The organism is Actinoplanes sp. NPDC051405, assembly GCF_055586185.1.
On the sequence record NZ_JBVJIR010000008.1, the window covers coordinates 1 to 112,445 of the forward strand.

The 112,445-nt window shown below is 71.5% G+C and carries 106 protein-coding genes, 1 pseudogene and 2 riboswitches (1 of these 109 running past the window's edge); of the genes and pseudogenes, 54 read left to right on the top strand and 53 right to left on the bottom strand.

The genetic code is table 11. The annotated features are described in order from the left end of the window. Both ACZ6S4_RS18355 and ACZ6S4_RS18360 read left to right on the top strand, forming a co-directional pair. Positions 1-147, top strand: a 147-nt coding sequence (locus tag ACZ6S4_RS18355; protein WP_451909250.1) for a sigma-70 family RNA polymerase sigma factor, incomplete at its 5' end; no start/stop codon positions are given. Positions 148-220: 73 nt separating this feature from the next. After that, on the top strand, positions 221-1,534 hold the full coding sequence (locus ACZ6S4_RS18360; RefSeq protein ID WP_465476098.1) for an alpha-amylase family protein: 1,314 nt from the start codon (positions 221-223) through the stop codon (positions 1,532-1,534). Positions 1,535-1,579: 45 nt separating this feature from the next. Here ACZ6S4_RS18360 and ACZ6S4_RS18365 read toward each other — a convergent pair whose 3' ends face one another. After that, the gene (locus tag ACZ6S4_RS18365) at positions 1,580-1,735 is read right to left on the bottom strand and encodes a hypothetical protein (protein WP_203777291.1); all 156 of its coding nucleotides are present in this window, start codon (positions 1,733-1,735) and stop codon (positions 1,580-1,582) included. An 83-nt stretch (positions 1,736-1,818) separates the two neighbouring features. Then, positions 1,819-3,621: a sulfatase-like hydrolase/transferase gene (locus ACZ6S4_RS18370; protein WP_465476099.1), complete on the bottom strand. Its 1,803-nt coding sequence runs from the start codon at positions 3,619-3,621 to the stop codon at positions 1,819-1,821. Positions 3,622-3,779: 158 nt separating this feature from the next. On the opposite strand from ACZ6S4_RS18370, the gene ACZ6S4_RS18375 reads away from it, so the two are divergent. From ACZ6S4_RS18375 to ACZ6S4_RS18385, 3 genes are all read left to right on the top strand, one after another. Beyond that, on the top strand, positions 3,780-4,151 hold the full coding sequence (locus ACZ6S4_RS18375) for a DNA polymerase ligase N-terminal domain-containing protein (RefSeq protein WP_465476100.1): 372 nt from the start codon (positions 3,780-3,782) through the stop codon (positions 4,149-4,151). A 425-nt stretch (positions 4,152-4,576) separates the two neighbouring features. Continuing rightward, positions 4,577-5,248, top strand: a complete 672-nt coding sequence (locus tag ACZ6S4_RS18380) for a DedA family protein (RefSeq protein WP_465476101.1) — start codon at positions 4,577-4,579, stop codon at positions 5,246-5,248. Positions 5,249-5,291: 43 nt separating this feature from the next. Further along, positions 5,292-5,900, top strand: coding sequence for a hypothetical protein (locus tag ACZ6S4_RS18385; protein WP_465476102.1), 609 nt, complete (start codon positions 5,292-5,294; stop codon positions 5,898-5,900). Between the two features lie 4 nt (positions 5,901-5,904). Here ACZ6S4_RS18385 and ACZ6S4_RS18390 read toward each other — a convergent pair whose 3' ends face one another. Further along, a complete protein-coding gene (locus ACZ6S4_RS18390) occupies positions 5,905-6,864 on the bottom strand; it encodes a Dyp-type peroxidase (protein WP_465476103.1) in 960 nt (319 codons plus the stop codon). Between the two features lie 202 nt (positions 6,865-7,066). Here ACZ6S4_RS18390 and ACZ6S4_RS18395 point away from each other — a divergent pair, with 202 nt between their 5' ends. The 4 genes from ACZ6S4_RS18395 to ACZ6S4_RS18410 are packed head-to-tail and all read left to right on the top strand — an operon-like array spanning position 7,067 to position 11,193. Further along, positions 7,067-8,497 (top strand): flavin-containing monooxygenase, encoded by a 1,431-nt coding sequence (locus tag ACZ6S4_RS18395; protein ID WP_465476104.1) that lies wholly within the window; start codon positions 7,067-7,069, stop codon positions 8,495-8,497. Next, positions 8,494-9,333, top strand: coding sequence for an SDR family NAD(P)-dependent oxidoreductase (locus ACZ6S4_RS18400; protein WP_465476105.1), 840 nt, complete (start codon positions 8,494-8,496; stop codon positions 9,331-9,333). Before ACZ6S4_RS18395 ends, ACZ6S4_RS18400 begins: the two co-directional genes overlap by 4 nt. A gap of 46 nt (positions 9,334-9,379) precedes the next feature. Continuing rightward, positions 9,380-10,366, top strand: coding sequence for an ATP-binding cassette domain-containing protein (locus ACZ6S4_RS18405; RefSeq protein ID WP_465476106.1), 987 nt, complete (start codon positions 9,380-9,382; stop codon positions 10,364-10,366). Then, entirely contained in the window at positions 10,363-11,193 is an 831-nt protein-coding gene (locus tag ACZ6S4_RS18410; RefSeq protein ID WP_465476107.1) for an ABC transporter permease, read from the top strand. The genes ACZ6S4_RS18405 and ACZ6S4_RS18410 overlap by 4 nt, the downstream gene beginning before the upstream one ends. On the opposite strand, the gene ACZ6S4_RS18415 is transcribed toward ACZ6S4_RS18410, so the two are convergent. The 3 genes from ACZ6S4_RS18415 to ACZ6S4_RS18425 form a co-directional block, all read right to left on the bottom strand. Further along, positions 11,190-14,411: a winged helix-turn-helix domain-containing protein gene (locus tag ACZ6S4_RS18415; protein WP_465476108.1), complete on the bottom strand. Its 3,222-nt coding sequence runs from the start codon at positions 14,409-14,411 to the stop codon at positions 11,190-11,192. The genes ACZ6S4_RS18410 and ACZ6S4_RS18415 overlap by 4 nt on opposite strands. A 259-nt stretch (positions 14,412-14,670) precedes the next feature. Beyond that, positions 14,671-15,834, bottom strand: coding sequence for an NHL repeat-containing protein (locus ACZ6S4_RS18420; protein ID WP_465476109.1), 1,164 nt, complete (start codon positions 15,832-15,834; stop codon positions 14,671-14,673). Positions 15,835-15,840: 6 nt separating this feature from the next. Next, on the bottom strand, positions 15,841-17,982 hold the full coding sequence (locus ACZ6S4_RS18425) for an alkaline phosphatase family protein (RefSeq protein ID WP_465476110.1): 2,142 nt from the start codon (positions 17,980-17,982) through the stop codon (positions 15,841-15,843). A gap of 116 nt (positions 17,983-18,098) precedes the next feature. On the opposite strand from ACZ6S4_RS18425, the gene ACZ6S4_RS18430 reads away from it, so the two are divergent. Together ACZ6S4_RS18430 and ACZ6S4_RS18435 are read left to right on the top strand one after the other, a co-directional pair. Beyond that, on the top strand, positions 18,099-18,608 hold the full coding sequence (locus tag ACZ6S4_RS18430) for a DUF6174 domain-containing protein (protein ID WP_465476111.1): 510 nt from the start codon (positions 18,099-18,101) through the stop codon (positions 18,606-18,608). A 91-nt stretch (positions 18,609-18,699) separates the two neighbouring features. Next, positions 18,700-19,851, top strand: a pseudogene (locus tag ACZ6S4_RS18435) (glycoside hydrolase family 18 protein); the annotation flags it as partial. 31 nt (positions 19,852-19,882) lie between these two features. Here ACZ6S4_RS18435 and ACZ6S4_RS18440 read toward each other — a convergent pair. The 4 genes from ACZ6S4_RS18440 to ACZ6S4_RS18455 all read right to left on the bottom strand — a co-directional run bounded on the left by ACZ6S4_RS18440 (position 19,883) and on the right by ACZ6S4_RS18455 (position 24,851). Next, on the bottom strand, positions 19,883-20,683 hold the full coding sequence (locus ACZ6S4_RS18440) for a LamG-like jellyroll fold domain-containing protein (protein WP_465476112.1): 801 nt from the start codon (positions 20,681-20,683) through the stop codon (positions 19,883-19,885). A 161-nt stretch (positions 20,684-20,844) separates the two neighbouring features. After that, positions 20,845-22,353: an MFS transporter gene (locus ACZ6S4_RS18445; protein WP_465476113.1), complete on the bottom strand. Its 1,509-nt coding sequence runs from the start codon at positions 22,351-22,353 to the stop codon at positions 20,845-20,847. A gap of 130 nt (positions 22,354-22,483) precedes the next feature. Then, the gene (locus tag ACZ6S4_RS18450; protein WP_465476114.1) at positions 22,484-23,809 is read right to left on the bottom strand and encodes an NAD(P)/FAD-dependent oxidoreductase; all 1,326 of its coding nucleotides are present in this window, start codon (positions 23,807-23,809) and stop codon (positions 22,484-22,486) included. Between the two features lie 37 nt (positions 23,810-23,846). Then, entirely contained in the window at positions 23,847-24,851 is a 1,005-nt protein-coding gene (locus tag ACZ6S4_RS18455) for a DUF2867 domain-containing protein (RefSeq protein WP_465476115.1), read from the bottom strand. Positions 24,852-24,888: 37 nt separating this feature from the next. On the opposite strand from ACZ6S4_RS18455, the gene ACZ6S4_RS18460 reads away from it, so the two are divergent. Together ACZ6S4_RS18460 and ACZ6S4_RS18465 are read left to right on the top strand one after the other, a co-directional pair. After that, the gene (locus ACZ6S4_RS18460) at positions 24,889-25,509 is read left to right on the top strand and encodes a TetR/AcrR family transcriptional regulator (protein WP_465476116.1); all 621 of its coding nucleotides are present in this window, start codon (positions 24,889-24,891) and stop codon (positions 25,507-25,509) included. 54 nt (positions 25,510-25,563) lie between these two features. Further along, positions 25,564-27,366 carry a glycoside hydrolase family 15 protein gene (locus ACZ6S4_RS18465; protein ID WP_465476117.1) on the top strand — a complete coding sequence of 601 codons (1,803 nt, stop codon included), beginning with the start codon at positions 25,564-25,566 and terminating at the stop codon, positions 27,364-27,366. A 2-nt stretch (positions 27,367-27,368) separates the two neighbouring features. On the opposite strand, the gene ACZ6S4_RS18470 is transcribed toward ACZ6S4_RS18465, so the two are convergent. Then, positions 27,369-28,319, bottom strand: a complete 951-nt coding sequence (locus ACZ6S4_RS18470) for a sporulation protein (protein ID WP_465476118.1) — start codon at positions 28,317-28,319, stop codon at positions 27,369-27,371. A gap of 334 nt (positions 28,320-28,653) precedes the next feature. Here ACZ6S4_RS18470 and ACZ6S4_RS18475 point away from each other — a divergent pair, with 334 nt between their 5' ends. Genes ACZ6S4_RS18475 through ACZ6S4_RS18485 form a run of 3 tightly spaced genes read left to right on the top strand, consistent with a single transcriptional unit; the run spans position 28,654 to position 31,421 of the window. Continuing rightward, on the top strand, positions 28,654-29,184 hold the full coding sequence (locus tag ACZ6S4_RS18475) for a SigE family RNA polymerase sigma factor (protein WP_360823356.1): 531 nt from the start codon (positions 28,654-28,656) through the stop codon (positions 29,182-29,184). After that, positions 29,181-30,350, top strand: a complete 1,170-nt coding sequence (locus ACZ6S4_RS18480) for a TolB family protein (RefSeq protein WP_465476119.1) — start codon at positions 29,181-29,183, stop codon at positions 30,348-30,350. The genes ACZ6S4_RS18475 and ACZ6S4_RS18480 overlap by 4 nt, the downstream gene beginning before the upstream one ends. A 42-nt stretch (positions 30,351-30,392) precedes the next feature. After that, a complete protein-coding gene (locus tag ACZ6S4_RS18485) occupies positions 30,393-31,421 on the top strand; it encodes a lysylphosphatidylglycerol synthase transmembrane domain-containing protein (RefSeq protein ID WP_465476120.1) in 1,029 nt (342 codons plus the stop codon). On the opposite strand, the gene ACZ6S4_RS18490 is transcribed toward ACZ6S4_RS18485, so the two are convergent. From ACZ6S4_RS18490 to ACZ6S4_RS18505, 4 genes are read right to left on the bottom strand one after another with little or no spacing between them, the layout of a single operon-like run. Then, complete coding sequence (locus ACZ6S4_RS18490; protein ID WP_465476121.1) at positions 31,387-32,106, bottom strand: tetratricopeptide repeat protein; 720 nt, start codon at positions 32,104-32,106, stop codon at positions 31,387-31,389. The two genes, ACZ6S4_RS18485 and ACZ6S4_RS18490, sit on opposite strands and share 35 nt — an antisense overlap. Positions 32,107-32,151: 45 nt before the next feature. After that, positions 32,152-32,739, bottom strand: a complete 588-nt coding sequence (locus tag ACZ6S4_RS18495; RefSeq protein WP_465476122.1) for a tetratricopeptide repeat protein — start codon at positions 32,737-32,739, stop codon at positions 32,152-32,154. Then, the gene (locus ACZ6S4_RS18500) at positions 32,715-33,659 is read right to left on the bottom strand and encodes a cyclase family protein (protein ID WP_465476123.1); all 945 of its coding nucleotides are present in this window, start codon (positions 33,657-33,659) and stop codon (positions 32,715-32,717) included. The genes ACZ6S4_RS18495 and ACZ6S4_RS18500 overlap by 25 nt, the downstream gene beginning before the upstream one ends. Positions 33,660-33,710: 51 nt before the next feature. After that, complete coding sequence (locus tag ACZ6S4_RS18505; protein WP_465476124.1) at positions 33,711-34,298, bottom strand: TMEM165/GDT1 family protein; 588 nt, start codon at positions 34,296-34,298, stop codon at positions 33,711-33,713. Between the two features lie 242 nt (positions 34,299-34,540). Between ACZ6S4_RS18505 and ACZ6S4_RS18510 the strand changes: the two genes are divergently transcribed. Beyond that, positions 34,541-35,476: an NAD(+)/NADH kinase gene (locus ACZ6S4_RS18510; RefSeq protein ID WP_465476125.1), complete on the top strand. Its 936-nt coding sequence runs from the start codon at positions 34,541-34,543 to the stop codon at positions 35,474-35,476. On the opposite strand, the gene ACZ6S4_RS18515 is transcribed toward ACZ6S4_RS18510, so the two are convergent. Continuing rightward, a complete protein-coding gene (locus ACZ6S4_RS18515; protein WP_465476126.1) occupies positions 35,473-37,068 on the bottom strand; it encodes an alpha/beta hydrolase in 1,596 nt (531 codons plus the stop codon). The genes ACZ6S4_RS18510 and ACZ6S4_RS18515 overlap by 4 nt on opposite strands. Before the next feature lie 97 nt (positions 37,069-37,165). Next, positions 37,166-38,395: an MFS transporter gene (locus tag ACZ6S4_RS18520; protein ID WP_465476127.1), complete on the bottom strand. Its 1,230-nt coding sequence runs from the start codon at positions 38,393-38,395 to the stop codon at positions 37,166-37,168. Between the two features lie 81 nt (positions 38,396-38,476). Here ACZ6S4_RS18520 and ACZ6S4_RS18525 point away from each other — a divergent pair, with 81 nt between their 5' ends. Both ACZ6S4_RS18525 and ACZ6S4_RS18530 read left to right on the top strand, forming a co-directional pair. Further along, positions 38,477-39,067, top strand: coding sequence for a TetR/AcrR family transcriptional regulator (locus tag ACZ6S4_RS18525; RefSeq protein ID WP_465476128.1), 591 nt, complete (start codon positions 38,477-38,479; stop codon positions 39,065-39,067). A gap of 85 nt (positions 39,068-39,152) precedes the next feature. Next, complete coding sequence (locus ACZ6S4_RS18530) at positions 39,153-39,656, top strand: hypothetical protein (RefSeq protein ID WP_465476129.1); 504 nt, start codon at positions 39,153-39,155, stop codon at positions 39,654-39,656. Here the strand turns inward: ACZ6S4_RS18530 and ACZ6S4_RS18535 are convergent. The 6 genes from ACZ6S4_RS18535 to ACZ6S4_RS18560 form a co-directional block, all read right to left on the bottom strand. Next, on the bottom strand, positions 39,646-40,896 hold the full coding sequence (locus tag ACZ6S4_RS18535) for an APC family permease (protein WP_465476130.1): 1,251 nt from the start codon (positions 40,894-40,896) through the stop codon (positions 39,646-39,648). The two genes, ACZ6S4_RS18530 and ACZ6S4_RS18535, sit on opposite strands and share 11 nt — an antisense overlap. A gap of 149 nt (positions 40,897-41,045) precedes the next feature. Next, entirely contained in the window at positions 41,046-42,035 is a 990-nt protein-coding gene (locus tag ACZ6S4_RS18540) for a zinc-dependent alcohol dehydrogenase family protein (protein WP_465476131.1), read from the bottom strand. Next, positions 42,032-42,865: a carbohydrate ABC transporter permease gene (locus ACZ6S4_RS18545; protein ID WP_433724220.1), complete on the bottom strand. Its 834-nt coding sequence runs from the start codon at positions 42,863-42,865 to the stop codon at positions 42,032-42,034. The genes ACZ6S4_RS18540 and ACZ6S4_RS18545 overlap by 4 nt, the downstream gene beginning before the upstream one ends. Next, on the bottom strand, positions 42,862-43,791 hold the full coding sequence (locus tag ACZ6S4_RS18550) for a carbohydrate ABC transporter permease (RefSeq protein ID WP_465476132.1): 930 nt from the start codon (positions 43,789-43,791) through the stop codon (positions 42,862-42,864). Before ACZ6S4_RS18550 ends, ACZ6S4_RS18545 begins: the two co-directional genes overlap by 4 nt. A gap of 54 nt (positions 43,792-43,845) precedes the next feature. Further along, positions 43,846-45,207 carry an ABC transporter substrate-binding protein gene (locus ACZ6S4_RS18555; protein WP_465476133.1) on the bottom strand — a complete coding sequence of 454 codons (1,362 nt, stop codon included), beginning with the start codon at positions 45,205-45,207 and terminating at the stop codon, positions 43,846-43,848. A gap of 83 nt (positions 45,208-45,290) precedes the next feature. Next, positions 45,291-46,052 (bottom strand): DeoR/GlpR family DNA-binding transcription regulator, encoded by a 762-nt coding sequence (locus tag ACZ6S4_RS18560; protein WP_360551214.1) that lies wholly within the window; start codon positions 46,050-46,052, stop codon positions 45,291-45,293. 410 nt (positions 46,053-46,462) lie between these two features. Here ACZ6S4_RS18560 and ACZ6S4_RS18565 point away from each other — a divergent pair, with 410 nt between their 5' ends. Then, positions 46,463-48,709 (top strand): putative bifunctional diguanylate cyclase/phosphodiesterase, encoded by a 2,247-nt coding sequence (locus tag ACZ6S4_RS18565; protein ID WP_465476134.1) that lies wholly within the window; start codon positions 46,463-46,465, stop codon positions 48,707-48,709. Between the two features lie 91 nt (positions 48,710-48,800). Here ACZ6S4_RS18565 and ACZ6S4_RS18570 read toward each other — a convergent pair whose 3' ends face one another. Then, positions 48,801-49,286, bottom strand: a complete 486-nt coding sequence (locus ACZ6S4_RS18570) for a winged helix-turn-helix transcriptional regulator (RefSeq protein WP_465476359.1) — start codon at positions 49,284-49,286, stop codon at positions 48,801-48,803. A gap of 319 nt (positions 49,287-49,605) precedes the next feature. Between ACZ6S4_RS18570 and ACZ6S4_RS18575 the strand changes: the two genes are divergently transcribed. Continuing rightward, positions 49,606-49,842: an SDR family oxidoreductase gene (locus ACZ6S4_RS18575; RefSeq protein ID WP_465476135.1), complete on the top strand. Its 237-nt coding sequence runs from the start codon at positions 49,606-49,608 to the stop codon at positions 49,840-49,842. 5 nt (positions 49,843-49,847) lie between these two features. Here ACZ6S4_RS18575 and ACZ6S4_RS18580 read toward each other — a convergent pair whose 3' ends face one another. Together ACZ6S4_RS18580 and ACZ6S4_RS18585 are read right to left on the bottom strand one after the other, a co-directional pair. Next, positions 49,848-50,897: a DUF4190 domain-containing protein gene (locus tag ACZ6S4_RS18580; RefSeq protein WP_465476136.1), complete on the bottom strand. Its 1,050-nt coding sequence runs from the start codon at positions 50,895-50,897 to the stop codon at positions 49,848-49,850. A gap of 138 nt (positions 50,898-51,035) precedes the next feature. Continuing rightward, positions 51,036-51,371, bottom strand: a complete 336-nt coding sequence (locus tag ACZ6S4_RS18585; protein ID WP_465476137.1) for a hypothetical protein — start codon at positions 51,369-51,371, stop codon at positions 51,036-51,038. Between the two features lie 186 nt (positions 51,372-51,557). Here ACZ6S4_RS18585 and ACZ6S4_RS18590 point away from each other — a divergent pair, with 186 nt between their 5' ends. Beyond that, positions 51,558-54,320, top strand: coding sequence for an AfsR/SARP family transcriptional regulator (locus ACZ6S4_RS18590; RefSeq protein ID WP_465476138.1), 2,763 nt, complete (start codon positions 51,558-51,560; stop codon positions 54,318-54,320). A gap of 12 nt (positions 54,321-54,332) precedes the next feature. Here ACZ6S4_RS18590 and crcB read toward each other — a convergent pair whose 3' ends face one another. Then, entirely contained in the window at positions 54,333-54,692 is a 360-nt protein-coding gene (gene crcB / locus ACZ6S4_RS18595; RefSeq protein WP_465476139.1) for a fluoride efflux transporter CrcB, read from the bottom strand. After that, on the bottom strand, positions 54,689-55,087 hold the full coding sequence (locus tag ACZ6S4_RS18600) for a fluoride efflux transporter FluC (protein WP_465476140.1): 399 nt from the start codon (positions 55,085-55,087) through the stop codon (positions 54,689-54,691). Before ACZ6S4_RS18600 ends, crcB begins: the two co-directional genes overlap by 4 nt. Before the next feature lie 211 nt (positions 55,088-55,298). Here ACZ6S4_RS18600 and ACZ6S4_RS18605 point away from each other — a divergent pair, with 211 nt between their 5' ends. Next, positions 55,299-57,608, top strand: a complete 2,310-nt coding sequence (locus ACZ6S4_RS18605) for a putative bifunctional diguanylate cyclase/phosphodiesterase (protein ID WP_465476141.1) — start codon at positions 55,299-55,301, stop codon at positions 57,606-57,608. 83 nt (positions 57,609-57,691) lie between these two features. Further along, the gene (locus ACZ6S4_RS18610) at positions 57,692-57,865 is read left to right on the top strand and encodes a CsbD family protein (RefSeq protein ID WP_360551198.1); all 174 of its coding nucleotides are present in this window, start codon (positions 57,692-57,694) and stop codon (positions 57,863-57,865) included. 150 nt (positions 57,866-58,015) lie between these two features. Here the strand turns inward: ACZ6S4_RS18610 and ACZ6S4_RS18615 are convergent, their stop codons facing one another. The 4 genes from ACZ6S4_RS18615 to ACZ6S4_RS18630 all read right to left on the bottom strand — a co-directional run bounded on the left by ACZ6S4_RS18615 (position 58,016) and on the right by ACZ6S4_RS18630 (position 62,867). Next, positions 58,016-60,211 carry an MMPL family transporter gene (locus ACZ6S4_RS18615; protein WP_465476142.1) on the bottom strand — a complete coding sequence of 732 codons (2,196 nt, stop codon included), beginning with the start codon at positions 60,209-60,211 and terminating at the stop codon, positions 58,016-58,018. A gap of 78 nt (positions 60,212-60,289) precedes the next feature. After that, entirely contained in the window at positions 60,290-60,934 is a 645-nt protein-coding gene (locus ACZ6S4_RS18620) for a response regulator (protein WP_433724199.1), read from the bottom strand. Positions 60,935-60,962: 28 nt separating this feature from the next. Continuing rightward, on the bottom strand, positions 60,963-62,270 hold the full coding sequence (locus ACZ6S4_RS18625) for a sensor histidine kinase (RefSeq protein WP_465476143.1): 1,308 nt from the start codon (positions 62,268-62,270) through the stop codon (positions 60,963-60,965). A gap of 105 nt (positions 62,271-62,375) precedes the next feature. Continuing rightward, a complete protein-coding gene (locus tag ACZ6S4_RS18630) occupies positions 62,376-62,867 on the bottom strand; it encodes a MarR family winged helix-turn-helix transcriptional regulator (RefSeq protein ID WP_465476144.1) in 492 nt (163 codons plus the stop codon). Between the two features lie 89 nt (positions 62,868-62,956). Here ACZ6S4_RS18630 and ACZ6S4_RS18635 point away from each other — a divergent pair, with 89 nt between their 5' ends. The 7 genes from ACZ6S4_RS18635 (at position 62,957) to ACZ6S4_RS18665 (ending at position 68,396) form a co-directional block, all read left to right on the top strand. Next, entirely contained in the window at positions 62,957-63,862 is a 906-nt protein-coding gene (locus ACZ6S4_RS18635; protein ID WP_465476145.1) for an NADP-dependent oxidoreductase, read from the top strand. Between the two features lie 38 nt (positions 63,863-63,900). Next, positions 63,901-64,347: a helix-turn-helix domain-containing protein gene (locus tag ACZ6S4_RS18640; RefSeq protein WP_465476146.1), complete on the top strand. Its 447-nt coding sequence runs from the start codon at positions 63,901-63,903 to the stop codon at positions 64,345-64,347. Beyond that, positions 64,344-64,727 carry a DUF4180 domain-containing protein gene (locus ACZ6S4_RS18645; RefSeq protein WP_465476147.1) on the top strand — a complete coding sequence of 128 codons (384 nt, stop codon included), beginning with the start codon at positions 64,344-64,346 and terminating at the stop codon, positions 64,725-64,727. The genes ACZ6S4_RS18640 and ACZ6S4_RS18645 overlap by 4 nt, the downstream gene beginning before the upstream one ends. A 9-nt stretch (positions 64,728-64,736) precedes the next feature. Next, the gene (locus tag ACZ6S4_RS18650; RefSeq protein ID WP_465476148.1) at positions 64,737-65,042 is read left to right on the top strand and encodes a MazG nucleotide pyrophosphohydrolase domain-containing protein; all 306 of its coding nucleotides are present in this window, start codon (positions 64,737-64,739) and stop codon (positions 65,040-65,042) included. 110 nt (positions 65,043-65,152) lie between these two features. After that, positions 65,153-65,635 carry a response regulator gene (locus ACZ6S4_RS18655; protein ID WP_465476149.1) on the top strand — a complete coding sequence of 161 codons (483 nt, stop codon included), beginning with the start codon at positions 65,153-65,155 and terminating at the stop codon, positions 65,633-65,635. Positions 65,636-65,796: 161 nt separating this feature from the next. Next, positions 65,797-67,311 carry a DHA2 family efflux MFS transporter permease subunit gene (locus ACZ6S4_RS18660; RefSeq protein WP_465476150.1) on the top strand — a complete coding sequence of 505 codons (1,515 nt, stop codon included), beginning with the start codon at positions 65,797-65,799 and terminating at the stop codon, positions 67,309-67,311. A 41-nt stretch (positions 67,312-67,352) separates the two neighbouring features. Further along, entirely contained in the window at positions 67,353-68,396 is a 1,044-nt protein-coding gene (locus tag ACZ6S4_RS18665; RefSeq protein WP_465476151.1) for a S66 peptidase family protein, read from the top strand. Here ACZ6S4_RS18665 and ACZ6S4_RS18670 read toward each other — a convergent pair. The 3 genes from ACZ6S4_RS18670 to ACZ6S4_RS18680 form a co-directional block, all read right to left on the bottom strand. Beyond that, a complete protein-coding gene (locus ACZ6S4_RS18670; RefSeq protein WP_465476152.1) occupies positions 68,380-69,009 on the bottom strand; it encodes a TetR/AcrR family transcriptional regulator in 630 nt (209 codons plus the stop codon). The two genes, ACZ6S4_RS18665 and ACZ6S4_RS18670, sit on opposite strands and share 17 nt — an antisense overlap. Before the next feature lie 118 nt (positions 69,010-69,127). Next, a complete protein-coding gene (locus tag ACZ6S4_RS18675; protein ID WP_360830416.1) occupies positions 69,128-69,751 on the bottom strand; it encodes a helix-turn-helix transcriptional regulator in 624 nt (207 codons plus the stop codon). Positions 69,752-69,909: 158 nt separating this feature from the next. Then, positions 69,910-70,242 carry a hypothetical protein gene (locus tag ACZ6S4_RS18680; protein ID WP_465476153.1) on the bottom strand — a complete coding sequence of 111 codons (333 nt, stop codon included), beginning with the start codon at positions 70,240-70,242 and terminating at the stop codon, positions 69,910-69,912. A gap of 420 nt (positions 70,243-70,662) precedes the next feature. Between ACZ6S4_RS18680 and ACZ6S4_RS18685 the strand changes: the two genes are divergently transcribed. The 8 genes from ACZ6S4_RS18685 (at position 70,663) to ACZ6S4_RS18720 (ending at position 84,615) form a co-directional block, all read left to right on the top strand. Beyond that, complete coding sequence (locus tag ACZ6S4_RS18685; protein ID WP_465476154.1) at positions 70,663-73,011, top strand: BTAD domain-containing putative transcriptional regulator; 2,349 nt, start codon at positions 70,663-70,665, stop codon at positions 73,009-73,011. Between the two features lie 56 nt (positions 73,012-73,067). Beyond that, complete coding sequence (locus ACZ6S4_RS18690) at positions 73,068-76,547, top strand: BTAD domain-containing putative transcriptional regulator (RefSeq protein WP_465476155.1); 3,480 nt, start codon at positions 73,068-73,070, stop codon at positions 76,545-76,547. A 249-nt stretch (positions 76,548-76,796) separates the two neighbouring features. Next, positions 76,797-77,894 carry an ABC transporter substrate-binding protein gene (locus ACZ6S4_RS18695; protein ID WP_465476156.1) on the top strand — a complete coding sequence of 366 codons (1,098 nt, stop codon included), beginning with the start codon at positions 76,797-76,799 and terminating at the stop codon, positions 77,892-77,894. Between the two features lie 27 nt (positions 77,895-77,921). Further along, positions 77,922-80,675 (top strand): AbfB domain-containing protein, encoded by a 2,754-nt coding sequence (locus ACZ6S4_RS18700; protein ID WP_465476157.1) that lies wholly within the window; start codon positions 77,922-77,924, stop codon positions 80,673-80,675. Between the two features lie 19 nt (positions 80,676-80,694). Further along, positions 80,695-82,230 carry a sugar ABC transporter ATP-binding protein gene (locus tag ACZ6S4_RS18705; protein WP_465476158.1) on the top strand — a complete coding sequence of 512 codons (1,536 nt, stop codon included), beginning with the start codon at positions 80,695-80,697 and terminating at the stop codon, positions 82,228-82,230. Next, positions 82,220-83,188 (top strand): ABC transporter permease, encoded by a 969-nt coding sequence (locus ACZ6S4_RS18710; RefSeq protein ID WP_465476159.1) that lies wholly within the window; start codon positions 82,220-82,222, stop codon positions 83,186-83,188. Before ACZ6S4_RS18705 ends, ACZ6S4_RS18710 begins: the two co-directional genes overlap by 11 nt. Further along, positions 83,185-84,204: an ABC transporter permease gene (locus ACZ6S4_RS18715; RefSeq protein ID WP_465476160.1), complete on the top strand. Its 1,020-nt coding sequence runs from the start codon at positions 83,185-83,187 to the stop codon at positions 84,202-84,204. Before ACZ6S4_RS18710 ends, ACZ6S4_RS18715 begins: the two co-directional genes overlap by 4 nt. 12 nt (positions 84,205-84,216) lie before the next feature. Next, positions 84,217-84,615, top strand: a complete 399-nt coding sequence (locus ACZ6S4_RS18720; protein WP_465476161.1) for a thiol-disulfide oxidoreductase DCC family protein — start codon at positions 84,217-84,219, stop codon at positions 84,613-84,615. 4 nt (positions 84,616-84,619) lie between these two features. Here the strand turns inward: ACZ6S4_RS18720 and ACZ6S4_RS18725 are convergent, their stop codons facing one another. From ACZ6S4_RS18725 to ACZ6S4_RS18745, 5 genes are all read right to left on the bottom strand, one after another. Further along, entirely contained in the window at positions 84,620-85,045 is a 426-nt protein-coding gene (locus ACZ6S4_RS18725; protein ID WP_465476162.1) for a pyridoxamine 5'-phosphate oxidase family protein, read from the bottom strand. Positions 85,046-85,075: 30 nt separating this feature from the next. Further along, entirely contained in the window at positions 85,076-85,804 is a 729-nt protein-coding gene (locus ACZ6S4_RS18730) for a zf-HC2 domain-containing protein (RefSeq protein WP_465476163.1), read from the bottom strand. Continuing rightward, on the bottom strand, positions 85,801-86,322 hold the full coding sequence (locus ACZ6S4_RS18735) for a sigma-70 family RNA polymerase sigma factor (protein WP_465476164.1): 522 nt from the start codon (positions 86,320-86,322) through the stop codon (positions 85,801-85,803). Before ACZ6S4_RS18735 ends, ACZ6S4_RS18730 begins: the two co-directional genes overlap by 4 nt. Before the next feature lie 125 nt (positions 86,323-86,447). After that, positions 86,448-87,737: a neprosin family prolyl endopeptidase gene (locus ACZ6S4_RS18740; protein WP_465476165.1), complete on the bottom strand. Its 1,290-nt coding sequence runs from the start codon at positions 87,735-87,737 to the stop codon at positions 86,448-86,450. Positions 87,738-88,183: 446 nt separating this feature from the next. Beyond that, on the bottom strand, positions 88,184-89,413 hold the full coding sequence (locus ACZ6S4_RS18745) for a glycosyltransferase family 4 protein (RefSeq protein ID WP_465476166.1): 1,230 nt from the start codon (positions 89,411-89,413) through the stop codon (positions 88,184-88,186). Between the two features lie 71 nt (positions 89,414-89,484). Between ACZ6S4_RS18745 and ACZ6S4_RS18750 the strand changes: the two genes are divergently transcribed. The 4 genes from ACZ6S4_RS18750 to ACZ6S4_RS18765 all read left to right on the top strand — a co-directional run bounded on the left by ACZ6S4_RS18750 (position 89,485) and on the right by ACZ6S4_RS18765 (position 92,533). Next, positions 89,485-91,050, top strand: coding sequence for a serine/threonine-protein kinase (locus ACZ6S4_RS18750; protein ID WP_465476167.1), 1,566 nt, complete (start codon positions 89,485-89,487; stop codon positions 91,048-91,050). A 290-nt stretch (positions 91,051-91,340) separates the two neighbouring features. Further along, positions 91,341-91,814 carry a cysteine dioxygenase gene (locus ACZ6S4_RS18755; RefSeq protein ID WP_433724151.1) on the top strand — a complete coding sequence of 158 codons (474 nt, stop codon included), beginning with the start codon at positions 91,341-91,343 and terminating at the stop codon, positions 91,812-91,814. Beyond that, on the top strand, positions 91,811-92,236 hold the full coding sequence (locus ACZ6S4_RS18760; RefSeq protein WP_360821054.1) for a rhodanese-like domain-containing protein: 426 nt from the start codon (positions 91,811-91,813) through the stop codon (positions 92,234-92,236). The genes ACZ6S4_RS18755 and ACZ6S4_RS18760 overlap by 4 nt, the downstream gene beginning before the upstream one ends. A gap of 60 nt (positions 92,237-92,296) precedes the next feature. Next, the gene (locus ACZ6S4_RS18765) at positions 92,297-92,533 is read left to right on the top strand and encodes a hypothetical protein (protein WP_465476168.1); all 237 of its coding nucleotides are present in this window, start codon (positions 92,297-92,299) and stop codon (positions 92,531-92,533) included. Here the strand turns inward: ACZ6S4_RS18765 and ACZ6S4_RS18770 are convergent. Then, the gene (locus tag ACZ6S4_RS18770) at positions 92,527-94,176 is read right to left on the bottom strand and encodes an MFS transporter (RefSeq protein WP_465476169.1); all 1,650 of its coding nucleotides are present in this window, start codon (positions 94,174-94,176) and stop codon (positions 92,527-92,529) included. The two genes, ACZ6S4_RS18765 and ACZ6S4_RS18770, sit on opposite strands and share 7 nt — an antisense overlap. A gap of 83 nt (positions 94,177-94,259) precedes the next feature. Here ACZ6S4_RS18770 and ACZ6S4_RS18775 point away from each other — a divergent pair, with 83 nt between their 5' ends. Continuing rightward, on the top strand, positions 94,260-94,991 hold the full coding sequence (locus ACZ6S4_RS18775; protein WP_465476170.1) for a TetR/AcrR family transcriptional regulator: 732 nt from the start codon (positions 94,260-94,262) through the stop codon (positions 94,989-94,991). Then, entirely contained in the window at positions 94,988-95,389 is a 402-nt protein-coding gene (locus ACZ6S4_RS18780) for a PPOX class F420-dependent oxidoreductase (RefSeq protein WP_465476171.1), read from the top strand. Before ACZ6S4_RS18775 ends, ACZ6S4_RS18780 begins: the two co-directional genes overlap by 4 nt. A 10-nt stretch (positions 95,390-95,399) precedes the next feature. On the opposite strand, the gene ACZ6S4_RS18785 is transcribed toward ACZ6S4_RS18780, so the two are convergent. Both ACZ6S4_RS18785 and ACZ6S4_RS18790 read right to left on the bottom strand, forming a co-directional pair. Continuing rightward, entirely contained in the window at positions 95,400-96,104 is a 705-nt protein-coding gene (locus ACZ6S4_RS18785; RefSeq protein ID WP_465476172.1) for an anti-sigma factor family protein, read from the bottom strand. Further along, positions 96,101-96,604, bottom strand: coding sequence for a sigma-70 family RNA polymerase sigma factor (locus ACZ6S4_RS18790; RefSeq protein ID WP_212991437.1), 504 nt, complete (start codon positions 96,602-96,604; stop codon positions 96,101-96,103). Before ACZ6S4_RS18790 ends, ACZ6S4_RS18785 begins: the two co-directional genes overlap by 4 nt. 249 nt (positions 96,605-96,853) lie before the next feature. Here ACZ6S4_RS18790 and ACZ6S4_RS18795 point away from each other — a divergent pair, with 249 nt between their 5' ends. Beyond that, positions 96,854-97,615, top strand: coding sequence for a COG4315 family predicted lipoprotein (locus tag ACZ6S4_RS18795; RefSeq protein ID WP_465476173.1), 762 nt, complete (start codon positions 96,854-96,856; stop codon positions 97,613-97,615). On the opposite strand, the gene ACZ6S4_RS18800 is transcribed toward ACZ6S4_RS18795, so the two are convergent. Continuing rightward, the gene (locus ACZ6S4_RS18800; protein WP_465476174.1) at positions 97,609-98,535 is read right to left on the bottom strand and encodes a DUF1996 domain-containing protein; all 927 of its coding nucleotides are present in this window, start codon (positions 98,533-98,535) and stop codon (positions 97,609-97,611) included. The genes ACZ6S4_RS18795 and ACZ6S4_RS18800 overlap by 7 nt on opposite strands. Before the next feature lie 153 nt (positions 98,536-98,688). Here ACZ6S4_RS18800 and ACZ6S4_RS18805 point away from each other — a divergent pair, with 153 nt between their 5' ends. The 4 genes from ACZ6S4_RS18805 to ACZ6S4_RS18820 are packed head-to-tail and all read left to right on the top strand — an operon-like array spanning position 98,689 to position 101,516. Continuing rightward, on the top strand, positions 98,689-100,248 hold the full coding sequence (locus tag ACZ6S4_RS18805; protein ID WP_465476175.1) for a GGDEF domain-containing protein: 1,560 nt from the start codon (positions 98,689-98,691) through the stop codon (positions 100,246-100,248). A 39-nt stretch (positions 100,249-100,287) separates the two neighbouring features. Beyond that, entirely contained in the window at positions 100,288-100,650 is a 363-nt protein-coding gene (locus ACZ6S4_RS18810) for a type II toxin-antitoxin system RelE/ParE family toxin (RefSeq protein ID WP_360551122.1), read from the top strand. Then, positions 100,647-100,964: a helix-turn-helix domain-containing protein gene (locus tag ACZ6S4_RS18815; protein ID WP_465476176.1), complete on the top strand. Its 318-nt coding sequence runs from the start codon at positions 100,647-100,649 to the stop codon at positions 100,962-100,964. The genes ACZ6S4_RS18810 and ACZ6S4_RS18815 overlap by 4 nt, the downstream gene beginning before the upstream one ends. Before the next feature lie 33 nt (positions 100,965-100,997). Continuing rightward, on the top strand, positions 100,998-101,516 hold the full coding sequence (locus ACZ6S4_RS18820) for a GNAT family N-acetyltransferase (protein WP_465476177.1): 519 nt from the start codon (positions 100,998-101,000) through the stop codon (positions 101,514-101,516). Here the strand turns inward: ACZ6S4_RS18820 and ygiD are convergent. The 7 genes from ygiD to ACZ6S4_RS18855 all read right to left on the bottom strand — a co-directional run bounded on the left by ygiD (position 101,513) and on the right by ACZ6S4_RS18855 (position 106,819). Further along, entirely contained in the window at positions 101,513-102,367 is an 855-nt protein-coding gene (gene ygiD / locus ACZ6S4_RS18825; protein ID WP_465476178.1) for a 4,5-DOPA-extradiol-dioxygenase, read from the bottom strand. The genes ACZ6S4_RS18820 and ygiD overlap by 4 nt on opposite strands. Before the next feature lie 17 nt (positions 102,368-102,384). Then, on the bottom strand, positions 102,385-102,951 hold the full coding sequence (locus ACZ6S4_RS18830) for a hypothetical protein (protein WP_465476179.1): 567 nt from the start codon (positions 102,949-102,951) through the stop codon (positions 102,385-102,387). 20 nt (positions 102,952-102,971) lie between these two features. Continuing rightward, complete coding sequence (locus ACZ6S4_RS18835; protein ID WP_465476180.1) at positions 102,972-104,060, bottom strand: AAA family ATPase; 1,089 nt, start codon at positions 104,058-104,060, stop codon at positions 102,972-102,974. After that, on the bottom strand, positions 104,057-104,680 hold the full coding sequence (gene pnuC, locus ACZ6S4_RS18840; protein WP_465476181.1) for a nicotinamide riboside transporter PnuC: 624 nt from the start codon (positions 104,678-104,680) through the stop codon (positions 104,057-104,059). Before pnuC ends, ACZ6S4_RS18835 begins: the two co-directional genes overlap by 4 nt. Before the next feature lie 31 nt (positions 104,681-104,711). Beyond that, positions 104,712-105,059, bottom strand: a complete 348-nt coding sequence (locus ACZ6S4_RS18845) for a hypothetical protein (RefSeq protein ID WP_465476182.1) — start codon at positions 105,057-105,059, stop codon at positions 104,712-104,714. 70 nt (positions 105,060-105,129) lie between these two features. Further along, a complete protein-coding gene (locus tag ACZ6S4_RS18850) occupies positions 105,130-106,110 on the bottom strand; it encodes a glycerophosphodiester phosphodiesterase family protein (protein ID WP_465476183.1) in 981 nt (326 codons plus the stop codon). A gap of 64 nt (positions 106,111-106,174) precedes the next feature. Further along, positions 106,175-106,819 (bottom strand): response regulator, encoded by a 645-nt coding sequence (locus tag ACZ6S4_RS18855; protein ID WP_465476184.1) that lies wholly within the window; start codon positions 106,817-106,819, stop codon positions 106,175-106,177. Between the two features lie 21 nt (positions 106,820-106,840). Here ACZ6S4_RS18855 and ACZ6S4_RS18860 point away from each other — a divergent pair, with 21 nt between their 5' ends. Next, positions 106,841-107,980, top strand: coding sequence for a sensor histidine kinase (locus ACZ6S4_RS18860; protein WP_465476185.1), 1,140 nt, complete (start codon positions 106,841-106,843; stop codon positions 107,978-107,980). Positions 107,981-107,982: 2 nt separating this feature from the next. Here the strand turns inward: ACZ6S4_RS18860 and ACZ6S4_RS18865 are convergent, their stop codons facing one another. Further along, positions 107,983-108,591, bottom strand: a complete 609-nt coding sequence (locus ACZ6S4_RS18865; protein WP_465476186.1) for a TetR/AcrR family transcriptional regulator — start codon at positions 108,589-108,591, stop codon at positions 107,983-107,985. A gap of 169 nt (positions 108,592-108,760) precedes the next feature. Between ACZ6S4_RS18865 and ACZ6S4_RS18870 the strand changes: the two genes are divergently transcribed. Both ACZ6S4_RS18870 and ACZ6S4_RS18875 read left to right on the top strand, forming a co-directional pair. Further along, a complete protein-coding gene (locus ACZ6S4_RS18870; RefSeq protein WP_465476187.1) occupies positions 108,761-109,657 on the top strand; it encodes an ABC transporter permease in 897 nt (298 codons plus the stop codon). Between the two features lie 4 nt (positions 109,658-109,661). Next, positions 109,662-110,438, top strand: a complete 777-nt coding sequence (locus ACZ6S4_RS18875; protein ID WP_465476360.1) for an ABC transporter ATP-binding protein — start codon at positions 109,662-109,664, stop codon at positions 110,436-110,438. 30 nt (positions 110,439-110,468) lie between these two features. Here ACZ6S4_RS18875 and ACZ6S4_RS18880 read toward each other — a convergent pair whose 3' ends face one another. Beyond that, complete coding sequence (locus ACZ6S4_RS18880) at positions 110,469-111,554, bottom strand: coiled-coil domain-containing protein (protein WP_465476188.1); 1,086 nt, start codon at positions 111,552-111,554, stop codon at positions 110,469-110,471. A gap of 3 nt (positions 111,555-111,557) precedes the next feature. After that, positions 111,558-111,707: riboswitch (cyclic di-AMP (ydaO/yuaA leader) on the bottom strand. Positions 111,708-111,985: 278 nt separating this feature from the next. Further along, positions 111,986-112,121, top strand: a riboswitch (cyclic di-AMP (ydaO/yuaA leader). A 5-nt stretch (positions 112,122-112,126) separates the two neighbouring features. Between ACZ6S4_RS18880 and ACZ6S4_RS18885 the strand changes: the two genes are divergently transcribed. After that, positions 112,127-112,445 carry the start of a coiled-coil domain-containing protein gene (locus ACZ6S4_RS18885; protein WP_465476189.1) on the top strand. It continues 698 nt past the right edge of the window, so only the first 319 of its 1,017 coding nucleotides appear in the window; the start codon lies at positions 112,127-112,129; the stop codon falls past the right edge of the window.

The following is a 112,445-nucleotide window of genomic DNA, read 5'->3' on the forward strand; positions in this document are numbered from 1 at the left end:
CAGAAGATCCTCACCCTGCGCTTCTACGGCAACCTGACCCAGTCGCAGATCGCCGACCAGGTGGGCATCTCCCAGATGCACGTCAGCCGCCTGCTCACCAAGGCCCTGACGAAGCTGCGCACGCAGCTCGCCAGCGAGACCATCTGAGCAACCGCAGACTGAACGCCGGCCCGGTTCGGGCCGGCGTTTCTGCGTATCCTCGACCCGAGGGAGTGACGTCGTGAGTGAGCCGGACTGGGTTGAACACGCGGTGTGGTGGCAGGTCTACCCGCTGGGCTTCGTCGGTGCCTATCCCGAGGGCCGCGAGAACGGCCGGCTGGAACGGCTCACCGCCTGGCTGGACTACGCCGTCGAGCTGGGCGCCTCCGGCCTGCTGCTCGGGCCGATCTTCGCCTCCGAGACCCACGGCTACGACACCCTCGACCACTTCCGCATCGACCCGCGCCTCGGGGCCGACGCCGACTTCGACGCGCTGATCACCGCCGCGCACGACCGCGGGCTGCGGGTGCTGCTCGACGGCGTGTTCAACCACGTCGGGCGCGGGCATGCCGCCTTCCAGGCCGTGCTCACGCAGGGCCGGGAGGCAGCGACCGCCTCGTGGTTCCGGCTCACCTGGCCGGAGGGCGGCGGCGAGCCGGGCTACGACAATTTCGAGGGCCACGACGCGCTCGTCGCCCTCAACCATGCCGAACCGGCCGTCGCCGACTACGTGACCGACGTCATGACCCACTGGCTGCGGCGTGGTGCCGACGGCTGGCGGCTCGACGTGGCGTACGGGGTGCCGGCCGAGTTCTGGGCCACGGTGCTGCCCCGGGTGCGCGCCGAGTTCCCCGGCGCGTACGTGGTCGGCGAGGTCATCCACGGTGACTACGCGGAGTTCGTCGAGCAGTCCACGATGGACTCGGTGACCCAGTACGAGCTGTGGAAAGCGACCTGGAGCGCGCTCAACGCGGCCAACTTCTTCGAGCTCAGCTGGGCCCTGGAACGGCACAACACGTTCCTGGACAGCTTCGTGCCGCAGACGTTCGTCGGCAACCACGACGTGACCCGGCTGGCCAGCAAGCTCACCGACGAGCGGCACGTGCCGCTCGCCCTGGCCCTGCTGTGCACCGTGGGCGGCACGCCGTCGATCTACGCCGGGGACGAGCAGGGCTTCCGGGGCGTCAAGGAGGACCGCGAGCACGGCGACGACGCGGTCCGGCCGGCCTTCCCCGCCAAGCCCGCCGATCTGGCGCCGTACGGCTGGACCCTCTATCACCTGCACCAGGAGCTGATCGGGTTGCGCCGCCGGCACCCCTGGCTGCATCACGCCCGGACCACGACGGTGCACCTGACCAACGAGCAGTTCGCCTATGAGGCCACCGACGGGAGCCGGAAAGTCATCGTGGCCCTGAGTGTCGGTGCTGCTTCTGCCGAGCTGCCCGTGCCGTACGGGAAATCGGTTTTGAATGGCACCGCGGAATTGCGGCGGGCCGGCTCGGCCGACGCCGCGGTGGTCCTGCCGGCCAACGGCTGGGCCGTGCTGGAGGCATGAAAAAGCGCCCGCCTCCCGGCGGGCGCTTCTCAACGATTCAGGCGATCAGAACCAGACTTTGCGACCGCCGACCGGCCGGCCGACAGCGCCCAGGATCCACAGAACGGCGCCCACGACCAGCAGAACAGCACCGATCGTGTAGAGGATCGAGACGTTCAGGAAGATGCCCAGCAGGAGCAGGATGAGACCGAGGATCAACATGGGGGACTCCGTTCATCGGCGGCGTTTCCGCCGACCCCCAGATACCCAGAGCCCTCGATTTCCAATCACGCCCCAAAACCGGTTCAGCGTTTCGGCGGGGCGAGCACCCGGTTGACGTCACCGGAGGGGCCGAAGGTGGTCAGGAACCGGTCCCGGAATTCGTCCATCCGCCAGATCGGAGCCCCGGGGTCCGGCTTGATCCCGTCGGTCCAGCCCCAGCTTGATGTCTTGGCCATGACGGCGCGGTCCTTGGCCAGGATCGTGATCGGCACGTCCCGGCTGGCGCCGTCGCCGACGACCATGGCGGACGGCTGGTGGTCGCCCAGGAAGACCATCACGGTGTTCTTGTCGCCGTAGAGCTCGAGCCAGGAGACCAGGGTGGTGAGGGTGTACTGGATCGAGCGGGCGTACTCGCGCCGCAGCTTCACCGGGTCCCGCCAGACCTGCTTGACCTTCTTGCCGTCCTGTTGGATCTGCTTGTAGACCGAGCCGTCACCGACGTCGTCCCAGTCGATGAACTGCGGCAGCGGCGCCCACGGCGTGTGGCTGGAGACCAGCGGCATCTCGACGAACAACGGGTCGTGGGCCGGGCCGTGCACGTTCTTCTCGAACCACGACAGGGTGTACTGGTCGGGCTGCGGCGCCCAGCTGAAGGCCGGTCCCTGGTAGCCGGTGTTGCGGGAGTCGTAGACCTTGTTGTAGCCATAGAAGTTGCCCTCGGGCCAGGCCCGGGTGGCGCCCGGCATGACGCTCATGGTGTCGAAGCCGGCCTTCTTGAAAGCGCTGGTCAGGGTGAGCCGGTTGCTCGACGTGAGGTTGCGGTAGCGGTTCTGCTTGTCGATCCACAGCCCGGACAGCAGCGTGGAGTGGGCCAGCCAGCTGCCGCCGCCGGCCGTGGGCGAGCCGAGCCAGCCGCTCTTGCTGACGTAGCCGGCCTTCTTCAAGGTCTCGGTGCTCTCGGCCAGCAGCTCCGTCGTGCCCGGGTTGAGCACCGGGTCCTCGATGGCCGAGCGGCCGTAGCTCTCCACGAAGAAGACCATGACGTCCTTGCCGCGCAGGCCGGTGAGGAGCTGGTCACCGGTCTTGCCGGCGAACGCATCGGTGGCGGCGAGCCGCTCGAACTCCTTCTCGCTGCGCAGGCCGCCCTTGACCATGTGGGCGCGGTCCCAGACGTACATCGCCGAGCTGCGGGCGGCGATCGGCATGTTGTCGAAGGTCTGCACGCCGAGCACGAGCAGGACCACCCAGACGGCCGTACCGGTCAGGGCGGTGCCGGTGGTGGCCCGGCGGTGCCGGGCGGCGACCCGGGTGACGCGCATCGCGGCTAGGCTCATCAGGGCGACGATCGCGATGATCAGCACGATCACGCCGATCAGCGCGCCGGTCGCGCCGGCCTTGCCGACCGAGTCCTCGAGGAACGCCTGGGCATCGTCGAGGAGCACCCAGTCGAGCACCGGGTCGAAGGGCCGGGACAGGGTCTCGTAGAAACCCATGTCGGTGATCTTCTGGATGGTGAGCACGGCCAGGCCCGCGCCCAGAACGCCGGCGGCGATCCGCTTCCACCGGCCGGGCAGCAGGATGACCAGGCCGACGGCGACGAAGCCCTCGATGGGCAGGCGCAGGTAGGTGCCGGGTCGCTCGAACCGGCTGACGATGTTCGGCATGATCAGCGCGCCGAAGATCAGGACGATGGCCGACACGGTGAGGACATGACCGGCGATCGTGCGCACCCGGCCACGTTGCTTGGCGGCCGGCTTCTCGCCGTCGGCCTCGGCCTCAGCAGCGGCCTCGGGTTCCGCAGTGACCTCGGGTTCCGCGGCCGCCTCGGGATCCTTGGATGCCACGGTCTCCACGGGTTCCGCGGTCACCTCGGGTGCCGGGGTCACTTCGGGTTCCGCGGGTGCCGCGGCCTCGGGCTCCCGTGCCGTGCGACCAAAACGGGAAGCGAGCGCTTCGCGTACCGAACCAGACAAGACTTGGCCCTCCTCCGGGACATCCCGAAGAGGGGAACGGATCTCGGCGCAGTGGAGTTCAATCGGAGGAGATGAACAACCCCCCGGCCGTGACCGAACCGGCCTTCGTCCTGCACGACCACCGCAAGCCGCGACCCCATTTCGACCTGCGCCTGGAGCAGGATGGGGTGTTGCGTTCCTGGGCGCTGCCGCGCGGGCTGCCCACCGATCCGGCGCGTAACCGGCTGGCCATCGCCGTGCCGGATCATGCCCTGGATCACCTCACCTACACCGACGAGCACAAGTTCATCGCGGACATCGGCTGGTGGCAGCAGGAGGACAGCAACGACCGCCGGCTGCTGTTCATCCTGCACGGCCGCGGTCCGGCCCGGCGTTACGCACTGATCCACACTGACGGCACAAGCTGGCTGGCCCACCTGACCAAGGACCAACCGACCGCCTGACCCCGACGCCCCGGCCCATGGCGCTTCCGTGGCGCTGTCCTCAAGTTGTCCACAGGCCGGCGACCGGCAGCACGCCGTCCACAAGTTGTCCACAGGCCAGCCGACGTCGTGGAACGGCCTCCCCACGCCGCGCGCACGGATGACAAGTCGGTCCGCGTACACCAACTGACGGTCACCGGGAAAACGACCACCAGGGCATGGTTGCCGTGCGTCCGCCCTCACCCGGGGCGCGGCAATGACCGCACCCTGCCCGGCCTGGGGAAGTGGACCCGGAGACGACCCAGCGCGGAACTTGTCGGGAACCGGACGGGAGTGCCCGGGCGAGGGACCGTCCGGGCACCCGCAGGTTTGTGATCCGCCCGGGTGGATACGGTTGGGGCCGGGGCCGCAAACCCCGACACCGACGACGGGAGACCGCTCAACCCATGCCCCCCGCCGACGATCTGCCCAGTTTCCTGCACAGCGTGGCTCCCATTCTCGACCGGTGGGGCTATCTGGCCGTGGCGGGCGTGATCGGTGTCGAGAGCTTCGGGGTTCCCGCGCCGGGGCAGACGATCATGGTTGCCGCGGCGATCTACTCGAGCTGGGGCCGGCTGGACATCTTCGCCGTCGCCGCCATCTCCTTCATCGCCGCCGTGCTCGGCGACAACGTCGGCTACTGGATCGGGGTCCGCGGCGGGCGGAAGGCCGTGCACCGCTTCGGCAAGTACATCTTCATCACCCCGGCCCGGCTGGAACGGGCCGAGAAGTTCTTCGCCCGCCGGGGCAACCGGATCGTGGTGGTGGCCCGCTTCATCGACGGCCTGCGCCAGCTCAACGGCGTCATCGCGGGCATCACGGCGATGCCCTGGCGCACGTTCCTGATCTACAACGCGATCGGCGCCGCGCTCTGGGTGGGCTGGTGGTGCACGATCTCGTACCTGCTGGGCACCCATCTGGTGGAGATCATCGACCATCTGCACAAATACATGTACTGGGCGATCGGGGTCGGGGTGATCGCCGTCGGCACGTACATCTGGCTGCACATGCGGCACGTCCGCCGGCGCCGCGCCCGCGAGGCCGCCGAGCCGGTCACCGCCGAGGACGCCCCGGCCTGACGGTTGCCGGACACCCGTCCGGGTAGAACGAAGGTGAGACCGGATGGGAGTGATGGATGTGACCACGACCGCCCGACCGCTGGACCGTCGCCGCGACAAGGCCGGCACCGCGAGTGCCGCGGCCGCCGCCGCCGACGCCGCGGTGACCGACATCGACCGGCAGCTCGAGACCCTCACGAGCCTGACCGAGCAACAGCAACAGGCGCTGCGCCGCGCCGCCGAGGAAGCCGAGCGGCTCAAGCGCAGCCTCAAGGCCGCGGGCAAACGCCGCGCCGAGTTGGCCAAGGAACGCAAGAAGGCCGTGGCCAAGGCCGAACGGGCCCGGGCCAAGGCCGACCTCGCCGAAGCGAAATACGACAAGGAAGTGCTGGCCGAGCTGGTCCGCCGCGAGAAGGAGAAGGACCGGGCCACGTCTCAGCCGGCCGCCGGCAAGGAGCTCGAGCCGGCGCCCGAACGCGCGCCGGCCGTGCCGTCGGACCAGGCCGTGGCCAAGACCGCGGACGGCAAGGCAGCCGGGACCACCGCGCCCGCCCGCTCGTCGCGGCCGTCGGCAGCGGCGGCGGATCCGCCGGAGAAGCCCGACGAGGCCACGCAGACCGCGCGGCGCACGGCCGCCCGCAAGACCGCGAAAGCGGCCCGGCTGATCCGCTGACGCGTCAGCCCTGGTCCGGGGCGGGCGGCAGGTCGTCGAGGAAGTCGCCGGTCGGGGCGAAGAACAACGAGCCGGTACGGGCCGTCGAGAAGTCCAGGATGCGGTCGTGGCTGCCGTACGGGTCACCGAGGAACATCCGGCGCAGCATCAGCTCGGGCACGTCCGGGGTGGCCGCGTACGCGATGTAGTAGGTGCCGAACTCACCGGCCGCGACCGATCCGAACGGCATGTTGTCCCGCAGGATCTTCAGCTCGGTGCCGTCCGGAGCCTCGACGGTGTTGAGCGCGACATGCGAGTTCGCCGGCTTGTCGGCGAGCTCGATGTTGTCGAGCTTGGTCCGCCCGATCACCGCCTCCTGCTGCTCCACCGTCAGCTCGTTCCACGCCGTCATGTCGTGCACGTACTTCTGCACCATGACGTAGCTGCCGCCGGCGAACACCGGATCCTCGTCGCCGACCAGCACCGCGGCGGACGCGGCCGGGCCGACCGGATTCTCCGTGCCGTCCACGAAGCCGAGCAGGTCCCGCTCGTCGAAGTACTTGAAGCCGTGCGTCTCGTCGACGATGTCGGCGGCGCCGCGCAGCCGCTCGCCGATCTTGACGGCCAGCTCGAAACAGACGTCGACCTGCCCGGCCCGCAGATGGAACAGCAGGTCACCAGGGGTGGCGGGCGCGGTGTGCCGGGCGCCTTTCCACTGCCGGAACGGGTGCAACTGCGCGGGCCGCGGCCCGGCGAAGAGCCGGTCCCACAGCTGCGAGCCGATCCCGGCGACGCAGGACAGCTGGGCCGCGGGCACCCGGAAGCCGACCGACCGCTGCAGGGCGCTCAGGTCTTCGAGCAGGTCACGGACGGCGGGCACGCCGTCCTCGCGCACGGTCGCGACGAGGAAGATCGCCGCATCGGTCAGCGGGCTGAGCACCGCCTGGTGGTTGACGGTAGGTCCAACTGATCGAGGCGCGGTCACAGAGCGCAGCCTAGGGCCTGTCCTGCCGGTCATGGCGTCGCCGAGCCGAGGTCCAGGTTTCGCGTCGCAAGTGGGCCGGGCGGTCGAATACCGGGGTTGTATTCGGCCGTTCGGACCGCGCCGCGAGGCGGAAGCTGGGCCCGGCGCAGGCCGTCATGACCGGCAGGACAGGCCCTAGGTCCTGCAACCCGATAATCGACAGATGAGTGAGCACAGGGAGGTCCTCGTCATAGGCGCGGGGCTGTCCGGCGTCGGCGCGGCCTACCGGCTGCAGACCGAGTGCCCGGGCCGCAGCTACGCGATCCTGGAGGCCCGGGAGACCAGCGGCGGGACGTGGGATCTGTTCCGCTATCCGGGGGTACGGTCGGACTCCGACATGTTCACCCTCGGCTACCCGTTCCGGCCCTGGCGGCAGCCGAAGGCCATCGCGGCCGGCGGCACCATCCTGGAGTACCTGCGCGACACCGCCGCCGAGTACGGCATCGACAAGCACATCCACTACGGCCGCCGGGTGGTCGCCGCGTCCTGGTCGACCCCCGATGCCCGCTGGACGGTCCGGACCGGCTCCGGCGAGGAATGGACCTGTTCTTTCCTGTACGTCTGCACCGGTTACTACCGTTACGAGAGCGGCTACGAGGCTGACTTCCCGGGCCGGGAGAGCTTCACCGGCGCCATCGTGCACCCACAGCACTGGCCCGAGAATCTGGACTATGCCGGCAAGCGGGTGGTGATCATCGGCAGCGGCGCGACCGCGGTGACGCTGGTGCCGGCGATGGCGGAGCAGGCCGCGCACGTGACGATGGTGCAGCGCTCCCCCAGCTATCTGCTCTCGCTGCCGGCCAAGGAGGGCGGCGCGCGGCTGGTGGGTCCGCAGGTGGTCCGCGCCCGCAACATCCTGCTGACCTGGGCGCTGTTCCAGGCGTCGCGGCGCTGGCCGGCCCGGGTGGCGAAGTCGTTGCGGGCGGGTGTGGCCAAGCAGCTGCCGGCGGACGTACCGGTGGATCCGCATTTCGTCCCCCGCTACGACCCGTGGGACCAGCGGCTCTGCGTCGTGCCGGACGGCGACCTGTTCGCGGCGATGCGGGCCGGGCGGGCCTCGGTGGTGACCGCGACGATCGACGCGTTCACCCCGGACGGGATCCGGCTGACCGGCGGCGAGCACCTGGATGCCGACGTGATCGTCACCGCCACCGGGCTCACCATGGTGGCGTTCGGCGAGATCGCGCTGAGTGTCGACGGCCGGCCGATCGCCTCCCACGAGCTGCACGTCTACAAGGGAATGATGTTCGACGGCGTACCGAACCTGGCCTGGTGCGTCGGCTACACCAACGCCTCCTGGACGCTGCGGGCCGACCTCACCTCCCGGTACGTCTGCCGGCTGCTCAACTACCTGGACCGGCACCGGATCGACATCGCCACCCCGCGGCTGCCCGCCGGAGCCCACGACACCGGCGAGCCGCTGATGAACCTCTCCTCCGGCTACGTCCGGCGCGCCGCCGCCGTGCTGCCCCGGCAGAGCGACCGCCGGGCCTGGCGGATGCTCAACAACTATCTGCTCGATATGCCGCGGATGCGACTGAGCCGGATCGACGACGGTGACATGATGTTCGCCCGGACCAGGACGGGAGAATGACCGTGGAACGCTTCGCATTCGCCGGGCGCACGTGTGTCATCACAGGCGCGGCCAGCGGCATCGGTGCCGCGCTCGCCCTCGACCTGGCCCGGCGCCGGGCCGTGCTGGTCCTGGTCGACCGGGACGCCGAGGGTCTGGAGCGGGTCGCCGCGCTGGCCCGCGAGCTGGGCGCGCCGGAGGTCAGCATCCACGTGGTGGACCTGTCCGACGGCGGCGACCGCCTCGACCTGGCCGCCGCGGTCGCGGAGCGCCACGGCGGCGCCGACCTGCTGGTCAACAACGCCGGGGTGGCCTTGAACGGCACGTTCGAGCAGGTCAGCGTGAAGGACTTCGACTGGTTGATGGAGATCAACCTGCACGCCGTCATCCGGACGACCAAGGCGTTCCTGCCGCAGCTGCTCAGCCGCCCGGGCGCCCACGTGGTCAACATCTCCAGCCTCTTCGGTCTCATCGCACCCCCGACCCAGGTCGCCTACGTGACCAGCAAGTACGGCGTGCGTGGCTTCTCCGAGGCGCTGCGGCACGAGCTGGCCGGCAAGGTCGGCGTCACGGTGGTGCACCCCGGCGGCATCAAGACCAACATCGCCACCAGCGCCCGGCTCAGCGGCCCGGACGTGGACGGCAAGCAGGCCGCGCAGGCCGCCGAGTTCACCCGCAAGGCGCTGACCCTGCCGGCCGAGGAGGCGGCCAAGCTGATCGTGGCCGCCGTCCAGGCCCGCAAGCCGCGCCTGGTGATCACCCGGGCGGCCAAGCTGGCCGACGTGCTGGCCCGGGTCGCGCCCGGCCGGTACTGGAACGTCATCCAGCGCCAGCTCGACAAGCGGGACCTCATGTAGGCGCCGTGTCGGTGCCGTGTCAGCGGGCCCGCGCACCCTGGGAGGCATGACAGCTGAACTCGTGATCGAGGCCGAAGGCCTCGTCAAGCACTTCGGGTCGACGAAAGCCCTGCAGGGCGTCGACCTCGCCGTGCCCCGGGGGACCGTGCTCGGCGTCCTGGGGCCCAACGGCGCGGGCAAGACCACCGCCGTCCGCATCCTCTCCACCCTGCTCACGCCCGATGCCGGCCGCGCCCGGATCAGCGGCTTCGACGTCGTCCGCGACGCCGAGCGGGTCCGTCAGGTGATCGGCCTGACCGGCCAGTACGCCTCGGTCGACGAGGACCTCACCGGCCGGCAGAACCTCGAGCTCTTCGGCACGCTGCTCGACCTGGGCCGGGCCGGTGCCCGCCGGCGGGCCACCGAGCTGCTCGACTGGTTCGACCTGACCGACGCCGCCGGCCGCCAGGCCAAGACCTACTCCGGTGGCATGCGGCGGCGCCTCGACCTGGCCGCGAGCCTGGTCGGCTCCCCCGATGTGATCTTCCTGGACGAGCCCACCACCGGGCTGGACCCGGCCAAGCGCGAGGACATGTGGGACGTGGTCCGCTCGCTGGTGGCGGCGGGTTCCACGGTGCTGCTCACCACGCAGTACCTGGAGGAGGCGGACGCGCTGGCCGACGCGATCACGGTGATCGACCACGGCCGGGTCATCGCGCACGACACCCCCGAGGGACTCAAGCGGGTGGTCGGCGGCCAGACCCTGGAGGTACGCCCGTCCGACGCCAGGCAGCTCGACCTGACCGCCGCGATCCTGTCCGAGGTGTCCTCGGGCGCCCCGGCCGACGAGATCCGCGGCGTGCTGACCGTGCCGGTCGCCGACGACAGCGCGCTGACCGAAGCGGTCGCCCGGCTCGCCGCCGCGGGCGTCGCGGTCACCGAGCTCTCGCTGCACCTGCCGAGCCTCGACGAGGTCTTCTTCACCCTCACCGGGCGCACCGCCTCCGACGACGACACCACGACCACGATGATCAAGGAAGAGGTGGCGGCATGACCACGACGCTCACCGCACCCCGGACCAGCCGGCCGGTCATGCCCGCGGCCGTGCAGCCGCATCCACGACCGTTCCGGCTCGCGCGACACTCCTTCGCGCTCGCCAAACGCAGCCTGATCAAGACGGCCCGGACGCCCGAGGCGCTCATCGACGTGACGTTGCAGCCGGTGCTGTTCCTGATCATCTTCGTGTACGTCTTCGGCGGCGCGGTCGCCGGTTCCACCCACGACTACCTGCAGTTCCTACTGCCCGGCATCCTGGCCCAGACGATCGCGACCGGCTGCATCGCGATCGGCGTCAACCTCAACACCGACATCGCCAAGGGCATCTTCGACCGCTTCCGGTCGCTCCCGGTGCCCCGCTCGGCGCCGCTGCTGGGCGCGGTCCTCGGCGACATCATCCGGTACGTGATCGTCACCGTCTCCACGCTGGCGATCGGCTACGTGATGGGCTTCCGGATCACCACCGACCCGCTGAGCGCCGTCGCGGGCTGCGCGCTGGCCGTGCTCTTCGCGCTGTGCCTGAGCTGGCTGCCGGTGTTCGTGTCGATGAAGGTCCGTACCCCGGGTGCGGTCCAGGGCCTGATGTTCGCAATGATCATGCCGCTGAGCTTCGCGTCCAACGTGTTCGTCGGGACCAGCACGCTGCCGGGCTGGATGCAGGGCTTCGTCGACGTGAACCCGCTGACCCACCTGGTCGGGGCGATGCGGGGACTGTTCCTCGGCGCGCCGGTCGGCAACCACGTGTGGTGGACCCTCGCCTGGTGTGCCGGCTTCGTGGTGGTGTTCATGCCGCTGGCGCTGCGGGCGTACCGGAAGAAGGTCTAGATCAGGGCGGCCATGAGCTCGCGGATCCGAGAGCTCATGGCCGTCGCCGTGCGCGGCGCGACCGCGGCCAGCAGCTTCCGGCGGTCGTCCTCCCCGCCGAGGACGGCGTCCAGGCGACCGTCCTCCCCCGGCGGGAACAGGCTGCCCACGTTGGCGCCGATCCGCATCCCCAGGCTCCACAGGTCGCGCGCGGTCGCGTCGGCGCCGCGGAAGGCCGCGAGCTCCGCGCCACCCAGCGCCCACGTCCCGAGCAGCGGATTGTCGTGGTTGGTCAGGGCCTCGTCCCGGGCGAGCCGCAACAGTGCCACCGCGTGCCCGTCCGCCTCCGGCGCCGGCTGGGCCTCGGCCACCCGCAGGCGCAGCACCGCCACCGCGACCCGGCAGATGACCCGCGGCTGCGGCGCCGGATCGGCAGAGGCGGCCACGGTACGGCTGACCGCGTCGCCGTAGGCGAGTGCCTCGTCGTAGCGTTGCCGCTGCCAGGCGAGGTGCGCCAGGCCCAGGTAGGCCTGCGCGGCGTCGTTGTCGTCGGCCTGCCCGGAGGTCGCCAGCGCCCGCAGGCGGTGCTCGGCGTCCGGGTCACCGGCCAGCGCCTGCTGGACGTCCAGCAACACCCGGATGGCCCGGGCGTCCTGCGTCGCGCCCACCAGCTCCATGTGCCGCACGCTGCGGGCCAGCCAGGCGGCGGCCCGCGCGTCACCGCGGGAGCTGACCCAGTGGCCGGCGGCCTGGGCCGCCATCGCCATCCCCCAGTGGTCACCGGCCAGCTCGAACCGCTGGTACGCCAGCTCGGCGTCCTCGACCGAGGCCTCGGCCATGCCGCCGTTCTCCCGCATCGCCGCCCGGATGAAGTATCCCAGTCCCTGCACGTACGGGTCGGGATGGTCGATCAGCTCGACGGCCCCCAGCAGGCTGCGTTCCGGGTCGTAGGAGTCGAAGGCCGGGAGCGCCGATGCCAGCGCCCGCTGCCGCGCCGAGATCTCGCCGGGACGTTCGGCCAGGAGGTGCTTGAGGAGCCGGCGGGCCAGCGCGATGAGCCGGGGTGGACCCGTGATGCCGGCGTTGACCCCGATGAGCAGGCAGAGCCAGGCCAGCCGGTCGGCGTCGGGCAGTGCCGGACCGGGGGACCGGCCGTGCACCAGCGCCGAGTGGCGGCGGGCCGCGGGGTCGTCCAGGTGCAGCAGGTCGCCGGCCCAGGTGCTGACCTCGACGTGCAGCCCGCGGACTGTCCACACGTGGAAGAGCGCGGTGGCGATGTCGACGGCCGCCGGCTGGTCGTCGTGGGCCAGGGCGAAGCGCAGGCCGGCCACCAGATTCTCCTGCTCGGCGGCGCATTCGGCGAAGGCGTCGAGCTGCCCGGGACCCAGATAGCGCGACGCCATTTCGACCGCCTGGGCCCGGGCCCACCGGGTCAGCCCGGCCGAGGCTGCCGGTGCGCCGGCGCCGAGCCGGGCCTCGCCGTACTCGCGGACAGTCTCGAGCATCCGGTAGCGCGGGCTGCTGCTCTCCGCGTCCAGCCTCACCAGTGACTGCTCGACGAGATCGGCCAGCGCTCGCTGGACGTCCGGCCGGCCGGCCACCGCGGCGGCGAGCTCGGCGGTGAACGCGGCCGGGATGACCGCGAGGCGTTGCAGCAGCTCACGGGCCTCGGGACCGAGCAGCTCCCGGCTCCAGTCGACCATCGCCCACAGGCTGGCGTGCCGTTCCGGCAGGCCGCGCAGAGCGTCGTCGAGCAGCGCGAACCGGTCGGACAGCCCGGCCAGGACGTCGTCGATCGGCATGTGCCGCAGCCGGGCCGCGGCCAGCTCCAGAGCCAGCGGCAGATTGTCCAGCCGATGGCAGAGCGCGAGGGCCCGGTCCTCGTCCCAGGTCGGCACGGCCCCACCGGCCCGCGCCCGGGTCTGCAGCAGCCGGAGCGCCTCGGGGTCCGGCAGCACCGGCAGCCGGTGCACGACCTCGCCGGCCAGCGCCAGCGGGGCCCGGCTGGTGGCCAGCACCGCCAGCTCCGGTCCGGCGGCCGCCAGCAGATCGGCGACGACGGCCGCGGCGGCGTCCAGCAGGTGCTCGCAGTTGTCGAGCACGAGCAGTCCGTCCAGATCCGCGGCCACCGCCCGCCATCGTTCCTCCGGGCTCAGCACCCGCCGTTCCAGCGTGCGCCCGGGACCGGCGGCAGCCGTCTCCGCCCCGCCGAGCACGGCCAGCACCGCCGGCAGCACCTCCTCCGGTGCGCGCAGACCGGCCAGCTCGATCACCCGTACCGGCCCGGCCGAGCGCCGCGCGATCTCGGCGGCCAGCCGGGTCTTGCCCGCCCCGCCGGTCGCGACGATCGTCACCAGCGGCGCCTCGGCCAGCGCGGCGGTCACCGCCAGCACCTCGGACTCCCGCCCGACCAGCGCGGTCGCCGAACGCCGCCAGCCCCGCGGCAGCACGCCCACCGGTCGGCGTGGCGTCCCGCTCGGCTTCAATTCACCACGCAACAGAGCGAGATGGGTCTCGGCGAGCACCGGGGAGGGGTCCGCGCCGTACCGGTCGGCCAGCTCGGCGCGGAGCTGCTCGAACACCTCCAGCGCCTCGGCGTCCCGGCCCTGTGCGGCAAGCACCCTGATCAGCAGGGCGGCGGCCGGCTCGTCGGGCGGGGTCTGCGCGATCAGCCGGCGCAGATCCGCCTCGTCGGGCGGGTTCTGCGTGGCCAACCGGCGCAGATCCGCCTCGTCGGGCGGGTTCTGCGTGGCCAACCGGCGCAGATCCGCCTCGTCGGACGCGCCGGCGCCGGCCAGCGCGGCCTCGGCCCGCAGCGCGGCCAGCTCGGCGAAGAGCCGCAGGTCCGCGGCCGAGGCCAGCTCGGGAACCTCGGGAAACCGCGCCCGGGCCTCGTCGGCCGCGGCCCGCGCGACCGTCGGATCGGTCGCGGCGCGTGCCTTGTCGATCAGCATCCGTACGGCGACAGCGTCGACCTCCACCCGGTCCGCCGGCACCCGGTAACCACCGGCGACCGCGTCGACGGGCACCCCGAGCCGCCGCACCCGGGAGATCAGGGCCTGCAACGCTCCGGCCGCATCGTCGGGAGGATCGCCTTGCCAGACCGCCTCGGCCAGCGCCACAGTGGAGACGACCCGGCCCCGGGCGCCGATAAGCTCCCGCAGCAGCGCAGCAAGCCGCTCACCCCGCACCGGCCGCCCGTCAACGGCCAGCGTCCCCAACGTCGTGATCGCCAGCACGCCTACCCCAGCCCCGGATTGCGCCCGTCATTGTCGAGGGCGCCAAAACAGACTAGGCCTTGAGCCATGCCCGACCGACCTGAGATCGGCTGCATCTGCGGCTCTACCCGGTTCGCGGACGAGATGCGTGCCGCGAACCGGGATCTGACCTTCGCAGGTGTCATCGTCGTAGCGCCAGGCGAAGCAGGCGGGTCGATCACCAGCGAGCAGAAGGCGACGCGTTCACCGATCCCGCCGGTGAGAACGTCGACCGCCCCTCCTAGAAGAACGTGAGGCGTTTGCGGTTCTGGCCGTTGATGGTCGTGAAGTCGCCGCCGGCGGCGATTCTGCTCTGCGGGCGGTCCACCGCCAGGGCGCGGACGCCGATCACCCCGTTCGCCTGCGGGGCCCACGGGGTCAGGCCGCCCCGGCTGTCGATCGCGGCGAGTTTCACGCGGTTCACCGCGCCGTCGCTGCACGCCCCCTGGTTGCCGTTGCGGTTGGTCAAGCAGGCCCGGTCGAAGTGGCCGCCCACGTAGACGATGCCGCCCAGCGTCGCGACCGCCACGGTGTCGCCGTCGAAGGTGCGGGTCCAGCGGACCGTGCCGCCGGCCGAGTACGCGAGCACCTTCCCGCCCTGGCCGCCGGTGGCCGCGTAGACCCCGTTGGCGTCGGTGGCCAGGGCGTTGACCTGGGCCGGCGCGTTGGGCCGGAAGGCGCTGAACACGCCGCCGCTGGTGGTCGAGAGCGCGGCGATCCGCAGTGTCCCGCTCACTCCGTTGATCTTGTGGAAGGCGCCGCCGGCGTAGAGCCGCGAGCCGGCCAGCGTCAGGGCGTGGACGGAATCGTCGGCGCCGGACCGCCAGCCGCGGTCGAGGCCGCCGCCGGTCAGCGAGAACGCGGCCAGATTGGACCGGGTGACGCCGTCGATCGAGGTGAAGCTGCCGCCCACGTACAGCCGGCCGTTGCCGGCCGCGAGGGCGTACGGCGCCCCGGCCACCGAGTGCGAGAACGTGCCCACGTCGCCGGAGGTCGCGTCGATCCGGGCCAGCGCGTCGCGCCGCGAGCCGGAGACCCGGTGGAAGTCGCCGCCGGCGTACACCGAGGTGTCGCTGACCGCCAACGCCCGGACAGTGGCGTCAGCGGCCGGTGACCAGTTCAGCAGGGCGCCGGAGGACGCGTCGAACGCCGCCAGCCGCTGCCGGTCGTAGGTGCGTCCGCCCCAGCCGACGCTGGTGAAGGAGCCACCGACGTAGACGGTGCTGCCGCGGTACGCGACCGCGTACACGGAGCCGTTGAACAGCGGGGCCTTGCCGGGGCTGGCGCTGACCGCTCGCACCGGGGCCGCCCCGGAGGCGATGACGACGGCGGCAGCCGCGCCGACGGTCAGCAGACGACGGGAGGTGGTACGCAGCGAACTACGTACGAACTGGAAGAAACGCACACAGGCTTAACCGTCGCGGCTGGGCGAAAGTCGCGCCGCCGCGCCGTCGTGCTGCGCGCCACGCGGGGCCAGGTCGGCCAGCTGGAGCTTTTCGCCGGTGACGAGCTCGTCCTGGGCCGCCGGCCGGGTGCGCAGTCCGAGCATCGCCAGCCACTCGACGAGCTGCCGGTGCACGGCGTCGGGGCCGATCAGGTCGCCCTGGGTGATCTGCCACTCGGCCGGGTGCACCAGCATCGCCTCGGTCTGCCAGCCGCCCAGCCCGCCGTGCGAGCCGACGAGCTCCTCGAAGGCCGCCACTTCGTCGGTGACCGGGTCGACCGAGCTGATCAGCACCAGGTCGCCGATGTGCTCGGCCATCTGGTGCCGCAGCAGGTCGGCCCGGGCGTGCGGCCCGTACGGCAGCAGCGGGTCGACGCCCTCCACCGTGCCGTCGACGAGCCGGTGACTGCCCGCGGCCCCGATGGCCACCGGCCCACCGTCGTCCACGATCACCAGGCCGACTCCCGGATGCCCGGCCAGCCCGGGGATGAGCTGCGGATATTCCCGGTCGATGGCGGCCCGGTCGACCCGCCGCGGGAACCGGGTCAGGTAGATCAGGGCCAGGTTGCCGGACGAGACGACCAGCAGCGGCGCGATCGGCGACGGCGGGAACCCGGGCTCCGCGGTGGCCTCGGACTCGGCCGGGGTCGAGGGCGCGTCGGCCGGGCACGCGGAGAAGCGTGCGACCGCCTGCTCCAGCGTTTCCCCGTGCCGCTGGCGGAAGGTGGCGCCCTGGCTCTGGCCGTGGTCGGAGAGCACGACGATCTGGTACTTGCGGGCCGCCTCGGGCTCGAGCCGCTCGATGACGCCGAGCATCCGGTCCAGGCTCTCCAGCTGCCGCATCGACTCCGGGCGGGCCGGGCCGGCGTGGTGGGCCACCTCGTCGTAGTCGACCAGGTCGCAGTAGACGGCCGGGGCACCGCGGGCCATCTGCTCGGCGATCAGCGACACGTTGACGTCGCGCAGCAGCATCGAGGCCGGTCGCAGCGCCAGGAACGCGCCCGAGCGACTCACCCTGGGCTGCAGGTTGCGGCGGCGCTGGAGCCGGGCCTGGTGCAGCTCGGTGAAGACCTCGCCGACGCCGAGCACGAGCGCCCGGGTGAAGCCGAACGGGCTGGCCATGAAGGCGGCCCAGCCCCGCGCCGAGCGGCCGGGCAGCGCGGCGTGGCTGACGGTGAGCAGGCTGATCGCGGCGTCGCCGGAGAACGCGTTGCCGACGCTGACGCCGCCGTCGCGCAGCAGCCCCCGGCCGTCGGAGAGCCGCGGTTCGATGACCGCCGCGTCGCGGGGGCGGTTCGACACCATCAGCCGGCCGGTCGCCTTCTCGTACCAGCGGAAGGCCGGGATCTGCCGGGAGGCGCCGTGCAGGATGCCGGCCTGCGCGGCGGGCGTGGTCGACGGCAGGCCGGTGTGCCAGCCCCGCATGGCGTGCGTGCCGCTGCGCAGCCAGCGCCCGATGGTGGGCAGGTTGCCGGCGCGTACGGCCCAGCGCAGCACCGGCTCGCTCACCCCGTCGAGCTGCACCATCAGCAGGCCGGGCTCGGTTCCCTGCTGCGGCCGGCGCAGGGTCAGCAGCCGGCCGCCGCTCTGCCGGGCCTGGCGCCGCCGGATGCCGCGCATGAGCCGGCGGGCCTCCTTGACGAACGTGTCCTCGGTGCCGCTGTCGGCCATCCAGTCCAGGATCGCCGCGCAGACCACCGCCAGCAGCGCCGCGACGCCCACCGTGGGCCAGCCGCTGAGCCGCCTGGACGGGTCCAGCTCCAGGGCCACCGCCATCACGATGACCTGGGCGGTGACGCCGAGCAGCATGGCTCCCCAGCCGCCCAGCGCGACAACACCGGCGAGCAGCAGCGGGCGCAGCACGGCGCCGACCGCGGCGACCAGCAGCACCAGGCCGAGGGTGTCGACGACGTCCGTGCTGCGGACCCCGGGCATCAGCCACAGGGTGAAGGTGAGCACGACGAAGGTGGTGAGCGCGCTGCGGAAGACGGCCCGGGCGCGGTTGATGACCCGGGGCCAGGCGAACAGGGTGCGCAGTTCCGCCCGGCGGTTCCGGGCACCGGGAATCGGCACGGGATCCCGCGGGCTGCCCCCTGTGCTTACGGCCACCCGAAAACGATCGCACAACGCGTGCGGCTGCGGTTCCCCGCGTAGCGAACGCCACTCGCGCGGCGGGCGGAACCGGTCACCCGGTCAGCCCGTCGTACCGGACAGCGTCGACTTCCGTGGAGGACTCTGTGCGCGTCAAGACGGTTCTGCCCACCATGCTGCTGCTCGCCCTCACCGGCGGGTGCGCCGGCCAGCAGGCCGGCGGCACGCCGGAGCCGGCCGCCGGCACCCCAGAGCCGGCCGCCACCACCTGGACCCCGCCGGCCAAGTACGGCTTCGTCCTCAACTCCCAGTGCGGCGAGCGGGCGCTCATCGGCCGGTTCCGGGTGACCGTGCAGGACGACAAGGTGGTCCGCACCGAGGGCCTCGACGACAGCGCGCGGCGGGCGCTCATGCTGCGCCTGGCCGACCTGGTCCCGACGCTGCGGCAGCTGGAGGCCGAGGCGGAGACAGCGCGCCGGGACGGCGCCGACGTGGTGGAGGTCGAGCGGGACAGCACTGATGCCCATCCCACCCGGATCACGATCGACACGTCCCGGGACGCCGTGGACGACGAGGCCTGCTACACGATCGAGGAGTACACGATCGGGTTAACGGGCGGCCCGTCGCCGTCGCCGTCGCGATAGGTTCGGAGCTCGGCGAGGGACTGGGGAGGCCCGCATGCGGGTCGGACCCGTCGTCCTGGCGGCAGCACTGCTGCTGACCGGTGCCTGCGACTCGTCTGCGCCGGAGAAGCCGGCACCTTCGCCGGCTCCGGCCGGGCAGCGCGTCGTCGGCTACTTCACCGACTGGGGCGTCTACGGCCGCAACTTCCAGGTCCGCAACGTCGAGGCCAGCGGTGCGGCCGCCGGGCTCACCCATCTGGTGTACGCGTTCGGCAAAGTCACCGCTGGCGGCTGCCGCACCAGCGACAAGTGGGCCGACTACGAGAAGCCGATCGCGGCGCCGGACAGCGTCGACGGTGTGGCGGACACCCCGGGCCAGGGCCTGCGCGGCAACTTCGGCCAGCTCCGCAAGCTCAAGGCCCGCCATCCCGGGCTCAGGGTGATCTGGTCGTTCGGCGGCTGGACCGGCTCGAAGGGGTTCACCGAGGCGGCCGGTGATCCTCGCGCGTTCGCCGAGTCCTGCCGTGCGTTGCTGACTGACTCCCGCTGGGCTGACGTCTTCGACGGCATCGACATCGACTGGGAATACCCGAACGCCTGCGGGCTGGTCTGCGACAAGAGCGGGCCGGGGGCGCTGGCCGGGCTGATCCGGGCACTGCGCGCCGAGCTGGGTCCGAAGTCGCTGATCACCGCCGCGGTGCCGGGCGATCCGGGCAAACTGGCGGCCACCGACTACGCCGCGGCGGCGCGCGATGCCGACTGGCTCAGCGCCATGACCTACGACTTCTTCGGCACCGGCGGCGGGCCGGGACCGACGGCGCCGCATTCGCCGCTGACCGCGTACCCGGGCATCCCACGCGCCACCGCGACCACCGACGCCGCGATCAGCAAGTTGATCTCCCTGGGCATCCCGGCCCCGAAGGTGCTGCTGGGCGTGGGTTTCTACGGCCGCGGGTGGGCCGGGGTCAGCGTCGCGGCGCCCGGCGGCCGGGCGACCGGGCCGGCGCCGGGCAGCACCCAGCAGGGCCTCGAGGACTACGCGGTGCTGCGCCAGACCTGCCCGCCGACCGGCACGGCCGGCGGGACGGCCTACGCGCTCTGCCGTGGCCAGTGGTGGAGCTACGACACCCCGGAGACCATCAAGACCAAGATGGCGTACGCCCGCAGCCGCGGTCTCGGTGGCGCGTTCGCCTGGGAGCTCTCCGGCGACACCGCGGACGCTCAGCTGGTCGGCGCGATGGCCGCCGGCCTGCGGGACAGCTAAGGCCTGTCCTGCCGATCATGGCAGGACAGGCCTAACCGATCCGCACCCAGACGTCGTCCAGCGTGCCCTGGAACTGGTCGTTGTCGGAGTAGGCGCCCTTGCCGCCGATGCTCAGCGGGCGGTCGTTGGCCACCGACAGCCCGGCCGCGATCGTCCGGTTGCCCCGGACCGCACCGTCCACGAGCACGGTCAGAGCGGTTGCCGTACGCCGGCACTCCACCGTGTGCCAGGTGCCGTCGGCGACCGAGACCGTGCTGGTGACGAGCTTGATGCCGGGGCGGGCGCCGACCAGCACACAGCTCGCCCGGCCGGCCGCCCCGTCCACCTGCAACTTGTACTGGCTGCTGGTGGCCGAGTAGCCCTTCTGCACGACGTTCTGGCCCTTGCTGGTCTGACTGCGCGAGAGCAGCACCTTGGCGCCGTACGAGATGGGTCTGGTGCCCGGATTGAGGTTCGCCGCGCTGGGGCTCTGCAGCGCGGCGTGCGGGCACCGCTTCTTGCCGGTGCACTTGCCCGGGAAGCGCAGCGCGTGGCCCTGGCCGCGCCGGACCATGCTGACGGTGCCACCGTTGCCGGTGATCAACCTGAGCGTGTGGCCGTTGCCGGATTCGTCGGTGATCGAGGTGGCCCGGCCGCCGTCGAAGCCGTACCGCGCGACCAGGGTCCCCCCGGTGGCCGCCCTGTTCACCGTCGCGGCGTCCGCCGCGGTACGGGCCGCCGCCACCGTGGCGGAGGGCGTGCCGACCCGCTCATGGGCCGAGGCCGCGTCCGGCACGGAGCCGGCGAGCAGGCCGGCGAGAACCGCGGGGACGACAAGAGAACGAGATCGCATGTCCGAATTATTACTTGTGAACCATTTGGTAGGTCAGCCAACCGCCTACGACAGTCGGCCGATCATGGTGACTTTTCGGACTAATCACGGCCCGTAACCGCGAACCGCCCCGGCCGCGAACGGCCGGGGCGGGTCCTGGGCCTGATCAGGCCGGACAACTTTCAGCCGACGTGGACCGCGGTCTCGCCGGTCGGCAGGTCTTCCTTGCCCACCTTGATGAGGACCGCGGTGATGATGCCGGCGAGCAGGATCAGCCCGGCCGCCCAGGTGAAGGCGTCGGCGTAACCGTCCACCTGCGCCTCCAGCTGCACCCGCTGCGAGGGCGGCTGCCCGGCGGTGAGGTGGCTCGCGATGTACGCCGTGATGGCGCTGGTGGCGATCGTGTTCAGCAGGGCGGTGCCGAGCGAGCCGCCGACCTGCTGGGTGGCGTTCAGCGCCGCGCTGGCCGCACCGGCGTCGTGGTCGGGCACGCCGACCAGCGCCAGGCTGGACAGCGGCACGAACGTGAAGCCCAGGCCCAGGCCGAGCAGCAGCTGCGCCGGCATCAGGTGGGCCCAGAAGGACGTGTCCAGGTCGATGAAGCGCAGCGAGATCATCCCGGCCGCGGCGAGCACCGGGCCGATCAGCATCAGGATCTTCGGGCCGATCCGGGGCAGCAGGTTCGACGCCACGGTGGCCGAGATCAGCACGCCGACCGTGGTCGGCAGCGAAGCGAAGCCGGCCTCCAGCGGGGTGTAGCCGAGCACGTTCTGCAGGAAGAGCGTCAGGAACAGGAACGCGCCGAACAGGCCCGCGCCGACCAGCATCGAGGTCAGATAGGCGCCACCGCGGTTGCGGTCGAGCACGATGCGCAGCGGGAGCAGCGGGTTCCGGCTGGACCGCTCGATCACCACGAAGATCACCAGCAGCAGCAGACCGGCGCCGAGGAAGGCCCACGTGGTGCCGGAGTCCCAGCCCTTGTCCGGCTTGGCCGCCTGGGTGAAGCCGTAGACCAGCGAGGTCAGGCCCAGCGTGACGACGATCGCGCCGGGCACGTCGTACGAGGTGTCCCCGCCGGACCTGCTCTCCGGCACCAGCGGGATCGCCAGGAACAGAGCGAGCAGCGCGATCGGGATGTTGACGAGCAGGCACCAGCGCCAGCTCGCGTACTCGGTCAGCACACCGCCGAGCAGCAGGCCGACCGCCGAGCCACCGCCGGCGATGGCGCCGTAGACCGCGAAGGCCTTGGCCCGCTCCCGGGCCTCGGTGAACAGCACGGTGAGCAGCGCCAGCGAGGCCGGGGCGAGCAGCGCGCCGAAGGCACCCTGCAGGGCCCGCGCACCGAACAGCAGCGGTCCCGTGGTGGCCAGGCCGCCGATCGCGGACGCGACCGCGAAGCCGACGGCACCGACCATGAACGTGCGCTTGCGCCCCCAGTAGTCGGCGATCCGGCCACCGAGCAGCAGCAGCCCGCCGAAGGCCAGCGTGTACGCCGTGATGACCCACTGCTGGTCGGCCTCGGTGATGCCCAGGTCGAGCCGGGCGCTGGGCAGGGCGATGTTCACGATGGTGGCGTCGAGCACGACCATCAGCTGGGAGATGGCGATCACGCCGAGCGCGGCCCAGCGCCGGGGGTGCAACTGGGGAGCGTGCTCCGGCCGCACATCTGACGCTTCTGCGGCAGCGGACATCAGTCGGTCCTCTCGATACGCGGAGCCGGCCAGGACGCCGTCCCGGACCGGCCCGCCCACCGAAGACTACTGAGATCAACTCCCGTAACCGGCCGCTGAGCTGGGAAATGAGACGCGACTCGCACCCTGCTCAGGAGGGTTTCGGCTCCGCGGTGGCCCCCGTGTCCGGCATCGCCTGCGGGAACGCGCTGTCCAGCGGCACCGCCCCCGCCGCCACCAGTCCGAGCTGGACACCCTGCTTGGGGAGCACCGCGTCGAGCAGCCAGTCCGCGGCCACGCGCACCCTGTTACCCGGCATCGACAGCAGGTGGTAACCCCGGGTGACGACCTTGGCGGGGAAACCGGACAGCGGCACGCCGAGCGGGTTGGCCGCCGAGTCCAGCCCGCCGAGGTCCACCACGAAGCCGAGGTCATGGTGCTTGTACGCGCGCCGCCGGCCCCGCCCGTACGAGGCGGCGATGTTCTTCGCGACCGTGGCGCCCTGCCGGGTGGCGTGCTGGGCGGTCATCCCGGTGATCTCCCCCGGCCGGGTCAGGTCGGGCACCGCCGCGGCGTCCCCGCAGGCGTAGACCTCCGGATGCCCCGGCACGTTGAGGAACTCGTCGACCACCAGCCGGCCGTGCGCGGTCGGCAGGCCGATGTCGGCGACCAGCGGGTCCGGGCGTACGCCGACACACCAGATCAGCGAGCGGGTCGCGACGTTCGAGCCGTCGCTGAGCCGTACGCCGTTCTCGGTGGCCTCCTGGACCGAGCTCTTGAGCAGCACCTCGACGCCACGCTCACGCAGCACCCGGTCCGCGGCGGTGGCCAGGCGGGTGTCGAGGCTGGGCAGCACCCGTTCGGCCGTGTCGATCAACAGCCAGCGCGGCCGGCCCCGGAGGTTGTCGCGGTGCCTGGTCAGCGCCTCGGTGAACAGCACGCCCTGGGCCGCCACCTCCGTACCGGTGTAGCCGGCGCCGACCACGACGAAGGTGGACTGGGCCGCGCGCTCGGCCTCGTCCGTGCTGGTGTCGGCCATCTCGATCTGCCGGGTGATGTGGTCGCGCAGGTACAGCGCCTCCGGAATGCCACGGAAGCCGTGCGCGTACTCGGTGACGCCGGGCACCGGGAGCAGCTTGTTGACGCTGCCGGCGGCGATGACCAGCCGGTGGTAGCCGAGACTGCCCTTGCCACCCTCGGGGTCGGCGTAGGAGACCGTGCGAGCGTCGAAGTCGAAGCCGTCCACCTCGCCGAGGACGACCTTGACCCCGGGCAGGGTGGCGGCCAGCGAGACGGAGACCCGCCGCGGCTCCAGGATCCCGGCGGCCACCTCGGGCAGCAGCGGCAGGTAGAGGAAGTAGTCGGTGGGGTTGACGATGACGATCTCGGCGGCGCCGCGGGAAAGCTTGGACAGCGTGCGGGCGGCCTGGAAACCGGCGAAGCCGGCTCCCACGATGACGATCCTGGGTCGAGCCATGACGAGTCCTTCCGTGGGGACCGGTACCGGCTCCACGCTAGGGCCTGTCCTGGGCGAAAGCTGTGGACCGCCACGGGGCGACGGTGGTGCGACCGGCGTGGCGCAGCATCGCCCTGACCACCAGCGGGTGCACCAGCCGTACGACAGCGAGGTAGGCCCGGCCGGCGCGAGAGCGGGTCGCGGCCAGGGTGGCCACGGTGATCGTCGTGCCGTCGGTATCCGGCTCGACCAGAACTCCCGCCCGGAAGTTCAGGTGACCGGCGTCGGTGCCGAGCAGGATCTCGCGCTCGTTGCCGGTGATGGTGTCGAAGGCCGAGGCGTCGCCCTGCTCGATGCCGAGCGGGGCGACCAGCCGGTTGCGCAGGCGCAGCAGCGCGACCACGATCCGGGGCGGGTTGCGGAAGACCGCGTCCGCCCAGACCTGCGGGTCGGTGGTGGTGCCGGGTGGCACCCGCAGCGCGAAGGCGTCGGCCAGATCGGGACGGTCGACCGAGCCGTGCAGCAGGGTCGCGGCGGCCGGAACCGGCACGCCGCGGACCCGGGTGCTCTCCATGCTGACGGCGAGCCGGGCCCGCCACGGGTAGCGCACCGGGTGGACGACCGTGCCGGTCACGGCGCGTTCCGCGTTGTCCAGCAGGTGCTCGATGACGGTGTCGTGGCAGACCCGGACCAGAGCCGGCCAGAGCAGGCGCATGCGGCCGACCGGCCGGGCGCTCACTCGGTGCCGCAGCACGCATGCGTGCGGGCCGCGCTCCTCCACCTCCAAGGTGTGGGCGCCGATCAGGCCGGTCCGCGGGTGGAAGGTGAGCTCGACCCGCCGGCCCGGCTCATAGCCGGTGACGTGGTAGCGGATGGGACCGTGCCCACCGTCGGCGCCGACGGCGAGCGGCCGGTCGAACCGCACCGGGACCCAGGCCGGTACGGGCCAGAGCGGGTCGTCGGCAGCGCCGATCCGGTCCACCAGCCGACCCACCTCGGCTGCTCCGACCGGAAGTTCCCGTTCGTGGATGTTGTGCACCAGGGCCGCCATCGTCGCCTCCATACGGGACCGTATGTTTTCCGTACGCTACCGTACAGTGGTGACTGAGCGACGCGTCAAGGGCAGTGCCGGGAAGCGGACGGCACCCCGGCTGACGGCCGACGACTGGACCTCGGCGGCACTGGAAGCAATGGCCGGCGGTGGCCTCGCGGCGGTCGCGGTCGAGCCTCTCGCGGCCCGGCTCGGCGCCACCAAAGGCAGCTTCTACTGGCACTTCGCCAACCGGGACGCGTTGATCGAGGCGGCCGTGCTGCGGTGGGAGCGTGATCACACCGAGGCCGTCATCGGCCTCGTCGACGCCGAGCCCGACCCGCTGGCCCGGCTCCGGCTGCTCATCGGCCTCGTCCTGCACTCCACCGTGCGGCCGGAGGACGGTTCCATCGAGCTGGCGATGCTGGCCACGGCCGATCACCCGCACGTCGCCCCGGTGCTCGCCCGGGTCACCGAGCGGCGGGTGGCGTACACCGCGGGCCTGTTCGCCGCGCTCGGCTGGCCGGCCGCGGAGGCCCGGCACCGGGGACTGCTCGCGGTCACCGCGTACCTGGGTCACGCGCAGATGGCGCACGTCGCGTCCGGATCGCTGCCCACCGCCGAGGCGGACCGGCACCGCTACGTCGACCAGGTCATCCACCTGCTCACCGCCGGCCGCGTGATCGCCTGACCAACGGGCAGTCCCGCTGGGTAGAGAAGCCGTCACTTCGGGTATGGGCAGGGAATGGCCCTGCCGATCGAGGACTACGCGATCATCGCCGACACCCAGACTGCCGCGCTGGTCGGCCGCAACGGCTCGATCGACTGGCTGTGCGTGCCCCGGTTCGACTCCGGCGCCATCTTCGCCGCGCTGCTGGGCAGCGAGGAGAACGGGCACTGGACGATCGCCCCGGCCGGCGAGATCCGCTCGGTGCGGCGCCGCTACCGCAGCGAGACGCTGGTGCTGGAGACCGAGTTCGAGACCGACGAGGGTGTGGTCCGGCTCGTCGACTTCATGCCGCCGCGCGGTGAGGCACCGGATGTCATCCGCATCGTCGAGGGTGTCCGCGGGCAGGTGCCGATGACCATGCGGCTGCGGCTGCGCTTCGACTACGGGCACGTGGTGCCCTGGGTCTACCGGGAGCAGGGTGACCTGGTCGCGGTGGCCGGTCCGGACGCGGTCTGGTTGCGTACGCCGGTCGAGACCCACGGTGAGAACCTGGCCACCCGGGCCGACTTCACCGTGGCGGCCGGCGACCGTACCCCGTTCGTGCTGACCTGGCGGCCCTCGCACCTGCCGCCGCCCGAGCCGGTCGACCCGGTCGAGGAGCTCGGCGCCACCGAGGGCTACTGGCGCGGCTGGGTCTCCGCCTGCACCTACGAGGGCGAGTGGCGCGACGCGGTGGTCCGTTCCCTGCTCACGCTCAAGGCGCTGACCTACGCGCCGACCGGTGGCATCGTCGCCGCCGCGACCACCTCGCTGCCCGAGAAGCTCGGCGGCGTCCGCAACTGGGACTACCGCTTCTGCTGGCTGCGCGACGCGACCATCACCCTGCAGTCGCTGCTCTACTCCGGCTTCCAGAGCGAGGCCAAGGCCTGGCGCAAATGGCTGCTGCGGGCGATCGCGGGCGATCCGGCCGAGCTCCAGATCATGTACGGCGTGGCCGGCGAGCGCCGCCTCGACGAGTACCGCGCGGAATGGCTGACCGGCTACGACGGCAACCCGGTACGGATCGGCAACGCGGCCGCCGAGCAGTTCCAGCTCGACGTGTACGGCGAGGTCATGGACGCGCTGCACCAGGGCCGGCGGGCCGGGCTCAAGGCCGACGACCCGGCCTGGGGGCTCCAGGTCAAGCTGATGGACTTCGTACGGCAGCACTGGACCGAGCCGGACGAGGGCATCTGGGAGGTCCGCGGCGGCCCCAAGCAGTTCGTGCACTCCAAGCTGATGGCCTGGGTGGCCGCCGACCGCGCGGTGAAGGCGGTCGAGGAGTTCGACCTGGACGGTCCGGTGGCCGAGTGGAGCGAGCTGCGCGACGCCATCCGCGCCGACATCCTCCAGAAGGGATACGACCGCCAGCGCCGCACGTTCACCCAGTTCTACGGCTCCGAGGAGTTGGACGCCGCCCTGCTCATGGTTCCCCTGGTCGGTTTCCTGCCGCCGGACGACGAGCGGGTCGCCGGCACCGTCGCGGCGATCGAGGAGCACCTGCTCAAGGACGGCTTCGTGCAGCGCTACACCCAGCACCCGGACACCGATGTGGACGGCCTGCCGCCGGGCGAGGGCGCGTTCCTGGCCTGCACGTTCTGGCTCGCCGACAACTACGCGCTGATGGGCCGGCACGACGAGGCGCGCGAGGTCTTCGAGCGGTTGCTGGCGCTGCGCAACGACGTCGGGCTGCTCTCCGAGGAGTACGACACCGAGGCCGGGCGGCTGGTCGGCAACTTCCCGCAGGCGTTCAGCCACGTGCCGTTGATCGACACCGCGCGGACCCTCACGGACGCGGTCGCGGCCACCGAGGCCCGCGCCCGCGAGGGTCGCCGGTAGGACTACTCCTCGCCGCCGCCGTCGTCCTCGAAGACCTCTTCGATGACCTCGCCGGCCAGGTAGCCCGCGGCCATGCCACCCGCGACGCCGGCCACCATGCCGCCCATCCCGGAGCCGTGACCGCGGCCGTGGCCGCCGTGACCGTGGCCGCCGCCGTACGCGGGAACGCCGTAGCTCTGGTGCTGAGTGACGGCCTCGCGGACCCAGCCGTCGACGATCTGCACCCAGTCGGCGGTGTCCGCGTCGGTGTGCGGGACGGTGTAGCGGCCGTACGCGTCGTGCCCGCCGCTGAACATGCCGCCGCGCTTGTCGAACTCCAGCACCACCTCGACGGTGTGCGGGTTGGTCACGAAGGTGAGCTCGACCTCGTTGACGCCGTGCGCGTACTGGGCCGGCGGGTAGTACTCGATCTCCTGGTAGAACGGCAGGCTCTGCTGCACGCCGGCGATCCGGCCGTACTCCAGGTCGGCGTGCTTGAACTGGAAGCCGAGCCGGGCGAACGCGTCCAGGATGCGCTCCTGCAGCGGCAGCGGGTGCACGGCGATCGGGTCCAGGTCGCCCTTGTCGACGGCCCGGGCGATGGCCACCTCGGTGCGTACGCCCATCGTCATGCCGCGCAGGTGCTGGCCGTAGACGGCGGTGATCGGCGTCTCCCACGGCAGCACGAGCTGGAACGGCAGCGACAGCTCCTGCTTCTCGGCCAGGCGCAACGGCCCGCTCACCCCGAGGCGGTGGAACTCGCCGGTGGCGCCGTACTCGCCCTGGCCGCCCTCGACCTCGACCCGGGTGACCAGTCCCAGGGTGATGTGCTCGATCTCGACGTCATGGCTGCCACCGACCAGGTTGACCGTGCCGGTGAGCGTGCCGCCGGGACGCCCGGACGGCTCGGCCAGCACGGTGTCGACACTCGGCCCGCCCACACCGAAGGCACCCAGCATCTTCTTGAAGCCCACGAACACCCCTTAGCACCGACTGTCAGGTCGGGCAGAAGCTAACAAGTCAGGCTGAATGCTTGCTGAGAAGGCGATACCACCGGAACTCGCTGACCGTTCGTACGAGGACGAAATCAGCCGAACGTACTGTCACCCGTAGATCCACATCCGCGCGTCCTTTTTGGCGTACGCGCGTGAGCCGGTGCTGGTGGTAACGGGGGGCATCGGCTGGCGCGGCCACCGAGGCACAGCGCGGAGAAACCGGGTTCGGAGACGAGAAGTGAGCACTGACGCGGCGATTGACCGCCCGCTGTACGCTCACGACTCCTTCCGGACGCCGATCGGACAGCTGGGGATGGACGACGCTCGCGACTGTGCCTATGCGGATTTCGTTCGTGAGCGGTCCCATGCCCTGCTGCGCTCGGCCTTCCTGTTGACCGGCGACCAGCACCTCGCCGAGGACCTCGTGCAGGAGGCGCTGGCCCGCACCCACCGCGCCTGGTCCCGGCTGGAGAAGCCGAGCAACGCCGAGGCGTACGCCCGCAAGGTCATGTATCACGCCCAGGTCTCCCTCTGGCGGCGGCCGAAGGTCGCCGAGTCCCTGCCCGGCGACGACCTGGAACGCCACGGCGGCAGCACCGACGACCCCGCCGAAGCCGCCGTCCGCCGGGTCACCCTGCAACGGGCCCTGCTCTCGTTGAGCCCGAAACAGCGCGCGGTGATCGTGCTGCGCTACTTCGAGGACCACACCGAGGTCGAGGCGGCGCAGATGCTCGGCGTCTCGGTCAGCACGGTCAAGACCCAGTGCGGCCGCGCGCTGGACAAGCTCCGCACGCTGGTGCCCGATCTGCGGGTCCTGGCCGACGTGCACGAGGCCGGCCGATGACCGGGCCCGATCCGTTGCGCGACGAGCTGCGCGAGCTGGCCGACGCGGTCGCGCCCGCCGACCTGTACGAGCGTTCGCTGGCCCGCTCCCGCCGGCTGGGCCGCCGGGAGGCCGCAGTCGGCACGACGGCCGCGGTGGTCGCCCTGGCTTTGCTGGGCAGTGGCCTGTGGCAGCTGCCCCGCTCCGGTCCGGAGCAAGTGGCGCCGGTGGCCGGTCCGCCGCCCGTTCCCTCGGCCTCCGCCCCGGCCGCGACCGAGGACAGGAGCACCGCAGCGGGCAGTGAGGCGGCGGCACCCCCGCGCCAGAGCCGGTCCGACCGGCCGCGTCCGGCCGCCACCACGAGCAGCCCGCGCTCGACGTCCATCGCCGACCTGCCGGGCCACATCTTCTACGCGGACCGCGGCGACGAGGGCCGCCTGGTCCGGCTGACCCCGGGGGAGCAACTGGAGACGGTGCTCTCGAAGCCGTACGCGACGGTCGGCGTCTCTCCCGACGGAGCCCGGGTGGCGTACGTGGCCGACGGCAATCTCATGATGGTGGACACCGGCGGCGGCGAGCCGCAGCAGGCGTACGCGGGGACGACGTCGGCGACACAGGCCCCGGCATGGTCCCCGGACGGTGCCCAGCTGCTCATCGACGCCACCGAGCCGGCCGTGCTGGACGTGGCCACGGGCGCCCTGACCCCGCTGCCCAGCGGCCTCGACGGGAAAAACTTCCGCTGGTCCGGCGACGGCTCCACGCTGGTCTACGCCACCGCCGGCTGCGGGCTGAAGGTCGCGGAGACGAATGCGCAGTCCGGCACACCCGTGCCCGAGAGCGGCGACACAGCCGGCCGCGCCGCCTGCCGCCCGGTGAGTGTCGACGCCACCGGTGACCTCGTGACCGTGCACCTCGAGCAGAACACCGCGGATCCGGCCGGGACGACGGACTCGGCCGCGGCGCCCGCCGACGCGGTGCTGGACACGGTGACGGGCGACATCGTCGACCTGCCGGTCTCCGGCCGGATCATCGGCGCCGTCTTCGACCCGGACGGCAACCTGCTGGTCCGCACGTACCAGGACGGCAAGCGCAAGCTGTCCCTGTTCGCCCCGGACTTCACCCTGCTCCTGCGAGCCCGCGAACCGGCCTATCTCCGGAGCCTCTCGCTGGTGGCCTACACCCGCTGAACGCCCTGCCGGCCGGCGCGGATGGTGCGACGATGATCGGCGATGGCCGTTTCGCAGGAGACCGCACCGCCGGCCTGGTGGCGCCGCACACCGGCCGTCGTGGCCGTCATCGTGCTCATTCTCGGCACCGAACTGGTGATCGGGTGGTCGTCGCTGGCCGAGGCGGTGCACCAACTGCGTACCCCGGCCTGGAACTGGGTCGCCGGCGCGGTCGTGGCCGAGATCGCCTCGATGGGCACCTACGCCCGGATGCAACAGGCCTTGCTGCGCGGCGCCGGCACCAACGTCCCGGTACGCCGGCACGTGGCGCTGGCGTACGCGGCCCACTCCCTGAGCGCGACGCTGCCCGGCGGCCCGGTCTTCTCCACCGCCTTCAACTTCCGGACCCTGCGCCGCTACGGCGCCTCCTCCGCGGTCGCCTCCTGGTGCATCGCGCTCAGCGGGGTGCTGTCGGCGGGCGCCCTGGTCGTGATCGGTGCCGTCTTCGGCATCCTGACCCGCAGCACCGGCAGCTGGCGGACGTTGCTCTGCTACATGGGCGGCGCGCTGGCCGTCGCGTTCCTGGTGCGCCTCGTGGCTCAGCACCCGGAGTGGCTGATCGGCCCGGCCCGCCGGCTGCTCAGCGGCGTCAACAAGGTGCGCCGCCGGCCCGGTGACTCCGGGCACGCGCGGCTGGTGAGCTTCGTCGGCCAGTTGCGCTCGGTGCGGGTACGCCCGGCCGACCTCACCATCGCGGTGGTGCTGGCCGTGGCGAACTGGCTGCTGGACGCGCTGTGCCTGTGGATGTGCTGCATCGCGGTCGGCGCCACCGGCATCCATCCGGCGCAGCTGGTGATCGCGTACTGCGCCGGGATGGCCGCGGCCAGCGTGCCGATCGTGCCCGGCGGGCTCGGCGTGGTCGACGGCGCGCTGGTGCTGGGCCTGGTGGCGGGCGGGCTGACCAGCGCCTCCGCGGTGGCCGCGGTGGTGCTCTACCGGCTGATCAGCTTCGGCTTCATCATCGGTACGGGCTGGCTGGTCTGGCTGATCATGCGGGCTAGGGCAGGTACTCCTCGGGGCGTACCGGCGTAGCCGTCGCACCGCCGCGCTTGCCGAAGAGTTTCCATCCCCGCTTCTTCTTCTCCGGCGCCCGGACGTTCTCGCCGTTGAGCACCGCGAGCCGGTGCTGGGCGACCGGGTTCTCCGGCTCCAGCTTCAGCGAGATCAGGAACGCCTGGCGGGCCTGGTCGGCATGCCCGAGCGCGTCCAGCGTCACGCCGTGGGTGAAGTAGTAGTGCGCCTCGTCGGGGGCCAGCCCGATGGCCGTACGGGCGGCCTGCTCGGCGTCGGCGTACTGCCGGTCGGCGGCCAGTAGCGACCAGGCGACCCGGTCGTGCCACAGCGGGTTCTTCGGCTCGACGATGACGGCCCGGTAGGCCATCGTCACCGCCTCCTCGTGCCGGCCGAGCAGCGTGAGCGCGCGGCTCGCGATGGCCAGCGGCCGGGGATCCTCCGGAACCAGCGCGATCGCCCGGTTCGCCGCGTCCAGGGCCTTGTCCACCTCGTCCAGCACGAGCCGGATGCGGGCCAGCAGGATCCAGCCGGCGGCGGACTGCGGGTCGGCGGCCAGCACCGGCTCGAGATGCGCCGCCGCGGCGGCCGGGTCCACCCGCTCGAAGAGGGCAGCGGCCCGCGCGACCCCGATCTCCGTGGGCGTGCTCAGCCCGGGCGCGCCGGGCTGCTGCACCCGCGCCCGCGCCGCGTCCAGGTCGGTCATCGCCTTGCTCCGGAGTTAAAGCTCACACCGCCATCATCGGCACCGTCAAGGCTGTTCTGAGCGGTTTCCGGGAAACCCACCCAGCAGGAGCACCGCCGCCAGCACCAGGCAGGCCACCGCGGCCGCGGTCGCCTGACGCACCAGCAGCACGGTTCCGACCAGCACCATAACCAGCGCGGGGACCAGCATGGCGCGGTTGCCGGAACTGGCCCGGGCTTTTCGCGGGGCCGGAGCCTCCAGTCCGGCGAGCTGATGCTTCGCCGCCGCCTGCCGCGGGTCCAGCTCCAGCACCGCGAGCAGCGTGCGCCGCGCCTGATTGCGGCGGCCGAGCCCGGCCTGCGCGGCGGCGAGGGTGAGCAGCCGGTCCGGGCTGCCCGGCTCCAGCGCGGCGGCGGTCCGGACGGCCTCCTCGGCGTCCGCGAACCGCCCGGCGCCGAGCAGCGCGCGGGCCAGCCGGTCGTACCCGGCGGCCCGGCGGGGATCGGCGTGCACCGCCCGGCCGGCGAGACGTATCGCCTCGTCGTGCCGGCCGGCCGCGGTGAGATCTGCGCAGAGATTGTCGGGGGCGGTGTCGTCGTGCGCGCCGAGCGGGGCGTCCGGGTCGGGGGTCACCCGCCTGACGTCGGCAGCCACCCTCCGGACCTGAGGTGGTCGTGCGGTTCGATCGCCGGCACCGACGCGTACGCCCGGACCGGGAACGTGCCGAAGGCGGACACCCGGGGCGGCGCGGCCGTGAACCGTGCACCGGTCGGCGGCAGCTCCCCGAGCCCGGTGAGGTGCTCGACGATCGGGATGCCGGCGGCCAGCAGCAGCGTGTGCGCGGGCCGTTCGCCACTCGAGGTCATGGCGTCGATGTTCGCCGCGTCGATGCCGACCAGCGCCGCGCCGTGGTCGACCAGCCACTGCGCCCCGGCCTCACCGAGGTGGGGCGCGTCGACGACGTACTCCGGGGTGGCCCAGTGGGCGTCACCACCGGTGTGCAGGAGCACCGCCCGGCCCGCGACCTCCAGGCCCTCCAGCGCGTCGACGCCCACCGTGCGGACCCCGCTGCCGACGGTGCGCACGACGACCGCGGGCAGGTCGGCCAGCCGTTCCAGGGGCAGTCCGGCCAGGTCGGTGCCGTCCGGGTAGCGGTGGAACGGGCTGTCCAGGTAGGTGCCCGTGTTGCCGACCATGGTGATCAGGTCGATGGCGAACTCGGTGCCCGGCGCGTACACCTCGCGGGAGGCCTCGCGGGTCAGGTGCGGGGTGAACTCCGGGGCCGGCAGCCCGGGCAGGGTGACCAGGCCCTCGGCGATGACGTGACTGAGCTCGACCCAGCGCCGCCGGGCCGGGTCCGCCGGGGTGCCCAGGTGCGGCTCGGCAAAGACCCGGACGTTGCCCAGCTCGACCCGTTCCACGTCGCGCAGCCGGCACGCCGCCACGAACAGTGCGGCGATCTGCGCCTCAGTGGCGTCGGCGTGCGGCACGTCGACCTTGAAACTCTGCGCGTGCAGGCCGCCGCCGGTGCTGAACATAACGGTGGCGTCGAACTCGGCCCGGTACTGCAACACCGCGTCTCCTCCTGCCGGTTGGGCTCGATGAGGCTGGTTGAGCTCGATGAGCTAGGTGAGCTCGATCAGGGCTTCCACGAGCAGCCAGATGCCGAAGATAGCGAAGAGCGCCGCGGCGCCGTACTTGATGACCTTCTCCGGCAGGTGCCGGCCGAGCAGCCGGCCGACCAGGATGGCCAGCGCGTCGGCGGCGACCATGCCCAGCGTGGACCCGAGCCAGGTGCCGAACCAGCCGTGCTGGGTGGCCAGCGTGATGGTGGCGAGCATCGTCTTGTCGCCCAGCTCGGCCAGGAAGAACGCGCCGCCCACGGCCAGGATCGCCGAGCCGGTGGAGCGCTCGGCCTTGGTCTTCTCCTCGTCGGTGAGCTTGTCGCCGCGCAGCGTCCACGCGCCGAACGCGAGGAAGGCGATGCCCGCGACCAGGGAGATCCAGCCGGTCGGCAGGGTGGCGCCGAGGCCGTAGCCGATGCCGACGGAGACCGCGTGCACCACGGCGGTGGCCACGGTGATGCCGATCAGCACCGGCACGGGTTTGAAGCGGGTGGCGAACGTCAGCGCCATGAGCTGCGATTTGTCGCCCAGCTCGGCGACGAAGATGACCGCGAAGCTGAGCGCGGTGGCGACGAGGAACCCGTCCATGAGAACTCCCGGTGAGCAGCGGACCGGGGTTCGGGCGCAGGGCGACCTCGACCCGGCCGTCAGTGAAACGCGGCCAAGCCGAAGGTCTCGCTCGCCTCAGAGATCCCGAACCGCGGATCCGAGGCTGTGTGGCCGGGCTCTCGAACCGCAGAGCCAGTATGTCGACCACGACATTGGGAGCTACTCCCCTTCGCGCCCGGAAGCCTACCGGGCCGGGCAGTGGATCTGACTAGGGTTGGCCTGTGAGCCTGGAAACAGCGGTGGACACGGTCGGTCTGGTCCTGCACCCCACCAAGCCGGTCGCGGATTCGGTGGCCACGCTGGCGGCCTGGGCGCGTACCCACCGGGGCCGGGTGCTGGCCCGCTCGGCCGACGCCGGCCGAGTGCCCGCGGACGTCGAGATCGTTCCGGAGCAGGAGTTCCTCGATCGGGTCGGTGGCCTGGTGGCGCTGGGTGGCGACGGCACGATGCTGGGCGCGATGCGGCTGGTGGTCGACCGGCCGGTGCCCGTGCTCGGGGTCAACCACGGCAACCTGGGTTTCCTGGTCGAGGTGACACCCACGACGCTGGGTGAGGCGCTGGAGCAGTTGCACCGCGGGGACTTCACGGTCGAGTCGCACGGCTGCCTGGTGGCCGACGCCGGCCCGGTCGCCCTGACGACCCGGTACGGCTTCAACGACGTGGTGCTGGCCCGGCTCGGGCGCACCGGCGCGGTCTCGGTGGACCTGACGGTCAACGGCCGGCGGTACGGCTACTACCGGTGCGACGGCGTGGTCATCTCGACGCCGAACGGCTCGACGGCGTACAACTACGCGGCGGGCGGACCGGTGCTGTCCCCCTCGGCCGCCGCCGTCGTGATCACCCCGGTCGCGCCGATGGCCGGCATCGGGCGGTCGGTGGTGCTGGGCGCGGGTGACCGGGTGGCGCTGACCGTGGCCGCGGACAGCGCGCCGGTCGCGGTGGACGTCGACGGTACGGCGGCCGGCGAGCTCACCGGCGGCGACGTCCTGTCGGCCGGGCTGCGGGAGAAGGCCGCCGAGGTGGTCCGCCTGTCCCCCGACCGGCACCAGAACCGCAGCCAGGTCAAACTGAGTCTGCTGGACCTGCCGTTGCGCCGGGACCAGCTGCTGGAGCTGATCCCGGCCGAGCTGCGGCACAAGGTCGTGCCGGAGGACTAACGGATGAGCTTCTGCAGTTCCAGCCGGGTCTGCACAGCCGCGCTCTCGGTGCGCTCCGTCGTGGTCGCGGCCGGTGTCGGGTCCGGCGGCGCGATGGGCTTGCACTGCTTGTCCGACCGGTCCGCCTTGACCCGCCGGGGCAGGGCGCCCGTCGCGAGGTAGTCGGCGACCGCGTGGTCCACGCACCGGTTGCCGAAGAGTGAGCCCGCGTGGGTCGTGCCGCCGACACCCTCGATCAGCGCCGAGCGCGGGAAGCGCTTGCGGACTTCGAGGCTGCCCGAGAAAGGGGTGGCCGCGTCCAGGGTCTCGCTGATCAGCAGCAGCGGCGGGGCCTTGCTCCCGTCGACCGCGACGGGCTTGCCCGGCTCGCCGGCCCAGTCCCGGCAGGGCGCGTTGTACCAGGCGTTGCCCCAGGTCTCGAAGGGCGCGCGCCGGTGCACCCGCCAGTTGTCGGTCTGCCAGCGCTGCCAGGACGCCGGCCACCGCGCGTCGGTGCACTGCACCCCGAGGTAGATCGCGTAGCCGTTGTCGGAGCCGGGCTCCTGGGTGTTGTTGTCGTCGTAGAGCTTGCGCAGCGCCGCCGGGTCGTCGTCGTTGACCCAGCTCGCGAACGCCGACGCGACCGTCTCCCAGCCGAAGACGTAGTACCCGGCCTGGAGGAAGACGTCGGTCAGCTCGTCCGGGCCGAGGACCCCGCCGGCCGGCTTGCGGGCCAGCTCGGCCTGCTCGGCGTAGAAGAGCTTCTCGACCTTCTTGGCGGTCCGGCCGAGGTGGTAGACGTCGTCGTGGTCGGCCAGCCAGCGGAAGTAGATCTTGATGTTGCGGTCGAACGCGAGGTCCTGGTCGAGGTTGGCGTCGTACCAGACCCGGCCGGGGTTGACGTTGCCGTCGAGCACCATCCGGCGGACCCGGTCGGGGTGGCGGGTGGCGTACACCTGAGCGAGGTACGTGCCGTACGAGAAGCCGTAGAAGTTGATCTGCTCCGCGCCCAGCGCGACCCGCAGCCGTTCCAGGTCCCGCACACTGTCGGTGGTCCGCAGGTGGTTGAGCAGCGCACCGCCGTTCCTGGCGCAGGCCGCGGCGTATCCCTTGGCCCGGGCCAGCCAGGCCTTCTCGATCGCCCGGGTGCTGGGCACGTACGGCGGCCGGTTGTAGCCGGCGTACTTCGGGTCACAGGTCAGCGCCGGCTTGCTGGACCCGACGCCGCGCGGGTCGAAACCGATCCAGTCGTACGCGGCGCCGGCCTTGTCCGGGACCAGGTCGCCGAGCACCGGCAGCGGCAGTCCGGAGCCGCCGGGACCACCCGGGTTGACCAGCATGACGCCCTGGTAGTCGCGGTCCGGGACCGAGTGCTTGATCCGGGAGACGGCGAGCTGGATCTTCGGCCCGGCGGGCGCCGCGTGGTCCAGCGGGACGGCCAGGAAGCCGCACTCCGCCTTGCGGGTCTTGAGGGCGGCGTTCTCGCACTCGCCCCAGGTGATCGTGGGGTATCCGGGAGCGCCACGCGGCGGCTCCGCGTGCGCGCCGGACGCGACGACCGCGCCGCCCAGTGCCAGCGCGAACGTGGCGGCAGTCGCCAGAAGTCTTGTCATGCCCAGCCCTTCGTGTGGTTTCGCCCCATATGCTCCGGCGCGAACGACTGTTCAACAGCCGTCCACGCCGGGGGGTTACCACGAAAGAGCCGGTCGATCAGGCCCGCCGTACCCGCTGAGCAGCCAGCGCGGCCAGCCCGAGCGCGACCACGACCAGCCCGTAGACCACCGTGGTCAGGTGCAGGCCGGCCGAGGTGGCGGCGAGCCCGGCGATCACGGCCGGCAGGCTGAAGGCGACGTACGCGATGGTCAGCGCGACCGCGAACAGCTCGCCGCGCTCGTGCGGAGCGGCCAGCACCGCGAGGGTGCCGAAGCTCGCCAGCGCGGAGGCGCCGAAGCCGATCCCGGCCAGCGCCGTGCCGACCGCGCCGAACACCACGTCGCCGGTCTGCACGCCGACCAGGGTCACCGCGGTGCCCACGGTGAGCAGAGCTCCGGCGATGGTGAGCACCCGCGGCGTCGGCCAGGCCCGCAGCGCGAACGCGGTCACCGCGCCGGTGCCGCAGAGCAGGGTCACGACCAGACCGCCGATCAGGTGGTTGGCGAGCCCGAAGACGCCGACCGCGACGGACGGGCCCAGTGAGAGGTAGAGACCGCCCAGCGCCCAGCTCGCCACGATGATCGGCACGAGAGCGAACACCGCGCCGCGCAGCCGGGCCGGCACGCCGAGCCGGGGGATCAGGGACGCGACGCCGCCGGGACGCCGGCCCGAGGTCTCCGGCATCACCAGCACGACCAGGGCGGCGACGGCCATCCCGGCCAGCAGCAGGGCGTAGACGAAGTGGGTGGGACCGGGAGCGAACTGCACCAGCGCGCCGGTGCCGAGGGAGCCGATCGCCAGGCCGGCCGGCGGCACGACGCTGTTGACCAACCCGGCCCGGCCGGGCGCGTGCGGCGGGTTGAGGTCGACCAGGGCGGCGCCGAGAGTGGTGAGCGCGGCACCGGTCGCGATGCCCTGCAGGAAGCGGGCGGCGAGCAGCACAGGGACGTCACCGGCGGCGAGGAAGAGAACGAGGGCGACGATCTCCAGGCCGATCGCGGCGGCGAGCACCGGCCGGCGGCCGACATGGTCGGAGAGCGCGCCGAGGACCAGCAGGGCGCCGATCAGGCCGACGACGTAGACGGCGAAGACGACGGTCAGCGTGACCGCCGAGAAGCCCCACAGCTGCTGGTAGACCACGTAGAGCGGCGAGGGCGCGCTGGACGCGGCCGTGAACGTCACGAAGATCGCCGCGATCGCGGCGAAGGCCACCGGACGGGACAGGCGTTTGCGGCGGACGGCCGGATCACCGGTACGGGCGGTCGCGCGGTTCGCGGTGGTGGTCATGGCACTTCCTCGCCTTCTGGACAGACAGGTCTGTCTGATGCCCTCCGAGACTAGACAGATCTGTCTGCTATCGTCAATCTCATGTCCGCTGCGTCACCCCCGAGCTCCATCGCTCCCAAGCCGTCCGCCCGCGACCGGCTGCTCGCCGCCGCCGACGAGCTCTTCTACGCGCAAGGCGTGCACACGGTCGGCATCGACCGGGTCATCGAGCACGCCGGCGTCGCCAAGGCCACGCTGTACAGCGCGTTCGGCAGCAAGGACGGGCTCATCCGGGCGTACCTGGAGGGCCGGCACCGGCGCCGCCGGGAACGCATCCTGACCGCACTGGAACGATTCGACACGCCGCGCGACCGCCTGCTGGGCGTCTTCGACGTCCTGGCCGAGCTGGCCGCCTCGCCGTCGTTCCGCGGGTGCGCCTTCTACAACGCCAGCGCGGAGTCGCCGCCGGACGGCGTGGTCCAGCAGGTGTGCGACGAGAACCGCGCCTGGACCCGGGGACTGTTCACCGACCTGGCGCGCGAGGCCGGCGCGCGGGATCCCGAGGCGCTGGCCGCGCAGCTGGTCGTCCTCTACGACGGCACGTCGGTCGGCGCCCGGATGGACCGCTCGGCCGCGGCGGCCACCACGGCCCGCGCGGTTGCGGCCGCTCTGCTGGACGCGGCCACCGCCTGACAGCCACCCGTACGCGCGGGCCCGAATGCACGGTGCACTATGACCGGAATGTAACGATGCGGTGATGGACTGGCTCCATCCCCTCATGGGGACCACCACCGTGGACGGCCGGGCACCACAGGCGTACATGGTCGCGTTGCAGCACGTCGTGATGACTCTCGACGGCGACCCGGCCTGGCAACGCTGGTGGGACGCGGCGGGCGTACCGGAGTGCGAGCTCGGGATCGTCGCCGAGGGCCCGCTCGACCACCTGCGTCCCAGCGCCGACATCTACAAGGTCAGCGGCAAGCTGCGGGCCAACTTCACGTGTGCCGCGCCGGCGCCCGGCAGCCGGCGCCCGGCGGAGCTGTTCCCACTGGCGGTGCATGAGGTGACCGGAATGTTCGAGGTGATCCGGGAGGCGATGGGCCTGGGCGCCCTGCCACCGGTGCCGCCACTGCCTGACCTGCCCGAGCACGCCCGCGAGCTGGAGGTCACCTGCAAGGCCGTGGTGCCGGAGACCGGCGAGGTGGACGCGCAGGGGTATCTGACCCTCACCCAGATCCGGGAGTTCTTCGGCGACGAGGATCCGCAGTCCGTCAGCCGGTGAGCTCCTCGCTGTTCACCCGTTCCGGGCGGTGCGCGCCGGGGATCCGCTGCCGGGGCAGTGCGGGCAGCGGCGGGGTCACCACCACGGCGGCGCCGCCCAGGCCGATGCCGGCGTAACGCACCGGGTCGGTCCGGCGCAGCGCGAGGCCGTACCCGATGCCGAGCAGGACCGTGCCGCCACCCACGGCCTGGAGCGTCGGCTGGTCGGCCACCGCGAGACCACCGAGCACACCAAGTCCGATCGTGGCCAACCCCGGGGCGAGCAAGCGGCGCCCGAGCCCCTCGCCGTCCGGGTTGCGGTTGAGGAACAGCAGCGCCGCCAGTGCGGTCAGCGCCAGCAGCACCAGGATGCCCGCGGCGCCCGCGCGCTCCGGCCACCGGTCGATCCCGGACCCCCCGTACGCGTATCCCCCGATCACCGCTCCCGCCACCGCTGTCGGCACCGCTGACGCCGGGGCACGACGGCCCAGCGCCGCGGGCAGCACCCGCTCCCGGCCCAGCGCGATCAGGTGGCGGGCGATCACCTCATGCAGCGCGATCATCCCCGCGAGCAGCCCGGTGACCAGCACGACCCGGCCCAGAGTGACGGCCCAGGGCCCGAATGTCCGCGCCACTGCCCCCTCCGGCGCGGTGCCGCCGATCGCCCAGCTCGCCGCCGCGAACAGCAGTGCGAGAAGCATGACGCAGACGGGCATCACCCGGCGCGGCTGCCGGGCCTGCCCGGCGTGGACGGCCGTGGTCTCGAAACCGGCGAAGGTCAGTGCCGCGGCGACCAGCAGCCCACCCAGCACCGGGCGCGGCACGTCCGCGAGGGACGCCGGCGACAGAGCTGCCAGTTCCGGTGCGTTCGCTGCGCCGTAACCCACGAGCACCACGATCTCGGCCAGCACCAGCGCCCCGATCAGCCAGGAGACGAGCCGGAAAGGGAGCACTCCGCAGACCGCGACGACCGCCCAGCACGACAGGGCGACGACCCACCACGCCACCGCGATCCCGAACCAGCTCGCCAGCAGGGGCGCGGCTGCCGCACCGACCGCCGCATAGAGCGTGAGCTGCATGGCCTGGTACGACAGCAGAGCCAGCCCGGCCGCACCGAGGCCGAGCGGGCGGCCGAGACCCCGGGCGATGAGGCCGTACAGCGGGCCAGGGTGCGGCATCCGCCCGGCCATCGCGGCCCAGCCGGTGGCGAAGACGAGCAGCAGCAGTCCCACCCCGAGAAAGACCAAGGGGTGGATCGGCACGTCTGCAGCGAGCGGCACCGTGACGGCAACGGCAAGCGCAACGGCGGCCGGTGGACGAAGCGGGGGCACCGCTTCATTCAGGCCCGCACCGGCCGCCGTTGACAACCACTAGTGATCAAGCACTAACCAAAAGTGACAAGATTGGCACATCACGGCTCGATCAGGATCTTCCGTCCCACCCCGGCCCGGAACTGGTCGAGCGCCTGCGCATAACTGTCCAGCGGGAACCGGTGACTGACGAAGATCTCCGGCGCCAGCACGCCGGCCGCCATCAGCTCCCCGGCCCGGTCGAAACTGTGCAGCACCGCCATCGAGCCGGTGATGGTGATCTCGCGCCGGTAGATCTCGTACGGCTCGATCTCCACCCGGGCGTCGTAGCCGGACACCCCGAACTGCAGGAACGTGCCGCCCCGGCCGACCCGGGCCAGCCCGTCGCGGATCGCCGGCGCCGCACCGGTGCAGTCGATCACGACGTCCCAGCCGCGCGGCGCGTCGAGCTCGTCGGCGCTGGTCACGGCCGCGCTGCAGCCGAGCCGCTTGGCCGTCTCCAAGCGCTCCGGATTGAGATCCACCATGGACACCGTCGCCGCGCCGGCCCGCTTGGCCAGCTCCAGCATCATCAGCCCCATCGTGCCGGAGCCGTAGATCAGGAACGTGTCGGCCATCCGGCGGGGCAGCACGTCGAAGCCGCGGACCGCGCAGGACAGCGGCTCGATCAGCGCGGCGTCGCGGGCGGCCAGGTGCGGCGGCAGCTTGAACAGGTTGGCCATCGGGGCGGCCACGAACTCGGCCGCACCACCGCTGCGGGTCACCCCGATCGCGTTCCAGTTCTCACACTGGTTGCCCCGCGCCCGCTTGCAGTAGTAGCAGTAACCGCAGTACAGGGACGGGTCGACCGCGACCTGGTCGCCGACCGCGTACCCGGTGACCTCCGTGCCGACCTCCACGATCTCGCCGGCGAACTCGTGACCCGGCACGATCGGGAAGGCCGGCGCGAACTCGCCGTCCATGATGTGCAGGTCGGTGCCGCAGATGCCGACCGCGGCCGGGCGGACCACCACGTCGTACGGGCCCGGGGTGGGATCCGGCACGGTCTGCACCGCGATCGTGCCGGGGGTGACGACGACGGCTGCCTTCACTTGACCGCTCCCATCGAGAGTCCACGGACCAGCTTGTTCTGCGCGACCCAGCCGGCCAGCAGCACCGGCAGCGAGAGCAGGACGGCGGCGGCGGACAGGTCGGCCAGGAACGGGCCCCGGCCGGAGATGAAACCGAGCAGGAAGATCGGCGCCGTGCTGGCGTTCGTGTCGGTCAGGTTCACCGCCAGGAAGAACTCGTTCCAGGTGAAGATGAAGCAGATCAGCGCGGTGGCGGCCAGGCCGGGCGACACCATCGGCAGGATGATCCGCCGGATCGAGGTGATCAGGCCCGCGCCGTCGACCTCGCCGGCCTCCAGCACCTCACGCGGCACCTCCAGCAGGAACGACCGCATCATCCAGATCGCCAGCGGCAGGTTCATCGAGGTGTAGAGGATGACCATCGTCCAGATGTTGTCCTTCATGCCGATCTTCACCGTCAGCAGGTACACCGGCAGCACGGCGGCGACCACCGGCATCATCTTGGTGGAGATGAAGAAGAACAACGCGTCGCTCCACTTGGCCACCGGGCGCAGGGACAACGCGTACGCCGCCGGGGTCGCCAGCATCACCACGATCAGCGTGGAGAACACGCTGGCCATCAGCGAGTTCAGCAGGAACGGCGTGATGTTGCTGTCGAACACGTTGGAGAAGTGCTCGAAGGTCGGCGTGAAGAACCAGACGGGCGGGTTGGTGGTGACGTCCTTGGACTGCTTGAGGCTGGTCAGCAGCATCCAGATGACCGGGAAGACGAAGATGATCCCGGCGATCCAGGCCACCACGCCCCAGGCCGCGTTCTGGACCCGGCGCCCACCGGCGGTAGCGGTGCTCATCGGCCCTCCTCCACCTTGAACAGACCCGAGATGACCCGCAGCGCGAACGTCGCCACGATGATCGTCAGGATGACCACGACGACGCCGGCCGCGGAGGCCTCGCCGTACTCGAACTTGCTGAAGATGGTCTGGTAGATCTCGTACGGCAGGTTGGTGGTCGCCGTGCCGGGACCGCCCTGGGTGATCGTGTAGATCGCGTCGAAAGTGTTCACCAGATAGATCGAGCCCAGCAGCGCGCCCAGTTCCAGGTACTGGCGCAGGTGCGGCAGGGTCATCCGGGTGAAGATGCGCCAGGCGTTGGCGCCGTCCATCCGGGCCGCCTCCAGCACGTCGTTGCTCTGCGACTGCAGGCCGGCCAGCAGGATCAGCATCATGAACGGCGTCCACTGCCACACCAGCGTGGTGATGATGGCGGTCTTGGGATACGACGTCGCCCAGGCGGTGCTGCCCCCGAAGATGCCGTTGATCAGGCCGTAGTCCGGGTTGTAGATGCCGTGCTTCCACAGCAGCGCGGCGGCCACCGGCATGATCAGGAACGGGGTGATCAGCATGGTCCGCACGATGGACCGGCCGAAGAACTTGCGGTCCAGCAGGATGGCCAGGGCCAGTCCCAGGATCATCGAGAAGATCACCGCACCGGCGGTCAGCACCACCGTGTTGAGCAGCGCGGACCGCAGCCGGTTGTCGGTGAGGACGGTCACGTAGTTGTCGATGCCGACGAACTTCTTCGAACCCGGGCGGAGCGCGTTCCAGCTGAGCGTGGAGAAGTAGATGGTGACCAGGAACGGCACCTGGGTCACGACGATGGCGAAGATCAGTGCGGGCAGCAGGGGCGCCCGCCGTACCCAGCGCTCCTTGGCGCCCCCGCGGGAAACGGGCGGCGGGGCCTCGGTCTGCGCGTCCGCCCGGGTGATGACGTCGGTCATTGCTAACCTTCCGGTCGGTGCGGGGGTGCCGTCAGGACGGCACCCCCGCGGGCACTACTTGTAGTTCTTCGCCACTTCTTCGGCGAGTTTCTGTCCGTCGTTCAGTGCCGCGTCGACCGTCTTGCTCCCGGCCAGGGAGGCGCTGAGCTCCTGCGAGAGCTTGGTGCCGAGGTCCGCGAACTCCGGGATGCCGACGAACTGCACACCCAGTGCGGGCCGGGGCTGCAGGCCCGGGTTGGTCGGGTTGGCGTTCTCGATGGAACCGAGCGTGATGTCCGCGAAGGCCTTGGCCGACTCCTTGTACTCCGGGATCGAGTACGTCGAGGTGCGCTTGCCGGACGGCACCCGGGACCAGCCGAGCTTCTCGCCGACCAGCTTCTCGTAGTCCTTGCTGGTCGCCCACGAGATGAACTTCCAGGCGTTGTCGGCCTTCTTGGTGGTCTTGGGCATCGCGAACGCCCAGGTCCACAGCCAGCCGGAGTACTCGGTCTTGTTGACCGGGGCGTACGCGTAACCGACCTTGCCGGCCACCTTGGACGAGTTCGGGTCCTCGAGCGTGCCGGCCGCGGACGTGGCGTCGTACCACATGGCCGCCTTGCCCTGACCGAACGTGTTCAGGCACTCGGTGAAACCGGCCTGCGGGGCACCGGGCTCGCCGTGCTGCTTGACCAGGTTGACGTAGAAGTTGGCGGCTTCCTTGAACTCGGGTGCGTTGACCTTCGGCGTCCAGTCCTTCTCGAACCAGGTGCCGCCGTAGGTGTTGACGACCGTGGTCAGCGGGGCGAACATCTCACCCCAGCCGGGCAGGCCGCGCAGGCAGATGCCGGCCACGCCCTTGCCCTTGTCGTCCAGCTTCGCGGCGAAGTCGGCGACCTGGGCCCAGGTCGGCTTCTCCGGCATCTTGAGGCCCTTGGCCTCGAACATGTCCTTGTTGTACATGAGGAACGACGACTCGCCGTAGAACGGCGCCGCGTACATCTTGCCGTCGTCGCCGGTCAGCGACTGCACCATCGGCTTGATCAGGTCGGCCTGGTCGTACGCCGAGTCGGCCGCCGCCTGCGTGGAGACCTCGTGCAGCCAGCCGTTCTTGGCCCAGATCGGCACCTCGTACGCGCCGACCGTCACGGCGTCGTACTGCCCGCCCTGGTTGGCGACGTCCTGGGTGACCTTGTCGCGCAGTTCGTTCTCGGGAAGGATCGTGAACTTCACCGTGACGCCGGACTGCTTGGTGAAGTTGTCGGCGGTCAGCTTCTGGATGTCCTCCATCTGCGGGTTGCCGACCATGAGCACGGTGATGGTGTTGTCGGCGGTGTCGCCCCCGCCGGTGGAGCCGGCGCCGGAACACCCGGAGAGCACGAGGGCGCCCGCGGTCGCCCCCGCGATCAGCAGAGAGAGCTTCTTACCTGGTTTCTGCACAGCAGATCCTCCGTTTGCAGAATGCGCGAACCGTGCCGGCGATCGAAAAATGGCCGGCAGCAAAGAGCGAAAATGTTTTCCGGTCAGACCCGGATGACCTGGGGCCCGAGCCGGGAATAGCGGTGCGCCTCGGACGCCGGCAGCCCGGTGTCCGTGACCAGTGATTCGAAATCCGATATCTCGGCGAAGCGGCAGAACGTCCGCACACCGAACTTCGTGTGAATGCCGGCGAATATCCGCCGGCGGGCGGCCCGGACGGCGTGCGCCTTGACGTCGGCGACGGCCGGGTCCGGGGTGGTGAGACCCACCTCGCGGGAGATGCCGTTGGCGCCGACGAAGGCGAGATCGATGACGAAGCCGGCCAGCATGCCGCTGGCCCAGTGGTCGACCGTGGCCAGCGTGCGCCCACGGACCCGGCCGCCGAGCAGCAGCACGGTGGCCGGGCTGGAGGTGGACAGCCAGGCCGCCGTGTTCAGCGAAGCGGTGACGACGGTGAGCGGGCGGTCGGTGGGCAGGGCCTCGGCGATGAGCTGCGGGGTGAACCCCTCGTCGATGAAGATGGTCTCGGCGTCCCCGAGCAGGCCGACCGCCGCGGCAGCGATCCGCCGCTTCTCGGGCACGCCCCGGGTGGTACGCATGGCCAGGTCGGTCTCGAATTTCGCGGTCTCCACCGGATACGCACCACCGTGCGTACGCCGCAGCAGTCCGTGCTTTTCGAGCAGGCGCAGATCGCGCCGAATGGTCTCGGCGGAAACCGTCAGTTCGGCGGCCAGTTTGGCGACGTCCACCTCGCCCTGCCTGCGGGCCAGAGCGACGATCTGATGCTGTCGTTCTTCCGCGTTCACATTCCCACCTCCGGCCGCCCACCCAGGCATTCGCTCATCCGCGGCTGCCGTGGACCATTTGTAACACCGGGGAAACGTGTGGTCCCCATCACAGACCAGGCTGATTCGGTGTGTCTCTGCCCGCTTCGGTACGGCCGCTACCCGGTGGATATCATCCCATCGACGGGCGAAAGCGGACGAACGTCATGCCCGAATGATCGAAAATTCTGCCCGGTCGCTGCCCGATGATGTGAGCTCGGTAGACCGGAGCGGGCCCGAGCGGGCGTACGTGCCCCGCGAAGCCCGCGGACGGGTTGTTACCGGAGCTTTATCTGGGCCGCTGTGTGGGAACGGCAACGCGCCCGGCCGAAAACGGTCACGCTGAAGACCTCAGCTCCACGTCCGGCGAACCGACAGACTGGGTCATGGGCATGCTTGCAACTCAGCAGCTGACGGAGTTCCTCTCCGTGGTCGCTGACCGGCCGGACGGACCGGCGGCGCAGCACGCGGCCGTCGAATGCGCGGTGCGCGCCCTCGACGCCGAGGTTGCTGTGCTGGTCATCGACGGGCACGTGGCCGCCACCATCGGCGTACCGGCCGACCAGATGCGCCCGGCCGTGCTCACCGAGGTGGCCGCCGGACGCCGCTGCGCGCTGGATCTCGGCGGCACCGCGTACGCGGTCACCGGCGCGGCCCTGGGCGGCCAGGCGCCCGGCGCACTGGTCGTCGGCCGCACCGGCGCGGACTTCACCGACGAGGACGTCTGCCTGCTCCGCGGCATGGCCCTGGTCCTCGAGCTGAGCCTGCAGGCCCTGCACGTCATCGAGTCGGAACGCCGGCAGGCCCAGGAGAACGGCCGGCTGGCCGACTCGCTGCAGGAACGCCAGCGCCTGTTCGAGCACCTGACCCAGATCCAGCGGCTGATCGCCCGCCGGGCCCCGCTGCAACAGATCCTGGACGCGATCACCGCGGGCGCCGCCGAGCTGCTCGACCTGGAGATGGCCTCGCTCAACCTGCTGGAGAAGGATGATCCGTCGGTCGGCTCGATGGTCTCCAGCATCGGTTTCGCCCCCGAGGTGCTGGCCAAGATGAAGCGCATCCCGCTGCCGTCGGCGGGCGTCGCCGGCCTGGCCGTGCTGGGCGACGAGCTGATCATGGTGGAGGACTACGCCAACTCGCCGATCGCCATCCCCGAGGTGGTGCGCTCCCGCCTCAAGGCCGTGATGGCCATCCCCGTGCACGAGAACGGCGCGGTGGTCGGCTGCCTGACCGTCGGCACGTACACCGGACCCCGGGAGTGGGACAAGCCCGCGCAGGAAATACTGCGTGCGTTCGCCGAGCACGTCAGCCTGGCGCTGACCGATGCCCGCACCCTCGAGGCGATGAACGAGGCGTTCCACGACTCGCTGACCGGACTGGCCAGCCGGGCGCTGTTCCAGGCCCGGATGGACCGCGCGTTCGCCACGGCCGAGCAGGAGAACGCCGGCGTCGCCATGCTCTTCGTCGACCTGGACCGCTTCAAGGTCGTCAACGACTCGCTCGGGCACGCGGCCGGCGACCAGCTCCTCGTCCTGGCCGCCGAACGGATCAAGAAGTGCCTGCGCTCGGCCGACATGGCGGCCCGCCTCGGCGGCGACGAGTTCGCGGTGCTGCTGCCGCTGGTGCAGGGCCTGGACGAGGCCGTACCGGTGGCGCGGCGCATCCTCGAAGCCATGCGTGAGCCGTTCGAGCTCAACGGCAAGGAGACCTTCGTCAGCTGCAGCGTCGGCGTCGCGTACAGCGTGGCCGGCGGGCACGACGGCCAGGAGCTGATGGTCAGCGCGGACCTGGCCATGTACCAGGCCAAGAAGCAGGGCAAGGACCGCTACGAGATCTTCGAGCCGGCCATGCAGGCGGTGTTCCAGGCCAGCCTGCAGATGGAGGCGGACCTGCGCCGGGCCGTGGTGCGGCACGAGTTCGAGCTGCGCTACCAGCCGATCGTGCACCTGAAGACCGGGGAGATCACCGGCCTGGAGGCGCTGGTCCGCTGGCAGCACCCGGAGCGCGGGATCATCCCGCCGCTGGACTTCATCCCGCTCGCCGAGGAGACCGGGATGATCGTCCCGATCGGCGAATGGGTGCTGCGCGAGGCGTGCCGACAGGCGGCCCGGTGGAACGAGCGCCGCGACGGCAAGCCGCTGAGCGTGAGCGTCAACATGTCGGCGGTGCAGCTGGAGCAGGCGGACCTGCCGGAGGTGGTGGCGTCGGCGCTGAGCAACAGCGGCCTGCCGGCCACCAGCCTGGTGATCGAACTGACCGAGTCACTGCTGGTCGACCATCGCCCGTCGACCCTGCGCCAGCTCGAGCAGATCAAAAGCCTGGGGGTACGGCTGGCGATCGACGACTTCGGCACCGGGTATTCGAGTCTGGCGTACCTGCGCCGGTTCCCGATCGACATCATCAAGATCGACAAGTCCTTCGTCGACGACGTCGGTGACGTGCCGGCCGCGGCGGCGCTGACGATGGGCATCATCCAGCTGGGCCAGGCGCTGCACCTGTCCACGATCGCGGAGGGCATCGAGGACGCCGGGCAGCTGAGCGAGCTGACCGACGGCAACTGCGAGCTGGGGCAGGGCTACTACTTCGCCGAGCCGCTCAACGACGAGGACATGGGCGAGCTGCTGTTCCCCTCCTCCTGAACGGAACGCAGCAGCCTCTCCACGGCTGACATGTCTCCGACGACGGCCGCACTCCCGTCGGCACAGGCGCCGGCAAGCTTGGCGGGCTCGGTCAGCAGGGCGCTGAACGTCCTGGGATCCGTACGCAGTGAGGCGGCCGCCGTAGCCGGCTCACCGGCCTGCACCTCGACGCGTCCGGAGACCGACCGAACGGTCCAGACCCGGCGTCGAGCTCCAGACGGCAGACCGTGGGTGGCGCCGCGGGATCAGGACGGGCGGCGCCACGCAGGAAGATGAGCACCGACGTCGCACTGAGCGCGGCCGGCGCCGGCGGTTCCGGGGCGTCGATCCCCCAGTCCCCCAGAGCGACCACGATCGGCTCCAGCCGGCGGCCGCGCTCGGTCAGCTCGTAGACCCGTGAGCCCGCCGCCGCTGCGGGGCTCCGGCGGATCACCCCGTTGTGCTCGAGCTCCCGCAGCCGGTCCGCGAGCAGATTCGAGCTCACGTGGGGCAGCGCGTGGCGCAGCTCGGAGAACCGCTGTGGCGTCGGGAGCAGCTCCCGGACGACCAGCAGGGTTTGCCCGGAGACCGCGGTGATCTACGGAGGCGGAGGCGCCATCGGCGGCGCCGTAGCCCGGGTTTTCGCCCGGGAAGGCGCAAAAGTTTTCAACAGGCGGTCGCGGAGCACGCCGACGCCGTCGCGGCGGCAGGCGGCGGCATCGACATCGCCCTCAACGCCGTGAGCGCCATGCACGACCAGGGCACTCCGCTGGCGAAGCTCTCCCTGGAAGAGTTCATGCGGCCGATCGACGGCTTCTTGCGCACTCTGTTCATCACGAGCAAGGCGGTGGCCCGGCACATGGGCCACGACCGCCCCGGCGTAGTGCTGACCCTGTCGGAGCCGGGCGCCAAACGCGGTGAGCGACGCCCCGGCCGCCGGCTCCTACACCGCGGACCTCTTCGTCAAGTCCGCGGCGGCGAACGGGCAGTCGGTCCAGAGCTTCCTCGAAGAAGGACTGGCGCCGAGCACCCTGCTGAAACGACTGCCCACGCTCGCCCAGATCGCGGAAACAGCCGCGTTCCTGGCCTCAGACCGCGCTGCGGCCATCACCGGAACGGTGGCCAACCTGTCCGGCGGCGGGCTGGTGGACTGAGGAAATCAGTCCCGTACGGAGCCGGTGGTCGTGCCGCGTTCGTCGGTGGCCACGCACGTGACGCCCCGGTCCCGGGACCAGGACTGCTGCAACGGGTGCAGGTAGAGCACCTCGACGGTCTCGGCCGGGCTGGCCGCGTACGCCTTGAGCTCGGCCTCGCAGAGCTTCTCGGCCTGCTTCTGCACCTCGGCGTCACCGGGCCAGGGGCCGGCCGGCAGGTTGAAGTTGGCGTAGACCTCACCCTCATGCGGCAGGGCGCAGGAGATCACCGGCAGGTCCTCGACGCTGCCCACGGTCTGGATACCGTTGATGCAGTCACCCGGCTTGAGCTGGGTGACCGAGACCGAACCGCTGTTGGTGCCCCCGGCGGTGCTGCTCGGCGAATTGCCGGAGTCGCTGAGGATGGCGGCCGTCACGCCGATGATGATCAGCAGCACCCAGCAGCCGGACAGGGTGAGGCCGGCGATGGCCATGCCCCGGCCCTTCTGCCCGCGCTTGCGGATCTGCACGAGCGCGACGATGCCGAAAATGACGCTGAGCAGGATGCCGCCGAGAATGCCGAAGATCAGGGAGGCGATGGCGAAACCGCTGGTACCGCCGCTGCCGGGCGGCGGGTAGGGGGATGCGCCGGGGGGCGGGAAGCCGGGGTAGCCGTCGGGCTGCGGGGCGCCGTAGGGCGCTCCGGGCTGGGCACCGTAAGGCGCGCCCTGCTGGCCGCCGTCGAAGCCCCCGGGCTGGGCGCCGTAAGGCGCACTCGGCTGGGCACCGTAAGGCGCGCCCTGCTGGCCGCCGTCGAAGCCCCCGGGCTGGGCGCCGTAAGGCGCGGGCGGGGCGGCGCCCCAACCCTGCTCGGCCGGCCATTCCGTGTTGCCCTGCTGGGCCACCGGCGGCTGGACCGCGGTGGGCTCGGCGCTCCCGGGCGTGCCGGGGGCAGGCTGGGCCGCGGTCGGGTCCCATGCCGCGGGAGCCGGGGCGGCGGAGGCCGGAGCCGCGGTGGGATCGGCCGCCGGATTCGGTGCGGCCGGCGAGGTGGGGCGCGAGGGCTGGTCGGTCACCTGTCGGACGCTAACAACATGCAAGATCGTCTGCTGTCCCGAAACAGTTTCAACTCCGTATCGGCGAAAAGTCGTGCCCGCGCAGGCCCGGGGAAGGCGCACGGCCTCCGCCCGGGGGCGGGGGCCGTTCGCCGGGCGTTACTGCACGCGGACGGTGTCGCCGCAACCTTCCTGGTTCTCGCAGACGTAGAAGCTGGCGATCGCGCCCGTGGTGCGGAAACCGGTGTTCCCGCTGCACCCGTCCGGGTCACTGACGCTCGTGCTGCCGCCCCCGCTGAGGTTCACGACCGCGAAGACGCCGTGGTTGTCGCATTCTCTGTCCTGCACCGTGATCGATCGGTGGTCGCTGGAGATCCACGCCTTGTCCAGCCCCTGGTAGCCGGTCATGACGTGAGCCTGCGCGGGCGCCCCCCACGCGCCCAGGGCCAGTACGAACACCCCGGCCGCCACCAGCGACCTGCTCGAGAAACGCATCGGTTCTCCTGTCTTTTCCTGTGCGGACCATTGCTGGGACATGACCTCCATGAAGCTAGGCACCGCCCCTTGAGAAGTCCTCAGCGCGAACCTTGAACGGAGCCGCCACCAGCGACAACGGGGCCACCCCAGGCGCCCGGACACTGATACCGTTCGATGGTGGATGCGCTCCACGGGGGAAGCGTCATGGAGTTCCGCCTGCTCGGCCCGGTCGAGTTGTGGCACCGCGGCGAGCGGGTCGAGCTCGGGCCCGCCCGGCAGCGCTGCGTGCTCGTCGCCCTGCTGCTGGACGGGCAGCGTCCGGTGCCGACCGCCACCCTCGTCGATCGGGTCTGGGGTGACGATCCGCCCGCCCGCGCCCGCGATGTGCTCTACACCTACGTGGCCCGCCTGCGCGCGACGTTGCGGGCCGTCGGGGTGCAACTGCACCACCGGGCCGGCGCCTACACCGTCGAGGTGCCCGCCGATGCGATCGACGTGCTCCGCTTCACCGCCATGGTCGAGCGAGCCCGTCAGGCGCCGGCGCTCTCCGCCCGCCTCGACCTGCTGCGGGAGGCGCTGGGCCTGTGGCGGGGCAAGGCATTCGACGGGTTGTCGAGCGGCTGGATCGAGCGCTGCCGCGAGCGCCTCGAACGAAGGTGGCTCGGCGCGCTCGTCGACCGCTTCGAGCTGGAGCTGGAACTCGGCCGCCACGCGGCCGTCATCGACGAGCTGTCCGAGCTCGTGTCGCGTCAGCCCACCGCGGAGCCCCTGGCCGGACAGCTCATGCTGGCCCTGCACCGGGCCGGTCGCAAGACCGAGGCGCTGGAGGTGTTCCGGGCGGCCCGGGCCCGGCTGATCGCCGATTTCGGCCTGGAGCCGGGGGCTGACCTGCAGCACCTCGAGCAGGCGATCCTCCGCGACGATCCCGCCGTCGCCGCGCCGGGCCGATCGCCACCACCACCGGCTCCGGTCCGGCCCCGGTCCGCCGCGGCCCGCCCGGTGCCGGCGCAGTTGCCGGCCGCGCCCAAGGATTTCGTCGGCCGCGACGACGAGCTGCGGGCGCTGCAGCGGTCCTGTCGGGCCGATGCCGCCGAGGCATCTCCCGTCATCGTCACCGGCCCCGCGGGCGTGGGTAAGACAGCCTTGGCCCTGCGCTGGTGCTGGTCCGTGCAGGACCAGTTCCCGGACGGCCACATCTATGTCGACCTGCACGGGTTCGGCGACGAGCCGCCGCTGACGGTGACCGCGGTGATCGACCGCGTCATGCGGGCCCTGGATGTGCCCGCCGCGCAGGTCGCCCACGACCCGGAGGAGGCGGCCGCCGATCTCCGGTCCCAGCTCGCCGGCCGCAAGGTTCTGCTGCTGTTCGACAACGCGGCGACCGCGCAGCAGATCCGCCCTCTCCTGCCAGGAGGCGGCAACTGCCTGGTCGTCGTCACCAGCCGCAGCCGGCTCGACGGGCTGGTGGCGGCACAGCACGCCGTTCGGCTGGTGCTGGCGCCCCTGGCTCATCACGACGCGAAGGCGCTGGTCGAGTCGATCAGCGGACCCGTGGCGGCCGGCCCGGCCACCCTGGATCGGCTCGTCGAACTGTGCGATCGCCTTCCCCTCGCCCTGCGGGTCGTCGCCGCTCGGCTGGGTGACGCCATCGGGGCGGACGCTCTCGTACGTGAGCTGGAGGACGAGGAGGTTCGTCTCGGTGTCCTCGCGATCGACGACGTGTCCATCCGCCGGGCGCTCGCCGCCTCGATCCGTTCCCTGGACGCCGCCACCTGCCGCATGCTGGCGCTGCTGGGTGTTCATCCCGGGCGTCTCCCGGCCATCGACTCGTGCGCGGCGCTGGCGGATCTGAATGCCGCCGAGGTGCGGGCGTCGCTCGACGGCCTGACGGCGGTGCACTTGGTGCACCGCACCGAGGAGGGCCGCTACCGCATGCACGACCTGGTTCGCCTGGCGGCGCGCGACCTGGCCCCGCGCCTGCTGGAGGCGCCGGACACGGCGATGCGGCGCCTGCTCGTCTGGTACCGGGACAGGGCGAACGCCGCCGACCGCGTCCTGCGTCCGGCCGAGCGTCCCAACTTCGCCTCGCCGCCGGAGCCGGTCCGGTTCGCCGACGCCGACACCGCCATGGAGTGGCTCGACGGCGAGGCGGACAACCTCCTGGCCGCGGCCGAGCGGGCCTGTGCGTCGCAGCCGGACCTCGGCTGGCAGATCGCCGCGGCACTGTACGGCTGGCTGCTCCGGCGCCGGCACGGGCAACGCTGGATCACGCTCTACACAGCGGCGGCGCAGGCAGCGGCGCGAGCCGGCGACCGGCCCGGCGAGGCGATGATCACCAGCCGGCTGGCCATTCCGTTCAGCCTGCTGGATCAGCACGACGATGCCGCCGCCTGCTGTCGCCGCGCGTACGAGCTGCGCCTCGCCCTCGGTGACACGCTGGGTGCCGCGACAGCGCTGGTCAATCTGGCCGCCGTGCACAACAACGCCGGGCAACCCGCCGACGCGATCGGCCGGCTCGGGGAAGCGATGAAGCTGGCCGAGTCCCTGCCGGCGGCCGGCCACCTGCGCGCCCTGATCCAGAGCAACCTCGGCGAGGCCCAGGAGCTCGCCGGTCGCCCCGAAGCTGCCGTCGAGCACTACAGCCGTGCCCTGGCCATCGCCCGCGACCACTGCGCCGCCCGGGACGTCGCCGAGATCCTGCTGCGGCTTGCCGGGGCACACCGGTCCGGCAACCGGCCCGCGGAGGCGCTCGGACCGGCCGAGCACGCCGTCGCGACGGCTGAGCAGGCACGCGACGACCTGCTGGAGATCGCGGCTCTGGAGGCGTCGGCCTGGGCCCGTATCGCCCTCGGTGACCTCGAGGCGGCGGCCGGGCACCTGCGCCGGCAGTTGGCCCTCTGCGAGGCGGTGGATCATCAAGGCACCGATCAGGTGCGGAAGGCCCTCGCCGCCCTGGACGCCAGGTGAGCCGCGGTCCGCTCAGCTTGCCGCTTGGGCCAGCAGCAGACCGACGTAGGCCGCGCCCAGCCCGGCGAGCACACTCCCGATCGCATACGCCCCAGCCAGCACCCGCTCCCCCTCCCGCACCAGCCGCAACGTCTCATAACTGAACGTCGAGTACGTAGTCAGCGCCCCACACAACCCCGTCCCCAGCAGCGCCGACAGCCAAGCCGCCACCGGCAGCCCGATCAAATATCCCAGCAGCATCGATCCCGCCACGTTGACCGTGAACGTGCCCCAGGGAAACGTCGACGAGTGCCGGGCCTGGACCGCCCGGTCCGTGAGGTACCGCAGCGGCGCCCCGATCGCCGCGCCCAGGGCCACCAGCAGCACGGTCATCGCCGCAGCACCGCTTCCGTTGCCGCCGTGCCGGCCCAGACCGCGAGCAGGGCGCCGATCAGCGTCAGGCCCAGGTAGATCAGCCCGGTGCCCGGCGCCGCGCGCAGCACGTCGACGCTCGCCGTGGAGAAAGTCGTGTAGCCCCCGAGCACCCCGATGCCCCAGAACGGGCGGATCAGGCGTTGCTGCGGGCGCAGGCCGGCGATCAGCACCATCAGGACCCCGATCAGCAGGCAGCCGGTCATGTTGACGATCCAGGTGGACCAGGGGAAGCCGCGCGGGTCGGGGGGCCAGGCCACGCTGATGCCGTACCGGGACACCGCGCCCAGCACGCCGCCCGCCGAGATCGCGGCCAGGACCGGGAGCGGCGGTTTCGGGTCCGGATCCTGCGCCACGCGTTCACGCTAGTCCAGCCGTCCGGGAGGCCGGGAGCGGACGTGGCGGCGTCCACCCCCGGCCTCGTTCCGGTGCGAGCGGCACGGCTGGTGATCCACTGTAGGTGATGATCTTGAGCCCGGAAACCTGGGGCGTCCGGGCCCAATCGCTCACGAACCTGCTGGGACTACCGATCAGGACGATAGGCGGACGAGGTGAGGGAGCTGACGGATGGGCGGGTCTGAGGTGGCAACCACGCCTCGTGACCGGCTGGTGCCGACTTCGGGCGTCGTCGCCGCCCTGGCCGTTCTCGGCGTGCTGGCCGACTATCTCCACCCCTTCGAGCCCAAGGCCGTGCTGTGGCTCCCGTCGGTTCTCGGCCCGATCGTCACGTTTCTGGCCTTCCTGCGCACCGCCCGGACCACCACGTTGCCCGAGCCGACCCGGCGCTTCTGGCGGCACCTCTCCTGCGCGCTCGGCCTGGTCGGCATCGGCATCACCGTCCAGGCCTTCGACGTGCTGACCAGCGACGACCCGGCCGGCAACCACACCGGGCCGGTCATGCTGGCGTTCTGCACCGCCGGCGTCGGCGCCATCATGTACGCCCTCTTCCGGCTCCCGCTGGGCCGCCAGTCGCGCGGCGAGCTGCTGCGGGTCTTCCTGGACGCGGGCACCGTCATGATCGCGGCCGCGGTGTTCATCTGGCACTACGCCACCCGCGACGCCCTGGGTGACAGCGACCGCACCGCCGTCTACACCTCCCTGTTCGTCACCGTGATCGCGCTGCTCGCCGTGTTCGCCGTGGCCAAGTTCGTGCTGTCCAGCCACCTCTACGTCAACAACGGCGCGCTGCGGCTGATCGCCGCCGCCATGCTGATCGGGGCCGTGGGACCGCTGTTCCGGGGACCGTTCCAAGCCGCGGATCCGTACCTGTTCCCGGACATGGCCTGCACGCCGATCGTCTACTTCTTCGCCACCATGGCCGCGATGCGGCAGCGGGCCGCCGGCCTCGGCGCGCGCCGCGACATCGTCGCGCCGCCGCGGCGCTCGTTCAGCCTGCTGCCGTACGTGGCGGTCGCCGCGGTCGACGGTCTGCTGCTAGCCGTCACGGTGCGTAAGGACGCCGACGCGCTGGCCGTGGTCGTCGCCGCCGTGCTGACCACGGCCCTGGTGGTGCTGCGTCAGCTCATCGCGTTCCGGGACAACAACCGGCTGCTGAGCGAGCTGGACCACGGCGCCACCCACGACGCGCTCACCCAGCTGCCGAACCGGGCGCTCTTCCACACCCGGCTCCAGCTGGCGCTGACCGGTGCGACCGACCGCCCGGTGGCCGTGGCCCTGATCGACCTGGACGATTTCAAGGAGGTCAACGACACCCTCGGGCACGAGATCGGTGACCTGCTGCTGGTCGGCGTGGCCCAGCGGCTCGCGGACTGCGTACGGGCCGGCGACACCGTGGCGCGCCTCGGCGGCGACGAGTTCGTGGTGGTCCTGGACGACGCCGATCCCGCGGCCGCCGATCTGGCCGCCGAGCGGATGATGAACGCGCTGCGCCAGCCGGTCTATGCCGACGGTCACGAGCTGCCGATCCGGGCCAGCATCGGCATCGCCGACGGCCGCACCGGCGACGAGCCGTCGGTGCTGCTGCGGCACGCGGACATCGCCATGTACGCGGCCAAGAAGCTGGCCGGCACGGCATACCTGCACTACGAGCCGAGCATGGCAGCGCACGGCACCGAGCACGCCCACCTCGGCGCCGAGCTGCGTGAGGCGATCACCGGCGGTCAGCTCTTCCTGCTCTACCAGCCGATCGTCTCGCTCGACGACGGCCGGGTGCTGGGCTGCGAGGCGCTGGTCCGCTGGACCCATCCCACGCGCGGCACGCTGGCCCCGGACGCGTTCATCCCGGTCGCCGAGCGCACCGGCCTGATCGTGCCGCTCGGGCGCTGGGTCATGCGCACGGCGTTCAGCCAGCTCGCGGAGTGGATCGCCGCCTACGGCGAGCCGGCCCCGGGCGTGCTCAACGTCAACGTGTCCGCCCGTGACCTGCGCGAACCCGGCTTCGCGGACGAGGTGGGGGCGCTGCTGCGTGGGTACGGCCTGGCCCCCGACCGGATCGTGCTGGAGATCACCGAGACCATGGCCCTGGAACCGGGCCAGTCGGTCACCAACCTGCACCGGCTGCGGGCGCTCGGCGTACGGGTGTCGCTGGACGACTTCGGCACCGGCCATTCGACGCTGACGCTGCTGCACGACTGCCCGATCGACGAGATCAAGCTGGACCGTTCCTTCACCCAGGCGCAGGTCGACGGCCGTCCGCCGGTCGCCGCGGCGGTCATCCACCTGGCCCAGGCGCTGGGACTGCACGCGGTGGCCGAGGGGGTGGAGACGGCCGAGCAGGCGGAGCAGCTGCTGGCGCTGGGCTACACCGCGGCGCAGGGCTATTACTTCGCCCGCCCGATGCCGGCGGAGAAGTTCGGCGAGCTCCTGCGCGAACCGACGTCGCTGATGCCGGTCCCGCAATGGCAGATGACCGGCTGAGCGCCTTTCCTTCACGTAATGAGGGTTGCGGAGCGGGCACCCGGGTACCTGTGTGTGCGTAGGCCACACACCTGGAGGTCACCATGGCTGCCGACGACAAGATTGACAACAAGTCCGAAGAGCTGGGCGGCAAGGTCAAGGAAGGCCTCGGCAAGGCGACTGACGACAAGTCCCTCGAGGCCGAGGGCAAGGCCGACCAGTCCAGCTCGAAGCTCAAGCAGGCCGGCGAGAACATCAAGGACGCGTTCAAGTCCTGATCTTTTTTCGCTACGCGTGCCGGAGAACGTCCCGTGACACCAGCCCGATGAGGCTGCTGTCCGAGGCCGTTGCGGGTGCGCCGGGCTGAAGATCTCGCACAGACAGAAAAGGGCGAGCGCCGTTCGGCGCTCGCCCTTTTCTGTCGTTTGTCAGAGGGCCGGGGTGAGTTCCCGGTCTTCGCGGGACTGCGGGACCGGAGTCGAGGCCGGGGGCAGGTCGTGGGCCACCGCCGGGAGCCAGTTCAGCCAGCGGGGCAGCCACCAGTTCTTGTCGCCCAGCAGGGCCATCACCGCGGGCAGCAGGACCGCCCGGATGATCGTGGCGTCCAGCAGGACCGCGGCGGCCAGGCCCACGCCCAGCTCCTTGGTCGAGATCAGCGGCAGGGTGGCGAAGAGGGCGAAGACCGCCACCATCACCATCGCCGCGCTGGTGATCACTCCGGCCGTACGGCCGATGCCCTCACTCACCGCCTGCTTGGTCCCCAGCCCACGGTCGTGACCCTCGCGGATCCGGCTCAGCACGAAGACGTGGTAGTCCATCGACAGGCCGAACAGGATGATGAACAGGAACAGCGGCATCCAGTTGGTGATCCCGCCACCGGACTTGAAATCGAGCACCGATTCGAAGTGGCCGTACTGGAAGACGAACACCAGCATGCCGTAGGCGGCGGCGACCGACAGCAGGTTGAGCACCACGCCGGTGACCGCGACGACCACCGACCGGAACGAGACCAGCAGCAGCAGGAACGCCAGACCCAGGACGAAGCCGAACACCCAGGGCAGCGAGTCGGTCAGCCGCTTGTTGAAGTCCATTCCCTCGGCGGTGTCACCCGTGACCGCCACGGTCGCTCCGGACAGCTTCCCGAAGGCACCCGGAGCCACACTCGTCCGCAGGGTCTCGACGGCCCGTTCCGACGTACGGTCGCTGCCGTTGCCGGCCAGGCCGACCGAGACGACCGCGACCGTCCCGGCCGGATTGACCCGCACGTCGATGGGCTCGCGCAGCTGCCCGCTCGCCGCCGCGGCGCGGCGGAAGTCGGCCAGCGCGGCCTCGAACTGCGGTCCCTTGACGGTCGGCGCCTTGACCACCACCTCGGCCGGCACGACCTCGGCGGGGAACGCCCGGCTGATCGCCGTCATGGTCTGCACGATCGGCTGCTTCGGCGAGACGTCCTCGATGCTCTCGCCCTTCGTGCGCAGGTCCAGCGCCGGCGCGGCCAGCGCGGCGAGCACGCCGACGGCGACGATCGTCGAGATCAGCGGCTTGGCCAGCACCACCCGCAGCACCCAGCGCCAGACCCGGCCCTCGGTGCGCCGCCGGTACAGGCCGGGGATCTTGATCGCGTCGACCCGGTCGCCCAGCGCCGAGAGCAGCGCTGGAAGCACGGTCAGCGAGCCGAGCACGGCGGTCGCGACGACCAGGATGGTGCCCATCCCGAAGCTGATGAAGGTGGCGTCCATGGTGAAGAACATGCCGGCCATGGCCACGATGACGGTGAGACCGGAGATCCAGATGGACCGCCCGGAGGTCTGCGCGGCGATCAGCAGGGCCCGGTGCGGATCGGCACCGTTGCGGCGCTCGTCGCGTTCCCGGCGGATGTAGAAGAGGCAGTAGTCGACGCCGACGGCGAGGCCGACGAGCAGCATGACGTGCATGGTGGTGTCGACGGTCGGCGCGAGCCGGCTCGCCCCCGCGAGCAAGCCGATCGCGGCGAGGATGGCCGTGAGGGCCAGGCCGACGGGCAGCAGCGCGGCGACGACCGCGCCGAAAGCCACCAACAGGATGCCGAGGGTGACCGGGATGGAGAGCATCGACAGCCGGCTCAGCCCCTCGTCGAGCGAGTCCCCGATGAGCTTGCTGCCGCTGGCGTCGCCGGCCTGGGCGACGTAGACGCCCGGATGCCGGCTCTGCACTCCGGCGACGATGTCGAGCAGCGGCTCGACCCGGTCCTTGGCGGTGTCCGGATCCCCGATCATGGTGAAGGTGACGAGCGTGGCCTGCCCGTCCGGTGACGTGAGCGGCTTGGCGACGGCTCCCACCTCGGGCCGCCCGGTCAGCGAACGCGTGACGTCGGCGATGGCCGCGTCCCGGTTGGCGCCCTTGACGAGCACCATCTCCCCCGCCGGCTGGACCGGGAAGCCGGCCTGCTCGACGATGAGCGACGCCCGCCCGGACTCCCCGTGACCCTGGTCGGAGTCGGTGGCCTCACGGGTGCCGATCTGTCCGCTGAGGACGGTGACACCGACGACAAATGCGATCCAGCCGATGATGGCGAGAGTGCGGTGCCGGGCACTCCACATCGCGGCCCGGGCCGCGATTCCGGTGACATTCTCCCTGTGCTTCATGGTTGTTGACGCTAGGGAGCGCGGCCCGGCCGATCGATCCGGTGAGCAGGCCGGTCGAGGGTAGGGCTAGCCCTACGGTCAGGACTGCAGGTAGGTCAGCACGGCCAGGACCCGGCGGTGTTGTTCCTCGTCCGGCGGCAGGTCCAGCTTCGTGAAGATGTTGCGTACGTGCTTCTCCACCGCGCCCTCGGTCACCACCATCTTGCGGGCGATCGCCGTGTTCGAGCGGCCCTCGGCCATCAGGCCCAGGACCTCGCGCTCGCGGGGGGTGAGATTGCGCAGCGGATCGTCGCGGCGGCGGCGGACCAGCAGCTGGCCGACCACCTCCGGGTCCAGCACCGTGCCGCCGCCGGCCACCCGGCGTAGCGCGTCCAGGAACTCGGCGACCTCGGAGACACGGTCCTTGAGCAGGTAGCCGATCGCCCCGGTGCGATCGGCCAGCAGGTCGTCGGCGTACTCGACCTCGACGTACTGGGACAGCACCAGCACCGGGCTGCCCGGCACCTTCTTGCGGGCCTCGACCGCGGCGCGCAGCCCCTCGTCGGTGTGCGACGGCGGCATCCGTACGTCCACGATGGACACTTCGGGCCGGTGCTCGACGATCGCCTCGACCAACGACGGACCGTCGCCGACAGCCGCGACGACGGTGTGCCCGTTCTCCTCCACCAGCCGGATCAGACCCTCGCGCAACAGCACGGCGTCGTCGGCAATCACCACCCGCATGCCGACGAGCCTATGCGCTGCGCCCCGATCAGAGGGGGAGGGCGACTGTCAGGGTCGTGCCACCACCGGCCGGGCTCTCCAGGCTCATCACGCCGCCGGCCGCCTCGACGCGGTCCGACAGACCGGCCAGACCGTGTCCCTTGGCCAGGCTCGCGCCCCCGACACCGTCGTCCGCGACCGTGATCAGCAGCCCGGTCGGCGCCCGCCGGACGCTCACCTGGACCTCACCGGCGTAGCTGTGCTTGGCGACGTTGGTCAAGGCCTCCGCGACCACGAAGTACGCGGTCGTCTCCACAGCCGGGTCGAGCCGGGCGATCGGAGGTGCGTCCAGGTCGACCGGGATGGTGCTGCGGCCGGCCAGCGCGGTCAGGGCAGCCTGCAGGCCCCGGTCGACCAGGATCGGCGGGGCGATGCCGCGGGAGAGCGCCCGCAGTTCGTCCAGGGTCTCCCGGGTCTGGGTCAGCGCCTCGGCGACGGTGGCCTTGGCGGCCTCCGGGTCGGTGCTGAACTGCTGCTGGGCCCGGCCCAGATCCATGGCGAGCCGGACCAGCCGCTGCTGGGGGCCGTCGTGGATGTCGCGCTCGAGCCGGCGCAGCGCGGTCGCCTCGGCGGAGACGGCTGCCGCCTTCTGCGCCTGCGCGGTGTCCCGGGCCGCCTCGGCCGAGGCCACCTGCTCGCGCAGCTCGTTGACCCCACTGAGCAGGCCCCGGGCGAAACCGGCCTCCAGCATGGCCAGGCCGCGGATCACCGGCAGCAGGGTGCCGGCGAAGAAGAAGCCGAGCGCCATGTGGAAGACGATCCGGGTGGAGTTGTCGGAGCCGAGGCCGAGCAGCTCCGGCAGATCCTGGTTGTCCGCGCCGCGGGGGATGGACCAGTCCCACAGCGGGAAGGTCAGACCGCCGAGCGCGCCGGCCCACCACGCGACCGCGAAGGCGAAGGCGATGGTGCTGGGGATGAACCGGAACATGCCGTGCACCAGGTCGAGCCACGACTGCCCGTCGCTGAGCGGGGTCAGTGCCCGGCCGGCGATGCTGGCGTCGGGGGCGGCGCGCTTGTAGGCCGGGTGCGGCAGCCGGCGGCCGAGGATCGGGACCAGGCGGGCGCGTTCCAGGGTGGCGAAGCCGCGGGCCAGCATGATCGTGCCGACCAGGGCGGGCACGCCGACCCAGATGATCGCCGCCCCGATGCCGAAGAAGAAGCCGACCATGCACAGGACCAGTGTGACGAGGCCGAGCGGGAACCCGACCAGGATGTAGAGGGTGTCCTGGCCGAGCCGGCGCAGGAGGCGCTGGGCCAGACCCGGGGCGTACTCGGCGGGGGCGGAGGTGGTGGTCATACCGTTGACGCTAGGCACTCGATGCCTCCCGTCCGATCCCGCTGACCGCCCAGTCGACAGTAGGGTTAACCCGACCCTCTCTCAACCCCTTTGCCCGGCAGCCGGTCAGGCTTTGCGGCGAGGGGCGGCCGAGCGGGGTGGCGCCGTACGCATGCGGTCGCGGACCCGGCCCAGGATCTCGGTGATCGCGGTGATGTCCGCGCGGTTCAGCGAGGTGAGCAGCAGCCGCTGGACCACCTCGATGTGGCCGGGCATGACCTGGCCCAGCCGTTCGCGTCCGGCCGCGGTCAGCGTCACCATCACACTGCGCTCGTCGTCCTCGGCCGGTGAACGGCTGATCAGCCCAGCCTTCTCCAGCTGTCCGGCCTGGTAGGTCAGCCCGCTGCGGCTGTAGACCATGCCGTCCGCCACGTCGGTCATCCGCAGGCGGCCGCCCGGGGCGTCGTTGAGCCGGGCCAGGATCCCGAACTGCGGGCCGGTGAGCCCGCCGTCCACCCGCAGCTGCTGCTCGACGGCGTGGTCGAGCAGGCTGCTGACCTCCTTGAGCGTCAGGTACGCCCGGAGCTGTTCCGCGTCCAGCGAGGTGGCATCTGTCACTCCGCCATCATAACGATTGCTTCGAATTCGAAGCGTGCTAGCTTGCCGAGATGCTTCGAGTTCGAAGCATCTACCCACGGAGGTCGGTCATGCGAGCCATCCGCTTCTCCACGTACGGCGGTCCGGACGTCCTGCGCCTGGAGGATGTCGACCGTCCCGTCCCCGGCCCCGGCGAAGTGCTGGTCCGGGTGGCCGCGACGTCGTTCAACCCGGTCGATGCCGCCTTCCGGGCCGGCTTCCTGCAGCAGGCCATGCCGATCACGCTGCCCCACACCCCCGGGGTCGACGTGTCCGGCACGGTCGTCGAGGGCGGGGGCGGCGCGGTGATCGGGTTCCTGCCGATGACCTCGCCCGGGGCCGCCGCCGAGTTCGTGGTCGCTCCGGCCGAGGTGCTCACCGCCCCGCCGACGAGCATCACACTGGCCGACGCCGCAGCCGTGCCTGCCGTCGCGCTCACCGCCTGGCAGGGCCTGTTCGAGCACGCCGGGCTGCAGGCCGGCCAGCGCATCCTGATCAACGGCGCGGGCGGCGGCGTCGGCGGTTACGCCGTCCAGTTCGCCGCGCAGGCCGGAGCCACGGTGGTCGCCACCGCGAGCCCGCGCAGCACGCAGGCCGTACGCGCCGCCGGCGCCCGCCAGATCGTCGACTACACCGCCACCCCGGTGACCGACGCGATCGACGAGCCTGTGGACGCGGTGTTCAACCTGGTGTACGCCGACGAGACGGCGATGGCCGCGCTGGTCGCCCTCATCAAGCCCGGTGGCGTGCTGGTCAGCACGGCCTCACCGGCGCCACAGGACGCCGACCGCAAGGTCCGGACCATGAACATGTACGTCCGCAGCGACACCACCCAGCTCGCCGAGATCGTCCGCCGCATCGACGCCGGCACACTCACGGTCGACATCTCCGGGCGCTACCCGCTGGCCGAACTCGCCGAGGTGCACGAGCGGAACGCCGCCGGTGACCTCCGGGGCAAGGTCGTCATCACCGCTTGATACCGTATCCTTCCCTATGACAGCGACGATGGGGTGTTATGGGGAACGATATGTACTCGGTCGAGCAGGTGGCCGAGCGGCTGGGACTGCACGTGCGCACGGTCCGCAACTACGTCCGGGACGGCCGGCTCAAGGCCGTCAAGATCGGCAAGCAGTACCGGATCGCCCGCGCGGACCTCGACGCCCTGATCGACGAGCCGGCCCCGGCCGCCGTGACCGGACATGTCGAGGTGTCCAGCATCGTGCAGATCGACGGCCTGGCGCCGGGAGCGGCCGACCGGCTCAGCACCCTGCTCACGGCCGGTGCCCAGGCACCCCGCGACTCCCCCGAGCCGCTGCGCCTGCAGACCATCTACGACAGGGGACGATCCCGGATGAAAATCGTGATCCTCGGCGGTCCGGCCGAGACCGCCGACATCCTCCAGCTGCTCGACGGGCTGCTCGGGGCGGAGAACGGCCTGTTCGCGCCGGGAGCCGGGCGATGACCGACCGGCTGGAGCAGCGCAACGGCGTACCGGTGCTGGTCTGCGCCGCGGACGGCCCGGCGGTGGCCACCGAGCAGGACGCCCTCGATCTGATCGGCGCGGCCTACGCCGGCGCCGACGTGGTCGCGCTGCCGGCCGGCCGGCTGCCGGAGCGGTTCTTCACCCTCGGCACCGGGTTGGCCGGCGCGATCATGCAGAAGTTCGTCAACTACCGGGTCCGGCTGGCCGTCGTCGGCGACATCTCGGCCCACCTGGAGGCGAGCTCGGCCCTGCGGGCCCTGGTCCACGAGTCGAACCGGGGCGGGCAGATCTGGTTCGTCGCCGACCTCGACGAGCTCGACGCACATCTGACCCCGGCTGGCGCCCCGCCCGGCCAGTAGCTTGGCGGGATGGATCTGCGCCGGCTGTCCGACGACCTCGAGACGGTCTCCCAGCGGTACGCCGAGACGTTCGGCATCCGCCGGGACGCCACCTGGTTCCTGCTCAAACTGCAGGAGGAGGTCGGCGAGCTCACCCAGGCCTACCTGATGCACACCGGCCAGGCCCGCACCAAGGACCTGACCCCGTCGGAGCTGGCGGCGAACTTCCGGGCCGAGCTCGCCGACGTGCTCTGCCAGGTGGTGCTGCTGGCCCGGCACCACGAGGTCGACCTGCCCGCCGAGATCGACCGCAAGTGGCTCTCCCGGCTGCGCTGATGCCGCGCGGGCCGAGCGCGGGCCGAGCCAAATTCCCGGAACGCCTCAGTGACCGGAACGGGTGTGCCGAACAGTCCTGCAGATTCTCTTGAATGGCAGGAGGTGCCGCCGTGCCGACCGTGCTCATCGTCGATGATGATGCCGACCACCGTGAGCTCATCTCGCTCGCGCTGGCCCGGCTCGGTCACGAGGTCGTGGAGGCCGTCGACGCCGAATCCGCGCGGAGGTCGCTGACCGCCGGCGGGATCGACGCCGTGCTGCTGGACGTGCGGATGCCCGGTTCCTCCGGCATCGAGCTGTGCCGCCTGCTGCGCTCCGAGCCGGCGACCGCCGACCTGCCGATCATGCTGATCAGCGCCGACGTCAACAACCATCGCATCCTGGCCGCGATGGACGCGGGCGCCGACGACTACCTGACCAAGCCGTACCACCGGGCCGAGCTGCTCAGCCGGGTGGAGCTGCTGCTGGGCCGGCGCCGCACGACGGCGACCAAGCCGTCGACCGCGGCCACCGCGGCGCTGCTCGCGGCCCGGGCGGCCGTGCCCCGCGGTGTGCAGATCCCGCTGCCCCGGCCGGTCCGCCGCACGGCCTGACCGGCAGTGTTCACCGGCCCGCCGTCGGCCGAGCGTAGGGTCCGGGACATGGATCTCGGGCTGGCAGGCAGGACGGCGGTCGTCACCGGCGGCAGCAGGGGCATCGGGCGCCCTGTCGTGGCCGTGCACCTCACCATCGACGGTGGCCTGGCCAGCACGCTGTGACCGAGCCGCTCATCACTTATCGCAGCGCCGCCGGCCGATGGGTGCTGCTGGCCACCGTGCTGGGATCGAGCCTGGCCTTCATCGACGCCACGGTCGTCAACATCGCGCTCCCGGCGATCGGCGACGACCTCGGCGGCGGCGCGGCCGGTCTGCAATGGACGATCAACGGGTACGCCCTGAGCCTCGCGTCCCTGATCCTGCTGGGCGGCTCCCTCGGCGACCGCTTCGGGCGCAAACGGGTGTTCCTGATCGGGGTCGGCTGGTTCGCGCTGGCGTCGCTGCTGTGCGGGCTGGCGCAGACCATGGAGATGCTCATCGCCGCCCGCGTGCTGCAGGGCATCGGCGGCGCCCTGCTGACCCCGGGCGCGCTGGCCATCCTGGAGGCGTCGTTCGCCCGCGCGGACCGGGCCAAGGCGATCGGCGCCTGGTCCGGGCTGGGCGGCATCGGCGGCGCGCTCGGCCCGTTCCTCGGCGGCTGGCTCGTCGAGCTGGGCAACTGGCGGCTCATCTTCCTGATCAACGTGCCGGTCGCGGCGCTGGTCATGCTGGTCGCGGCCCGGCACGTGCCGGAGTCACGCAACCCGGCCGCGCACCGCGAGCTCGACATCGCCGGGGTGCTGACCGGCGCCGCGGGACTCGGCGGCCTCACGTACGGCTTCACGGCCTGGCCCGCCAACGGCCCGGGCAGCCCGCAGGTGCTGGTCGCCCTGCTGATCGGCGGGGCCGGCCTGGCCGCGTTCGTGGTGGTCGAACGCCGCTCGCGGCACCCGATGCTGCCGCTGGGCATCTTCGGCGCCCGCGCCTTCACCGGCGCCAACCTGGTGACCTTCCTGGTGTACGCGGCCAACGGCGGCGTCTTCTTCCTGGTGGTGCTCAACCTGCAGGTGGTGGCCGGGTTCAGCCCGCTGGCGGGTGGCCTGGCGCTGCTGCCGGTGACCGTGCTGATGCTGCTGCTGTCGGCCCGCGCGGGCGCGCTGGGCCAGCGCATCGGTCCCCGCATCCCGATGACGGTGGGCCCGCTGATCTCGGCGGCGGGCCTGCTCTGGATGAGCCGCATCGGCCCGGGCGCGTCGTACTGGACGGACGTCCTGCCGCCGGTGATCGTCTTCGGCCTGGGGCTGTGCCTGCTGGTGGCCCCGCTGACCGCGACGGCGCTGGGTGCCCTGGACGACATGTACGCCGGCGTGGCCAGCGGCGTGAACAACGCGGTCGCCCGGGCCGCCGGCCTGCTGTCCGTGGCGGTCCTGCCGCTGGCGGCGGGCATCGGCCAGGGCGACCTGACCGACGCGGCGGACCTGCACCCGACCTACCGCAACTCCCTGATGATCTGCGCCGCCCTGATGCTGGCCGGGGCGGCCCTGGCCGCAGTCCTGATCCCCACCCGGCTCCCCGCCCACACCCCCGAACCGGCCGCCGCGGCCGGCGGGGTCCTCGCGAAGGCAGCGGAAACGCCGATCCGCTCGTACTGCGACGTGGCAGCCCCACCGGTCCATCCCCGCCGCGGCGGGTGAACGGCACCGAACTCGCTTGCCCGGCGTACTTGAATGGTCGTATGCGTCCTGAATTCAGCGTTCCGCCCAAGCTCTCGCCCGGCGACCGGGTCGCCGTCGTCTCGCCCGCGCACGCCGCGCCCGCCGACTTCCCCGCCGTGCACGAACAGGGACTGCGGCGCCTGCGCGAGGTTTTCGGGGTGGAGCCGGTCGAATACCCGACCACCCGCCACGCCGCGCCGGCCGAGGAGCGGGCCGCGGACCTGATGGCGGCCTACGCCGATCCGCGGATCCGGGCGGTCTTCGCCACGATCGGCGGCGACGACCAGATCACCGTGCTGCGGCACCTCGACCCGGCGCCGTTCCGGGCCGACCCCAAACCCTTCTTCGGCTTCTCCGACAACACCAACCTGCTGAACTGGCTCTGGACCCACGGCGTGGCCGGCTATCACGGGATGTCCACGATGGTGCAGCTCGGCCGCGGCGGCGGCGTGCAGCAGGCCACCGTGGCTTCGGTACGGGCGGCGCTGTTCACCGGCGGCGACCTCGAGATCAGTCCGGTCGAGTTGTTCACCGACGAGGAAGTGTCCTGGGACCAGCCCGGCACGTTGACCGAGGCGCCGGTCCCGTACCCGAGCCCGGGCCGGGTGTGGCACCGGGCCGAGCGGGTGGTGAGCGCGCCGACCTGGGGCGGCAACCTGGAGATTCTGCACTGGACGCTGGCCGCCGACCGCTGGGTGCGGCCGGTCGAGGACTACGCCGGGTGTGTGCTGCTGCTGGAGACCTCCGAGGAGATGCCGCCGGACGTGGAGGTGTTCCGGATGCTGCGCAACTTCGGTGAGCGCGGCCTGCTGGAGCAGTTCCCGGCGATCGTCGTGGCGACGGCCAAGGGCACCGTGTTCAACGACCCGCGGCCGATGGCCGAGCGGATCCGGTATCGCGAGGACCAGCAGGCGGCTGTGCTGCGCGCGGTCGAGACCTACAACCCCGGGGCGATGGTGGTGCTTGGGGTGGACTTCGGGCACACCAACCCGCAGTGGGTGCTGCCGTACGGCGGGCGGCTCACCGTCGACGGGCCGGCCCAGCGGATCATCGCGCACTTCTGAGGGCTTCGACCTCGGCCGCGAAGACGTGGTCGGGGTCGAGCCCCAGCGCCCGGAAGTTGTCCTCGATCTCCAGGCTGACGAAGCCGTGCAGCCGGCTCCAGGCGGTGACCGCGCGCAGCGCCACCGTGGGGTCGACGTCGTGCGCGCCGCGTCTGCGCGCCCAGCCGAGCAGGTCGTCGGCGAGCGCCGGCTCCGGCGCGGGGCCCGGTCCGGCCCCGGCGAGCAGCACGTCCATCGCCCGCTGGGCCGCGTCGGCCAGCCGCTCGTCGTGCGCGTCGTAGCCGGGCAGCGGCGCCCCGAACAGCAACCGGTATCGGTGCGGGTGGGCGATTGCCCAGCTCCGGTAGGCCGCCGCGAGCTCCGGCAGCCGGTGGCCGGCGGCGGCGAGCGCCGCGGTCAGATCCGCGTACGCGTCCAGGATCAGCTCGGTGAGCAGCGCTTCCCGGCCGGTGAAGTATCTATACAGCGCCGGGCCGGAGACGCCGAGCTCCTTGGCGATCGCGTTGATGGACAGCGCGCCCGGGCCGCCCTCCGCGAGCTGGCGCAGGGCCGCCTCCTTGACCTCCTGGCGCATCTGCGCCCGGAACCGGTCCCTGATCCCGCCCGCGGCCATGCGGTCACGTTACAACCGCGGTCCAAGGTGAGAACCCCTAACGACGGGCCGTTCAGCGGCCGACATCGCGTCTTGGCCATGCCGGTGCAACAGCCCGCCGTCCCGGCCGGGAAAACGATCAGATCATTCCGCTGCGCAACGCGTACGCGACGGCGTGCGACCGGTTGCGCAGCTTCAGCCGGTGCGTCAACCCGTAGATCACGTTCTTCACCGTGCGCTCCGAGTAGCACAGCTCGCCGGCGATCTCGCTGGTGTCGAAGCCGTCGGCCATCAGGCGCAGCACGTCGATCTCGCGCGGCGTCAGACCCGAGGCGTTCAGCCCGTGCGGGGTCAGCACGTCGCGCTGCAGGCGCTCGATGTGCTTGAGCAGCTCGCCGACCAGGTTCGGGGGCATCACGCCACCGCCGGAGGCCGCCGCGAGCACGCTGTGGGCGAGACGCTCGGCCGTGACTGCCGCCCGGGGCAGCACCGCCACCACCCGGCACTCGACCGCGGTGAGCAGTTCCGTCTCGTTGATCTCGTTGGTGACCAGCACCACCGGCACCCCGGTCTCGGCCGCCGAGCGCCGCAGCATGGCGATCACGTCGGTGCTGAGCCGGTCGGTCGACACGACCAGCACCGTGGCGTCGGCCCGTTCGGCGGCGCGAAGCAGGGTGAGCTCCGGCCGGGACTGAAGAAAACTGGCGAGTCCCGCGTGGCTGAGCGGGTCCATCGCCTGCAGGGCGACCCGAACCTGGTCCACTGCTACCTCCGGTTGATCGGTACGGCCGGGGGCCAGTCTCCGGAAGGGGTCTTCAGAAAATCTTCACGCGACCTTCATCGCCGCCGATCCGCCGGGAAGGTGGTGAGATCGACGCAGCTCATTGCCGATCTCTTAACCAGGCTCCCGGTCCGGGCGGGTTAATCGCGCGGGGCGCTCGCCCGCCGCAGCGCCTCGATGTAGATGGGCAACTCGATTGCCGCGCGCTCTAATTGACCGGGCGCCAATTGGTCGGTGAATACCGCGTCGACGACATCCTGCACCAGTTCCTCGGGCAGTTCGTCCACGCGCTGCGCGGGCAGTTGCTGCCAGATCCGGATGACCCGCAGGCGCGCGCGGATCTGGGCCAGGGTGCATTCCAGGCCGGCGATGACCGCGTCCGCGCGGACCGCGTCCAGGACCAGCCGGCCCTCGGCGGCGAGGTGCAGAAACAACTCCCCGGCGAACGGCAGGGGAGGTGGGGTCCCGCTCATCTGGCCTCCTCGCCCGGGTTGCCGGCCGGCTCGCGGACAGTGCCGCCGGCCCGCACATCGCACCGAGTCCACCAGCAGCGCGCTCCCGGCGGAACCTCACGCACCTGGAAGTGCCCTGACCCACCAGTAACATTGCCCAGCCGCCCGTCACCGATTACGGACCGTCAACAACTGGACGCGGGCCGCCGGAATGCGTAATGCCTTCGTCACGCAAAGAAGGCAAGTCGCGAATATCACTTGCGGAGATATGCTGCCCCTGAGCGCGGCGGATCTGCACTCTTGCGCGCATTCGCTAGGAATGGTGGCACAGCAGCGGTATCAGAACCCCGATGAGGGACATCGGTTTGCGGTGAACGAAAGCTTGCATGTTCAACTGACTACCTGTTGGCAGCGATCCCACGACGACGAGGTTGGGCAGCCATGACGGCAGAGCACGAAGGTCTGGACCTTCGCCTGCTGGGACCCGTACGCGCGTGGCGGGACGAGACAGAGCTCCCGCTGGGCTCGGCGCGCCGTGCCGCGGTGCTGGCCGTGCTGGCTCTGCACGCCGGCCACGCGGTCTCCCGCCAGCAGCTCATCACCGCGCTGTGGGGTGAGGAGCCACCCGCGAGCGCGGTCGGCAACGTCTACACGTACGTCTCGACGCTGCGCCAGGTGCTCGAGCCGGGACGCGACCGCTGGGCCGCCGGGCAGCTGCTCACCTCCGGCGGCGGCACCTACTGCCTGCACGTCCGCAAGCAGGACGTGGACGTGTTCCGCTTCGAGGCGTTGCGCGAGGAGAGCCGGCGCCACCGGGCCGCCAGTGACCGGTTCGCCGAGCTGGCGGCCCTGGAGGCGGCCATGCGGCTGTGGCAGGGCGAGGCGCTGTCCGGCGTGCCCGGCCCGTACGCCGCCGCCCAGCGCCTGCGCCTGACCGAGTTGCGGCTGGCCAGCGCCGAACGCCATGCCGCCCTGCTGCTGGATCTGGGACGGCACGAGGAGGCCATTGCTGCGCTGCGGTTGCTCGTGCAGGCGTACCCGTTGCAGGAAGCCCTGCACGGGATGCTGATGACCGCCCTGCACGCCGGTGGTCGCCGGGCCGAGGCGTTGCAGGTGCACGACCATCTGAGCCGGGTGCTGCTGGAGGAGACCGGCACCGAGCCCAGCGCCGCGTTGCGGGCCATGCGGCTGCGCATCCTCACCGGCACCAACGAGTTGTCCGCGCCGGCCCGCAGCTCCGGCCCGCCGGCCGCGCCCGCCGAGACGGCGGCACTGGTCGGCCGGGACGCCGAGATCCGCCTGCTGCGCCGGGCCGGCACCGAGGTGGCCGCCGGCCGGGGCCGCAGCATCCGGATCGAGGGCACCCCCGGCATGGGCAAGTCGGCGCTGCTCGGCGCGGCCCTGCGCACCGGGCTGCCGGCCGGTTGCCGCACGGGCTGGGGCATCGGTGACGAGCTGGCCCAGCGGATGCCGCTCGGGGTGCTGCTGGAGTGCGTCGAGTCCGCGATGTCCGGCGACGCCACCCGCGACCTGGTGCGGCAGCTGTTCACGGTCGCCGCCGACGCGCTCGACGGGCCGCGGCCGCAGACCGTGGAGCGGGCGGTGGCCCTGGTCCGGCAGGCGGCCGCCGAGACCCCGCTGATCCTGGTCGCCGACGATCTGCAGCGGGCGGACACCACGACGTTGCGGGTCTGGGCGGCCCTGCACGAGTTGACCCGGGAGCTGCCGCTGCTGCTGGTCGCCTCCGCCCGGCCCGGGGCGGCCGGCCTCGACGAGGTGCCCGCCGACGAGATCATCACCCTCGAGCCGCTGACCGCCGACGAGGCCACCGCGCTGGTCCGCGCGGTCGCGCCCGAGCCGTTCGACCCGCGGACGTTGCGCCGGCTGCTGAGCGACGCCGGTGGCAACCCGTACTACCTGCGCCACCTGGCCGCGTCCCGGCGCGACGACGCCGCCTACCGTGGCGCGCCGCCGGCCGAGCTGGTGGCCGCGGTGGACGCGCACCTGGCCACGCTCGGCGAGGAGACCCGGCACCTGCTGCGGGCGGCCGCGTTCCTGGGTGACCACTGCACCGTGGCCGAGGTCGCCGCCGTCACCGACCACCCGCCCGCGGAGCTGCAGCGGGTGCTGCGGCCGGCCCGGGCGGCGGGTGTGCTCACCGACGACCCCGAGACCCTGCTCTTCCGGCACCGGATCGTGGCCCGGGTGCTGCACGAGAGCACCCCGGCGGCGCTGCGGATCATGCTGCACCGGTCCTTCGCCGAGAAGATCGCCCAGGTCGGCGGGGCCCCGGAGCGGGTCGTCGGCCAGCTGCTGGCCGGCCCGGTGCCGCTGGACAGCAGCGCCAGCCGCTGGCTGGCCCAGCACATCGAGCAGCTCTCGACGCGGGCCCCGCAGGTGGCGATCAGCATGCTCAAACGCGTACGCACGGAGTACGCCCTGGACGAGGAGACCCGGCTCGACCTGACCGCCTGGCTGGCCCGCCTGCTCGACCGCCAGCGCGAGAACGCGGTCGCCGAGGCCGGCTGGGTCGCCGCCCGCACCACGGATGTGCGGCTCGAGGCCGAGATGCAGTGGATCATGGCGTGCAGTCACGACCGGCAGGGTGAGCACGTCGCCGCGGCCGACGTGGCCCGGGCCGTGCTGAGTGCGCGCCGGCTGCCGGACCCGTGGCTGCACCGGTTCCGGTCACTCATCGACCGGCTCCGGCCCCACCTGCCGGGCGAGCCGACCGCGCCGCATCTCAGCCGGACAGCCCTGCTGGGTGACAGAGTTTCTGTTATCCGTTGAGCGGCCCGTGGTCTCCTCGGAGTGAGGCACGCTCCCGCGGCGGAAACGGAGGAGAGATGCCGGATCCTGCGTACGGGCAGCTCCGCGTCTCCGTTCTGGGCCCGCTGCGCGCCTGGTACGGCGACCAGGAGCTCAACCTCGGCCCGGCCCGCCAGCGTTCGCTGTTCGCCGTGCTGGTCGCGGACGCCAACCGCCTGGTCAGCCGGGACGAGATCATCGAGGCGGTGTGGGGGGCCGCCGCGCCCGCCACGGCACCCGGCAGCGTCTACACCTACATCTCCGGACTGCGCCGGGTGCTCGCCGGTGGCCCGGAGCGCCCGCCGGCCGCCGAGGTCCTGACCTCCGGCCCGGCCGGCTACTCGCTGCGGGTCCCGGCCGGGCACCTGGACAGCGACCGGTTCGCCGAGCTCTGCACCCGGGCCGAGGAGTTGCAGGCGGGCGGCGATCCGGGGGCCGCGGCGTGCGTGCTCGACGAGGCCCTGGAGCTGTGGCACGGCGACGCGTACGCGGGCATCTCCGGCGACCGGATCGAGCTGGAGCGGACCCGCCTGGCCGAGCAGCGCCTGGCCGCCGTGGAGCGGCGGGCCCGCATCGCGATGGAGCTGGGCGACGACGGCCTGATCGCCGAGCTCGCCGGCCTGGTCCGCGCCCATCCCCTGCACGAGCCACTGCACGAACTGCTGATCCAGGCACTGTATCGGGCCGGCCGCGGTGCCGAGGCGCTGGAGGCGTTCCAGGCCGCTCGCCGGGTGCTGGTGGCCGAGCTGGGCGTGGAGCCGGGGCCCGCGCTGCGTGAGCTGCAACGCCGGGTGCTGGACGGGTCGATGGCCGCGACCGAGCCGCCCGCGTTGCCGGCCGCGGTGGTGCCCATCCACGTCGCGCGGGCGATCCGCGACGGGCTGACCGACCGGCCGCTGGTGGGCCGCGGCGACGAGGTCGAGCTGCTGCGTGGTCTGGTCCGGGCGGCGGCGCAGGGCACCGGCGCGGCGGTGTGGATCGAGGGTGAGCCGGGCATCGGCAAGACCGAGGTGCTGACCCGCGCACTCTCCGACGCCGACGAAGCCGGCTGCGGCCTCTTCTGGGGTGTGGCCGGCGAGCTCGACCGGCACACGCCGCTGCAGGTCCTCACGCGCGCGCTGGGTCTCGCGCCGACGTCGGAGGATCCCCGGCGCGCCACCATCGCCACCGAGCTGCACGCGCCCGGCAGCGGTGAGAACGACGACGCCGGGCCGGCGATCGCGGCCGAACGGGTGCTCGCCTACCTGCGGGCGGCCTGCGCGATCACGCCGATCGTGCTGGTCGTGGACGACATGCAGTGGGCCGACGAGGCCAGCGTGCTGCTCTGGGACCGGCTGGTCGCGGCGACCCGGCACATGCCGCTGCTGCTGGTCGCGGCGGCCCGGCCGGAGCCCAACGGGCGTGAGCTGGCCCAGTTGCGCCGCAGCGTGCGGCTGCGCGAGGGACACGTGCTGAGCCTCGGGCCGCTGCCCGCCGAGGCGACCGAGGAGCTCGTCGCGGCCGTGGTCGGCGCCCCGGTCGGCCCGCACCTGCGCGCGGTGGCCGGCCAGTCCGGGGGCAACCCGCTCTTCGCCCGGGAGACGGCAGCGGCGCTGGTCCGCCGGGGTGCCGTACGGGTCGTGGACGGCCGGGCCGACATCGACGAGTCGGTGCCGGTGGAGGTGCCGGGTTCGCTGCTCGCGGTGGTCCGGGCCACGCTGGACTTCCTCTCCGACGACACCCGGGAGGTGCTGCGGCTGGCGGCCCTGCTGGGCACCGAGTTCGCCGTGGACGACGTCATCGCGGTGACCGGGCGGCCGCCGTTCAGCCTGATGGCGAACCTCGAGGAGGCGCTGGCCGCCACGGTCGTGGTGGACGCGGGCACCGAGCTGGCGTTCCGGCACCCGTTCCTGCGCGAGGCGCTGTACGCGAGCATCCCGCACGCCACCCGCTCCCAGCTGCACCGTCAGACGGCTGAGGTCCTGGCCCGCGGCGGCAGCCCGGTGACCAGGGTCGCCGAGCAGCTGGCGGCGGAGACGCCGGTGCTCGACGCCTGGGTGGTCGGCTGGCTCACCGAGCACCACGCCGAGGTGATCAAGCGGGTGCCGCGGACGGCGCGGGAGCTGATCAGGCAGGTGCTCGCCACCGGCCTGCCCGGTGCCCAGCAGCGGGAGACCCTGCTCGTCGCCCTGGTGAAGCTGGAGTTCCGGGAGGGCGGCTACCCGATCGACGAGGCCCGCGAGGCGCTGGCGACCGCGACCGACCCGGGCGACCGGGCCGAGATGCGGCAGCTGCTGGCGGCCATGCGGTTCCGCCAGGGTGCCCCCGGCGAGGCGATCGATCTGCTCACCGGCGCGGTCGACGACCCGGCCACCCCGGAGATCTGGCGGACCCGGCACCGGGTGCTGCTGGCCAACTTCCGCCGCGGCCCGCTGGACGACCTGGACCGGGCGGACCGGACAGCCCGGCGGGTGCACGACGAGGCGGTGGCGGCGGGGCAGCCGTACGAGGCCGCCTTCGCCCTGCAGACGACGTGGCTGACCAACTCGATCCGCCGCGACCACGAACGCGCGCTGGAGTACGTCGACCGCGCGCTGGAGATCATGCGGGACCACCCGACGTTCGCCGGCATGTACTTCGACCTGCTGGACAACCGGATGTTCACGCTGCAGAACCTGGACCGCCTGGACGAGGCGGAGCGGACCCTGCGCGAGGCCGCCCTGTTCGCCATCCGGCACCGGCTGCCGGCCACCCTCCAGGTCGCCTCCGCGGTGCAGTACTACTGGCTGGGCCGGTGGGACGACGCGACGGCCGAGGTCGGCGCGGTCACCGACGACGCACCCGGCATCACCTTCCTGGGCATGCGGGAGCCGGGCGCGGTGGGGATGCTCCTGCACGGCGTCGCGGCGCTGATCGCCGGTCACCGGGAGGACCGGAGTCTGGCCACCGCACACCTGGACGCCGCCAACGCGCTGCCCGTGACGGACGCGGAACGGGAGAGCTGCGACTTCCTGCTGGTGGCCCGGGCCCTGGTCGCGGAGCAGCAGGACCGGCCCGCCGACGCCCTGCGGGAGCTCGCGCCCCTGCTGACCCCCGGGTACGCCCCGATGATGCTGCGCCACCAGTGGCTGCCCGACGCGCTGCGCCTGGCCCTGAGCGTCGGCCGCCGGGACATCGCCGAGCAGGCGGCGGCGATCTGCGCTGCCGAGGCGGCCAAGGAGGTACGCCCGGCGCGTGCGTTCGCGGCGTCCGCCCGTTGCCGCGCGTTGCTGGCCGAGGATCCGGAGCCGGCGCTGGCCGCGGCCGAGCACTACCGGGCGGTGGGGCGGGTGCCGGAGCTGGCCGCCGCCCTGGAGGACGCGGCGGTGCTGCTGGCCGCGAACCGCCGCCCGCACGAGGCCGCGGCCACCGGCGGCGAGGCAGCCGAGTTCTACACCGTGCTGGGCGCCCGCTGGGACCTACGCCGCACCCGGGCCCGGCTGTTGGAATACGGAGTGGAGCCGGCCCGCGGCACGTCCCGCACGGCCACTGTCCGCTGAGATCCCGCGCACCGGCGATCGCCGAGCGCCAATGTCCAAATGTGAGCGGTAACAAATTCGCGATGGCGCGCTACAGAAGGTAGCAGTAGGCGTCTGAGCTGCACTTTAGCGGATTTCCCGGCCGATCTCGACGGTGCGCTGCGTTCGGTTCTGGGGGTTTGTGGCCATGACCTTGACAGGAAAAGTTTGATAGTGCGTGAATGTGTTTCCAGATAGTAAATCCCCGATGCCACCCTTGAAGGAGTTCCCATGACCGGTATGTCCGGACACTGGAGACCCGCGCTTCTTTCCCTCAGCACCGCCCTGGTCGTGCTCGCCGGTACGGGCGCGTGCGCGAAGTCCGAGGACGGCGACACGCCCGCCGCCGGCGGTGCCGCGAACTCCGCCGGCGCCCAGGTCGCGCAGTCCGCCGCCGCCGGCGTACCGACCTGCACGCTGGAGCAGTTCGGCGGCACCAAGGTGGACCTGAAGACCGCGAAGATCGGCTTCTCGCAGTCGGAGAAGGAGGCCAACCCGTTCCGGATCGCCGAGACCCAGTCCATCAGGGACGAGGCGGCCAAGCTCGGCATCCCCAAGACCAACCTGCAGACCACCAACGCCAACTCGCAGTTCAACAAGCAGATCAGTGACGTCGAGCAGATGATCGACTCGGGCGTGCAGCTGCTGGTCATCGCCCCGCTGAACTCCGACGGCTGGGACTCGGTCTTCGCCAAGGCCTCGGCCAAGAAGATCCCGATCATCACCATCGACCGCAAGATCAACGCCACGCCCTGCAAGGACTACCTGACGTTCATCGGATCGAACTTCGAGGAGCAGGGCAAGCGCGCCGCCGACAAGATGGCCGCGGCGCTGGGCAACAAGGGCGAGGTGGCGATCCTGCTCGGCGCGCCCGGCAACAACGTCACCACGCTGCGCACCAAGGGCTTCAAGGACCAGATCGCCAAGGTGGCACCGGACGTCAAGATCGTGTTCGAGCAGACCGGTCAGTTCTCCCGCGAGGAGGGCCAGAAGGTCACCGAGCAGCTGCTGCAGTCCAAGTCGGGCATCAACGGCATCTACGCGGAGAACGACGAGATGGGCCTCGGTGCCCAGGTGGCGCTCACGGGTGCCGGCAAGAAGGCCGGCGACGTGAAGATCGTCTCGATCGACGGCACCAAGGGCGCGGTCAAGGCCATCAGCGACGGCTGGTTCTCCTCCGTCATCGAGTCGAACCCCCGCTTCGGCCCGCTGGCCTTCGAGACCGCCACCAAGTTCTTCAACGGTGAGCCGATCCCCGCGGACATCATCATCTCCGACCGCGAGTACGACGAGAGCAACGCCAAGACGGACCTCGCCAGCGCCTACTGAGTCACCCTCTCCCCCAGGAGTGCTCACATGACCGTCCCCCGCCCCCGGACCTGGCGACGCCTCATCGCCATGACCGCCGCCACCCTGACCGCCTCCGCCGGTGCACTGATCGCCACCACCGCCCCGGCCGCGGCCTTCGTCCCCAAGACACCCCCGCTGACGACCCCGTGGACCAACCAGGTCTCGACCACCAACCCGCTGCCGGAATACCCCCGCCCGCAGCTGACCCGGCCCGACTGGCAGAGCCTGAACGGCATCTGGCAGTTCGCCGGGGCGTCCAACATCAACACGCCGCCGGTGAACACGACGCTGGGCGAAGAGGTGCTTGTTCCGTACCCCATCGAGAGCGCTCTCTCGGGGATCATGCGCCATGAGAACTACATGTACTACCGCAGAACGTTCACCGTTCCGGCCGGCTGGTCCGGCCGGAACGTGAACCTCAACTTCGGTGCCGTGGACTGGCAGTCCAAGGTCTGGGTGAACGGCACGCTGCTCGGCACGCACGAGGGCGGCTACGACAAGTTCTCCTACGACGTGACGAGCACGCTGCGGGCCGGCGCCAACGAGGTCATCGTCGGCGTGTACGACCCGACCGACGGCCAGGACATCCCGGTCGGCAAGCAGCGCACCAACCGCGGCGGCATCTGGTACACGCCGTCGTCGGGCATCTGGCAGACCGTCTGGCTCGAGCCGACCAACCCGGCCCGGATCACCCGGCTGGACACCACCCCGAACGTCTCCGCCGGCGCGCTCGACCTGGTGGTGCAGGCAGCCAACGCGAGCGGCCAGGCGGTCACCGCGCAGGTGCTCACCGGCGGCACGGTGGTCGGCACGGCCACCGGTACGGTCGGCGCCTCCCTGCGGATCCCGGTTCCCAACGCCCGGCTGTGGACCCCGGACGATCCTTTCCTGTACGACCTGCGGGTCACCCTCGCGTCCGGCGACGTGGTGGGCGGCTACTTCGGCATGCGCTCCCTGGGCAAGGCCATGCTCGGCGGCACCCTGCGCCCGACGCTCAACGGCAAGTTCGTCTTCCAGCTCGGCACTCTGGACCAGGGCTACTGGCCGGACGGGCTCTACACCGCACCCACCGACGCCGCGCTGCGCTTCGACCTGGAACAGCAGAAGTCGCTCGGTTTCAACATGGTCCGCAAGCACATCAAGGTGGAGAACGACCGCTGGTTCTACCACGCGGACCGGCTCGGCCTGATGGTCTGGCAGGACATGCCGGCGCTGGCCAGCGGCCGGGAGCCCTCGGCGGCCGGGCGCACCCGGTTCGAGAAGGAACTCAAGGAGATGATCGACGAGCACAAGGGCATCACGTCGATCGTCCAGTGGGTGCCGTTCAACGAGGGCTGGGGCGAGTACGACGCCGGCCGCATCGCCGACCTGGTCAAGAGCTGGGACGCGACCCGGCTGGTCAACCACAACTCCGGCTCCAACTGCTGCGACTCCGACCCGGACCCGGGCAACGGGGACGTGATCGACGACCACATGTACGTCGGCCCGGGCATCACCCGGCCCCCGACAGCCACCCGGATCGCGGTCAACGGCGAGTACGGCGGCCTCGGCCTGCGCGTGCCGAACCACGAGTGGCCGACCGCGGGCAAGTTCGCGTACGAGTGGCTGCCCGACACCAACGCCCTGACCAACCGGTACGTGCAGATCACCGGCAAGCTGGCCGACCTGATCTCCACCAACGGCCTGTCGGGGTCCGTCTACACCGAGCCGACCGACGTCGAGGAGGAGCTCAACGGCTTCTTCACCTACGACCGGCAGATCCAGAAGATGAACTTCGCCGCGGTCCGGGCGGTCCATCAGCGGGTGCTCGGCGCGGCGACCGGCACCACCCTGCCGACCGGCCGGCTCGCCTCGCTGCGGGTCACCACCCCTGGCTTCACCGACCGCTACCTGCGGCACGCTGCCGGCGCGGCCGTCACCTCGGTGATCGGCGCGGGCAGCTCCACCGGGGACAAGCAGGACGCGACGTTCTGGGTCCGCCCCGGGCTGGCGAACAGCGCCTGCTACTCGTTCGAGTCCCGCAACTTCCCGGGCCAGTACCTGCGGCACCGCGAATACCGGGTCTACCGGGAGGCGAGCAACGGCGGCACGTTCAACGCCGACGCCACGTTCTGCGCCCGGCCCGGCCTGTCCGGCGGCGGCACGTCGCTGGAGTCGGCCAACCTGGCCGGCTACTACCTGCGGCACCGCAATTCCGAAGTGTGGATGGACCAGAACACCGGTGGCTCCTTCACCAACGACGCGACCTGGACCGTGAGCAACCCGCTGTGGCGCAGCGGCGCGGACCTGGCCGTCGGGCAGAACCGGTCGTTCCGGGTCACCACCGCCGGCTACGACAACCGGTACCTGCGGCACCGGGACTCGCTGGCGCGTACCGACGTGATCAGCGCGAGCAGTGCGCTCGTCGACCGGCAGGACGCCACCTTCATCGTGCGCGCCGGGCTGGCCGACAGCACCTGCTACACGTTCGAGTCGGTCAACTACCAGGGCCGCTACCTGCGGCACGCCGGCTACCGGTTGCAGACGGCTACGAACGACAACACGACCACGTTCGCCCAGGACGCCACCTTCTGTGCCCAGCCGGGCCTGGGCGGTGGCAGCGGGAACGTGTCGCTGGAGTCGTACAACTACGTCGGCTACCACTGGCGGCACTACGGGGAGGCCGTCTACATCGCCACCAACGGCGGCGGCAACGCCTGGGACAACCCGGGCAGCTACGCCGCCGACGCCACCTGGAACAACGCCGCCCCGCTGGGGTAGCGCGAAAGTGAGTGGATCCATGGCACTGCTGGAAGTCGTCGATGTCGCCAAGGAGTTCCCGGGCGTACGCGCCCTGGACGGGGTCTCCTTCGCTCTCCGGCCGGGCGAGGTGCACGCCCTGGTCGGGGAGAACGGCGCCGGTAAGTCCACCTTGATCAAGGTGCTGACCGGCGTCTACCAACCGGACGGGGGCGAGCTGCGCTACCGCGACGAGCCGGTCCGGTTCGGTACACCGATGGACGCCCAGCGGGCCGGGATCTCCACGATCTACCAGGAGGTCAACCTCATCCCGCTGATGAGTGTGGCCCACAACCTCTTCCTCGGCCGCGAGCCGCGCACCCGGCTCGGGCTGCTGGACGAGGCCCGGATGTACCGCGAGGCCGGCGAGATCCTGCGCCGGTACGGCGTCACCACCGACGTCCGCCGCCAGCTCGGCACCCTCGCCCTGGGCGCCCAGCAGATGGTCGCCCTGGCCCGGGCCGTGATGATCGACGCCAAGGTCGTCATCATGGACGAACCCACCTCGTCGCTGGAACCCCGCGAGGTGGAGACCCTGTTCGGGGTGATCCGGGAGCTGCACGCCCAGGGCATCGGGATCGTCTACGTCAGCCACCGGCTCGACGAGCTCTACCGGATCTGCGACACCGTCACGATCCTGCGCGACGGCCGGGTGGTGCACACCGGCAAGCTCGCCGAGCTGGAACGCATCCGGCTGGTCTCGCTCATGCTGGGCCGGGACATGTCCGCCGTCCGCCGTCAGGGGTTCACCGGGTTCGCCGGCGAGCACGCCACCGCGGCGGACGCGGCCCCGGTGCTGGAGGTCGCCGGTCTGACCAGCCGGCACAAACTGCACGACATCAGCTTCGCCGTCCGGCCCGGCGAGGTGGTCGGGCTGGGCGGCCTGCTGGGCGCCGGGCGCAGCGAGACGATCAAGGCGATCGGCGGGGCGTACCCGGTGGACAGCGGCCGCGTCACGGTCGGCGGCAAGGAGCTGAAACGGCCGACCACCGTACGGGCGGTGCGGGCCGGCATCGCCACGCAGCCCGAGGACCGCAAGGCCGAGGGCATCGTGCCGGGTCTGTCCGTCCGGGAGAACATCGCTCTCGCGGTCCTGCCCCGGCTGAGCGCGTTCGGCCTGGTCTCGGACCGCAAGATCGACGAGGTGGTCCGCACCTACATGGACCGGTTGCAGATCAAGGCGTCCAGCCCGGATCAGCGCGTCGGCGACCTGTCCGGCGGCAACCAGCAGAAGGTGCTGCTCGCCCGCCTGCTCGCCACCCGGCCACGGGTGCTGCTGCTGGACGAGCCGACCCGCGGCATCGACGTCGGCGCCAAGGCTGAGGTCCAGTCGCTCATCGACGAGCTGGCCGGCGAGGGCCTCGGCGTGGTGCTGGTCTCCTCCGACGCGGAGGAGCTGATCGAGGGCGCCGACCGGGTGGTGGTGCTGCGTGACGGCGCGGTCGTCGGCGAGCTGCGCGGTGCCGACGTCACCACCGAGGCCCTGCTGGAGACGATCGCCGCCGCGGCGGTAGTGGAGGATTCCGGTGACCAGTGAGTCGGTGGCCACCCGGCCCGGTATCGACCTCGCCAGGATCAAGGCCTGGCTGCCCGCGTACGGCGTCTACGCGGCGATCGTGCTGCTGGTGCTCTACAACGTGGCGTTCACGCCGAACTTCCTGGCCTGGAGCAACCTGCGCATCCAGCTGATCCAGGTGGCCCCGGTGGTGATCGTGGCGCTCGGCATGGCGCTGGTCATCGGCACCGAGGGCATCGACCTGTCGGTCGGCTCGGTGATGGCGCTGGCCGCCGCGCTCATCCCGCTCTACCTCGGCTACGGCGTGGTCGCGGCGATCCTGATCTCGCTGATCGCCGGTGTCCTGGTGGGGCTGGTCAACGGCACGCTGGTCGCCCGGGTCGGGCTGCAACCGATCGTGGCCACCCTCGCCCTGTTCGTCGGCGGCCGGGGTCTGGCCCTGGTCATCTCCGGCGGCCAGCTCAAGGACATCCGCAACGACGACCTGATCTTCCTCGGCTCGGGCGACCTCCTCGGCCTGCCGATGCTGGTCTGGATCGCCGCGCTGCTGGTGCTGGTCGTCGCGTTCATCGTGCGGCGCACGGTCTTCGGCCGGCGGCTGCTGGCCATCGGCGGCAACCGGCCGGCCACCGAGCTGGCCGGCGTGCCGGTCAAGCGGGTCCTGATCACCGTGTACGTGATCTGCTCGGTGCTCGCCTCGATCGCCGGTCTGCTCGCCGTCGCCCGCATCCAGTCCAGTGACGCCTCCGCGGTCGGCCTGCTCATCGAGCTGTCCGCGATCACCGCGGTGGTCGTCGGCGGCACCCCGCTGACCGGCGGCCGGGTCCGGGTCCTCGGCACCGTGGCCGGCGCGCTGCTCATGCAGCTGGTGGTGGCCACGATGATCAAACACAACCTGCCGTCGTCCAGCACCGAGATGGTGCAGGCGGCCATCATCCTCATCGCCGTGTACGCCGCCCGAGAGAGGAAGGCCCGGTGACTCCCATCGTGTCGGACCCCGAGGCCCCCGCAGCCGCCGTCGCCGCCGACGTCCGCCGGGCCGAACGCACCGACCGCATCGTCAGCCTGGTCCAGCGCCAGGGCGCGCTCGCGGTGCTCATCGTGGTCGTGCTGGTCGCCGCGGCCTCATTCCCGAACTTCCGCAGCTTCGACAACGCCGCCACCGTGCTGGTGGCGGCCGCCCCGCTCGCGCTCATCGCGCTCGGCATGACCTTCGTGATCATCACCGGGGGTATCGACCTGTCGGTCGGCTCGCTGTACGTGCTGGGCGGGGTCGTCTCGGCGTACGCGTCGCAGTGGGGTCTGCTGCCGGCGTTCCTGGCCCCGCTGGCCGTGTGCGGACTCGTCGGCGTGCTGAACGGCATCCTGATCGCCTACACCAGGATGGCGCCGTTCATCGTCACGCTCGCGGCCCTGCTCGGCGCGCGCGGGCTGATGCGGGCGATCAGCGACGAGGGCTCCACGACGTACCTGGTGAAGAGCGACGCCTTCCGCAGCTTCGGCACCGGCTCGTTCCTGGGCATCGGCTACCCGGTCTGGCTGGTCGTGGTGGTCTTCGCGCTCGGCATGATCCTGCTGGCCCGCACCCGTTTCGGTCACGCGGTCCACGCGGTCGGTGGCAGCGAGGACGCGGCCGCGCTGATGGGCATCGCGGTACGCCGCACCAAGGTCTGGGTCTACGTCATGTCCGGCCTGCTCGCCGGCCTGGCCGGGGCGATCAACGCGGCCAAGCTGGGCTCCGGCGTGACGGTGCTGGGCATCGGCCTGGAGCTGGACGCGATCGCCGCGGTGGTCATCGGCGGCACCCTGCTGACCGGCGGCGCGGGCACCATCACCGGGACCATCGCGGGCGTGCTGCTGCTCGGCGTGATCCAGAACATGATCAACCAGGTCGGCAACGTGCCGAGCAGCTACCAGCAGCTCATCAGCGGGGCGTTCCTCGCGGTGGTGGTCGTCGCCCAGACCTACCTGGCCAGGCTGCGCCGGGTGACCTGAGACAATGGGATCATGAAGCCCACCTTCGTGTACGACGGCGACTGCTCGTTCTGCACCAGCTGCGCGCAGTTCATCGAACGCCGCATCCCGTCGCACGCCACGGTGGTGCCGTGGCAGTTCGCCGACCTCGACCGGCTGGGCCTGACGCTCGAGCAGGTCGAGGAGGCGGTGCAGTGGGTCGGCCCCGACGGCACGATCGCCTCGGGCCCGGACGCGATCGCCCTGCTGCTGCGGGACGCGGGCCGCCTGTGGGAGGTCCCGGGGCGCGCCCTGCAGCTCAGGCCGGTCGGCCTGCTGGCGTGGCCGGCGTACCGCTGGATCGCGGGCCACCGCCACCTGCTGCCCGGCGGCACCGCGGCCTGCTCACTCCCCCAGGCCCAGCGCGACAAGCTCTACGGCACCGCCGGATAGCGGATCAGTAGGCGTAGCGGCGGACCGACTCCGGGTGGATGACGACGCGCAGCTGATCGCCGGACAGCAGCGCGGCCAGGTCGGCGGCCCGGGTCGGGTCGTCCAGGTCCCAGTAGCGGGCAGCGAGGCGGGAGGCCAGCTCGTGGGCGCCGTCGGTCTCCACCGTGGTGCGACCGGCGACGGACACCCAGCGCTCGCGCTCGCCGACCGGGGCGGCGACGACGATCGAGGCGCGCGGGTCGCGGCGCAGACGGCGCACCTTCAGCGACTCCGGCTCGGTGAAGAACTGGACCGTCCCGTCCGCGGTGGCCTCGAACCACACCGGCCGGGGCTCCGGCGGCACGTTTCCGGCGGCCACGGACAGGAAGCCGTGCAGCGGGCGGGCGAGGAACTCGAGGTCTTCGGCGGTCAAACTCGATGAAGTGCTCATGACCCGATTCAACCCCATCCGGCGGACAGCTCAGTTCAGGTGGGCGGTGCCGAGCACATGTCCATCATGGTCGGCCACCGCGACCGCGCTCACGTTGCGCAGCTGGATCGAGCTGGCCCCGGTGACCTTCGCATTGCCGCTCGGGGTCGGGCCCCAGATCGCCGCCTGCTCGACCGTGCCGTCGGCCTTGCTGACCCGGCACACGAACGGTCCCTGGCCGCGCAGTTTCGAGACGGTCAGGTCGATCGACACCCCCCAGGTCTTGCCGGTCAGCACCGCCTGACCGGCCAGGCCGCTGCCGTCCTGCGCCTCGAAGACAGCGGTGACCGCGGGCTGGCCCGGGCTCTGGCTCTGGCTCTGACTCGGCGCGGCGATCGGCGGCCCGGCCGGCGGGTCCTGGTCCCGGGTGGCGATCACGCCGACGCCGGCCGCGACGACCAGCACGGCCGCGGCCACAGCGGCCAGCCGCCGGCCGGTGCCACGCCGGCGTTCGCGGGACCGCTCGGCCCGCATCCGGGCCAGCAGGGTCTCGATCCGCGCGGGGCTCGGCCGGCTGCCGGCCGGCACCGTGACGGGGAGCGCGTTCTCCAGAGACCGGAGCAGTTCCGGTACGGGCGCCAGCCGCTCCAGCTCCGCACGGCACTCGTCGCAGCCCAGCAGGTGCGCGTCGAGCCGGTCGGTGTCGGCGTCGTCGAGCCCGCCCAGCAGGTAACCGCCGAGCAACCGCCGCAGCTCATCGTGGTCCTGGTCGGCGCTCATCGCAGCACCCCCATCTCCTCGAACGCCTGCCGCAGCGCCCGCACCGCGTAGTAGGCGCGCGACTTGACCGTGCCCTCGGGCACCGACAGCTGCTGGGCGGCGTCCGCCACGGTCTGTCCCTCGTAGTACATGGCCTGGACCACCGCGCGGTGGTCGGCGGAGAGCCGTTCCAGCGCCTCGGCGACCAGCCAGCCCTCGACGAGCTGGTCGACGTTGTCGGCCGACGGAACCGACGCGACCGCGGCGTCGTCGGCGACCAGGTGCGGGCGGCGCTGCTCGGCCCGCCAGGCGTTGGTGACCACGTTGCGGGCGATGGTGAGCAGGTAGGAGCGGGTCCGGCCGGGGTCCGGGTCGAGGTGATCGATGTGCCGCCAGGCCCGCAGCAACGTCTCCTGGACCAGGTCCTCCGCCTTGTGCCGGTCGCGCACGTACCGCGAGATGAAGCTGAGCAGCACCGCGTAGTGCTCGGTGTAGAGCGCGGTCATCAGCTCCTCGTCGGGACTCACCCGTCGCCTCATCCGCTGCTCCCTCGTCGGCCCGCCACCCCGTTGTACCCCGGGCCCGGACGGCCGGTTCGATCAGCACCGACAAAAGCGCCCGGCCCTCCCACCTGGGGAGGACCGGGCGCCTCGGCGCTACGGTGTCAGCACTTCACGATCGGCTCGGACTCCGGGTCCTTCGGGTCCTTCAACGGGTAGGTCGGGCCGCCGTAACGGAAGGTCGTCGGGGTGCGCAGGCTGCCCGTCCACGGGGTCCAGTACGGCTCCTCGGGCTTCTCGATCTGCACGGGCGGCAGCGTGATCTCGGGCTCTGTTTTGTACTTGGGCCGCATGTCCAGCTCGAACCCGACCGTCGGGCCCTTGGTCATGCTGATGCTGCCGATCCGCGCCGCGTCGCCGTCGCTGGCCGGCTTGCCGTTGCCCATCTGGGTGCAGGGGGTGAGGCTGGGCGAGGCGACTTCACCGAACCACTGGGTCAAGCCGGCCCGGGTGAACTTGCCATCCCAGTTCTTGTCGTGGAAGTAGCCGATGTACTCCGAGTTGTAGGCGATCCACCAGGCGTTGCCGTCGTGCATGATGCCGAAACGCTTGGAGGTGCCGACCGGCAGAGTGTCACCGGGCTTGACCGTCTTGTGGATCTGGGTCCATCCACAGGCGTTGTAGCACTTGGCAACTCCGTCCTTCCAGTAGAAGACGAAGAGGTGCGGGTCGTCGTCGCCGTTGACCGAGCGGTCCACGGTCCAGCCGACCTCGACGGTCTGCTGGCTGTCGGCCGAGCGCACCGCCAGCTCGGCCAGCGTGTGGTAGTCGCCGTCGACCAGCTTGGGCTTCTCGACGGTCAGGTTCGCCCAGGTGCCGTCGGTCTCGCCATCCTGCGCGCCGACCGCATAGTGGAAGTTGACCACGCGGTCCGCGGCAGCCGCGGCCTTGACCGTCCCGGCGTTCGGCGGGGTGGGCGGCACGACGGTGGTGCGCGCCGACTTCAGAAAAGCACCGTTGGCGCCCTGGCCACCCTTGGGGGCGTACTCCCGCGTCGGCGTCACCGCACCGCTCGTGTCCGCGGGGGCCGCGTCCGCGCCGGCGGCCGCGACGGCTTTGCTGCTGGCGCCGGGCTTGGCCCGCTTGAGCCGCTGCGGCTTGGCGCCCCAGGGCAGCAGCTTCGGCGGCGTGAGGATGGCCTCGCCGGCCGCGGGGGCCTCCGGCGCGGTCTCGACGGTCGCCGGCGCTGTCTCGGCGGTTTTCGGTGCTGTCTGCGGCACTGTCTCGGCGGTCTCCGGCGCGGTCTCGGTGCTCGCCGGCGCGACGGCGGCCGCGGGAGCCTCGGCCTCGGGCGTCTCCTCAGCACTGGCGTTCAGGGTCCAGACCGTACCCATCGTGCCGACAACGGCTACGGCTAGGCCGGCGGCGAGCAAACCGCGGCGTGAGTTCGACACGTGTCCGTCCTCGTTGTTCGGGGGGCTCGGAGGCGGTGGGCGAAGAACCTCCGGCACCGGCTCTCAGCGGCGGAGCTGACCATATAACGTTCTGAATACCCTCCGCCCCCGTCGAACGGCCTTTCCGCCTGAACGGCTGAGTCCGACCGCCGATCCGGTGAAACATCGGCCGACTTCATCCACAGTGTGTGTTCGCGCAGTTGCTCAGGGGCAGATTTTTTGACAACCGTTCTGAAAGAAGCAAAGCACCGCGAGGCTCTTTCGGGTATCGCGCCACCGAGCCGCGTTCCCGCAGCATCGGCACCGGACGGCGAAATACACCCTCTGTCCTGAGTCACGTTCGGTAAACGTGAAAAACGATTCTCAAGATCGCTTTTCCGCCGTGGCGGAATGACCATTGCCGCCGACCCCGGATATAGGGCATGAATACCATCTGCCCGGGTTTGTTACTGGTGCTGGCGATCATGTCCAATTTGCTGGGCGGCCGGGACGGGCACGGTCACGCCCCGGTTCGCCGCCAGCTCCGCGAAGAGCTGCTCCCAGACCTCACGCACGGCGCTCATTGAATACCGGCTGCTGTCCGCACGGGCGGCGGTGCCCATGGCCCGCCGGCCGGCCGGGTCCTCGATCAACCTCAGCATGCCCTCGGCCAGCGCGTCGATGTCCTCCGGCGGCACCAGCAGCCCGTTACGGCCGTGGTCGATGATCTCGCCCGGACCGGTCGGGCAGTCGAAGGCGACGGCCGGCACGCCCGCGGTGGCCGCCTCCAGCAGCACCATCGGCAACCCCTCGAAGCGCGAGCTGAGCACGTATCCCGACGCGGCCGCGAGCTCCTCGTCGAGACGCCGGCTGGGCCCTTCGAGTCGGACCTGGCCGGTCAGGCCCAGCTCCTCGATCTGCGCCGCGAGCTGGTCCCGCTTGGCGCCGTAGCCGAAGATCCGCAGCTGCCAGTCCGGGTGCCGGGCCGCGACCGGGGCGTACGCCGGGATCAGCAGGTCGAAACCCTTCTGCCGGACCAGCCGGCCGGCCGCGACCAGCACCTTGCTCTCCAACGCGGCCGGCGGCAGCGGCCACGGCGGGATGCCGTTGGGGATCCGCACCACCCGTACCGCGCTGTCGCCCAGCGCCGCCCGGTAGGTGTCGCGGTCGTGCTCGGTCAGCACGGCCACGGCGTCGAGCCGCGGATAGGCCCGCAGGATCGCCGCTCGCAGCCGCGGCTTGTAGGTCTCCAGGTTCATGTGGTCCTGGGCGATCCGGATGAGCCGGCGCGGCCCGAACCAGGCCGACAGCAGGTTGTGCGCGGGACGCGTGGTGATCAGCACACCGTCCCGGGAGGACCGGAAGTACCGGACGATCGTCAGGTCGACCTGCGGGTCCCAGCGGCGATAGCGGGAGTCGTGCCGGTGCGGCAGCGGGTTCTTGAAGCGCCGGGCCTTGTTGAGCAAGCGGCTCTTCTGCCCCGGCCGGTCGCTGCGGCGGTCGCCGGACTCGCGCAACTCGGTCAGGGGCACCAGCCGGACCCGGGGGTCGAGGGCGAAGACGGTCTTGTCCCCGGTGCGGTACACGCTGGCGATCTCCACCTCGTGCGTCTCGCACAGCGCGTTGGCCTGATTGAAGACGCTACGGATCGTGCCGCCGCCGCCATAGGCGTTGTGCAGCAGGTACCGGATTTTCACGTCAGCAACGTAGCAACGATCGCAAAATGATTCGTACCCGTCCGCGAGCCGCCCCGCACCGAATCACCGCTATGGACGTTGCGCGGGAGCTGATCGCCGGCCGGTACCGGCTGCTGGAGATCATCGGCGCCGGAGGCATGGGCCGCGTGTGGCTCGCCGACGATGAGCTGCTGCGCCGGCGGGTGGCCGTCAAGGAGATCGCCACGCCGACCGACGTGAGCACCGCCCAGATGCTCGACGCCCAGCTCACCACCATGCGCGAGGCGCGGGCGGCGGCCCGGCTGGAGCATCCCGGCGTGGTCGGCGTCTACGACGTGGTGTGGCGCCCGGACCGCTCGTGGATCGTCATGGAGTACGTCGAGTCCCGATCGCTGGACGCCGTGCTGCGCGAGGGCCCGCTCCCGCACCGCGAGGCCGCCCGGATCGGCCTGGGCGTGCTGGCCGCGCTACGGGCCGCGCACGCGGCCGGTGTGCTGCACCGCGACGTCAAGCCGCACAACGTCCTGCTCGCCACCGACGGCCGGGTGGTGCTCACCGACTTCGGGCTGGCCAAGATCAGGGGTGTCGAGCAGGGCGCCGAGCCGTTGCTGGGCTCGCCGTACTTCGTTGCGCCCGAGCGGCTGCGCGGTGCCGACGCCGGCGAAGCAGCCGACCTGTGGTCGCTGGGCGCCACGCTCTACGCCGCCGTGGAGGGTCAGGCGCCGTTCCAGCGCTCGACCACGACCGCCTCGCTGACCGCGCTGCTGACCGAGCCGCCCGACCCCGCCCGCTTCCCCGGCCCGTTGACCCCGATCATCGACCAGCTGCTGCACAAGGACCCGGCTCAGCGGTTGCCGGCGGCCGACGCCCAGGCCCGGCTCCAGCGGGTGGCCGACCGCGCGGTCGGCGTCTTCCCGATGCGGGTCCCGCGGCAACGCACGCCGGCCCCGCCCGGGACGTCCGCGCTGGGCATGGCGATGATCCTCGACCGGATGAGGCCGGCCCGGCCGGCCCGCGACCGCATCTCCCGCAGCACCAAGGTCGCCCTCGTCGCGGCCGCCGTGCTGCTGGTCGGCACCACCGGCACAGCGCTGGCCCTCGACTACCGGCCCGGCTCCACCCCGGTCGCCGGCGCGAGCACCGGCCAGGCAGCCGGACCCCTCGCGATCTGCGCCCCGGGCGGACCGGCCGTGACCGGCAGCACCCAGGCCCGGGGGTACGCGGTGCCGGCCGGCTGGCTCTGGCACACCGACCCGACCGGTTTCGACGTGGCGGTGCCGCGGGGCTGGACCCGTTCCCAGGACGGCACCGCCGCATGTTTCCGCGATCCCGGTGGCAGCCGCTCGTTCCGGGTGGACGCCTCGGCCCGGCTGGCCGGCCCACCCCTCTCCTACTGGCAGGGCCAGGAGCAGGACGCGCTCGACGCCGGAAATCTGCCCGGCTATCAGCGCGTGACCGTGAGTCCGATGCCGCAGCAGGGCGGCGCGGAGTGGGAGTTCACCTGGCAGCCCGACGGCGAACCGGTACGCCGGCACGAGCGCCGCGTACTGCTGTCGATGAGTGACGGGCGCGCGTACCTGGTGGAGTGGACGACGCCCGAGGGCGACTGGGCGGGCAGCGAGCCGTACCTGCGGCTGGTCCTCGCCAGCCTCTCCTGACCCCCGTTCCCGCATGGTGGTACAGGTTTGATTTGTGCCCGGGTGGCCGACCACGATGGGCGCATGCAGCGGCAGGGTATTCCCCTCACGGCCCGCCGGGTGATCGACCTGGCGCGGTGCGCCAGCGCGCGCTGTCCCCGCTGATCTGCGCTTTTCGCGCCCCCTGAGCATCACCTTCCCGGCCTGAGGGCCAGTTTCTGGGTTCTTTCCGCGCGTCGTCCGCTCCCGGCCGTACTGTGGCGGTAAACCTATAGAACTGATAGGCAATATATGCAAAGCGAGGAGCTGCAGTGACCGTCGTCGACATCCGCCTCGACCATCTCGCCACCGCCACCCGGTACGCCGCCGACCCGGACTCCTGGCCCGTCGCGCCCCGCTTCAACGCGGTCGACCGGTGGTACCACCGGCTGGCCCAGGAACCGGACCACGAGGTGTGGCTGCTGACCTGGCTACCCGGGCAGGGCACGGACCTGCACGACCACGGCGGCTCGGCGGGCGCGTTCTACGTCTACTCCGGGGCCCTCACCGAGGACACAGTTGCCACGGGCGCGGACGGCTCGCCCCGGATCACCGCCCGCGAGCTGGGCGAAGGCGCCGGCCGCCGGTTCGGCACCCGGCACATCCACCGGATCACCAACCGCTCCAACCGGCCCGCGATCAGCATCCACGCGTACGGGCCGGCCCTGACCACCATGACGCGCTACCGGATCGGCGCCGCCGGGCTGGACGTCGTCACCGTCGAGCGAGCCGGAGCCCAGTGGTGAGCACTCCCCTGCTGCGCAGCGCACCCTCCTTCGCCACCGCCCCCGAGGGCGCCCGGAGCATCGACGAGCTGCTGGCCGGCGCCCGGGCCCGGCTGGTCCGGCTCGGCCCGCACGAGACGTACCGGGCCGTGGGCCGTGGGGCCGTACTGGTGGACATCCGCCCGGCCGCCCAGCGCGCCGAGCACGGCGAGATCCCCGGCGCGGTCATCATCGAGCGCAACGTGCTCGAATGGCGCCTCGATCCCCGCAGCGACGCCCGGCTGTCCTTCACCCGCTACGACCTCGAAGTGATCGTGACCTGCCAGGAGGGCTACACGAGCAGCCTGGCCGCGGCGGCGCTGCAGGACCTCGGCCTGCTGCGGGCGACCGACCTCGACGGCGGCTTCAAGGCCTGGCAGGCGGCGGGGCTCCCGACGATCTGAGCACCAGAGGTACGGCTAGCACGGTGTCCCGCCGCCACCCGCGCTCCTAGCGTCGAGCACATGAAGCGAATCGGCGTCGTCCTCCTGTGGATCATCGGACTCTTCTTCGTGGCGCGGGCGGTGGCGGAACCGTTCGTCATCGACCTGACGGACCCGGCGACGTACCACCTCGACTGGGGCGGCCCGCACCTGGCCGGGGTGCTGGCGGTCCACTGTGGCCCGGGCATCGTGGCGGCGGCGCTGATGGTGCGGTCACTCCTCCGGCGCCGCCGCCCGGCCGTGGCCGCCCGTCAGTGACCGTCGTCCGGTCGCGCGTGCCGGGGCAGCAGAAACGACAGCCCGAACGCCAGCACCAGCATCGCCAGCGCCACCAGCAGGCTATGCACGGTGGTGTCCCGGAAGCCGGCGTGCACCGCCTGTTCGGCGTACCCCCCGATCTCCGGCGCGGCCGCTCCCTGCGCCGCGCGGCACGACGCGGGCTGCACCGCCGGGTCCTCCTCGGCCGCCCGGTCGCGCAGGCAGTCGCGGATGCCGGTGACGGCCGCCGGCTGGGCCTCGGCCGGCACGGCCGCCGCGGTCAGCGCCGGCCGTAGTCCCGCCGCATCGACGTGGTCCGCGACGGCGCCGGGCAGCAGTCCGAAGAAGACAGTGCCGAGCACCGCGATGCCGAACGCGCCGCCGAGCTGCTGCACCGAGGTGAGCGCCCCGGACGCCGAGCCGGTCTCCTCGTCGTCCACCCCGGCCAGCACGATGTTGAAGAACGGCGCCATCGCCAGGCCCATGCCCGCGCCCAGCGGGATCAGCGCGGGGATCAGCAGCCACGGAGTGATCTCGGCGCCCGCCAGTTGCACGGTGACCGCCACCGCAGCTGTGCCGAGCGCCATGATCACGGTCCCGATGAGCAGCAGCTTGCGGCCGAGCCGCTCGCTGAGCCCGGCACCGGCCGCGATGAAGCCGGCCACCGTGCCGAGGGCCTGCGGCAGGGTGGTCAGGCCGGCCTTGAGCGGCGAGTAGCCGAGCCCGATCTGCAGATAGAGCGTGAAGATCAGCCCGGTGCCGATCAGCGCGGCGAAGAAGACCAGGCCCAGCAGCAGGCCGCTGGTGAAGGCCCGCTTGCGGAACAGCGTCGGGGTCACCAGCGCGTCCAGGCCCCGGCGTTCGCGGCGCGACTCGTAGACGCCGAAGAGACCGAACAGGGCGACGCCCAGCGCCAGCATGACGAAGATCCAGACCGGCCAGTCCAGCTCGCGTCCCTGCACCAGCGGATAGAGCAGCAGGAACGCCGCGACCGCGGCGAGCAGCACACCGGCCACGTCCAGCCGGGGGCGGCGCTCGCTGCGGAACTCGGGCAGGAACTTGATCGCGCCGAGCACGGCGAAGACGCCGAGCGGCAGGTTGATCAGGAAGATCATCCGCCAGCCGGTGCCGAAGTAGTCCGCGTCGACCAGCCAGCCGGCCAGGATGGGGCCGCCGACCGCGCCGAGACCCATCACCGGGCCGAACGCGCCGAACGCCTTGGCCTGCTCCGCAGGGGCGAACATCTGCTTGATCATGCCCAGGCCCTGCGGCAGCATGACTGCCCCGAACAGCCCCTGGACCGCGCGGGCCCCGATCAGCACCCCGGGCGAGAAGGCGAGCGCGCAGACCAGCGAGGCGAGTGTGAAGCCGACGGCGCCGATGACGAACATCCGGCGCCGGCCGTAGATGTCACCGAGCCGGCCGCCGGTGAGCAGCCCGATGGCCATGGACAGGGTGTACGCCGCACCGAGCCACTGGATCAGGCTGAGCGAGCCACCCAGTTCGGCCCGGATCACCGGCCCGGCGATCGTGGTGACCAGCGAGTCGAGCAGATCCATCACCTCGACGGCGAGGATCACGAACAACGCGACCCAGCGCCATCGGTACGGAGTCTCAGCAGCTTTCTCCAGTACAGCTTGCACGGCGTACCCCCGGAACAGTGTTCGTTAATGACGAACACTGTTCTACCGACGAACACTGTTCGCGTCAAGTACGCTGTACGCCGATGAGCGAGCTTCCCCTGCCCCCATGGCGGCGTACCGTCCCCAAGCGCCCCCGCCCCGCCAAGGCCCCGCTGAGCCAGGACGAGATCGTCGACGCCGGGCTGCGGATCGTCCTGGAAGAGGGCATCGAGGCGGTGAGCATGCGCCGCCTGGCCGCGGTCTTCGACACCGGCGCCTCCAGCCTGTACGCCCACGTGGCGAACAAGGAGGAGCTGCTGCACCTGATGTTCGACCGGATCTGCGGTCAGGTGGAGGTCCTCGCGCCCGACCCGGAGCACTGGCAGGAGCAGATCAAGGAGATGTGCCGGCGCGGGCACGCCCTGATGGCGAAATACAACGACATCGCCCGGGCGGCGCTGGCCACCGTGCCCAGCGGGCCGAACGCGCTGCGGATGTCCGAGGCGATGCTGGCCATCATGCTCGCCGGCGGCGTCCCGCCGCAGGTGGCGGCCTGGTCATTGGACCGGCTGTTCCTCTACATCGTCGCCGACGCCTACGAGAACTCGCTGCACCAGCAGAACCTGGTGGCGGGCCAGAGCACCCGCGAGTACTTCGACACCTTCGTCGGCCAGCTGACCGATTACTACACCAACCTGCCGGCCGACCGGTTCCCCAACATCCGGGCGCACGCCGCGGTGCTGACCGCCGGCTCGGGCGACGAGCGCTTCGAGTTCGGTCTCGACATGCTCATCGACGGGCTGTCCCGCTACACCGGCCGTACTGTTGATCCATGACCTCCCTGCCCCCCGGGCTGCTCGACCTGCTCGGCAAGCCGAGCCCGTGCTTCATCGCCACCACCATGCCGGACGGCTCACCGCAGCTCACCCAGACCTGGGTCGGCACGGACGGCGAGCACATCGTGATCAACACTGTCGAGGGCTACCAGAAGGTCAGGAACGTCGAGCGTGATCCCCGGGTCGCCGTGACCGTGGCCGACCCGGCCGACGTGTCGAACTACTTCTCCGTCCGCGGCCGGGTCGTCGACATCTCGCCCAAGGGTGGCGCCGAGCACATCGAGGAGCTGGCCCAGAAGTACGTCGGCGGGCCGTACCCGTGGTTCGGCGGCCGGGACCAGGTGCGGGTGATCCTCACCATCGAGGTGGAGAAGATCATCCACGCGCCCTGGGGCTGACGTACGCAGCTCAGACAGTGGCACTCGTGTACTGCTTGCCCCTCTCGGTCACCACCCGGACCGAGGCCACGTCGGCCGGTGCGACCAGCGCGCTGCCGTCCAGCGTGGTGCCCTCTTCCGCACCCTTCTCGGAGACCACCCAGCTGCCCGCCAGCACCACCGTGCCGTTGCGGGCGACCACCTCGAGCCGGCACCGCTCTCCCGCCGGGATCCCGGCGACCGCGGCCTTGATCCGCACCCAGCCCGGCGCCGGGGCCACCGCCACGGTGATCCGCGCGCCGGTGCCGGCGTCGACCGCGGTTGCCGTCTTCGTGCCGGGAATGGTGGTCTGCTCCACCTGCGACGGCGTCGGCAACGCGATCGGAGCGCCCGGATCAGCAGTGCCCCGGCCCACCACCACCCCGGAGCCGATCGCGGCGGCGACGACCACGGCCGCGGCAGCACTCACCAGCGCCGTCCGCCGATGCCGCCTCCCGGCCGACTCGTCCCGGATCTGCCGCAGCGTGCGCTGCAGCAACAGGTCACCGCCCTCGGGCGGCCCGTCCAGCAGCATCGCCTCGGGCACGGCCTCGAGTGCCATCGTCCACTCCCGCAGTGATTCCACCTCGGCGCGGCACTCGGCGCAGCCGGCGAGATGGTCCTCGACCAGGCGTTCCTGCTCCGCGTCGAGCGACTTCGTCAGATAGCCGGCGAGGTCCACGTGATTCGTCTTCATGAGGCAGACCGTTCCGTTCCGGCTGCGCTCAGCGACCGGAGCTCGCGTAGTGCCCGCAGGGCATAAAAGGAACGCGACTTGACGGTGCCGGGCGGAATACCCAGCGCCTTCGCCGCCTCCGCGACCGTGCTGCCGAGCAGGTAGACCTGCTCCAGCACTTCGCGGTGCTCGGCCGAGAGCCGGCTGAGAGCGTCGATCACCACCACCGAGTTGACCACCTGCTCCGCGTGGTCGCCGGAGACCGCCACCTCGACCGGCGACTCGCGCACCTCGGGAGCGCGGGCGTTACGGGCGCGGATCTGATCGGTGACGATGTTGCGGACCACGGTGAGCAGCCAGCCGCGTACCGAGCCCTTGCCGTTGACCAGGCTGTCCGGATGTCGCCAGGCGCGGACCAGGGCCTCCTGGACCACGTCCTCGGCGGCGGCCCGGTCGCGGGTCAATTGCGTCGCGTACGCGAGCATCGCCGCCCCGTGTTCCGAGAACAACGATCTGACCAGCGCCTCATCGGCCACCTCCCGGCGACGTTGGAGCCTCAACCCCGGCATTTCTTCCCCCCGGTGACGGCGGTTACCACGCCGAGGCCGGCCGGACGGAGCGCGTGTCCGGCCACCCTCGACCCCCGTTTCGTCGGTCTGACTCCCCTCACACGTGCCGCTGGGCCGGATCGGTTCAACACAATTTCCGGCTGAACCGGATCCGGCCCGCGGTCGTGTGGATGGCGTATCGGCTCACCCACAGGGGGAATCATGAAGCGCAGCCGCATCACCGTCGCCATCCTGGCGCTGACCAGCGCGTTCGGCCTCGCCGCGTGCGCACCGGCCGGCACCACCCCGACCGAGGTGCGATTCGTGGCCGCGGAGGGCGAGACGCCCGCCGCGCCGGCGGTGCCGCCCGAGCCGAGCACGGCGCCGGAGCCGGCCGAACTGGCCGCCGAGACCCCGGACCGGTCATCCGAGCCGATCCCCGAGCCGACCGTCGCCAAGACCCAGAAGTGGGTCAAGATCTTCAGCGGTGCGTCCGACCAGGACATCACGCCGCCCAAGAGCATTCGTAAGGGCAGCAAGACGGTCGAGCTCAACACCGCGGAGAACCCGGTCATCGGCACCTACGTCACCGACGGCGCGGGGCGCACGCTCTACCGCTTCGACGAGGACAGCAACAAGCCGCCGAAGGCGACCTGCAACGGCGACTGCGCCAAGGCCTGGCCGCCGCTGCTGATCAAGTCGCCCGGCAAGATCTTCCCGAAGGGCATCAACCCCAAGATCCTGGGGTACGTCGAACGCGCCGACGGGACCTGCCAGGTGACGATCAACGGCTGGCCGGTGTACTACTTCGCCAAGGACGCCAAGCCGGGCGACATCCTGGGTCAGGGCGTCAAGGGCACCTGGTTCGCGGTCGACCCGAAGGGTGGCAAGACCGGGGCGCTGCCCGAGTCCGCCGGCGGGACCGGTGGCACCGCGAACTCCGGTGACGCCGGTGGCGACGCTCCCGCCGACCCGGGCTACTGACAGCTGCGAGCGGCGTTCAGGCACCGTACGACCTCGTTCATCAGGGCATCCGGCATCAGATTGACGAAGAACGCGTGATCGGTCAGCGAACTGTGCCGCTGCGCGTCGAACGAGTCGATCCGGTACCGGGTGCCCGGCGCGATGGCGTAGGCGACGACGATCCGCAGCCGCGGCACCGCGAAGGTCGAGATCGGACAGCCGCCCCCGGGCAGGGCGAAGACGAGCTGCTGGCGGTGGTCGTTGCTGTCCACCCGCCGGCCGTCCCAGCAGCTCGGGAAGTCGAAGACCCGCAGCACCTGCTCACCGCGGGGACAAACGACGTATCGCAGACTGCGGCGCTCGGGACTGCCGGAACAACTCCAGACCGCGGCGGCCCGGGCGCCACCGTTCGTCAGCGCGTACGCGTCCCCCACCGCCCCCCGCAGCAGCCGCGGCATCGCCAGGACCGGCCCCCGTGGGTTGCCGTGGAAAGCGAAGCTGACCCGGACCGGGACCTGCACCGCCCCGCCGTGCGGACCGTCCTGCCGGCCGAAGGTGCGCAGCACCGGCCAGTAATAGCTCGATTCGTCGCCGTTGGTGCAGCTGGTGCCGCCCCCGGCGAGGCTCTTCACCGTGCTGCCGACATCCACCGACAAGTTGCCGAAGAAGTCGTGCAGATGGTGCACCGGCCCGGCCTTGCCCGGCGTCACGACGATGTTGCTGCTGTTGCGATGGCCGTTCTCGTTGCGCCCGCAGTCCCACGTGTACGACCCGGTGGCCGCCTCCACCGGCAGGGCGGCGACCTCGTCGATGTCGACATAGTCCGCACCCAGCGACGGCTGGCGCAGCGTGCCCGCGGTGATCGCGCCGGCGGCGAGCAGCAGCTCGACGGCCAGGGCCCACATGACAGCCCTGCGCCGACCTGTCGCGGCGTACGCCATACCGTCACCTTACGCAAACATTCCGCCCCCGACGCTGGCACAAACAGGACAGTGCAGGCAAAGTGATCGACTTCGGCGGCCATCGGCGTACCCGAATGCAGGCCTATCGGTCCGGTGGATTTACTAACGCCCGGAACGGCTGATACTGGGCAGATGGCGGACTGGATCTCGGGGGACCGACGGTTGCCGGTGCCGGTGACCGTGTACGGGCCGCTCCATCTGCTCGCTCTGCAGGTGCACCGGATGGCGAACGACGGTCAGGCGTACGAAGCTGTCGCGGCGGCCGACGCCTTCCTGATGATCGCCCGGACGGTCCGCGACGACCGGACGGCCCGGTTCCTGATCCAGGGAAAGATGTACGCCCTGCTGGCCATGGGCCGGCTGGTGGAGGGCACCGCGCTCGGCGAGGAACTGCTGCGCACCGCCGGTTCCCTGCTCAGCGAGGCCAAGGCCCGCTGCGACCTGGCCCAGCTGCACCTGCTGCGCGGCCACTACGTCGACTGCATGCAACACCTGGCCCGCGCCGGTGCCCTGCTGAACGCGGGCCCGGCGGGCACGGACCGGCACCGCTCGGCGATGTGCTCGTTCGCCGAGGCCGCCACCGCCGCGGAGATGTACGAGACGGCGGCGACGGCGTACGACCTGCTGTGCGCCTCGGACTCGCCCAACCGCTCGACGTCGTTCGACCTGGTCCACGCGGTGACCCTGCTCTACTGGGGACTGCGGCTCTCGCACGTCGGCCGGGCCGAGGAGGCCCGCAGCAAGCTGCGCCGCAGCGCCGAGATCACCCGGCACCGCCTGGACTCCCAGCCCGACGTGCACGCGACGGCCGTGCACGCCCTGGCCCTGGCCAAGCTCGGCGAGACCACAGTGGCCGAAAAGCTGGCCCGCGAGGTGGTCATGCCGCTGCGCGGCGGCGGCACCCACCAGTACGCCCGGATGGCCCACCTGGCACTGGGCATCAGCCTGCGGGCGCACGGCTTCCCGCACGAGGCCCGCCGCGAGTTCATCGCCGCCCGCGAGCTCAGCGAACACGGCTCCCGCCCCGACGAACGACCGATCATCCGCTTCGAACTGGCCCTGACCGCCCTGGAGATCGAGGACTGCCAGTCCAGCCGCGACCTGTTCGAGACGGTCGAGGGCCAGATGCGCGAGCTGTGGCGGCTGCGGCTGCAACGGCTGGCGATGCTGCGACAGGCGGGCCAGCGCGAAGAGGCCGAGGCGGCCCGGGCCCGAGCGGAACGGGAGATCCTGCTCGACCCGCTGACCGGCCTGGGCAACCGGCGCCGGTTCGACCTGCTGATCGAGGACGTGGACCGGGCCTCGGGAGCGCGGCCGCTGACGGTGCTGCTCATCGACCTGGACCACTTCAAGGCGGTGAACGACGCGTACTCGCACAGCGCGGGCGACCGCGCCCTGCGCGAGGTGGCGACGATACTGCGCGCCCACTGCCGCACCGGCGACGAAGCGGTCCGGTACGCGGGCGACGAGTTCGTGGTCTTCCTCCAGGGCGACGGCACGACGGGCCGCGAGGTGGCGGAACGCATCCGCACAGCGGTGGCCGCGGCGACGATCCTGCCGGAGGTCCGCCTGACGGTGAGCGTGGGCGTAGCAACGTGGTCCCCGGGCATGACGGGCGACGCCCTGTTCCGGGCAGCCGACGACCGCCTGTACGCCGCCAAATGGAGCGGCCGCAACACCACCGCCGCCTGACCGGCCCGCCAAAGGTATAGCTCCCACTATACTTTCCGGGTGGCGGACGATGAGTGGGACGTCTATGTCGTCGACGAGGTACGCGAGTGGATCGAGTCACTCGATCCTCAGTCGTTCGCTCGCGTGGTTCAGACCATCGACCTGCTCGCGGCAGCCGGTCCCGGGCTCGGCCGACCGCTCGTGGATTCGATCCGCGGATCGTCCGTCGCGAATCTGAAGGAACTCAGACCAGGATCGATGCGGATCCTCTTCGCCTTCGACCCCTGGCGTTGCACCATCCTGTTGGTGGCGGGTGACAAGGCCGGGCAGTGGAACGCGTGGTACAAGACAGCAATACCGTTGGCCGAGCAGCGTTACGAGGTCTACCTGAAGGAACGCGCCGACGAGGGGGGTACGCCATGAGTGGATATGCACGGTGGCAGGACATCCGCGCCGAGTACGTCGAGCGGGCCGGCGGGGAGGATGCCGTCGAGGCCGGGAAGCAGGAGCTGCTCTCCGTCGTCCTCGGGCATCGCCTGGCCGAGGTGCGCCGGGCCCGCGGGCTCACGCAGCAGCAGGTGGCCGAGCGGATGGGCGTGACCAAGGGCCGCGTCTCGCAGATCGAGCAGGGCAAGATCTCCGGGCAGGACGTGCTGGCCCGGTTCGCGGAGGCGCTCGGCGGCCGGCTCCACCAGGCGATCTACTTCGAGGACGGGGACATCGCGGCCATCGCGTGACGGGGACGCCCCGGGGCAGGGCAGGATCTTCCCGTGGAGACCAGGGGACAGCACGTTCGGATCGTTCATTTTTCGGGGCCGGCTTTTGCGGCGCTCGCCGCCGGTGATCTAGCTGCGGCGCAGGCCGTCAGCCCGGTCCCGCTGTCGGATTTTCTCGCCGGCCCGGAGAACCGCGGTGTCTGGGAACGGCGGCGTGACCAGGTCCAACAGGATCCGGCCGAGGCCGGATGGGTCACCGGAATCATCTGGGACGAGCGGCGGGAACTCGCGGTCGGGCGGGCCGGTTTCCACTCCCGGCCCGACGCCGCCGGCCTGGTCGAGATCGGTTACGCCGTGGATCCCGCGTACCGGCGGCAGGGTTATGCCCGGGCCGCGTTCGAGGCGTTGCTGGCCCGGGCCGCCGCCGACCCCGAGGTCCGGACCGTGCGGGTGACGATCAGCCCGGACAACGTCGCCTCGCTGGGACTCGTCGCGCAGTACGGCTTCACCGAGGTCGGCGAGCAGTGGGACGACGAGGACGGGCTGGAGATCATCTACGAGAAAGCGGCCTAGATGTTGACGCCGTCGGCGGGCAGGCCGGCCGGGATCGCCGCGGCCGCGGTGGTGTCCGTCGACGGGGTCGCGGCCGGCAGGCCCAGTGTGTACGCCGTCATCGACAGGCTGCCGTACGCGTACCCGTCGACCAGCACGTCCGTGCCCTCGCCGCTCGCGCCCGCCAGTCCGGCCAGGTAGAGCAGCGGGAGAAAGTGGTCCGGGGTCGGCACCGCGTGCCGGAAGTCGCGGTGGGCGTCCAGCCGGGCCGCGTTGAGCGGGTCGTCCAGCATCGTCTCCTTGGCGTCGGAGTCGAAGCGTTGCGCCCAGTCGAAGCCCGCCTCCGGCATGTCGCGGTTCACCCCGCCCAGATTGTGCACGACGTTGCCGCTGCCCAGGATCAGCACGCCGGACTCGCGCAGCGGAGCCAGCTTCGCACCCAGTTCCAGGTGGTAGTCGAAGCCGCGGTCGGCGTTGATCGAGAGCTGGGTGACCGGGATGTCCGCGTCCGGGAAGGCGTGCACGAGCACCGACCAGGTGCCGTGGTCGATGCCCCAGGAGTCGATGTCGGCGCCGACCCAGGTCGGCTTGACGATGTCGCTGACCTCGTCGGCCAGCTCGGGCAGGCCCGGCGCCGGGTAGTCGACGTCGAAGAGCTGCTGCGGGAAGCCGAAGAAGTCGTGGATCGTGCGGGGCCGCGGCATCGCGGTGACCGCGGTCGCGTTGATGTACCAGTGCGCCGACACCACCAGGATCGCCCGGGGCCTCGGCACCGACGCGCCGAAGGCCCGCCACGCCTGGGTGTAGCGGTTGGTCTCGAGCGCGTTCATCGGGTTGCCGTGGCCGATGAACGCGGCCGGCATCGTGGTCATCGTTGCAGCTTAAACCTTCACCGCGGGTAGACGACCCCGGAACGGCCGCTGTACGGGTGCCGGGTGCCGTCCAGCTCGTGGCCGGTGTTCGGCGCGTCCAGCCAGACGATGTAGGGCACGCCCTTCTTGAGCCCGGTGATCGTGGCCGTGACGGTGCAGCCGGTTCCCGCGGGCACGTTCTGCCAGGTGTAGGCCGGTTGGTTGCCGGACACCAGCGGCTGCTTGACCGCGGTGATCCGGTAATTGGAGTCGTACTGGCGGGGCCAGGTCACGGTGAGCTTGCCGGCGCCGGGCACGACCTCGATCGGGATCAGCGGCGGGTTGACGGTCCAGTCCTTGGCGCAGCCCGGCTGGACCGGCAGGAACGACACCGGCGGCAGGACCGGCGGCCGGGAGGCGGCCGGCGACGTCACCGGGCTGGGCGTGGCGCTGCCGGTGGCCACCACCAGCCAGTCGCCACCGCCGGCGATCGGGGTGGCGCTCGCGGCCGCGCCGGGGCTGCCCGCCGACGAGCCGAGCATGCCGCAGCCGCCCAGGGCGATCGGCAGGGCCAGCAGCGGGAGCAGGAGTTTTCTGAGCCGCATGCACCTTGCTTCGGCCCCGATCAGGAATGGCTTAGCGGAGGAGCAAAAGACCACCCGGACGCCAGCAGGTCGTCGCAGGCGGCGACCGCGGCCCGCAGCCGGGCCGCATGACACCCGGTCAACACCCGAGACGGTACGCCGCGAGCAGCCAGTTCACGCTCGAAGCGGGCAGTCATCCACGCCCGTACCCCCTCGCCGTCGCGCAGCCCGTCGTCGACGAACGGCACGCCCTCGTGGTGGGTCAGCAGATACAGGTCGGGTGCCCGTACGCGTTCCACGACGCCCGGCGAGGTCGTCCAGGCGCCGCCCTCGCCCAGATAGCGCTCTTCCCAGATCGTGGTGGCCAGGGCGTCGGTGTCGCCGAAGAGGATCGGCGCACCGTCGCGGGCGGCGCTGTCCTCGGCCGCGTTCTGCTCGGCGGCGACCGTCACGAAGTCGTCCCGCCCCCACGCCACGTCCTCGACGACCGCTTCGGGCCGGGTCCGGCGCAGGTTGTCGAGCTTGCGCGCCGTCAGCTCGCGGCCGAACTCGGGCACCCAGCGAGTCCGCGCCCACACCCCGCCCCGCGTGCGGTAGTGCCGGGCCAGGGCCCGGGCCATCGTCGTGGTCCCGGTGGACTCGGCCCCCACGACGATCACCCGGCGGGTCAGCCACGCCCGCACGCCGGGACCGAGCAGATCCCAGTACGCGACCGGATCGGCCCGGACCGCCGTTCCGGACACCGGTGTCTTGATCCGCTCCGGGTCGACGGTGACGGCCTGCGCGCCGAACCGCCGGGCCAGCTCCTCGCCGTACGCCTCGGAGGAGAAGACCGCATCCACCCGGTCCGGCCCGGCGGCCGCCCGGAACACGGCCGTGTGCAACTCCCAGGCCCGGGGGTCGGCGTAGTCGACCGGGTGATCGTCGTGGACGCCGACGAAGCGGACGTGCGCCGGGTGGGCCTCGCGCAGCCAGGCGAGACGCAGCTCCAGCGGTACGGACTCCCGCGAGCTGGGCGCCACCACGACGGTGACCCGGTCACAGGCGGCGGCCGCGGCATCGATCAGCTCGTGGTGCCCGGCGTGCGGCGGATAGAACTTGCCCACGATGAGGCCGTGCCCCCACCTCATACGGCCACCGTGTGCCGGGTGCGCAGCGCCGCCCGCCACGCGCGCAGGCCCAGGGCGCAGAGCACCAGGAACGCCACGTAGAGCAGGGCGGTGAGCCAGAGGTCCTTGTAGCCGTACAGCGGGATGTAGATCAGGTCGGCCGCGATCCAGAGCCACCAGCTCTCCACCAGCTTGCGGGTCTGGCCGTAGGTGGCCAGCAGCGACAGCGCCGTGGTGAGCGCGTCGGCCAGCGGCACGGTGGAGCTGGTCAGCCGGTCGAGGAAGAGCCAGAGACCCCCGGTGAGCAGCACACCGGCGACCGCCAGGCCGAGCCACTCGGCCCTGGTGGTGGTGCGCACGGTCAGCGGGGTGCGGCTGGCGCCGCCGTAGAGCCAGGCCCACCAGCCGTACGCGCCGAGCACCACGTAGACGATCTGCAGGCTCGCGTCGGCGTAGAGGCCGGCGGACCAGAAGACCAGCATGAGCAGCAGCACGTTGAGGATGCCCACCGGCCAGTTGAGGATGTGCCGGCGCACCAGCAGTCCCACGTTCACCAGGCCGGTGCCGAAGCCGAGCACCTCGGCCCAGGTGGTGCCGACCCCGAAGGCGGTGAACGCGACGCCGGAGAGCCAATCGATCATCCGGTCAGCATCGCACCCGGCATCGGCGGTGTCAGGCCCGGAACAGCTGGTGCCCGGCCATCTCCAGGGCGTCCTCGGCCACCGTCACCGGCGTCCGCAGGCCCGTGTCGTCGCGCAGCACCAGTCCCGCCCCCTCGGGCCGATAGGTGCCCTTGGCGGGCCGCCGCCGGCCCGCGACCTGACCCAGGTAGGACCAGTCGGCGCCGAGCCGCAGCCGTACCGTCTTGTCGGCGCTGAGCCACAGCCCGGCGAGCACCTCCGCATCGCCGGCGGCGGCCGGGACGGGCACGGCGAGCTGCTCGGGGGCGACGCCGCCGAGCGCGAGCGTGAGCAGCGACGTCGCACCGAAGATGGTCGTGTCTACGCGGGGATTTCGCATGGGTGCTCCGGGGGGACGGCGCGGGGTGGGGCCCCTAGCATCGGCACGACCCACGTCCCGGTTGAGCACTTCAGGGCGTGATCGCGTCCACCCGGTTGGTCCACAGCCAGCCGGACCAGCCCGCGGGCACCTGGGTCAGATCCGCCGGCCGGTCGAAGCCCGCCGACCAGGGTCCGTCCCCGGCCACCAGCACCACCCGGGTGTCGGCGGCCCGCATCCGGTCGACGAAGAGGTTGGGCCAGCCCCACAGCAGGCGGCCGTAGCGTTGCGGCAGGTGCAGCTCGGTGTGCCGGCAGGCGTCCGGGACGTGACCGGTCCAGCCGGTGCCGAGGTAGCGCACCAGGCAGTCCTTCATGATTTTCTTCGAGGTGGCGCGGAGCTGGGGCAGCCGGTCCGCGACCGCGGCGACCGACGCGTCACCGCCGTACACGCTGATCGTGGTCAGTCGCTCGGCCGGCAGGGTGGCCAGATAGCCGGCCAGCCGTTCGCCCTCGGCCGGGTCGTCGTTCTTGAGGTCGACGAGCAGCTCCCGGCCGGGGAACGCGGTGACGACCTGGTCGAGCGTGGGCAGCAGCCCGGTTCCTGTGCCGCGCAACGGGTAGGTGGCGCCGGCGTCGGCCGTGTAGCCGTACCCCAGGTCGAGCCGGCGCAGCTCGGCGAGCGTGTGTTCGCGCACCTTGCCGGTGCCGTCGGTGCGGCACTCGAGCGTCGAGTCGTGGAACACGGCGAGCTGGTCGTCGGCGGTGACCTGGACGTCGACCTCCAGCATGCCGGCGCCCGCGGCGAACGCCGCACGCATCGACGGCAAGGTGTTCTCGATGTAGCTGTGGTCCGGCGGGTGGATGCGACCGGCGGTGCAGGTGTCGTTCCTCACCCCGTCCAGCAGGAAGGTCTGGGCGATCCCGCGGTGTGCCAGCAGCAGCGGGCGGCCGTCCCCGCCACCCCACAGCGCCGAGCTGTTGCCCACCCAGAGCCCGGCGGTGATCAGCAGGACGACGCCGAGGGTGAGCCAGAGCCGGCGGAACCGGCGCGCGCGTTTGTCGTGGGGCATCCGGGCAGCTTCGCAGCGGGCGAGGCGCGCCGGAACCGGCGAAGGACGTAGCCGGGTTATGTCCTTAGGACAGGTCCCGGGCGAGCAGGGCGGCCTGGGTGCGGCTGGTCACCGAAAGTTTGGCCAGCAGGTTGCTCACGTGGGCCTTGACCGTGCGTTCGGCGAGGGCCAGGTCGCGGGCGATGTCCTGGTTGGTCAGGCCCCGCCCGAGCAGGGTGAGCACCTCGCGTTCGCGGCCGGTCAGGGTGTTCAGCCGGGCCGCGGTGTCCGCCGGAGGCGCGGCGGTGACCGAGGGCCAGAGCAGTTGGGCCGCCGAGGCACTCAGCGCGGTGACCCCGGCGTGCGCGCCGCGGACGGCCGCGGCGAGCTCGCTGCCGCCGGCGTCCTTGAGCACGAAGCCGTCGGCGCCGGCGGCCAGCGCCCGCTGGATGTCCGAGGCCCGGCCGACCGTGGTCAGCATCAGCACTTTGGCCGGCACCTCGGGCAGGCGGGCGCGCACCTGACCCAGTACCCGTACCCCGTCCGCGCCGGGCAGATAGAGGTCGAGCAGGATGACGTCGGCGGTGAGCGGGTCGCCGGCCAGCAGCTCCAGCAGGGCGGTGCCGTCCGGCAGCTCCGCGACCACCTCGAGATCCGGCTGGGCCCCCAGGATCAGGCTCAGCCCTTCCCGGACCAGCGCCTGGTCGTCGACGACGGCAAGCCGGATCATCGGGCCATGGTAAGCAGTCGCATGGCGTTCAGGATCACGGCCGGCCGGCTGCGCGGGCATTGGCAGCCGCTGGTGGATCTCGGCCTGGGTGCGGCGACCGCCCTGCTCTTCGTGCTGTCCGGCACGATCGTCTCGGCGCCGCTCGCGGTGGCCCAGCTGTTGCCGCTGGTCTGGCGGCGGCGTTTCCCGGCCGCGGTGCTGATCGTCGTGGGCTGCGCGACCGCCGCGCACACCACGCTGGGGATGGCCCGCGCGGTCGGCTTCTTCCCCGCCACGATCGCGCTCTACACCGCGGCAACCCACCGCTCACCGGTGATCCGGTGGGTGCTGTGCCCAGCGGTCGGGCTGGTCATGGCGGCCGCCAGCGCGGTCCGGCACGGTCCGGTCGAGGGTCTGCTGATGGCCTTCGTCACCGTGACGGTGGCGTGGCTGGCCGGGGTGGAACGCAGCGAGCACCTGCGCCAGCGCGCCGAGGCGGAACGGCAGCGGGCGGAGGCGAAGCACCTGCGGCTGGAACGCCGGATCGCCGATCAGGCGACCGCGGCCGCCGAGGACCGGGAACGCCTGGCCCGGCGGGTGCACGACACGCTCGCGCAAACGGTGACCGTGATGCTGCTCCAGACCGAGGCGCTGAAGGCGACCACGCCGCTCGGCGACGCCACCCGGGACCGTCTGGACGTGGTGCTGCGGGCCGGCCGGGAAGCGTTGACCGAGGTCCGGGCCGCGCTGGCCGACGCCGACGACCCGGACCCGGCGACCCGGCTGGCGGCGCGGCTGGAGACCCTGGGCGCGGCAGGGCTGCGCCTGGCGGCAGACCCACCGGACCTGCGGAACGTGCTGGCGCCGCCGGTGCTCGCGGTCGCCGACCGGTTGATCGGCGAGGCCGCGACGAACGCCCTGCGCCACGACGGACCCGGCGCCCTGCTCAGCATCAGCACCGAGCACGGCGCGGGGACGCTGATCCTGCGGATCACCAGCGAGCCCCCGGACCCGCCGCGATCTCGGCCCGGGCGGGAGGCCGGCGGCTTCGGCCTGCTCAGCCTGGCCGAGGACCTCGCCCGGTACGGCGGAAGCCTGGTCCACGGTCCACGCGCCCCGGCCGGCTGGCGGATCGAGGCGTCGTTCCCGCTGCGGGTGGGGAACGCCGTCGCGGGCCGATGACCTCAGTGCGCGGGGCGGGTCTCCTGCAGCGCACGCAGGACGGCGTTGCTGAGGTTCTCGAGGTAGTCGTCGTCGATCGGGGTGCGCGAGACCGCCAGCCGCCAGTACAGCGGGCCCAGCATCATGTCGACGGCCAGGTCGGCGTTCGTGCCGGGGGGCAGCTCGCCGCGCTCGACGGCCTGTCCCACGATCTTCTCGCCGACGGCCAGCTGGTGGGTGCGCAGCGCCCGTTGCAGCGTCTCGGCGATCTTGGGGTTGCGGGCCGCCTCGGCCATCAGGTCCGGGATGATCTGAGACGCGATCCGGTGCTGCAGGGCCCTGCTCACGATGAACAGGAGCAGTTGCAGATCGCCGGAGAAGCTTCCGGTGTCGGGCATCGGCACGCTACGCTCCGCCACGGCGGAGACGATCTCGAGGACCATCTCCAGCTTGTTGCTCCACCGGCGGTAGATCGCGGTCTTCCCGACGCCGGCCCGGCGCGCCACCGCCTCGATGGACAGGCGCCCGTAGCCGACCTCGGCCAGCTCGTTCATGACCGCGTTGCGGATGGCCGCGGTGATGTCCCCGCGGAGCACCGCCGCTCCGGCGGGTGCACGTTTCGCTGTAACCACGAGTGCACTATACGCCAGGACGCAACGGTTGCGTTCCGGCGCTAGTTCGGCTACTTTCGGGGCTGACGTCGATACGACGCCGTTCCATCGCGGCACACTGTTTAGTGTGTTCCCGCGCAAGTCATCCAGGTCCCCCATCCCCAGCGGACCGACCAGATCGGAGCGCCCCATGCCTCAGACGGCGGTCGCCGATTCCGAGACCGGCCTGACGCTCAAGGAGCTGGCCCGTAAACACGGGCTCAGCGCCGCCGGGAAGCTGCCTTCCCTGCCTGAGTACACGCGTCAGCTCTGGGCGTACCGGCACTTCATCGCGTCGTACGCCAACGCCAAGGTTGCCTCGTCGCTCGGCAAGACCCGGCTCGGTGTCTTCTGGCAGGTGCTGACGCCGCTGATCAACGCGGCTGTCTACTACTTGATCTTCGGCGTGATCCTGAACACGAAGAGCGGCGTCGACAACTTCGTCGCGTACCTGTGCACCGGCGTGTTCATCTTCGGCTTCACCCAGTCCACGGTGTCGGCGGGCATCCAGGCGATCACCGGCAACCTCGGGCTGATCCGGGCACTGCACTTCCCGAGAGGCAGCCTGCCCCTGGCCATCACCATGGTCGAGGTCCGCAACACGCTCGCCTCGCTGGCCGTGCTGATGGTCATCGTGGTCGGCTTCGGTGAGCCGATCACCCTGGAGTGGCTGCTCATCGTGCCGATCTTCCTGCTCCAGGCCGTGTTCAACGCCGGCCTGGCCCTGGCCGGCGCCCGGCTGGGCAGCAAGATCCCGGACGTCCGGAACCTCATCCCGTTCGTCATGCGGATGTGGCTCTACCTGTCGGCCGTGCTCTACCCGGTCACCCGCTTCACCGACCACCTCAGCGGCTGGAAACTGACCCTGGTGGAGGCGAACCCGATGCTGGTGTTCATCGACCTCATGCGGCACGCGCTGATGGAGGACGTGCCGCTCGCGGCGAGTCCCACGGTGATGTGGCTGGAGGCGCTCGCCTGGACGTTCGTGGTGGGTCTCGGGGGTTACGTCTACTTCTGGCGCGGAGAGAAGGGCTACGGCCGTGGCTGACAACATGACCGGCGGCGACCGGCGCGATCCGACGGTCATCGTCGACGACGCCCACGTGGTCTATCGGATCCAGCAGTCGGCGACCCCGGGCACCGGCAGCCCGCTCGCCAGCTTCAAGCGGCTCGTCACCGGCACCAAGCCGGCGACCATGCGTGAGGTGCACGCCATCAAGGGTGTGAGCTTCGTCGCGTACAAGGGTGAGGCCGTCGGCCTGATCGGCACCAACGGCTCAGGCAAGTCCACGCTGCTGCGGGCGATCGCCGGGCTGCTGCCGGTCGAGCGCGGTGCGATCTACGCGGCCGGCCAGCCGTCCCTGCTCGGCGTCAGCGCGGCCCTGATGAACGACCTGCCGGGTGAGCGCAACGTGGTCCTGGGCTGCCTGGCCATGGGCATGTCCCCGGCCGAGGTCAAGAGCAAGACCAAGGACATCATCGACTTCTCCGGCATCAACGAACGCGGTGACTTCAGCTCGCTGCCGATGCGGACGTACTCGTCCGGCATGGGGGCCCGGCTGCGGTTCGCCATCGCGGCCGCCAAGCAGCACGACGTGCTGCTCATCGACGAGGCGCTGGCCACCGGCGACGCGAAGTTCCGCCGGCGCAGTGAGCAGCGGGTCCGGGATCTGCGCGCGCAGGCCGGCACCGTGTTCCTGGTGAGCCACAGCGAGCAGTCGATCCGCGACACCTGCGAGCGGGCCATCTGGCTGGAGTCGGGCCTGATCCGCGCCGACGGCCCGACCGATGACGTGCTGAAGGAGTACGAGGCCTACGTCAAGCGGTAGGCCCCGCACTCCCGTGATCAGCGCATCAGGTCAGCGCATCGACAGGTGCACGTGGTTGGTGTGGTCGCTGCTCGGGTCGCCACCGGCGCCCGAGTACGACTTCCAGCCACTGCTGGGCAGCCAGATCCGCCGGAACCAGATGACATAGAGCACACCCAGCCGGCCGGCGTTGTTGATGAAGTAGTTCGCCAGCCGGTTGCCGTAGTCCCGGCTGGCCCCGGTCGCGTCGCCGCCGAAGCCACCCTTGTCGGCGGCGAAGTCACAGGCCCGGCCCTTCGGATGCTCACCGCTGTTCTGCTGGCGGAAGCAGGCGACGAAGCGGGTGAAACCGTCCTTCTTCGCTTCGTTCATCGCGTGCAGGGTGCGCGGCGTGATGCATCCCGAGGTGGTCGGGTCGTTGGCGCTGCAGGACTCGCTCGGCAAGGAGCCGTCCGAGTTGCGTGGCGCGGCCGCGGCCAGCGCACTGCTGCCGCCGTCACTGGAGGAACCGCCGCCGGACGACGAACTGGTGGACCCACCGTCGGCCGCGCTGGCGGCGTTGGCGGCCTTGAGCGCGTCCTCGGCCTGGTTCTTGCGCTTGGCCATGACGGTGAGCTGGCGCTGCTGCTCGCGGACGGCGGTGTCGATCGCCGTCTTGGCCTGCGCCTGCTGGTCCCGGCTGTCCTTCAGGTCGCGCACCGCACGGTCCTGCTTGACGGCGATGGTCTCCAGGGTCTGCGCCCGGTCCAGCATGCTGCCGGTGGAATCGGCGGTGATCATCGCCGACATCGGCCCGAGCCGCCCGGTGCGGTACGCCCGCTGGACGATCTCGTCCAGCGCCGCCTGCTTGGGGCCGAGCTGGGTGTCGAGCTCCTTGAGCTTGGCGGTCAGCTGCTGCTGGCGCTTCTTGGAGCGGTCCAGTGCCTCCTTGGCCTCGACGAAGCCCTTGGACGCCGCCTCGAGCTGCTTGATGAGGGACTTCGAACCGCCCTCGCCGTCGTCGCCCGAGTCGCCCGGCGCGGCGAAGGGGCGGGGTGCGGCGGTGGCGGAGGTCGGGGCGGCGAGCGCCAGCCCCGAGGTGGCGACGAGGACCGCGAGCACGGTCGCTAATCGCCGGCGGACAGGGTTGAGCCTCACGAACATTCCTTCCGTCGGCCGCCGACCGAGTTAGCTGACGGGTTCGGGACGGAAGCGATCCCTACCGATCGCGCGGGGGTGCGCGGATCGGATTCACCCCATTACTCAAGTGGTTCCCCGGCTCGCCGTGCGGCGATTAGGCGGCGGTCTGCGCTGAGACCGTGACGAACACTACCCATCAATGCTAGGAATCGACAGTCGTCACACGGTGCGCAATGGATCGTGCACTGATGGTGAGCAGTTGCCGGAAAGAATGCAACGACTCACATTAATGCGTCGTTACGGGCTATGACCTGCGTCATTCCATCGAGCGGTGACGGAAAGTCGTTGCCCGGTAACCCTTTTACCGTTCGCGGCAGCGCTGTCAGTTCGGCCGTTGTCAGGTAAGCTGGCCGCCGGTCACTGCCAGAAGGCGCTGCCCCCAAGGCGCCGGCAGCCCACCATCTAATCGTCGCAAGATGAGCCGGGGAACCACAGAACTACCGGGGTGAATCCACGAGTCAGTGGTAGGGATCGCTTCCGTCCCGAACCCGTCAGCTAACCCGGCCGGTGGTCACGCGGAAGGATTCTGAATGACGGCAAGACCCCGCCGGTGGCTGATCCTCGCCCTGGCACCGCTCGCCGCGGTCACGATGATGCTCGTGCCCGCATCCCCGGCGAACGCCGGTCCGGACGGCACCAACTCCACCGCCGACGACGGCGACGACAACCCGCTGCTGAACGACGTGCTGGACTCCACCGGCCGGCGCTATCTGACGGCGAAGGCGGCGGTCGCCAAGTCGACCAAGACCCAGCTCGGTCTCGCCCTCAAGGTCAAGAACGCCGAGGCGAAGCGCGACCTGCTGCTGCCCGAGGTGGGCGCGGTCGCCGCTCAGCAGTACCGCACCGGCG

Bases quoted from the DNA above. Each gene is read 5' to 3' on its own strand.
- ACZ6S4_RS18400 (WP_465476105.1), top strand. From the start codon at position 8,494: ATGACCGTGGAACGCTTCGCATTCGCCGGGCGCACGTGTGTCATCACA.
- ACZ6S4_RS18410 (WP_465476107.1), top strand. From the start codon at position 10,363: ATGACCACGACGCTCACCGCACCCCGGACCAGCCGGCCGGTCATGCCC.
- ACZ6S4_RS18750 (WP_465476167.1), top strand. From the start codon at position 89,485: ATGGACGTTGCGCGGGAGCTGATCGCCGGCCGGTACCGGCTGCTGGAG.
- ACZ6S4_RS18830 (WP_465476179.1), bottom strand. From the start codon at position 102,951: ATGCGGCTCAGAAAACTCCTGCTCCCGCTGCTGGCCCTGCCGATCGCC.
- ACZ6S4_RS18775 (WP_465476170.1), top strand. From the start codon at position 94,260: ATGAGCGAGCTTCCCCTGCCCCCATGGCGGCGTACCGTCCCCAAGCGC.
- ACZ6S4_RS18785 (WP_465476172.1), bottom strand. From the start codon at position 96,104: ATGAAGACGAATCACGTGGACCTCGCCGGCTATCTGACGAAGTCGCTC.
- ACZ6S4_RS18375 (WP_465476100.1), top strand. From the start codon at position 3,780: ATGAACAACCCCCCGGCCGTGACCGAACCGGCCTTCGTCCTGCACGAC.
- ACZ6S4_RS18450 (WP_465476114.1), bottom strand. From the start codon at position 23,809: ATGGCTCGACCCAGGATCGTCATCGTGGGAGCCGGCTTCGCCGGTTTC.
- ACZ6S4_RS18530 (WP_465476129.1), top strand. From the start codon at position 39,153: ATGGGGACCACCACCGTGGACGGCCGGGCACCACAGGCGTACATGGTC.
- ACZ6S4_RS18725 (WP_465476162.1), bottom strand. From the start codon at position 85,045: ATGAGCACTTCATCGAGTTTGACCGCCGAAGACCTCGAGTTCCTCGCC.
- ACZ6S4_RS18385 (WP_465476102.1), top strand. From the start codon at position 5,292: ATGGGAGTGATGGATGTGACCACGACCGCCCGACCGCTGGACCGTCGC.
- ACZ6S4_RS18855 (WP_465476184.1), bottom strand. From the start codon at position 106,819: ATGATCCGGCTTGCCGTCGTCGACGACCAGGCGCTGGTCCGGGAAGGG.
- ACZ6S4_RS18475 (WP_360823356.1), top strand. From the start codon at position 28,654: ATGGACGACGCTCGCGACTGTGCCTATGCGGATTTCGTTCGTGAGCGG.
- ACZ6S4_RS18805 (WP_465476175.1), top strand. From the start codon at position 98,689: ATGGCGGACTGGATCTCGGGGGACCGACGGTTGCCGGTGCCGGTGACC.
- ACZ6S4_RS18480 (WP_465476119.1), top strand. From the start codon at position 29,181: ATGACCGGGCCCGATCCGTTGCGCGACGAGCTGCGCGAGCTGGCCGAC.
- ACZ6S4_RS18870 (WP_465476187.1), top strand. From the start codon at position 108,761: ATGCCTCAGACGGCGGTCGCCGATTCCGAGACCGGCCTGACGCTCAAG.
- ACZ6S4_RS18515 (WP_465476126.1), bottom strand. From the start codon at position 37,068: ATGACAAGACTTCTGGCGACTGCCGCCACGTTCGCGCTGGCACTGGGC.
- ACZ6S4_RS18700 (WP_465476157.1), top strand. From the start codon at position 77,922: ATGACCGTCCCCCGCCCCCGGACCTGGCGACGCCTCATCGCCATGACC.
- ACZ6S4_RS18520 (WP_465476127.1), bottom strand. From the start codon at position 38,395: ATGACCACCACCGCGAACCGCGCGACCGCCCGTACCGGTGATCCGGCC.
- ACZ6S4_RS18690 (WP_465476155.1), top strand. From the start codon at position 73,068: ATGCCGGATCCTGCGTACGGGCAGCTCCGCGTCTCCGTTCTGGGCCCG.
- ACZ6S4_RS18485 (WP_465476120.1), top strand. From the start codon at position 30,393: ATGGCCGTTTCGCAGGAGACCGCACCGCCGGCCTGGTGGCGCCGCACA.
- ACZ6S4_RS18505 (WP_465476124.1), bottom strand. From the start codon at position 34,298: ATGGACGGGTTCCTCGTCGCCACCGCGCTCAGCTTCGCGGTCATCTTC.
- ACZ6S4_RS18590 (WP_465476138.1), top strand. From the start codon at position 51,558: ATGGAGTTCCGCCTGCTCGGCCCGGTCGAGTTGTGGCACCGCGGCGAG.
- ACZ6S4_RS18565 (WP_465476134.1), top strand. From the start codon at position 46,463: ATGCTTGCAACTCAGCAGCTGACGGAGTTCCTCTCCGTGGTCGCTGAC.
- ACZ6S4_RS18735 (WP_465476164.1), bottom strand. From the start codon at position 86,322: ATGAGGCGACGGGTGAGTCCCGACGAGGAGCTGATGACCGCGCTCTAC.
- ACZ6S4_RS18875 (WP_465476360.1), top strand. From the start codon at position 109,662: ATGACCGGCGGCGACCGGCGCGATCCGACGGTCATCGTCGACGACGCC.
- ACZ6S4_RS18795 (WP_465476173.1), top strand. From the start codon at position 96,854: ATGAAGCGCAGCCGCATCACCGTCGCCATCCTGGCGCTGACCAGCGCG.
- ACZ6S4_RS18605 (WP_465476141.1), top strand. From the start codon at position 55,299: ATGGGCGGGTCTGAGGTGGCAACCACGCCTCGTGACCGGCTGGTGCCG.
- ACZ6S4_RS18625 (WP_465476143.1), bottom strand. From the start codon at position 62,270: ATGACCACCACCTCCGCCCCCGCCGAGTACGCCCCGGGTCTGGCCCAG.
- ACZ6S4_RS18610 (WP_360551198.1), top strand. From the start codon at position 57,692: ATGGCTGCCGACGACAAGATTGACAACAAGTCCGAAGAGCTGGGCGGC.
- ACZ6S4_RS18845 (WP_465476182.1), bottom strand. From the start codon at position 105,059: ATGCGAAATCCCCGCGTAGACACGACCATCTTCGGTGCGACGTCGCTG.
- pnuC (WP_465476181.1), bottom strand. From the start codon at position 104,680: ATGATCGATTGGCTCTCCGGCGTCGCGTTCACCGCCTTCGGGGTCGGC.
- ACZ6S4_RS18635 (WP_465476145.1), top strand. From the start codon at position 62,957: ATGCGAGCCATCCGCTTCTCCACGTACGGCGGTCCGGACGTCCTGCGC.
- ACZ6S4_RS18490 (WP_465476121.1), bottom strand. From the start codon at position 32,106: ATGACCGACCTGGACGCGGCGCGGGCGCGGGTGCAGCAGCCCGGCGCG.
- ACZ6S4_RS18680 (WP_465476153.1), bottom strand. From the start codon at position 70,242: ATGAGCGGGACCCCACCTCCCCTGCCGTTCGCCGGGGAGTTGTTTCTG.
- ACZ6S4_RS18645 (WP_465476147.1), top strand. From the start codon at position 64,344: ATGACCGACCGGCTGGAGCAGCGCAACGGCGTACCGGTGCTGGTCTGC.
- ACZ6S4_RS18465 (WP_465476117.1), top strand. From the start codon at position 25,564: ATGGCCCTGCCGATCGAGGACTACGCGATCATCGCCGACACCCAGACT.
- ACZ6S4_RS18525 (WP_465476128.1), top strand. From the start codon at position 38,477: ATGTCCGCTGCGTCACCCCCGAGCTCCATCGCTCCCAAGCCGTCCGCC.
- ACZ6S4_RS18780 (WP_465476171.1), top strand. From the start codon at position 94,988: ATGACCTCCCTGCCCCCCGGGCTGCTCGACCTGCTCGGCAAGCCGAGC.
- ACZ6S4_RS18550 (WP_465476132.1), bottom strand. From the start codon at position 43,791: ATGACCGACGTCATCACCCGGGCGGACGCGCAGACCGAGGCCCCGCCG.
- ACZ6S4_RS18705 (WP_465476158.1), top strand. From the start codon at position 80,695: ATGGCACTGCTGGAAGTCGTCGATGTCGCCAAGGAGTTCCCGGGCGTA.
- ACZ6S4_RS18405 (WP_465476106.1), top strand. From the start codon at position 9,380: ATGACAGCTGAACTCGTGATCGAGGCCGAAGGCCTCGTCAAGCACTTC.
- ACZ6S4_RS18685 (WP_465476154.1), top strand. From the start codon at position 70,663: ATGACGGCAGAGCACGAAGGTCTGGACCTTCGCCTGCTGGGACCCGTA.
- ACZ6S4_RS18835 (WP_465476180.1), bottom strand. From the start codon at position 104,060: ATGAGGTGGGGGCACGGCCTCATCGTGGGCAAGTTCTATCCGCCGCAC.
- ACZ6S4_RS18455 (WP_465476115.1), bottom strand. From the start codon at position 24,851: ATGGAGGCGACGATGGCGGCCCTGGTGCACAACATCCACGAACGGGAA.
- crcB (WP_465476139.1), bottom strand. From the start codon at position 54,692: ATGACCGTGCTGCTGGTGGCCCTGGGCGCGGCGATCGGGGCGCCGCTG.
- ACZ6S4_RS18665 (WP_465476151.1), top strand. From the start codon at position 67,353: ATGCGTCCTGAATTCAGCGTTCCGCCCAAGCTCTCGCCCGGCGACCGG.
- ACZ6S4_RS18670 (WP_465476152.1), bottom strand. From the start codon at position 69,009: ATGGCCGCGGGCGGGATCAGGGACCGGTTCCGGGCGCAGATGCGCCAG.
- ygiD (WP_465476178.1), bottom strand. From the start codon at position 102,367: ATGACCACGATGCCGGCCGCGTTCATCGGCCACGGCAACCCGATGAAC.
- ACZ6S4_RS18850 (WP_465476183.1), bottom strand. From the start codon at position 106,110: ATGCCCCACGACAAACGCGCGCGCCGGTTCCGCCGGCTCTGGCTCACC.
- ACZ6S4_RS18800 (WP_465476174.1), bottom strand. From the start codon at position 98,535: ATGGCGTACGCCGCGACAGGTCGGCGCAGGGCTGTCATGTGGGCCCTG.
- ACZ6S4_RS18380 (WP_465476101.1), top strand. From the start codon at position 4,577: ATGCCCCCCGCCGACGATCTGCCCAGTTTCCTGCACAGCGTGGCTCCC.
- ACZ6S4_RS18445 (WP_465476113.1), bottom strand. From the start codon at position 22,353: ATGTCCGCTGCCGCAGAAGCGTCAGATGTGCGGCCGGAGCACGCTCCC.
- ACZ6S4_RS18720 (WP_465476161.1), top strand. From the start codon at position 84,217: ATGAAGCCCACCTTCGTGTACGACGGCGACTGCTCGTTCTGCACCAGC.
- ACZ6S4_RS18440 (WP_465476112.1), bottom strand. From the start codon at position 20,683: ATGCGATCTCGTTCTCTTGTCGTCCCCGCGGTTCTCGCCGGCCTGCTC.
- ACZ6S4_RS18365 (WP_203777291.1), bottom strand. From the start codon at position 1,735: ATGTTGATCCTCGGTCTCATCCTGCTCCTGCTGGGCATCTTCCTGAAC.
- ACZ6S4_RS18815 (WP_465476176.1), top strand. From the start codon at position 100,647: ATGAGTGGATATGCACGGTGGCAGGACATCCGCGCCGAGTACGTCGAG.
- ACZ6S4_RS18545 (WP_433724220.1), bottom strand. From the start codon at position 42,865: ATGAGCACCGCTACCGCCGGTGGGCGCCGGGTCCAGAACGCGGCCTGG.
- ACZ6S4_RS18650 (WP_465476148.1), top strand. From the start codon at position 64,737: ATGGATCTGCGCCGGCTGTCCGACGACCTCGAGACGGTCTCCCAGCGG.
- ACZ6S4_RS18765 (WP_465476168.1), top strand. From the start codon at position 92,297: ATGAAGCGAATCGGCGTCGTCCTCCTGTGGATCATCGGACTCTTCTTC.
- ACZ6S4_RS18585 (WP_465476137.1), bottom strand. From the start codon at position 51,371: ATGCGTTTCTCGAGCAGGTCGCTGGTGGCGGCCGGGGTGTTCGTACTG.
- ACZ6S4_RS18395 (WP_465476104.1), top strand. From the start codon at position 7,067: ATGAGTGAGCACAGGGAGGTCCTCGTCATAGGCGCGGGGCTGTCCGGC.
- ACZ6S4_RS18860 (WP_465476185.1), top strand. From the start codon at position 106,841: ATGGCGTTCAGGATCACGGCCGGCCGGCTGCGCGGGCATTGGCAGCCG.
- ACZ6S4_RS18695 (WP_465476156.1), top strand. From the start codon at position 76,797: ATGACCGGTATGTCCGGACACTGGAGACCCGCGCTTCTTTCCCTCAGC.
- ACZ6S4_RS18615 (WP_465476142.1), bottom strand. From the start codon at position 60,211: ATGAAGCACAGGGAGAATGTCACCGGAATCGCGGCCCGGGCCGCGATG.
- ACZ6S4_RS18640 (WP_465476146.1), top strand. From the start codon at position 63,901: ATGGGGAACGATATGTACTCGGTCGAGCAGGTGGCCGAGCGGCTGGGA.
- ACZ6S4_RS18730 (WP_465476163.1), bottom strand. From the start codon at position 85,804: ATGAGCGCCGACCAGGACCACGATGAGCTGCGGCGGTTGCTCGGCGGT.
- ACZ6S4_RS18620 (WP_433724199.1), bottom strand. From the start codon at position 60,934: ATGCGGGTGGTGATTGCCGACGACGCCGTGCTGTTGCGCGAGGGTCTG.